We start from the raw sequence: 93,115 nt of genomic DNA, 5'->3' as shown, positions 1-93,115 counted from the left end.
AGACCCCCATCATTGAAGACGTTGACTAAATCATCTTTCCCATCTGCGTTAAAATTGCCGACTAGCCATTTTTGAGCATCCCAAAAACCGCCTTGGCCAGTTGCCCATCGCTGGATATTAGGAAAGTTTAGAGTACCACTGATAAAGTACTGCCCCAAACTGCCGTAATCCGTGTAGCCAGTTGCAAGAGGATCTTCTTTTCCTATACCATCAATTTTGAGGTAATAATTTCCAGCAACGACATTTGTTGTAATACTTGCAGATAGTAAATCTGTTGGATTGGACGATGCAATTAAGGTACCAGCAGAATTGTATAGCTCTGCCAATATGTCTAAGTTTGGCCCTTGACTAAAAGGATTCACTGTCAAGCTAATCAAACCAGAACCTGTGACAAAACTATAAAAATCTAGGTCTGTATTGCGCTCAATGATGCCACTACCACTGACAGACGTACTAGAAATGCTTAGTGGCTTTGCTGTCGCAATTGTATCACCACAATCATCAGCTCGGTAGGTGAACCCATTTTGGGTCGTAATAATTTGCAAATCATCTTCAGTATTGTTAGCAGAAGCATACTCGCCTTTACTCCACTGGGTTAGCTCCTGGTAATACCCCGGCCATCCCATAATCGGTGCCCAGCCAGTCTCTCCACTACCATGTCCTTCGTAGTAGTCTTCAGCGGGGGTTATTCGTCCATCATGCTGGAGTCCCAGCGTATGACCTACTTCATGAGAGATAGTCTCAGCCGTATACTTCTCATCACCGAACGTATTTTCAGCAAAAACAAAGGTAGGAGTATCACTATTCCAGTTGAAAGAACCAAGTTTGGCGACTCCTTCGGCTCCTTTACCATACCAATCGTAACTGCTACCGCCGATCGCAACACGCACCCCCCAGCGAGTATCATTACTGCCGCTCTTAATCAGATCGTTAATATCTGCTGGAGCCTGCGTTGTGACATTAACATTAAACGGGCTGAAATCCTCAGCGACGCGCTGCCAGATATACTGAATTCTTGCAAGTTCAACCGAGCTAAAGGATGCTGTATTGCCGTCGAAGTCGAAGGCAGGGGTGATAATGTTAGCCGGACGTTCACTTGTGTTCCAGGAAGTACCAGAGGTGATATTGCCGTCGAAATCTAAATAAATTGTCTGATTAGCTTCTAATAAGCTGTTGAGGAAGAAAGTTTTAGACAGGTCTAAAGAAGCTGATACTGACATATAATTTCATCTTTAAAGGAAACCTCTATTAATTTCTCTGCATCAAGCAGATAACTTTACGTACTTTGCTATGCAATCTTTACAAAAAGTTATAATCTGCTCTCACCGATACTGGAAATATTTGCATTTCATCTCGCAGGATGGTATCAACTAACTGACAAACTGCTGTTGATATACCCTAGTATTTCCTTTGCGTTCAAAAATGTTATAGCCTCGTTTACGAGTTAACAATGTGCGTACTCTTGCTGCTGGGGAAAGGGACTCATGTTAAAGGGTAAGGGGATGGAATTTCCCCTTACCCTTTCCCCTACAATGCCAAGAAGTCTATCCACTCTTCTTGCTAAGGATAAGTACGATTGAATTCGGTGCAACTCGATCCAATTCTTTGAGCGTCAAACGTATAATCTGTGCATTGTCACTCAATGTATCTAATTGGTAAGTAGAGATGTAGATAGTAGTCTTTGTATACTACATAGAGGGATAAAGACAGCGATCGCCTGGTATGGATGTAAGCAATGCAACGCTTGATAGTAAAGTCATTGTAAAAGCAAGCTAGAACGATGTACCAGCCTTGGAGAAATTGCAGGGAAAGAAGTTTTGAGTGAGTTGTTTACTTTGTATTCAGAAGCAGTGAGTGATTCGGCTAAATTCGGTCAAAACATTAAGTTGGCAAGTACAACTTGATAGCGCATACTTTGTTTCGCTTAGAAAAGCATATCTTTAATTTAATTCTCCCGTAAGTTGTGAAACCGCTTCCATAAGTTTGGGAGCAGCTCCCATAAGTTCGGGAGTTGCTCCCATAAGTTCAGGAGCTGCTTCCATAAGTTCGGGAGTTGCTCCCATAAGTTTGGGAGTTGCTCCCATAAGTTCAGGAGCTGCTTCCATAAGTTTGGGAGCTGCTTCCATAAGTTTGGGAGCTGCTCCGGTAAGTTCGGGAACCGCTCCGGTAAGTTCGGGAACCGCTCCCGTAAGTTGTGGAACTGCTACAGTTGCAATATTGATAATTACAGCTTAAGTATGGTGACAACAACTTCAATATTGCTGATGATACCCTAAGCATTCAAAGGTAAGGGTGCCCAGTCATGCACCTATACCGCATATTGCATTCAAAATTTTTATATTTTCTTTATTTTGCCAAAATCCGAAATATTGCACAGCAAACTTGTATAAAATCTCAGTGATACCAATTCTCTAATATCCGTCACCAGATTCAAACCCCCAAACCTAGATTTCATCTGACTTTCTTAATTACGAATTACGAATTAGTGATTATGCCACCAGACTACTCCGGTCAAAATCTCCAAGGTTGCTCTTTTAAAGGTCAAAACCTGACTGGTGCTAACTTTCGCGATAGGGATATTAGAGGGGCAAATTTTAGCAACGCTATTCTTAAAGGTGCTGATTTTAGAGGTGCTAAGGCTGGACTACAGCAACATTGGGTAATTGGATTGTTGATAATATTACTCGTATTATCAGCATTATCAGGATTTGCCTCAGAGTACGTTATATACGCACTCTATTGCTTGATTGACCCTAGCCAATCTTATGAAATAATGTCTAGTGTCGCTACCTTGGTAGTGCTTATATTTTTCTTTTCTCTTACTATTTTTAAAGGTTTAGACATATCTCTAAACATATCAATCTTCGTTAGTGCGATCGCTAGTTCCGTTGTCACCGCTACTATTAGCACCATTGTACTACATCTTCATGGGAACATTAATAATAGTAACGGTGTTTCATTTGCTGGTGCTGTTGCTGCTGCTATTGTTGATGCTGGCGTTATTGATAGCGCTATCATTATTGTTGGTATAAATCAAGTTAATATTTATAATTTCTTTAGAGTTGCTTTTATTGTCGGTTTTGCTGCTTTCTGTAGTTCCAATGTCGTAAGTTAAACAAGAGATAAAGTTGATATTTTGTCTTTTCGTACCGTAACTGGCATGGTGATCACCTTTATTATGTCATTAAGTATTTATATTGCATGGAATGCAATGAAAGGAGATGAAAGATATGACTTGATTCGTAAAATAGCGATCGCCTTTGCAGCTACAAGTGGAACCAGTTTTCGTAATGCCGATTTAACAAACGCTGACTTGACTGGCGCAACTCTCAAAAACACAGATTTCAGAGAAGCAAACCTGACAGGTACTTGTTTCTATAAAGCCAAAAAACTTGACTTAGCTAGACTTGACAAGACTATATTAACTAATCCAGATGTTCTCAACTTACTTGTCACTGGTGATGGTAGAGGAAAATCTTATTCTGGTGCTAACCTTAAAGGCGCTAATCTTAAAAGTGCTAATTTAAAAAAAGCAAATCTAAAAGGCGCTGATATCGGTCAAGCCACGTTACAAGGAGCTTGTTTAGAGTGGGCAAACTTAACTCTTGCTCAAGCTGTTAGCACTAATTTTACCAACGCTAAAATGACTGGTGCTTGTATTGAAGCGTGGAATATTGAAAGTACAACTAAGTTAAATAATGTAGATTGTCGTTTTATATATCTTCTTGAAAACCCAAAGCCTGAAACCGATGACTGCGAACGCCGTCCTAGCAGTGGCAACTTTCAATCAGGAGAATTTACAAAATTATTTGAAGAGGTTTTAAATACCATTGATTTAATTTTCCGTGACGGTATCGACTGGAAAGCTTTTGTAACCACCTTCAAAAAAGTTCAAGAACAAAATGAAGATACGGAATTAGCTATTCAAAGTATTGAAAATAAAGGTGATGGCGTAGTAGTCGTTAAAGTTGGTGTAACTGATGGTGCTGATAAAGAAAAGATTCATAGTGATTTTACACAAAATTATCAACTGGCATTGCAAACTGTAGAAAAAAAATATAAAGCACAATTACAAGCTAAAGATGAGCAAATAGTCATTTATCGCCAACAAAGTGGAGAGATGGCAGAGATTGTAAGATTATTAGCTAATAAGCCGATTAATGTTCAAGTTGACAATAAAGTTGAGAATAAAAATATGACTAACAGTAATGATGCCAGCCGCAAAATTGAAATTGGCAGTGTTGGCAGAGACTTTAATGCTAGTGGGCAAGCTTTAAATTTAGGTGATATTAGCGGTACGGTAACAAATACCATCAATGAATTAGCAGCGTCTCCCGAACCTGATAAACCGGAAATTAAGGAATTGTTGACGCAATTGCAAGCAGCAATAGAGGCTGATACAAACTTAGCTCAAGAAGATAAAGTTGAGGCATTAGAACAAGTGAAAGCTTTAGCAGAAGCTGGGAAAAATCCTCAAGAGGGGGCGATGCAAAAGGCGGCGAAAACGGCTATAAAGATTTTAAAAGGAACAATTTCTAGTTTACCCAGTGCTACAAAGTTGGTTGAACAATGCAGCAATCTATTGCCGTTGATTTCAAATTTTTTGGGTTTAGGGTAGCGTGTCAAATTAAGAGGTTGTTTGAAAAGTGTTTTGCTGTGAATATAGGCACTTTTAGATCCCCCTTAACCCCCGTGTACATACAAATTTTTGATGAGGCCATTTAAGATTTATCGTACAACCCCTGAGATACCTTAAGAAAGGTTATGCTACGCAAAATCTGTTCCTCTCCTTAGTAAGGCTATGGTGTATACACAAGTTTGAAACAGTCTACTCACTTGCATTTAGGGGTAAATTTACCCCACCCTAACCCTCCCCTTATAAAGGGGAGGGAACCAGATTTTCCGGTTTCCCCCCAATATATCGGGGGGATTAAGGGGGTAATTCGATGACTTGTGTACACTAGCACCCTTCGACCCCATTCAAATTTGAGATTAAGGTAAAATTATAAGTAAAAGTATTAAGAATTTTAAAGAAGCTAATCAATGTCCAGCATTTCTCTTGACAAAAGTAACTCTCATGTCGTCGTTATTGGTGCGGGAATAGGTGGACTGACTGCTGGGGCATTATTAGCTCATAGAGGTTACAGTGTCTTAATTTTGGATCAAGCCCTCGTACCAGGAGGCTGTGCTTCGACGTTTAAACGCCAAGGATTTACCTTTGATGTGGGAGCAACTCAGGTGGCGGGATTGGAACCTGGGGGAATTCACCACCGGATTTTCTCAGAATTGTCAATAGATTTGCCACAAGCAACGCCTTGCGACCCTGCTTGTGCGGTGTATTTACCTGGGGAAACCACACCGATTAATGTCTGGCGCGACCAAGAGAAATGGCAAGAGGAACGACAAAAACAGTTTCCTGGTAGCGAACCGTTTTGGCAGTTGATGGCAACTTTATTTGCTGCTAGTTGGGAATTTCAAGGACGCGACCCGGTATTACCGCCGCGTAATTTATGGGATTTGTGGCAGCTAACTCAGGCGGTGCGTCCGAGTACATTAATTACCGTACCCTTCACCTTGTTTACGGTAGGAGATGCTTTACGGTTGTGCGGACTGGGAAATGACCAGCGATTGAGGACTTTTTTAGATTTGCAACTGAAGCTATACTCCCAGGTAGATGCAGAAAACACAGCATTACTTTATGCCGCCACAGCCTTGAGTGTATCCCAACTGCCCCAAGGATTGTTTCACCTCCAGGGAAGTATGCAAGTATTAAGCGATCGCTTGGTACAATCCTTAGAGAGAGATGGCGGCAAACTGTTGATGCGCCACACTGTAGAAGAAATCAAAGTAGACAACGGCAAAGCTACTGCTATTGTGATTAGAAATCAGAAAACTGGCGAAGTTTGGACAGAAGCCGCCGACCATATAGTTAGCAACGTCACCGTGCAAAATTTGGTGCAGTTGTTGGGAGAACAAGCGCCATCTGGATATAAAAATCGGGTGAAAAAATTGCCCCAAGCATCGGGTGCTTTTGTGGTGTATTTGGGTGTAGATGCCAGCGCCATTCCACTTGGGTGTCCTCCACATCTCCAATTTCTGTATGATGTCAATGGCCCCATTGGCGAGAATAATTCCCTATTTGTTTCCGTCAGTCATCCTGGAGATGGTCGCGCACCGGAGGGGAAAGCGACAATTATTGCTTCTTCATTTGTCGATCCCGCACAGTGGTGGCAGACTGGTGATTATGAAGGACTAAAAGAAAAGTTTACCCAAGAAGCGATCGCTCGTCTTGCGCAATACTTCTATCTCAAACCAGAAACGATTATTTATCAAGAAGCCGCAACACCGCGCACCTTTGCCCATTTTACAGCCCGCGATCGCGGTATAGTTGGCGGTATTGGTCAAAGGATTCCCACCTTTGGCCCCTTTGGGTTCGCCAATCGGACACCAATCCAGAATTTGTGGTTAGTTGGTGACTCCACCCATCCAGGGGAAGGTACTGCTGGGGTGAGTTACTCGGCGCTAACAGTAGTTAGGCAAATTGAGGCGTGAAGAAGGCAGATTTAACTATAATTGAAAACTCTGCCTTGATTGAAAGGTAAGTCATACTTATAACCGATGGCAAACAGGACACAAAACTGGTCAAATTAAGTTAGTGTTGCGAATGCTGGAGTAATGACAGACAGCGTTTTAATTCTTGGTGGACGGGGGCGGATTGGTAGCAGTGTTGCTCAGGATCTCGCTACCCATACGCAGGCTCAAATTACGATTACTGGACGTTCTGCGGAGTTTGGGAAGGCTGTAAGCTTGTCTTCAGGAGGACAAGTGCAGTTTTTGGTATTGGACTTGGCAGAAGTTGACAAATTGCGAGATGCGATCGCAAACTCTAATTTAGTCATCCATTGTGCCGGGCCATTTCACTATCGAGATACTAATGTTCTCGAAACCTGTATTGCTGAAGGCGTTAATTATCTAGATGTTAGCGACCATCGGTCTTATACCAGCAAAGCTCTGAATTATCATGAAAAAGCTGCTGCTGCTGGCGTGACAGCAATTATTAATACTGGCATTTTTCCTGGTATTTCTAACAGCATGGTACGTCAGGGAATTGAACAATTTCAGCTACCAGAAAAGATCCATTTAAGTTATTTAGTTTCTGGTTCTGGTGGTGCTGGCATTACAGTGATGCGGACAACTTTTCTTGGGTTGCAGTATCCTTTTGAGACTTGGATAGATGGAAAATGGGAAATAATCAAGCCTTATAGTGAAAGAGAAGTAGTTGAGTTTCCACCTCCATATGGACGCACCGGAGTTTACTGGTTTGATATGCCAGAAACCTTTACGCTGCCCCATGCATTCCCATCAGTGAAAACTGTAATTACTAAGTTTGGTTCCGTTCCAGATTTTTATAATCATCTAACTTGGATTGCGGCACACGTTTTTCCCAAGTGGTTAATGCAGCGTCGTTACATGATTGAATTTCTGTCTCATGTCAGCCATTCAATGACAGATGTCACTAATAATTTTAGTGGAATTGGAGTAGCAGTTCGTTCTGAGGTTACAGGGCAGAAAAATGGTGAAACAGCCGTTTATTGCTCAACTGTCGTGCATGAAAATACTGCTGTGGCTTCTGGTTGTGGCACAGGTAGTATTGCCCAATTATTGCTAGAAGGTAAACTCAAAAAACCTGGAGTTTTTCCTGTAGAAGAAGCATTACCAACAAATTTATTTGAAGAGGTAATGCAAAGCCGAGGAATAAAAATTAATCATAGTTGGTCATAAGTGTCTATCCGATCGGAAAGTAAAAATATCAGTCTACTTGAGTCGATTTGAACTATTAGTCCAAAAGTTGAGTTCTAGATGGTATTGTTAGTAAGCACGACAACCTTTGACTATAGGGATTATCATTTGAAAAAAGTACACGGGTAAGGTGGCACAATTTTGTCCTCCTACTAAATCATTTGAGAACAACGAGATCCCCGACATCTTAGAGAAGTCGGGGATTTTAGTCTTGTGAATAAGATTACCCTAGCTAAAAATTAATATACCTTGAGGTAGAAGAAAGAACTGTACCTAAACACTTAGGATGCCTGTGAGCCTAAGATATTCAATCTATCTTCTACCTCAAAAGGCTCATAACAAAAAGATTAGGAGATTTTTTTCATGCAAAAAATTCTATTAAGTTTAAAACAAGCATTACGTTCAAGCTTTTTGGTTGTTGGCTTGATGGTTTTCATCAGCTTGTCAGGTTCTTTCATTTTTGTTCAGCAAACTAGTCACGCAACTACTCTTGAAGAATTAAAACTAATACCTCCAGAGTATAAACCAAATTCTGAAGAAAAAATTAATCGTGCTAACGAATTTGACCCAGGTGTTGGTATTCAAGAAGAAGAACGACAAGAAGCTTATGAGCAAGCAATAAAAGATTCAAAAAATCTTAATACTATAGAGAAGACTTACGAAAGAAATTTGAAGGCTGAACAAGAACAAAATCCCCCAGAAAGTTTTGGTGAAAAAGCGAAAGAAGTTATTGAAAAAGTGACAGGAAAATAGGGAATATAGACTGAACCTGAACCGCTTTATTACAAAGAAATTAGAATTTAAGAATCAAAGCGCCTCTCCGGTTTGAAGCAAATTCAGAAAATTAAATTGTAGCGACTTTCAAGGCAGTCGCTACATACAAGAAATATTTTCACTCAAATTCATCTATTGTGGTGGGAGGAGTAGTATTTTTATTGTTAGCAAAATTGCGCTCATACCACTTCATTAATGGAGTTGCACTAATGCCATGCACAATTACCGAGGCTACAATAGTAGTGTAAGTTATCCAAGCAATTTGTTCGGCTGCCTCACCTTTCAAACCATGACCAAAGGCATAAGCTAGATAATATAAAGAACCAACACCGCGAATCCCAAACCATCCAAATAACAACCGAGTTCCTGGGTGGAAGGTTCGGCGGCGTGAATCTAGAGGACGTTTACCTATTGTGCTAATCCAAACTCCTAAAGGTCTGACGATCAAGAATAACAAAACTATTACTAACACAGATTGCATAGCATAATTGAGTATTGGTTTCAATAATAATATTGAACCCAATAGTAAAATTGTCCCAACTTCCAGTAGTTTTTCGATTTGCTCAACAAATTCTAATTGTTCTATCGGTTTTTCAGAATTTCTGTAACTGCGTTGGACAACTAAGCCAGCAACAAATACCGCCAAAAATCCATAGCCATTAACCATTTCTGTTAAGGAATAAGTTATGAGAATTGTACTGATAGCAGTAAAGTCTTCCATTAACTTATCGGCAGGACGGCGTTTTTGAATTTTTTGTTCAATCCAAACTATAGATTTGGCAACAATAATTCCCATAATAATGCCAGATGCGATCGCCCAGATTAAATCAACTGTAATCCACTGTTTAAACCAGTTACCCCAGTTGTCATCTTTTAAAGCATGAAGACCAAAATAAACAAAGGGAAAAGCTAAAGCATCATTTAATCCACCTTCAGAGGTTAAACCAAATCTCAACTCATCTTGGTCATTTGCACTGGTCAATTGTACTTCTGATGCTAATACTGGATCTGTAGGTGCAAGAATTGCTCCTAATAAAATTGCTTCTCCCCAATTCATTCCTAAAAAGAATTTACCCACAACAGCCAGAGCAAAAATTGAAATTGGCATCAGAAATACAATCAATCGCACTGTAATATCCCAAACCCCTAATTTTAGAGGCCGAACAATTCTTAAGCCGCAGCTAAACACAGAAATAATCACGACAAGTTCTGTTATTTTCTCCAGCAGTTCGGTATTAAAAACGTCATCTCGACGTAATTCAATCAGCCCTAAGCCATAAGGGCCTAAAAAAATACCAACCACTAGGTAGATGATGGCAAAAGAAAGGGGTAAGCGAGTAATCCAACCCGACCCTAAAGTTACCATCAGTAAAAGTAGACCAATTACAAATAGGTCAATAATATAGATATCTACCATATAGCGATTTACATAAATATAAGGTGTTGCTTTGTAAGCTTAGTTGCAATACCTTTGTATTAGAATTTACCTATAGGCAGATTTTCTGGGATTAAGAATTTAAAGACATCACTAAATTAGAGAAGAAAGGAATAGATAAATTTGGCGTTGGCTTTGCCCATCCTAGACATTGCGCTTTGATTATTTGTTAGAAGTCCTTTAACTAATTGGATGTAGCACGGGAATATAGCTAAGACACACCTATACGCTTTTACGAATGATTTATAAGCTAAACGACATCTAATTTATTTATATAACTCTTGTGGCATAGACCGAAAAGCCTACGCTAATTATGCAAGTTAAATGTGGAATGGCTTAATCGTGTCCTGCGCTAAGGGCACAAAGCCTTCATTGGTGTAAACTTAAGCCGAAAACTATATCAGACAGGCGTTTTGCAAATCCCTTACACCCTCATCCCCTAATCCCTTCTCCCAAAGGAGAAGGGGAATTGAATGTCTAGTTTTCCTCTCACGGATGGGAGAGGGGCTGGGGGTGAGAGCAAAACGTTGTCACCAAGCGGGTTTCGGGTTAAGTTGACACCAATGGGCCTTGCGCCCCTACGACAAGTGTGGTTCAAATACATGAAAACTGTTGTAAGACCAAAGAGGGGGGGGGTTTTTGAACTTTCCGCATAGATTAGGGAATATAGCAATTAGCTAGACATGATATATTTCCTACTTTCTGACTCAGATATCGCCCAATTTAGTACAAATATACTATAATAAATATAGCGTCCACAAAGCCTAGCCAAATGCATAATGGCTCTGTGAAAACCTTCTGGAAGATGGATTCAAGGGTTAGTTCGATGATGAAGCATTATATTCTCAACCTCAATCCGACTGCCAAGCATGAATGGGATCGGTGTATTTTACGTGACCCGCTGACTGCCAAACGCCCAGACATTGCTAAACTCATTGCCGAAGCAGTTGGTGCTGATACAGGTAGTTATTTGGTCAGCGTGAATATTGAAGTTCAAGTTTTGCAGCAAGCGGCAGTACCTCAAGCCGAACAACTCTCGCTTTCATTTCCAGAGGTGAGTGTGCCGTCACAACCACAACTGCGGGAAGCAGCTTGAGCTAAAGTGTAGAATTTAGCAGAAAATAATTAGCCTGCTTATGCAGGCTTACTTTATTAGCCGCAGACTTCAGTCTGACGGCTAAATAAGTCATGGGTATATGGGCGGACTTAATCTTAAAAGGCAAAATTAATAGTGTTATTCAAAAGACATCTCTAGAAATTAATGACGAGCGATATTCATTTTTACTCCTTTGTCTAAAGCTAATTTCAAAAACTTAAAAAGTTAGCTTATACAGAGTAAAGATAAAAATTTTTGAGAGTTTATTTTAACTTTATTTTAACGAAAAATTAGGAAAATAATTGGCATACCTGCACTTCAGACATCGCTTTTTCTCCCCTAATTCAATACATTTGGACTATAATATATATATAGCTTCCACCAAGCTGAGTTAAGTGTAAAACTGCTCTGTGACAGCCTTTTGGTAAATAAATTCAAGGGTTGGTCTTATACTTAAACACTACATTATTGACCTGAGAGGAAAATTATTAAATGATGCAACTGAGTCATTATCCAGCTGCGATCGCACAAGCTGCCCAACGGGCTAATGAAATAGATTCTCAGTTGATGGCAGTGCAGCACCAAGTTAACCGATTTGAAGGCAATGCAGACCGCACCGCCGCCTTTGAGATGGATTTGAAGAATGATGCTCAACGCAAGGCTCGTCGCTTTGAGGTGTTGCTTGTGAATCAGGAATATCAGAAAGCAATAGACACCCAAATTCGGTTAACTGTCGAGAAAGCAAATGCCATCGCCCATTTGGAATATCTGCGTAACCAGTTTAGTGTAGCTAAGTTGGAAGCAAGATTAGCGATCGCTCAACAACTTTCTGATTTTGAATCTCGTGAATTAGTTGGTTTATAGTCACACCTGAACCGTAGTATGATTAGACAACTGCTAAGGAGGCTAAGTTACCTTTGTAGCCACTAATTTCAATCACAGCATCCGTGAGGGCAGAGAATCCATTAGTGTTATCATTGAGTGCCAAAAAAGTCTGCCCCTTATTGCCTGTACCAAGGGTAAAAGTTGCTGCACCTTTAGCCACAAAAGCAGTTGCACTCAATATCTGCTGTACATCGGAAAGATTTAGACTAGCAACAGTGCCAAGTTGAACCAAATTAGCAGCGTCAACTGCATACAGCCCATCTATTTTATCTTCACCGATTTTCAAATCAGTAATTTTATCAAAGCCAGACAGCAGCGAATCACTCAGACTGTTGAACACAAATTTATCAGCGCCACAATCTCCTGTGAGGGTATCACGGCCAGCGCCACCGTTAAGGATGTCATTACTATGACCACCAACTAGTTTGTCATTTCCGGCTAATCCAAGGAGTCGATCGTTACCGTTTTTGCCTTTAATTTGATCGTTACCAGCCGCACCAGTGAGCGTGTCTGCACCATTGCCACCATTTAAGCTTTGGTTTGGCACAGTTCCTTCTGTGGTGGTCTTGCTGAGAAGTTGACCATTGGCATCATACAGATAAGTGGCAACTGCATCAGTAGTGCCATCACTGTTGCTGTCAATATCTGCGCTAGTTACTTTGCCATTGGCATCGTAGTTGTAAGTGGTAATCTCCTCAGCGATGCCATCATTGTTGAGGTCAGCTAGCTGTGCAGCTAGTCTGTTGTTAGCGTCGTAACTTAGGGCAGTCACTCGATCAAAGATACCATCATTATTGTTGTCAATTTTCTGTGAAATCAGCTTGCCGCTCAAATCGTAGCTGTAGATGCCAACTGCATCAGTTACACTATCGTTGTTGAAGTCATAACTGGCGGATGTGCGTCCATAAGTATAGGTTGAGACATAATCAACTATGCCGTCGCCGCTGTTGTCACGCCTAGAAGATGTCAACTTGCCGTTGGCATCATAAGTATTATCAATTGTGACAAAATCAACTATGCCGTCGCCATTGTTGTCTTCGCTAGAGAATGTCAAGTTGCCGTTGGCATCATAAGTAGAGGTTGAGACATAATCAAATATGCCGTCGCCATTATCGTCACGGCTATAGGATGTCTGGTTGCCGTTGGCATCATAGGTTTCGACATAATCAACTATGCCGTCGCCGCTGTTGTCATAGCTTTTGGATGTCAACTTGCCGTTGGCATCATAAGTAGAGGTGTAGCCATTATCAACTATGCCGTCGCCGTCGTAGTCTTCGCTAAAGGATGTCCGGTTGCCGTTGGCATCATAAGTATAGGTTTCGACTCTATCAACTATGCCGTCGCCGTTGAAGTCACGGCTAAAGGATGTCTGGTTGCCGTTGGCATCATAAGTATAGCTTAAGACTCTACCAACTATGCCGTCGCCGTTGAAGCTTTCCGTAGATGTCAACTTGCCGTTGGCATCATAAGTAGAGGTTTCGACATAATCAACTATGCCGTCACCGTTGTAGTCACCGCTTTTGGATGTTAACTTGCCGTTGGCATCATAAGTAAAGGTTTCGACTATATTAACTATGCCGTCGCCGTTGGAGTCTTCGCTAAAGAATGTCCGGTTGCCGTTGGCATCATAAGTAGAGGTTGAGACAAAATCAACTATGCCGTCGCCGTTGGAGTCATTGCTAAAGGATGTCAACTTGCCGTTGGCATCATAAGTAGAGGTTTCGACTGTATCAACTATGCCATCGTTGTTGATGTCAGAGCTAGAGGATGTCCGCTTGCCCTTGGCATTATAAGTATAGGTTGAGACAAAATCAACTATGCCATCGTTGTTGATGTCACCGCTATACGATGTCAACTTGCCGTTGGCATCATAAGTAGAGGTATAGACATAATCAACTATGCCATCGCCGCTGTAGTCCTGGCTTTCGGATGTTTTGTTGCCGTTGGCATCATAAGTAGAGGTTTCGGCATAATCAACTATGCCGTCGCCATTGTTGTCTTCGCTAAAGGATGTCTGGTTATAGCGGTAGGTAATAACTGAGTCTATTATCCCATCACTGTTGTTGTCTATCTTCTCAGATATCACATTGCCAGCAGCATCGTAAGCGTAAGTTGTAGTTGAAGGCATAATATTTGTGTTCCTTATCTGTTTGATTCGGTCTTGTGTCAGGGCAAACGCATCATGTCAACAAAAGGATTTTATTCTCAATCGGCTCGAAAATAGTCGCATTAATCCCCGCTTATTGACATAAATTTAGCGTCACTGATAGCGTAGCGTTAGCGTTAGGAAGCGGTAGCGAGTACTCGAGCGTCCGCAGGAGCGTCACAGCCTGTCGTAGATATTGCTTTGAGTCTTGGAAACTAAACCAAATGAGAAATGCTGATTTTGTCGTTGGTTCTTAACCTTGGTTGCGATCGAGAGTAATTTAGATGCGTTTGCCTTGGGTGTTGTGTATTGCGATGTATTTTGATAATACAGCGTTATGGTCAGCAAAATCTTTTTATCTACCAAATGTGGGTAGTTGAAAGTCGCAGAAGATTGTTAAATGTATTTCTGTTGTATCATTTATAGAAATAACAATATAAGATAGAGTTTTTTCTAGTCAGTGTTCTGAATTACACTATTTATATGACATAGAGCATTGCTAAATACAGCAACTTGGTGTAAATATTCGCACACTAAGGCAAAGTTTTTAAATTCGATTCGCTGCAAACTTGTGCAAGGCTGTACTAATTTTTAATATTATTATGCCCGTCTAATTGTCAATCATAAAAGCACGCCTTTGCAAGTGAGGAAGAAAGTAAAAGCTACGCTTTAGCTGGGTGGGGTTAGCACGGGTATTATATCTATTTAAGCGGACATGATATCAGATAGCAGTTGGGCAATTTGCTGATTAATAACTGCAACATTAAAACGCTCACTAGCAGTAATCCTGGCATTCTTAGCTATATTTGCAGTTATTTTCGTCTCGTGTAAACAAGTGCTAATTACTTGTGCAAGTTCCTGGGGTTTTCCTGGTGTGACTAAAAAACCATTAAGTCCATGTTCTACTAATTCCATTGCACCTCCAGCTTTGGCTGCAACTACAGGTTTTTCACATAGCATTGCCTCTACAATCACTCTACCAAAAGGTTCTGGTGAAGTAGAGGTATGTGTCACCAAGTTACAAACTGCCATTAACTGGGGAATATCAGAACGAAATCCTAAAAACTTGACTCTATTTTCTAATTCCAGTTCACGAACTTGTTGGTGCAACTTTTGGACATAATCTTGTTCGCCAAACAGTGCATCACCCACTAAAATTGCTATTACATTATGCGGACATTTCGCAAGGGCATCAATTAAAATATGTTGCCCTTTCCAAGGTGCAAGACGGCTAAAGTGTCCAACGACAAATTTTCCTTCTAATCCTAACTTTTGCTGTAGTTTCTGAATGTCAGACTCATCAGTTTGATAATTTTTGGGATTAAAGCCGTTATAAACAACTTCGATGATGTCTGGGCGTCCTCCTGCTTGTACAAAGGCAGATTGACTAGCTTGAGAATTAGCAATTACTAATGATGCAAAACGATTAGCTAGGTTAACAGCAATACGAAGATTAGTTGGGCTAAAATGTTCTTTGGAAAGAATATCATGTAAATGATAAACCAGAGGGCGACGACTGAAAAAACTTGCCAACGCACCGACAACTAATGCTTTTTGGGTGTTGGCATAGATTAAATCGTATTCACGCGCTTTTTTAACTACCTTAGTAATTAAAGGTGCAAGTTGTCCCAAACTCTTGAATCCTTGTAGCAAACTGCTTTCTTTGCGAACTTGGATTGCTTGAGTTGCGAGAACTTCTACTGGAATATAATTTTGTTGTAGTAAATGTTTAAATGGGCCATCTGCAAATAAACCTACTAAAGCGCGATCGCCATAAGGTTTAGCAATATCTATTAAACATAATTCGGCACCACCTGGTTTACCGCTTTGATCCAAAAAAAGAATTCTCATTCAACCTCTTTTTATCTAATTTGACCCGTGTAGTGCCCCTAGTATTTATTAAACTTACTTGTTTAAGTTAATAAAACATTCCGTACTTGCTGGGCAATTTGATTCCAGTCGTAGTGTGTGGTAGCATAGTGGCGACAGGCCGATTGTGAAGGTATGGGGAGATTACCCAAAAGCACTTGCTCTAATTTTTCAGCAATGGCTGATGCTTCTGTTGAAGTAGTAATTAAATCGGGTGAAAATTCTGATAAAATTTCTGGCATTCCCCCAACTGGAGTACATAAAACAGGAGTACCACAGGCTAAAGACTCAACTATTACTAATCCAAATCCCTCGAAAGATTGACTAGGCATAATAGTCAATTCAGCAGCTTGATAAGCTATAGGTAATTGTTCATCAGGAAGAAAACCTAAAAATTTAACGTTGTCTTCTAGTCCTAATTCTGTAGCCTGTTGTTGTAGTGCAGCTTGAATGTGACCGCGACCTGCGATCGCTAGCCAAACATCTGGTATTCTGGGCTTAATTATAGCTAGAGCTTGCAATAATTTGTCAACTCCCGTTCGATGCACTAAGCGGCGTGATGTAAATATAATCCGGCGATTAGTAGACCAGCCTAGCTTTGCACAAGCCTCTTGGGGTGATAAATTTGGTTGAAACCAGTTAATATCAACTCCACCGGGAATAATATTAATTTTGCTCCACGGTACTTGATATCGATCGTGTAAAATTTTCCCAAATGCTTTGCTCAAAACAATGAAGCGATCGCAACGATTATAAGTGTTTTTTTCTATTAACCAGTGCTTGATTAAAAGACTGAGATTTTTATTAACTACCTCTTGCTGACTTTCAGAAGCCCAAGGGCCATGAAAGTTAAAAGTAACTGGTACTCCCTTTGGCAAAATATCTAAAATCGGAAAGCTGTATAATGCAAAGTGCAAATTAATAGCATCTGGTTTGCTAGTTCTTGTTTTCTGGAAATTCGTGCGAATTGACCATAATCTTTGCCAAATAGCACTATCGGGACTCGCCAAGTTAGTCAGCTTAATGGGCGAATTTATCTCAGCCTCTGGTAGACCAATTCCACATAATTCAATCTGGTCTTGATTTGCTGCTAATTTATGAGTTAGTTCGTAAATATACCTTTCTAGTCCTCCGGGACTTTTGGGAAACCAGCCTAATCCCAGAGTGAGAATAGATGCAGATGATGAAGTAAAGTTTTCTAGTTTATTTTCCACTATGTATCGCCTATAAATATACTAAAGCAAGCGCATATCTCTGCGCTTTTACATCTGTATCTAAACCTAAATCAATAGAATTTATGAGTACACATTACCAATAATAATTTTTGTATATAAAACCAATTTATAAACTATTTATATATCAACGTCAACAAGGATTTAAACCTGTATTTTTATTAACCAGATAACACTGATATAGCTATATATGATACCTATCAATTCAGAAATGTGAATGCTATATAGGGAGAAAGCAAGAAACATAGAACATTTTTGTATTAATGCTTACCATTATGATGTAAAAATAAGTAAATATTAATACCTTTACTCGACTATATCCATTTTTGTTGTAACCCAAACATAGACCGGATATTAACCACTTAAAAATAGTTGTATTTTTTTACGGATTTCATAAACAATGATTGTATATAAATAATTAAAACCTGAAAGTTATATGACAAATAAATTACTGATGCAGTTCAAAAAACTCCGTCATTATCTCAATCAGCACATCAAAAAATTATCTAATACTAAATATTTACAAAGAAATAAAACTTTCAACTTTTTACTCAGTCTGACTATTGGAGTTATTGTTACTACCCTTGGAATTACAACAGACTGGGCGACAACTGGAACACGCACGCTTACACATAATACTATTGGCAGGGAAAATATTCAGGTACAAAATAATACTGAAATACACCCGCTTAAACATAAAATCTCGTCAACAAATAATACTATTGTCAGCGAACATCTGTGGATACAAAACAATACTAAAATACTCACGCTTACACACAAAATGTCGCCAATAAGTAATACTATTGGCAGTGAAAATCTGCGGGTACAAAACAATACTGAAACAGCCGCGCTGAACTACAAAACATCGTGGATAGGTAACACTATTGGTAGTGGAAATCTGCGGGTACAAAACAATATTGAGGGCATGTATGTTGCTCCTGATGGCACAGTTTATACCAACAGTCATTGGGATGAGGCGGCAATGGAGGCAGGAATATATAAAGATGGTAAGGTTATTGCTGCCCTTGGGGATACTCACGGCTGGAGTCGTGGCGGTGGCAAAGCTGTAACCGCAAATAGTAAATATGTTTACATTGCCATGACTCAAGGTTCGAGGGGCGATACAAAAGAAGATTATCCACCAGAAGGAACAACTTGGTATAGCGTTAGACGCTATGATTTATCAGGAAAACCCGCGCCGTTTCCGAATGGGCGTGGTTGGGATAAAAGTATGTTGATTACCAGTACTAAAAGTGAAGTTACTGGATTAGCAACTGTGGGAAGCGAGTTGTATGTAAGTGATTCTGCTGCTAACCAGATTCGTGTTTATGATACTGATACGATGAAGAAACTTCGCAGCTTTGCCGTTGCTAATCCGGGAGCAATAACTATCGATCCACAAAAAAATCTGTGGATTATTCAAAGCAAAAATGGTAGTAAACCTGCAAAAATTTTACATTATTCCCAAAGTGGAAAGCAATTGCCCCAACAGATTGCAGATATCGTCGAACCAACTGCGATCGCTATTAATCATCAAGGTAAGCTGTTAGTAGCAGAAAATGGCCCGCGTCAGCAAATGTTGACTTATGAGATCAAAGATCGGCCAGTGCAGGTGAGTAGTTTTGGCACGAAAGGCGGTATCTATGCAGGAGTTCCTGGTGAAGTTCGAGATTTGAAACTTTACGGACTTACCGGAGTCGGTACAGATGCTTCCGGCAATATCTATATAAATAGTAATGGTTTCAACAAATCAGGAACAGATTTGCGGAAATTTTCGCCATCGGGAAAACTAATGTGGCGATCGCTGGGATTGATATTCGTCGATAATGCAGATGCCGATCCTAAAACTGATGGTGTCGATTTATTCACCAAACAAGAACACTATCTGATGGATTACAGTAAGACTGCTGGTAAGCAATGGAATTACAAAGCCTACACCTTAAATCCTTTCAAATATCCTCAAGATCCACGTCTGCATACATCGCCAGATGGAACCTTTGTTCGCCGCATCCAAGGGAAGCCGTTTTTGTTTCTCACAGATATGTATAACAGCTTTCTGCAAATATATCGTTTTAATCCCGCTACAGATGGTAAAGTCGCCATACCCGCCGGTATGTTTGTTGGTACTAATAGCAAAGATTTACCATTTATCACCGGAAATTGGCCACCGCATCAACCAGAAAAAGGAGAATGGATCTGGCGCGATCGCAACGGTAATGGCAAATTTGAAAAGAACGAATACGATCGCAGCAAAGATTATCCTTATCTCGGCGGTTGGTGGGTAGACAGCAAAGGAGATGTTTGGAAAGCTTTGCGAACAGAAGATGGCATTCGACATTATTCTTTACAGGGAATAGATCCTAAAGGCAACCCCATCTACAGCTATAGTTCGATGGAAAAGCAAACTACTCCCAAAATATTTAACGACTTGCGCCGGATCGAATATTTCCCTGAAACAGATAGTATGTATTTGTCAGGTTTTACGGTAGATCGCCCTGCATTTAGTGACGATGCTGGAGTTGCTGGATCTGAGATTGCCCGTTTTGACAATTGGAGTAAAGGAAATCGTACTCCGAAATGGCGGATTGTAATTCCCTACGACAGCACCGGGAAGCGTGAAGTGTCTACAGCAGCAATCAGTGTGACGGAAGACTATGTATTTGCTGTGACAGTCAAAACCGCAGAGGTATATGTTTACAATGCCAAGACGGGAGCGCAAGTACAACACTTAAAACCAGGCCCAGAAGTTGGTAGCGAAAGTGGCTGGATTGATATACCCTACGGTATTCGCGCTTTTCGGCGTTCCAATGGTGAGCATCTAGTATTTGTAGAAGAAAATTGGAAAGGAAAAGTGATTATGTATCGACTGGCGGGGTGAGTATTTACACTAATTACGATATAACACAGCTTTGACTCTAAAAGGATGTTTTAAAAGTAGTTAGCTGTGACTTTAATCGAATTCTTACCCCCCTTAATCCCCCCTTATAAAGGTGGGAAACAAGAAAATCCGGTTTCCTCCCCAATATATCGGGGAGGGTTAGGGTGGGGTAAAGAAATATTTGATACATCAATCATGACTTTTAAAACATCCTCTAAGCTTAACCAAGCCACAGATTCCCGACAACTTTTACAGAGTCGGGGATTTTGTTTTTCACAAATGATTCAGTATTGCTATAGAACTAGTATTTTATTTCTGAAAAAACTCAGTACAACTAGGAAGCTTTCTTTCCCCTTGCCTATTGCCTACCTACGCAAATCAGTTCAGAAATCAAATCGGATTCGTATATATGTACAAAAATATGCGATTAAATGTATCGCAGATTTAGTGTCAATTATTTTGTCATTTCTTATTTAGTCTGAACCCGCGCCTGCTTCACCATTGCAATCAAAGTTTGATGAGCATCTTCGGCATCTACTAAAACACGATCGAATTGAATGCGAACTGGTACAGTTTCCCCATTTACTTGCGCTGTTAAATCCATACCCTGTGCATCAATTGACAGCATTTCGGCTGCATTGGCATCTGTTACACCACCAAAAGCTTTAGCATAAATAACTACAGCATCAGCATGATCGTCATTCATGTGCTTGCAGATGCGCGAACTAATTTCAGCAGAAAAACCATTAGACATGGTGAATTTAAAAATGATGAATATGGCAAGAGCCTAAATTCTCGGCTAAGTAGTTTAAATTAGCAGAAAAAGCTAGTCTTACGCCATCGTTATTATAAGTTATATCTGAAAAACAATTGCTGTTGTATATATTTGATAAGTTAAGTTTATTACTGGTACAAAAATTAAATTAAAATAAGCATTATCCAGTATTTTTACCTTTCATTGCGGAAACCAGACAGCGTAAACTGTAGCAGAAGTATTAGCCAAAACTATTGCAGCTAAGAGACAATGAGCGAAATTAGCCCCAGACGAATTGTAATTGGGGATGTGCATGGACACTATGAAGGTTTAATGACACTGTTGGAGGCGATCGCCCCCACGTCAGAAGATCGAGTCTATTTTCTGGGAGACTTAATCGATCGCGGCCCTCATAGCGCACAAGTAGTTAATTTTGTCAAACAAAATAACTACCCATGTTTGTTGGGAAATCATGAGCAGATGTTATTAAGCATTCTGACGAATGAAAGGACTTCCTCCTCGACCATGCAAGCATGGCTGTTTGGGGGAGGGCAAGCTACCGTGGCCAGTTACCAAGAGGCTCCCATTCCTGATGACCATCTGGATTGGTTAAAAGCTTTGCCTACATACATTGACTTGGGAGATATTTGGTTAACTCATGCTGGTGTTGACCCTTCCAAATCTGTGACAGAACAAACTGCCGATGAACTGTGCTGGATACGAGAGGAATTTCACAGCATTGAAAAACCCTACTTTCCAGATAAACAAATTATCATCGGTCACACCATTACTTTTACCCTGCCGGGTGTTTCTCCTGGTAAACTGGCCCAAGGAAAGGGATGGCTAGACATAGATACCGGCGCTTATCATCCCCGGAGTGGCTGGTTGACTGGACTAGATGTCACAAATCAGTTGGTTTATCAAGTTAATATCTTTAAAAACTATATCCGTACCCTGCCTTTAGAAGAGGTTGTAAGTACAGTCGATCCAGCCAAAATTAAAGTCGATCGCCGCAATAGGAATTGAGCAATGTTTGAAATGAGGGAGATGAGGGGACAAGGGGACAAGGAGATAAACAAAACTCCTAACTCCTAACTCAGCACGGGCTAAACGCCCCGCTACCGCTAACAGCACTCAGCACTCCTAACGCCCAATGCCCCATACTTCGGCTACGCTCAGTACAAGTGCCCCATGCCCAATGCCCCATGCCCAATTTCCTCAAGACCTTACTAATGGTCGAATATTTGCTTTATAACTAGCATTATCCAAGCCAGATTTTCCATTACTAGGTTGAGAGTTAATTGCACGTCTGAGGGCATCAATGCGATCGCTGGTTCCGGGGTGTGTACTCAAAAATGTCGGACTAGAACCACCCTTTTTCAGCAGTTTTTGCATAAAAGAGACCATTGCTGACTGGGCATAACCAGTACGTGTCAAAGTTCGTAGTCCTCTTTGATCGGCCTCAAATTCGTTTTTACGACTGCGTGGTAAGTCTCGCGCTAACTGTACACCAATTTGCACTGCGGAATTTCGATCTAAGCCAGCCGCCGTTAATAGACCGCTTTCGAGGGCTTTTTGCTGCATTTGCTTGACTACGTGTTTCCCGCCAATATGACCGATTTCATGGGCGAGTACACTTGCGAGTTCCGCTTCATTGTCTGCGGTTTTCAGCAAACCCGTGTGGACATATACATAGCCGCCTAATGTCGCAAAGGCGTTAATAGCGTCATCCTCAACTATCTGAAAAGTATAGGGGAGATCGGGGCGCTCGCTATTCGCTGCTAAACGCCGACCAACTTGTTCTACATAACGATTCACTTCGGGATTGCGGTAAAGTCGGACTTGACTGCCGACCAATTCCTGATTAATCTGCTTACCAAGATCAACTTCTTGATTAGGGGATATATTAGAAAGCTGAAATGCCTGAACTCCTTGGAGTAAAAGAGGTAAGAAATCTAAAGTTCTTCCAGGCAGGGGTGTACTCAGGCACAGACTCAGGGCGACTACCACTGAAATTAGGGGATAAAACCAGCGACGCCGCCATACACGGTAATTTGCAGCAAAACCTTTCCAATTGAACATAATACGCTTTGAAGATTATTTTGGAAGAACATAAAATGAGGGGACAAATTATGAGACGGATTTAGAGTATTCTAAGTTGCATTCTTAACTCAATATCAAAGGAGTTGTTATACAGATAATCTTGACTCAAATCGACCGAACTGCGGGAGGCTAGAGATTCTCTCTAGAGATAGCCCTAAACACTAGATTTTACTTTCTAGGCGCGTAAGTATTACAGCAGAATTCAGAATTCAAGAGTCAAACACGCTTTATATATGGGTAACAGACGCGAGCTTGTGTACCTTACTTTCCTTGAAATCTGCTATAACAGGTAAAATTTTCAGGGTTAGCTGCCGACTCTTCGGAAATTACGAACTCGTGATAAACTGTCGCATAACTGCAACCCTTGAATACTTTGAGTTATTACCAAATAGGGAAAATTACTGTTTCCATCGTAAACTTTCTAGCTACAATCCATTACTTCGTTATTAACTCGGAAAACTTTTTATGGCTATTTTAGATTCAAAAGGTCGCTTGTTTGGCAAAATCAATCTCCTAGATTTAGGTGCTTTACTGGTAATTTTGCTAGTTATCTTTGGCATCTTTATTTTTCCTGGCACTTCTGGTTCTGTTGCCCAAGTTGGCGCGAAAACAGTACCCATAGAAGTAGACTTAGTAGTTCGTGGTTTGAATGTACGCGACCCGGAAAAATTAATCGACAATGGTTTAAAAAAGGGTGGGAAAACCAATGTGATTATCCGCAATCAGCCATACGGACAGATTGAAATTAAATCTATTCAACAGCTACCTAGAACAATCAATGTCTTCCAACCGGATGGTACTGTTAAAGAACTGCCAGATCCAAAAAGAAACAATTATAGTGCAGATTTTCTTTTGACTTTAGATGGTAAAGCCCAAGTTACTGAAAGCGGGCCAGTTTTGGGTAACAGTAAAGTGAAAATTGGGATGCCATTTGAGTTAGAAGGCTTTAACTACAACTTCAATGCAACTGTCATTGATATCAGATTGAAAGACAAATAGTATATCACTTTTGTTGATAATATTTTCTCTAGAAATCTTATTAAACATCTGCTGAAAAAGAATGTAGAGACGCGTTAGGAAAGCAAGGCGAAAGCCCAGTCCAATTTTGCGTCTCTACTACTCATGTTAATTAAGCAAAGGCAAAAATTTGCGAATTAACCCAATTGTCACTGCTGGCAATTCTAACTGTGGTGTCAATCCGACATCTTCCAACTGTTGAAAAAATCGGATCGCTAAGGGATTGATTTCAGCAAGGCGGCGACCAATTGAGGGGCCTGTAAATTGCGACTTTTGTCCCCAAATAATCGCAGTGGGAGTGACTAATTGTTGAATGTAAAGGGATAAATCAAAGCACAAATCGCCACGTACAAAGGATAGTGCTGCATACTCAGCATTAGGTTGTTGGGCAGATTGTAGATAAGCATCTACAATTTCTTCGTAAACTCGATTCGATTGAGCAAATTGCCGTTGTTCTAAAAAGCTGCGAATACCACCACTAGTAGCAATTCCAGTGCTGTAAAGTAAACGATCGACAATGGGAACGCTAACTAACTGGGCAAAAAAACTCCTAGAGTAGTCTTCGCCAAAGTCAGAAAGTCCGGCGGGGGTAGTAAGAATTAAAGACTTAAATAAATCAGGATGATTTGCTGCTACCCGAATTGTAAATGCTGCGGTCAAAGAAGAAGCGATCGCTGTTACTGGCCCAGTACAAGTCTGCTCGAAAAACTCCCGAATCGTAATCAAATAATCTTCAATTTTGTAACTCCGTGCTGGATGTTCAGACCTACCCCAACCGAGTAAATCTGGCGCAATAACCCGATATTCAGCCGCAAAAGCCGGATAAACTTTCGACCACTCATAAGCAGAAGACCCACCACCAAAACCGTGCAAGAATACCAAAGTTTCGCGATCGTCTTTGGCAGTCACATTATCCTCCCAAGGCGCTCCAGCAGCAGTATAATATACCATTCTACCTAGTGAGGTATTTATAGAGCGTTGTTCAAATCCTAGTGGTTGAAGCATAAGTTTTTTTGTTGACTGTAGTGATTCGTTGGCACAAGTAAGACACGATACCTGGGGCGCAGGCGCACGAAGAGAAGATTCGATAATTTCTCCGCCTCCCCTTTAGTCACCCTGATGTTTACCGCATTCAGTGCTGAGTAAATTAAAAAGCACTTAATATTTGTGTACTTAGTAAGAGCAACGTCCTTTGTAGGCAGTCTTTTCACTCAGCACTCTTGGTGTGTCTAGTTCAAACTCCCCACTCATTGTTATTATCAGCGAACCAATCACTCTCGGACTTCTCGCTAGCGTCAGATTAAGTAGATATAAAATTACTGGATTACTTGTAAAGATTTGGTGCTTTTTTTCATAAAAATAAAGTAACGGAACGTTGAAATTACTGTTTTATAAGGGTTTTTCATGGTAGCGAGGATCGCTCCAGCGTGAATCCAGCATAAGTTTTTATGGTAGTCTATCAAAAAACCGATAAATAATTTTGAGCGTCAACACGTCAAAAATAGTTAAAACGCTTATTTTAATAAGCTGTTAATTCTACTTATATACGTAGAAGACATAATTTTAATGTATAATTAATCTAATTTTTATCTAAGTAATAGTAAGGCGGGATGTCATGGTAAAGCAGGCTACTCTTCAATCAAATAAACTACCAACGATTGAAGACGCTAAATTTGCGCTTGACAACTTGAATATACAAAACGAAATTAAAGCTTCAGCTAGGCGGGGAGAGGTCGAACCAGCTCTTGATGCTACCAGACTTACTGTACCTACTTGTATTTGTTTAGATTTAGAAGACTTGAAGTGTTTTGAAGCGGTAGAGCGCCAATATGAACGTTGGGGAGTCATTTTTCACAATACTCTAGCAATACAGCCATCAAATCCAGCATTTCCAACCTATTCAGGGCTAATAGTCTTAATGGGAGCGCCCAAAAGCGGATTTTTAGAAGCTACTTTCTTGCGTCCCGTGAACTCGGTTAGCGCCTTTGTGACTAGTTCGCAACGGCTAGTGCTTTCCGCTTACGATCGCGATCGGCAACTACTCGCTCAAACTGCACTACCAGGCTCTAATCTTGCCAATTCCGATTCGGCAATTTCCCCCAATACCTTATTATCTATAAATGTGAATAACATTCACAGCGTTACCTTTTGTACTTTTGATGGGCAATTCACCCTTGATAACTTTCGTTTTTGTCTTTAATTAAGACTTACGTACAAAATGCCCTTGCTCTGAGCGATTGAAAATGGTATGTTAATTGGCGCTGTGCTGTATTAGTCTACTATCTGTCTATAAAATCGGGCATTTTGTGATTTGAGCCTTCATTCTTTCTTCATCCATAGTAAAACTTATACAATAGGTAATTTCATAATCAAGTAGGTAAACACTGTGGCACAGGCTTCGTCTTCTTGGCAGCAATTGATCAACCAAATCCCCAACTGGAACTGGTCGCTTCCAAAATTCAAGACAAAGGGAGCCATAAAGCAGCAAACATTTAAACGTTTCTCTGGCCCTGGGGGCTTTCTTGGGTTCCTGACAATTATCATTGCCATGTTGTTGTGGAACTGGAAACTGCTACTGGCTCTTTTTATCGGCATTGGAGTAATGGTATTGGTTTACTCAATGCAAGAGTGGGACTGGCAATTGCGCTGGTCTAAAATACGTAAGTTCTTAAATAGTTCAAATCGTCGGTTAGTTTTAGCAGTCATCAGTGGCGGTATTGCTACTGTCAGCACTTACATGGCAGCGGCAATATGGGTCGACTCTCACAGTCACTGGATTGCTGCTGGTGCGATCGCGCAAGCTGTAGGAACCCTGTTAACCTTAATTTTATTGGTATGGCAAATTGTCAACTTCTCTGAAAATCGAGAAGAAGACCACCTCGATCGCTTGTTGATGAATTTAACAGAAAAAGATCCATTGAAGCGGTTGATTGCTCTAGGTCAACTAAGTAAATTCATCAGCCGTAAGCGAGTTGACTCTTCAGTGCAGCAAGATATTGTCCAATGCTTGCAACTCCTACTCAGCCGAGAGGAAGAAGTTGTAGTGCGAGAGGCAGCTTTTAAGAGTTTACAAGCCTGCGATCGCCTACAAGTACTACCCCTCAAAACACCAGTACCTTTCGTACCCGTATCATCAAAAGTAAAACATCATGTTTATTAGTTATTTGTCATTTGTCATTTGTCATTTGTCATTTGTCCTTGGTTAAACGACTAGTCCTAATTAATGCCCAATGCCCAATGCCCAATGCCCAATGCCCAATGCTCAATGCCCAACACTTATTTTCGAGACAACGTTCCATTACGAACTTGCACTACCGGATGATTGCACCGCCGTACCAATTGTTCATCGTGGGTGGTGACAATTACCGTAGCCCCAAAGGAATTTAACTTCTGGAGAATCTGGATTACTTGCCAGGAATTATCGGGATCGAGATTTCCAGTAGGTTCATCGGCCAACAGTAGGGGTGGTGTACCAACGATCGCACGGGCAATACTCACCCGTTGCTGTTCTCCCCCAGAAAGTTGATCTGGAAAGCAGTCAGCTTTACTCAGCAAACCTACTAGCTTTAAGGTTGGTTCTAAACGTCGTTGAATTTCTTTACGGGTATACCCTTGAGCTTGCAATACAAAAGTGACATTTTCTGCTACTGTTCGTTGACTAATGAGTTTGTAGTCTTGAAACACAATACCAATTCGTCGCCGCAATAATGACAAGCGATCGCCCCGCAAATCGGCTACATTACATCCATCAACAATTACTTCTCCCTGTGTAGGAAACTCCTGGCCATACAGCAGTTTCAAGAGCGTTGATTTACCAGAACCACTTGGCCCCGTGATAAACAGAAATTCTCCCTTTTTGACCTCAAGGTCAGCATTTAATAAGGCGTGAGTGCCGTTAGCATAAGTCTTGCTTACAGATTGCAATTGTATTTTAGTTGTAGTATTGCTACCGTGCTGTTGAGTTTCACTGTCTTCTCCACGAACGGAAAAGTCTTTCTTAACTTGAGTTGTTAATACTGGCATTGTTAAATTTTCCTCATACCCACAACTAAACAGTTTGACTGCTTAGAGGTGACATTCTCCCCAAAATAAGGATTCCCAGGTTTCGCCTGGGAATTTAAATTTCAACAAAGAAAATTTAAAAATTTTTCAAGACTTTAATACTAACTAAGTAATAACGCCCAGAATTGGGCATAGGGCATAGGGCATAGGGCATAGGGCATAGGGCATAGGGCATTGGGCATTGGGCATTGGGCATGGGGACAGTCTTACACAGAGATAGTATTTGATCTTTTTTTGCGTCGCCACGTCTCCTTATCCCCATGCCCCATGCCCCACTCTTAACTAATTGCACCCTTTGCTGTCAAACGATAAACAAACGCTTTCACAGCAAACGCTGGCAAAGCCAACATCCGCCGCCAGCGCCAAGGTTCTTGATAAAGGCGATACAACCATTCCAAATTATTATTTCCTAACCAGGCGGGAGCGCGAGTTTTAGTTCCCGACCAAATATCAAAACTACCACCAACGCCAATCCAAATTGCTTGGGGACACAAATGGCGGTTTTCGGCAATCCATAACTCTTGACGCGGCACTCCCAAACCAACAAAAATCACTTGTGGCTGCAATTGAGCCAGAGTTTGTCGCAATTGTGCTTCTTCTTCTGGAGAATGGTAGCCTGAGTGAGTGCCGACTATATTCAAATCTGGAATTTGCTGCTGCCAAAAATCTGCCGCATTTGCGGCCACTCCAGGCGCTCCTCCATAGAAAAATATCTTTGTCCCTGTCTTTTGTTGCCCAAGTGCTTGCAAAAGTTTTTCTGCTAATTCAATCCCTGGAAACCGCTGCACTTTTTGCCATAACAGCCATCGTAAATACAGAACAACTCCAGCTCCATCTGGAATCACCAGTTCAGCATTTTTAATCACCTGAGCTAATAATTGATTTCGCTCTGCCTGCATAGTCATTTCTGCATTGAGCGTTACGACATGAGTTCCTCTGCCTGTGTGCAGGCATTCTAACAACCAGCCTGGATAGTCAGCCATCACATGAACTGGTATTCCCAACACTGAAAATGCTTGATTGCCGTTAGACATAGCCTATTCTTAAGTAATACTCACACCAGATTTTGCATGAATGTTAAGTTTATCAAATTTTTTTATATTAGAACTTAGGCAAAAGAGATTCCCCTTTGCCCTGCAACGAGAGTAAGCATAATTAAACTAAATAGACATAATAGTGAACAAGAATGTATATACGCAGCCCTGCTACGTAATATATAAGGGTTTTAGATAACACATAATTAATTTCACTCCTTTGTCTATTAATCTTGGGCGCTTGTACTTGGGCTGAACCAGTCCAACTTTTATTGTTAAAGTGTAATATTCACTCAGTATAAAACGCTCAACTCGCAACTCTGGTTCCGGGAATAGAAGCTCCCACTATACTGCTTGCAGCTAGTGTGGGAGTATGTCACGAAACTCGACTTTATGGTTATAGTGTAACGGGCTGAAGTTGGCTATGAGTAAAATTCGTATCGCTCTGATTGAAGACCATGACCTAACTCGTGTGGGTATTCGTACAGCACTACAGCAAAAGGATGAAATTGAAGTTGTAGGTGAAGCTGCTAATGCTGCTGAGGGTCTAAAAATGTTAAAAATGCTACAACCAGATATTGCCATTGTCGATATTGGTTTACCAGATAAAGATGGCATTGAGTTAACACGGGAGGTAAAATCTACTACTAATGGCCAGCAGCTACTTACAAAAGTGTTAATTTTGACGTTGCGGGATAACAAAGAAGCGGTGTTGGCAGCTTTTGCTGCTGGTGCAGACTCTTACTGTATGAAAGATATCAAATTTGATAATTTGCTGGAAGCAGTACGAGTAACTTACAATGGCAACGCTTGGATCGATCCAGCGATCGCTCGGATTGTATTACAACAAGCGCAACAAAATCCTCAAAAGTTGGAATCGGCTTTGGTCGATTCCAAGACTATTGCTCCTAACCCTGATTCTTTTGAGAATCTGGAAGAAATTCAACCTTACACCCTGACAGAAAGGGAATTGGAAGTGTTACAGTTGATTGTCGAAGGTTGTAGTAATGCAGTAATTGCGGAAAGACTTTACATCACAGTTGGCACTGTAAAAACTCACGTTCGCAATATTTTGAATAAGCTATGTGCCGATGACCGTACCCAAGCAGCAGTCCGCGCCTTGCGTTCTGGGTTAGTTGGATAAATTTAATTTTGGTGTGGATCGATTGAGAATAATCAAGGGAAACTTACAACGCCTGAAAAGTTATATTTTCAAAGTGAATGGCTTCTCTAATTTTCTCTTATTTATTAGGTGGGATAAACATCATGTTATCTCGCCATTCAAATATATAAAAACAAAAGTCAAATATGGCTGAGATTGGTACGGACAAACTTAAGCTCATGGTGGTAGATGATGAGCCAGATAACCTAGATTTACTCTACCGCACTTTTAGGCGAGATTTTCAAGTATATAAAGCCAATCATGCCTTTGGTGCTTTGGAAACCTTGGATCAATTTGGCGAAATGGCGGTAATTATTTCTGACCAAAGAATGCCAGAAATGAATGGGACTGAATTTTTTAGTCGCACCGTAGAGCGCTTTCCAGACACGATTCGGATTTTGTTAACTGGTTTTACTGATGTCGAAGATTTGGTAGATGCGATTAACTCCGGTCAGGTATTCAAGTACATTACCAAACCCTGGAATCCAGAACGGCTGAGAAGTTTAGTTGAGCAAGCTACTGATACATATCGCCTAGTTAAGAAGCGCACCCAAGAATTACGTCGGTCCTTACGGCGAGAATCTTTGTTTAATGCGGTAACAACAGCGATTCGGGAATCTTTAGACTACGATAGTATGCTGCAAAAAATTGTCGCAACTATTGGAGAAACATTTGAAGCTACCAGTTGCTTACTCAAACCAGTAGAGGGCGATCGCCTCACACAAGACGAGTTTTTCTACCGCGATCCGAAATCTGATGTATTAGATTCCTTTTTCGACTCCAGTGTTTTAATCGAAAAAGTGCTGGAAACCCGTCATTATCAACTCGCTCAAGATATATATAACGGTAATCCTGGTCATCACCTAGTTGTGCCACTTAGCTACCATCAGCATTTGTTGGCTGTGCTAACCCTCCATCAATGGGGACGCGATCGCCCTTGGGAAGACGAAGACATCCAACTAATTGCAGGTGTTGCCGAACAAGCAGCCTTAGCTCTTTCCCAAGCAAAACTCTACCAACGCCTCCAAGAAAAGCAACAGCAGATTCACACTGAGTTAGAGGTGGCTCGGCAAATTCAATACAACCTGCTACGCCAAAGTTTACCTGACATTAAAGGTGTGAAGGTACAAGCTTGCTGCTATCCCGCGCGTGAAGTAGGAGGCGATTTTTTTGAAGTTTTTGTCCATCCCAAAGGCGACTTGTGGTTGGCAGTGGGTGACGTTTCTGGCAAGGGCGTCCCAGCAGCTTTATTTATGGCTAGTATTATTTCAGTTTTGCGCCGAGAATTATCTCAAGAGACACCAGCAGAGCCGAATGTGGTTATGCAGAACCTCAACCACGCTCTCAGTGAAGATTTAATTAGCAACAATTATTTTGTCACTCTTGTGTTAGCTTGTTATACCCCTAGCACAAAAGAACTGGTCTACACCAATGCCGGTCATATTTACCCAATATTATGGTCACGCCAAGGTGCTTTAGCCGAAAATCCCAATTACCTGAAAGTTCGCAGCGTTCCTTTGGGGATTTTGCCTAAGTGGCAGGCACAGTCTGGTCGCTTGGTTCTCGCTGCTGGAGACACATTGTTACTAGCCAGCGATGGAATTACAGAAGCAATGGTATCAAATAATCCTGATTCAACAGTAAAAACTGAGGTTGGGGTTGAGTCATTAAACCGTTCGATGCTGAATCAAGATGGTCTTTGGCAACTCTTACAACAAGAGGAACAACCACTTTCTCTTAACCATTTACTAGCTCGCATCCAGGCAGATAATCACGTTCAAGAAGACGATCAAACTATACTTTCACTGGAGATTTTATAAGTCATGAAAAGTGAGCTTCATGTACCAAGCGATTTGAATTTTCTCAATATTGTTGAAAACTGGTTGTTGGGATGTTTGAAAATTCAGCTAGGGGAATCTGTGGATTGGTCGCGGCAATCAAGTCGTTTGAGACTGGCTTTAGTAGAAGCCTATTCTAATGCAGTCCGTCATGCCCACAAGGATCAACCAAATTTACCCATATTACTGCGTTTAGAAGTGAAAGACCGGGATTTTGCCTTAGAAATTTGGGACTACGGCGAAGGCTTTGACATGTCTAACTACTACGCTCCAAACCCGCTGGAAAAGCAAGAAGGTGGTTATGGTTGGCTGATTATGAATCGTCTCATGGATAAAGTAGATTACAAGTTGCAGGTTAATGGTGCCAACTGTCTGAAGTTAGAAGCTACTTTACCTGAATTAGTCCGATAGACAAAAGTTATACCAATTCAAAATTCAAGATGACGCTCGCGAACTCGCTTGCCGCCGACGCTAACAAAATTCATGTATTAAGAAAGCCAGACATAACAAAGGTATGTCCGTATGTATCTATTGCATTCTTTTTTCAAATTGGTATTACTATTTTTCAAGTCATGCATTTATGAAGAAGAATTCAAAATTCAAAACTCAGGAGTTAGGAGAAAGCCATAAATACTGTGTGAGTAGGTGATAAATATTGGTTTCAAATTTTGCTCTTTTTAGTTATTCGCTATTTACTTTTCACGACGTAAAGTAAGTAACTCTTTCGGGGAAGCTAAAAGTTTGATTCTAGTATAAGAAATTTGCCGTTGTTGGTTGAGGATAAATAGCCACAAGACATTGACACTACACCAGGAAGTTTGGGCTTTGCCTGTTACCTGGACTTGGATATCTCCATTTTCTAAAGTCTCGGCTATTCCTGTGTTCGGATAAGCTTTGATGTTTTGACCTTCTTGTTTTAAGTAGGCTGCGATCGCATCTGTCCCGACAATATCAGATTCAAATGGCGGACGCATCACACCATCTATCGCAAATAAGGCAGCAGTTGCCTCAAATTCTCCTGCATTTAAGGTTTCAAAATAACGCAGTACACTTGGTTCTGTAATTCCTTCAATCTGAAATTCTTCTTTAAACTGCGCTGGCGATATAAATTCAGCAGAGGTCATAAAATTACCTGTATTATGGTATCTGAATATTAATTTCAATACAAAAATAAGTAAAAAAAAAGCCGCTATTGAAATAGATTGCTACATATTAATAAATCTTCCTAACGATGGAAGTTTTGAACTACTATGCAGTTTAAGACAGGCTACATATGAGCATTTAATAAATCTTAATTAAAGGTAATAGCTAGATCATATATAATTAAAACGCCTTTATTTGGGCAAAATCCAGATAAAAAAAATGAATCAGTATTCTGTAACGAGCAGCAGTCTGGTGAAAGAAAAAGCCAGCGAGTTGGGCTTTCACAAAGTTGGAATTACTGCTGTAGATCGGGTAAATGCCACAGAAGCGCAGAGGTTGCAAGCATGGATTGAACTAGGTTATCACGCTGATATGAAATGGATGGCTAATCCAAAGCGTCAGGATATCCGCTTAGTGATGCCAGAGGTGCGATCGCTAGTGTGTGTAGCGCTGAATTACTACACACCACATCAACGTCCTGAAAGTGAGGAGTACGCCAAAATTTCCCGTTATGGTTGGGGAAGGGATTATCACAAGGTGATGCATAGAAAACTCAAGCAGCTATCTATATGGCTAAAATCACTCGATCCAGGCGTATTGGCTCTTTATTATGCAGATACTGGCCCGGTGCAAGATAAAGTGTTGGCTCAACTTGCCGGAATTGGTTGGATTGCCAAGAATGGTAATGTGATTACACCAGAATATGGCTCTTGGGTATTTTTGGGAGAAGTGTTGACCAATTTAGAATTAGAGAGCGATCGCCCACACACAGAACACTGCGGTACCTGTACTCGTTGTCTTCAGGCTTGTCCCACAGGTGCAATTACTCAGCCTTTTGTTGTCGATGCTAATCGCTGCATTGCTTATCATACCATTGAAAATCGGGACAAAGAATTGCCACAAGCGATCGCACCTCATTTGCAAGGCTGGGTTGCTGGTTGCGATATTTGCCAAGATGTTTGTCCTTGGAATCAACGTTTTGCCCAAACAACTGATATTGAAGAGTTTCAGCCAAATCCAGTGAATATTGCTCCCCACCTGCTAGAATTAGCCCAAATCTCAGATCGGGAGTGGGATAAACGATTTCCAGCATCTGCCTTGCGGCGGATTAAGCCAGAAATGTTACGACGCAACGCCCTAGCTAATCTTGACGCATCCAAGCAGAAGAATGACCCAGAAAGTAATTATTTTTGATTTTGATGGCACAATTGCTGATACAGTAGATGCCCTTGTAAGTATTGCTAATCGTTTAGCTATAGACTTTGGTTATAAACAAATAAGCCCAGAACAATTAGCCTTTCTCAAAGGCTTAACATCTAGGGAAATCATTAAGTACTCAGGAGTTTCTCTATTTAAGATCCCTTTTCTAGTTAAACAAGTTAAAGGGGAATTAAAAAATAAAATACCAGAATTAAAGCCAATTCTGGGTATTAAGGAAGCATTAACAGAACTCCAAAATCAAGGATATAAACTGGGTATTATCACTTCTAATTCTAAAGAAAATGTTACGCAATTCCTCACAATCAATGATTTAAATCACCTATTTGATTTTATCTACTCAGGAATTACAATTTTTGGCAAGACAACTATTATAAATAATGTCTTGAGGCAAAAGCAACTCAAACCTCAAGAGGTTATTTATGTTGGAGATGAAACCAGAGATATAGAAGCATCAAAAAAAGCAAATATCCAAGTTATTGCAGTCACTTGGGGCTTTAATTCACCGGAAGTACTAGCCAAGCAAAATCCAGATTATCTAATTCAGCAACCTAGCGAACTACTAGAAGTGATGAACAGTCGTTAAATAGTCAAAAATCGATAGTGATAATTTTAAAAATTGACAATTGAGCAAAAAAGTAGAGTGGGCAATGTCTCCCAATGGCGATAGTTTCAATTCTTTTATTTTGTGACATTGCCCATCTTACAAAATAGCAAGATATCACGAAAAACTAATTTTTCCGTTCACCCTTTTCCAAAGCTTGTTCTACTAAATCATCACTAACATTAGTTACACCCTCAGCCGGAGAATTGCCAACTTCCTTTGCTGATTCTAGAAAATCATCAGGATTACCAGTTGACTGCGTTTGAGTTTTTGTTTGTTGTGGCTGAGAGGTTTTCTGGTTAGGTGCAGTGGCTGCTTCGGCTGCTGCTGCACCTTTACCTGTGCGGTCAACTTCACTCACGCTGAATTTTTGTGCAGCTGCATAATCAGCATCAAAATCCACCGTTGGCGCTTCTTCTTCACCACTAGCTATGCTATCAGCAGCTAATTGGGCATCCTGGGTGGAAGCTTCATTTAAATTTGGCTTCACTTCTTCATCAGGCATAATTAAAACCTTAGGTAAATTTTTTATTGCTGGGAAAATTATAGCAAAGTAATGTGCTGCTTCATCGCTTCTTGGGGGAGACTTTTACCTCTATTAAAAGGTAGATTAAATCGACAATTTTTAATTAATTTAACTCTTTCTATTGGTAGTAGAATCTGATGCTTAAATTTTGGTAACCCTTAGTTTGGCCTGTAAAATTTCTTTGGAAACAAATTTATGACTGCAAGTTACGATAAAAATATTTCTCAAGCCCAGAGCAATGAAACTCAAAACTTGGTAGATGCGTTTAACGCCTTAGACACCGATGCTAAACTAGCCTGGTTCTATTTAGTTTATAAAAAAATGGGTGACTCTGTGACTCCAGCCGCTCCTGCTGCTGCTGAACCAGAACTATCACCAATTTTATCAGAAGACTATTTTAAGTTGTCAGATGAGGAGCAACTGGCAATTATGCGGGATATAGTCAACCGTAAGGACACAGAGTATTCCCGTGCTTATGGGGCAATAAAAGAGAACAATCAACTGTTAGTTTGGTATGCTTGGGCGGTAGCTATGGGAGATAAGGTGGTTGATTTGCCAAGCACCTACCAGCCAACTAAAGAAATTAATGATTTGCTTTCGCAAATTGAAAAATTAGAATTTGAAGAGCAAATTTCAGTGTTTCGGACAATATCTGGTGAATTGGGTTACACCGATGTTAAGCCGATCGCAACGCAAGCAGAAACTGGAAAAACGTCAAGTTTGTAATCAGCTTTGGCGATTAGAAATCGCGGTTACACAAACTAAAGTCCGCACAGGCGGACTTTAAGAACCTACGAGACAGCTAACTGACTCAAGTCGGCTGGGGTAAGGTTGGAGTGTACTACTTGACCATCACGGAACCAAACGATGCGCTGGGTTTGACGGGCAACTTCTGGTTCATGAGTTACCATGACAACTGTAATTCCACTGGCATTGAGTTCGCCAAAAATATCTAAAACTTCTTGGGTTGTGCGCGAATCAAGTGCGCCTGTGGGTTCATCGGCAAGGAGTACTACGGGACGATTGACGATCGCCCGCGCGATCGCTACTCTTTGTTGTTGTCCACCAGATAGTTGAGTTGGTTTGTTGTTGAGGCGATTTGCTAAACCAACTCGCGTCAAGGCTTCTGTTGCGCGATCGCTTCTTTCTTTCGGATTCACACTAGCATAGACCATTGGCAACATCACATTTTCTAATGCTGTGAGTTGGGGTAATAAATGGAATTGTTGGAAGACAAACCCCAGCTTTTTATTACGGATGTGTGCCAGAGATTTATCATCCATTTGTGCCACATCAATATTATCTAAGTAATAATGTCCACCTGTGGGTCTGTCTAGACAGCCGATAATATTCATAGCTGTGGATTTACCTGAACCAGATGGCCCCATAATTGAACAATATTCGCCTTCGTTGATAGTTAAATTAACATCGTTAAGTGCTTTTACTTCAGTTTCGCCACTGCCATATACTTTAAAGATATTCTCCAAACGAATAATTGTTGATTTTGGGACGGGATTAGGAACTAGAGAATCGGTAATTGAAATAGTGTTTGCCATAAGGATTTAGTTATTAGGTGGTAGAGACGCAATTATAGCGATCGCTCAATTAGACTATAAGAAGCAGAAAAATTCTTCCTAGCTCTTGCTGTGATAACTCTGTAAGGTGATGTATTAGAGCAAATAAAAGCTAACTATTATCTAGCATACTGAAGGGGGTGGTTGTAGTGTTGTCATGTTTTAACGTAGCAGATTACTTTATCTGGTTAGCAAATGAAACAGGCTCTTTTATCAGTAATCTAAAGCTGCAAAAGCTTGTGTACTACGCTCAGGCTTGGCATCTTGCACTCAATGACACTCCTCTATTCCCAGAGGATTTTCAAGCCTGGATACATGGCCCTGTGATACCTGCGTTGTACCAGAAGTATAGGCTTTTTGGATGGCAACCAATTTTAGAAGATGTTAACCCAGAATTACCCCAAGAGGTTCAAGAGTTTCTAGATGAGGTTGCACACGAATACTTTGCTTGTGATGGTTATGAACTAGAGCAGATGACTCATGCCGAGACACCCTGGAATTTGGCTAGAGGAAATCTACCACTTGATGAAGCTTCCAACGAAGTTATTCAGAAACAGTGGATGAAGGAGTATTACGGATCTCGTGTCGAAGAAAAGGATTAAGAAGACTGAGATTGCCAAAGACGGCACATCAGGTATTAGAGCAACAAAGCTGAAGCCAACTCAAGGCATCAGCTTTTCGTTTAAATATTATCAGGACAGTAACAGCAAATTTTCTTGTAGCCAAAAAGAAATAATCTACTGGCTGACCTTGCTTGATCGGTTAAAAGCTCTATCTAGCCTAACGGCTCAAGAGTTGTTAGTAAATCGTAGCAGTACGCTCAGGTGTCATCCCATCAAGTGGGAAGATACCAGCGAGAGGGCATTTGGTTTGCCAAATGAAGAACAATTAGTTGACATACCATATCAGTTTTCCATCTCCTCAAATGAACATGGTAGGGTTCATGGGTTCTTTATTGACGAGATTTTCTACATTGTTTGGCTAGATCCAGATCATCTGCTGTACCCTGCAAAAAATTAAGGAATCATTGCTACCTTAATTACTTTACGCGCCTTCATATCAGAAAATACCTGTTCTAAATCTTTTAATGGTCGTTGTTCGCTAATAAGTAACTCAAAGGGAATTTTGCGACTAGCTATGAGTGCAAGGGCCGATCGCACATACTCTGGTGTATTATGAAACACGCCTTTGAGGGTAAGTTCGCTATAGTGTAGCTGTTCAGTACTGACGGTAATGCTGGTATCCCGTGGACATCCACCGAATAAGTTGACTGTTGCACCAGGACGGGCGCAAGCGATCGCAGTTTCCCAAACACTTGGGACACCAGTAGCTTCAATTACTACATCTGCGCCCCATCCTTGGGTCAGTTCTTTCACTACACTGGGAATATCCGGGATTTGATGATAATTAAAGGTCTGGGTTGCACCCAATTTCTGACCAATTTCTAGTCTGTGGTTATTACCTCCCCACAGCAAAACCTCAGTTGTCTCACTCAACGCCGCCACAAACATCAGCCCGATTGCCCCATCTCCCAACACGACGACTTTATCTTTGGGCTTAATATTAGAACGCGCTACACCATGCAATACACAAGCCAAAGGTTCCGTCATGGCTGCCAATTCCCACGGCAACTCATCGGAAATCTGCAACAAATTATGTTCTACTATCGGTGCGGGAATTTTCAAGTATTGGGCAAAAGTCCCATTATTCCAGGTCAAATTTGGACATAAAGAATATTCTTTGCGTTGACAAAAAAAGCAATTCATGCATGGAGCAGAATTATTAGCGACGATGCGATCGCCTACTTGCCAATTTGTCACTCCTGCACCCATAGCAACAATTCGCCCAGCCGCTTCGTGACCAAACAGGGTTGGCGGTATCAGCATCCTGGCATGACCACCACGCCGCCAGACTTTCAAATCTGTACCGCAAGTTGTTGCAGCCCCCACTTGGATTACAACCTCTCCAGCCGCCGGAGTAGGGTCAGAAACTTCCTCTAGGCGTAAATCTTCTTGACCATAAAGTAACGCTGCTAACAAAACTTTAAACCTATTAATTAGCTCCATCCGATTTTACCAGTTGGCGCTTATTGATAGGTTTAAACGAAATCAGTATTGATTTTTAGTAGGTTTTATATATTGATTGAAAAACTAGGTATTCACCGCTGGCTGGGGAACCACACCGGTGTTCCGGGTTTCCACATTAGGCAGGCGAGTAGCAGTTAACAGCGGTACTTCTTGTCGGCACGATAGGCAAAACCAATATAGTTCACCATGACGGGCATGACGCAGGAGGGAACCACCACAGCATGGGCAAGTGTTAGCTCTCGTACTCATACCAATGTCCTCCTTAAAAAAATTGTTGTTTTAAACTAAGTCAAAAAAGCAGTTGATTAAAACTGAATGTTAGCTGCATGAATGCGGCCATTCGATTCTATGCGGTCTTTTATAATTTGTCTGTAAACAGCTTCATATCCGTTAACCATTTGGCTAACGCTAAAGTTGTTTTCTACGTGTTTTCGACAGGTTTGACGATTGAGTTCCAATGCTAGTGGAATCACTGCTGCCATTTCTGCGTAGCTATTGCAGATAAAACCTGTTTTACCGTGGGCAATAACTTCAGGTACGGAGCCGAAATTCATGGCAATTACTGGCGTACCAACTGCCATTGATTCAATCATTACTAAGCCAAAAGGTTCTTGCCAGCTGATGGGGAAAAGAGTTATCGCAGCATTACCCAGAAGTTCAGTTTTTTGGGCGTGGTTAATTTCACCGAGATATTCGATTTGCTCACCATCTATATGAGGGACAATCTCTTGTTCAAAAAACTCCGAGTTTTCTGCATCCACCTTTCCTGCCATCTTCAAGCGCCAACCACTTTGTTTAGCAATGGCGATCGCATGGTGCGGGCCTTTATCTGGCGAAAAACGGCCTAAAAATGCTAAATATGGAGGTTCTAAGGGTTGAGCTACAAATGGGTAATCTGCTAGCTCAATTCCGTTATAAACCGTGCCAACATAATTAAGGTCAATTTGACGCTGCGAATTACTAATGCTGATGTATGGTTGCTTTTGGTAGTAGCTAAATGCGTGACGGTTGTCAGTTGTAAAATTATTGTGCAGGGTGTGGACTGTAGCAGTTGCTGTTATCAAACTCGCTAAAGGTAACGCCGAAATCCCTACATGAGAATGGATGATATCGAATTGCTCGGCACGCTGGTAAACTTGGCTTAGTTCTAGCATTTCGTACACTGCATACTCTTTCACATTTTGGTCTAAGCGTAATGCACGTGGATAAACTGCTTCTAAGTTAGCCAAAGTTTGAGAATCACCAGAGGCAAATAAAGTTACCTCATGACCGCGACGAACAAGTTCATCAGTCAAGCGACTCACTACCAATTCTATTCCTCCATAATTAGGAGGTGGAACCCTTTCCCATAAGGGGGCAACTTGAGCGATTTTCATAAGTTTTTCTGGTTCAGTCGATGAAATTGTCCTCAATAATGAGCTAGATCATTATTTTATGAGTAAAGAGCATTTGTACTTACTCTTTTGACATTTAAATTAACCTTACAGGCTATCAATAGCGCAATAAAGGTTAACCGTACCGCAAATTTTCTGCCAACAAATCTAACTGACTATCGGCAAAAGTCAACTCTGAGCTACACTTCTAACCGTATAGCTAACCTATTATTTGTTGCATCTGTCTTGGGGATCATAAAGAGGTAGAATGTTTTGTAGCAGAACTTACAAAATTGAATATTTAGTAGTTGACAATACTAAAATATTCAATGGGATCAAGCCATTAAAGCTTCATTTAAAGGTAATTGGGAAAAATAACAGAAAATATAAATATTAAGTAATTGTACAATAATTACATAATTTGTAATTAGTAATTTACAAAAATTCTGATATTAACTAATGAAAATCGCTACTTGGAACGTCAACTCAATTCGCACTCGCCTGGAACAGGTTATCGATTGGTTAACCCTAAATCCTGTTGATGTTCTCTGCTTGCAAGAAACCAAAGTTGTGGATGCTGAATTTCCGCGATCGCCTTTTGAGCAGTTAGGGTATAACCTTTATATGTCAGGGCAAAAATCTTATAACGGCGTAGCCCTGATTAGCCGCCAGCCACTTCTAAATGTCAGTAGCGGGTTTAGGGCGATTTTGCCAGATTTACATCACGAATGGGACGAGCAAAAGCGCGTGATTACAGGTGTAATTGATGGCGTGCGGATTGTAAACTTATATGTTCCTAATGGCGCAGCAGTAGGAACGGAGAAATACGAATACAAACTGCGTTGGTTAACAGCGTTACACGAGTATTTGCGATTGCTGGTGTTGTCAGAATCCGCAATTTGTGTGTGCGGCGACTTCAATATCGCCTTGGAAGATAAGGATATTCACGAGCAAGTGAGTACAGAAAATCACATTATGGCAACAGAAACAGAGCGCCAAGCTTTACGGGATATTCTGAAATTGGGATTTGCCGATGCTTTTCGCAAATTCACCACAGAGGGTGGAAATTATAGTTGGTGGGATTATCGCTCCGCCGCTTTTCGTCGTAACTTAGGTTGGCGAATTGACCACCACTATCTGACACCCGTGCTATATGAGCGTGCTACAAGTTGCATTATTGATGTCGCACCCAGAAAGTTAACCCAACCTAGCGACCATGTGCCGGTAATTGTGGAATTTTAAATTGGGGATTGGGGATTGGGGATTGGGGAAAAACTTGCTGCAACTTCTTCTATACTCCCTTATCCCTCATCTTCATGCCCGATGCCCCATGCCCTATACCCAATTAATCAATCAATTTAACGGCTGATATATATCCTCAGAACTGGGATTGAGATAAGGACGCTGCAAATCTATTAGATGCCGCGCAAAGTGTTGGTCAATCGTCCTCATCCGCTCCTCCATTGCATTTTTACCTTTTTGCCAAGCTTCCAACAAAGCATTAGCGACGATTTGGCAACGGTTCATCCCAAAACTTTCTTGTGCTGCAAATTTTTGGGTTGGTTCCTCAGCTAAACCTAACCCTGGAGCTAAAAATTTGGTAAACAAAGGAATTTCGGGCTGGAAATGAAATTGATTTTCGATATAAACAGTCTGAAGGATTTTGCGGATTGCTGGATAGTCGGGGAGTTCAAAGTAAAGTAGCCCCGAATCATAGCGTCCGTATGCAGAGGGGTTGTGGAGAACTTGAAAGCTAAAGGGAATCGAGGCTGCATTTAGTTGCAGCGTCAAGCTTTCCATGAGAGCGATCGCACCAGATGCCGTAAAGTTAAAGTAGATTCGTCCTGCTCCTAAATCGGCGTCTGGGTTGCTTTGCCGTTCCTGTCCAACATTGCTAACTGCTAAGTAACAGCCATTTTGCAGTCGATTTTTGGGCATCCAGATTGCTACCATATCACCCACTTTGGTAGATTTCTTACTGGATTCTAGATGACAATCTGGCTCAACATAAAGTGTTAAACCGCCTTTAGTCACAGCCATAGTCCCATCAGGTTCTTTCCGCAACACCTGCCATCGAGGGTCAAAGTAACCTATGCCGTGATTACTGGCGTGCAGTTGCTCGTAAAAGTCCCAATCAATCTCCAAAATAGAATTATCTGCTAAATTATGCTTTTGCGGTTGATTAGTATTATCAGTATTGACTGCCAAAGTACTTTGCAGGGAGCCATTGTAATAGATTCCGTAGAGAAAATTTCGCAGCAGGAGAGTAAGATACTTCTGTTGTAAATCTACGGAATTTTGCTGAAATCTATCGGCTATTTTAGTCGGCAGAGCGAAGGGTTGATAATTGGGATGGTAAATACAAAAATTAGACTCAATCTGGATATTCTGAGCAATATCAAATAGAGAACTTAGCGATTGATTGATAGAGGAATTTAGCATTAATCCATTCAGAAATCAAACTGTAATAAAATAGAATTCAGGAGTCAGGAGTCAGAATTCAGAATTGTGTGTTCTGATTCAAATTGTTCTACTCCCTACTACTAACAACCACGCAGCCGAGTTTTCTCGTAATAAATCCGAAGTAACTGCTGCTCTTTCACAGGCTGAGGAAATTTATGAATCTTTGCCACAGGATTTAGGATTTCTGACTCTGACATCCCGAAAATAGTCAGTACAGCTTGCTCTGGCATTACAAGTAAACTTTTAGCTACTTGCAGCATACAGAGTTCAACATTATTAAAGTGTTTCCGGCACGTAATCATCTCCTGAATTTGATGAATTAGTGCCAGCCCCGCAAACTGGATAACGCGCGAAATAAAGTCACTTCGGTATTCCAAAATCATCGGGAAAGCATTTATATAAGCCCTAATTAAGGCAATAATTGAAGGTTGTAAAATCTCTAACGGTGTTAACGCCAAATGTAGAGATTCTTCTAACTCAATGGTGGGGTCTACTACCAGACTCTTAAGCCAAATTCCTAAATAGCTTGCCAGTAAAGTTCCTAAATCAAAAGCTGGGTCTCCCCAAGAACAAGCTTCCCAGTCAATTAATCGTATAAGACAATTGTCTAATTGCTCCCATCTGGAATGAACCAAAATGTTATTCAATTTCAGGTCGTTATGAGTTAAGCAGCAAGGATTCCAGCTATATGCCAAATCTGCGATCGCAGATGACAAACTCTCGTAGTGTTGATAAAGAACATAGAATTTTAGTGCATCCGTGGGAACGGTCGCAAAAATCTCCGGCCCAATCGACCCTACCCCTTGCGCTGGATTGTAAAACCCGTAGCGAAACTCTCCTTGGGGAGCAGTTGCCATAAAATCCTGATATTCTCGGCGATTGTAGGTGGCGCGATGCAGTCCCGCCAAAGTTATGCCGATGGCAGAAGCAATTTCTTGTGGAAAAATCTCATTATTGTGGTATAACTCTGCAAGCTCTAGATATTCATTCAAGTAGCTACGGACAAGAATCGAATTTTCTTCGTCAAAATGCACTACCAATGGCGCAATTGCTGAAGTATTACCTAGAACTGGAAACTGTTGTAACAACTGGTGAAACAGCCACTCCTGAAACAATTCATGAGGCGCGCCGTCATTGTTGTTAACGTTACGTTCTTGTTTAATGAGCAGCTGGCGATTATCTGCTAAAGTCACTAGTAAATTGAAATTGTTCTGACTACTTCCTGGCAACTCAGATTTGTCTGATGGGCCATCTTCTGAGCTACACAGACCCGCGTCTTGCAGATACTGGATAACGTTATGAGAAGACAGTGATAATACCATGTATTATTTCCTACTTCATTAAATTACTTAAACTTATCGTGTCAAATTTGCTTGGTCTTAAGAGTTTTAGTAGATAGGAACTAATGCAAGAAGAGAGATGTGAATAACAATAAAGATTTCTACAATCTACTAATATCTCATATTTTGGAGAAAAACTTGCCAAATTGGCACCAAGTCCTTTGCGATTCCTTTAAAATTGGCTGCCAGATACCGTGACATCTTTACACTTTATCAGCATAGTTACTTAGATACATCTAGAGTAAGTTTTGTGGTAGAGCCTTTTTTTGTGGCAAAGAAGCATCCCCAGCAAAAAACTGATTGGTAGCAGATGTTGTTTGATGTTTAGTAGTCATCTTGAAAGCAGCGAAGAATTTCAGTAATCCTTCGCGGTACGAAGCACGTGATTCAACAGTATTACTTTTATTTATCATCACAAAGCCAAAAAAACCGGAGTTTTTTAGCAATTAGTAATTATTTTTTGATTTAATTTTCAGAATTGATGTCTGGAAAGCTTGTTCTCACGTTATTTTTGTCACCTACAAATTGTAGATGACTATGGGCGATCGCAAACAAAGCCTACATGAGCGTATTTTATGTAAGTGTACTTTTGTCAAGCTTGAAACATGGCATTTTTCAAGTATGATTTGTGATTACCAGTTGGCGGATAACTTTTAAAACTTTAACCTGAGAATGCACAAGCTTACTTTGAATGGAACGCGTTGTTAAAACCGGATTGGGTTGGCGTATTGGCTGGAACCCCGATACACCTGAGTTTAAAGGTTTAGTTGGTACAGATGATTGGGCAATTGAGTTAACCGAAGCCGAGTTAAATGATTTTTGTCGTCTACTAGCACAGCTAGCAGACACCATGAAGCAACTCGCAACTGAATTGATGGAAGAGGAAAAAATTACTTGTGAAGCCGAAAGCGATTTATTATGGATGGAAGTGGAAGGCTATCCTGATGATTACAGTCTGCGCTTCATCTTGAATACAGGGCGATGTGTAGAAGGTAAATGGAATGCTTCTGCTGTTCCAGATTTACTGCAAGCTAGTGGGATGCTTAAGGTTTTTTAAAATTGCCTCTTGATAATCCTACCCTTTTGCTATATGATAGGAATTCTGACCGGGGCGTAGCGCAGCTTGGTAGCGCGCCACTTTGGGGTAGTGGAGGTCGTGGGTTCGAATCCCGCCGCTCCGATTGATGATAAGCCATACCTGCTAGTCTTTTTCAAAGATTAGCAGGTTTTTTCATAGCTTTTTCCTGAAAAAACCTAACCGAACAGTAAATAGGGATGTTATACCAATTTGAAAAATGATTGCGACAGATGGAAAACTGAAACACTTATCCAATGGATGTTTCACTATCCAAAATCTAAAATCCAAAATGGTATTACCCGCACAATCAAATTTTGTCAATGATAAGTAATTAGGCGGACTTAATATAAAATCTCTAGCAGATTAGTAGGTAGATTGGCATGAGTGAAACTACAGAAACGATTTTCAGCAAAATCATTCGTCGGGAAATTCCCGCTGATATTGTTTATGAGGATGATTTAGCCCTAGCATTCAAAGACATCCATCCCCAAGCGCCCGTTCACATCCTCATCATTCCCAAAAAACCCATTGCAACACTAGCTGAGGCTGAATCTGAGGATCATGCTGTGTTGGGGCATCTTTTGTTAACTGCTAAACGTGTTGCAGAAGAAGCTGGATTAAAAAATGGTTATCGAGTTGTCATCAATGCTGGTGATGACGGCGGTCAAACAGTCGATCACTTACATTTGCATATCTTGGGAGGACGGCAGTTAAATTGGCCTCCTGGTTGATTAGAGGCAGGGGTAGGGTAAAAGGTACAAACTGAGTCAAATTGTGGGCAAAAGCACCCCTTTGCCCCTGCTTTCTAGTATCAAGGATCGTAGTGCCAAATTCTGGCAGCGCGTTTTCACTTGACTGTGCGGTAGTGTAAAAACAGATCGCTTCCAACCTGACGAGTTTCTATAAGTTCTAGATGAGGAGCAGCATAGGGAAGAAAACCCTCTCCTTCCACTGGGCTAGGGGCGTGCTTTCCCCCAAAAATGAGCGGCCAAATGGTCAACCACCAATCGTCAATTCGCCCTGCCTGAACTAGAGCAGCTGTTAAAGAGCCACCTCCCAAAGCAACAACTTTGCGAATACCCCGCTCTGCCATCAAGGTGTAGGCCCGATCCCAGTCCAGGTCTGTATCTCCCAAATCAATTAATTCAGCCAGTTTTTGCAAAGTTGTTGTATCAGAACTGCGCTCTAAAGCAGTCCGTGTGGTAAATATCCATCGCTCAATGTCCTGACTCAAAAAAGGCAAGTCCGGCGATAAGTTAAGGGAACCTGAAACAACACAAGTAATCGGCTGAGGAGACTGGCCGCGAACCTCACGTGCTGCCAACAGTTCGCGATCGCTAATTGTAAAGGCTCCCCCCTCAGCCCGAATTGTCCCTGCTCCTACCAGCAATAGATCGGCAAGAGAGACTTGATACTCCAAGTGTGCATGATCGACTACATTGGGTTCACGAGGCGCTTTCGGATCTACGGCACTAATTTTTCCATCGGCCGTCATCGCAAGAACCACAGTTGTTTGGATGGTTGACATGATTATGTTGTAACGATTCTTTATAATTTTACCTTTTTGAATCCTCTCCATACTTGAGAGTGAATAGTTGTTGCATTGTGCTTTAAATCACTTTGTTAAGTATGGCTCAAGGTGGTAAAAAACTGTTGTTGAATGATTCTCTCTACACAAGAGTTTTTTTACGCCTCAGAAACTATCATGCCTAACCACATATCTGCAATCGTCGTATTTGTCTTAATTTTAATTTTGGGGTTTGCATCTCCAGTTCAAGCTGCAACTCCCCGTTCGACTTGGGTGGTGAATGAAATTTACCAATATAATCATCCCTTTGCTTCTCAATTGCCTCAAGAACTGGCAACGAAAATGCAAAAGATGACAGCTAAAGATAGCTTTTTCACTTTTTATCGGGGGACGGCTCACATTTTTTATCGTGATATGCAGACCTTACCAAGTTCACGATTTGTAAACTCTTCAACCTCAGCCGTCTGGTTAGAAGGAGATATGCATCTGCAAAATCTTGGAGCGATAAGAGATAGCAAAGACAACAACGTTTTTGATACCACCGACTTTGATGAAGGCTATCTTGGCCCTTACGTTTGGGACTTGCGACGGATGGCAGTCTCCATTCTGTTGGTAGCTAAAAACAATGGTCTTAACTCAACTGATGCTGAGGATGTTGTGCGAAATTTCTTGGATGCTTACCTCAACAAGATGAACGACTTTAAGGGAAGCAATGATGAACTGTCATATCGTTTAGAATCCAGCAATACGAACGGTGTGGTCAAAGATTTAATTCAAAAGGCATCAGATAAGAGCCGTTCTAAGCTTTTAAAAAAGTATACAGTGCTAAATAACAGTAACAATCGCCTCTTCAAGACAGCCTCAGAACTCCAGCCTGTATCCAGCAGCACCTATTCTGATATTGCTGGGGCTATGAGCAGCTATATCGCCTCAATTCCTATCAGTAAGCGCTACAACGACAGTTACTATACTCTCAAAGACATTCGGCTTAAATTAGGTTCAGGTGTTGGTAGTCTTGGGAAGTACCGATATTACTTGCTGATTGAGGGGCCAAGTTCAGCAACCGACGACGATCGCATTTTAGAGATGAAACAGGAAGGCAGTAGCGCAGTGGCGATGGCGTTCCGCCCGCCGGAGGCGATCGCAGTTCCAGGTCTGCTGCCGAGTTCAGTCTACGGAAATCAAGAAGGGGCAAGGGTGACAATCACTACGAAAGCGATGTTATCCAATCTCGATCCCTTGGTTGGTTATACTACTGTCAGTAGCATCCCCTTTATGGTGCGTGAAAAATCACCCTACCAAGTGGACTTTGACTATAAGTTGTTAACCAGTAAGTCAAAATTCATGGATGCGATGGGATACGCAGGGAAGGTGGTTGCCAAAAACCATGCAATCTCCGATCGAGACTACGATCCTGCGATTATTCCTGTCAGCGTTGACAAAGAAGTAACTGATATTGTGAGTGGTAATAAAGCTGTATTCAAAGACGAAATTTTTAACTTTGCTGTGGACTATGCAACTCAAGTTGAATATGACTATAAGAGTTTTGTAGATGCTTATAAACAAGGGGTAAAACTCTACTAGAACATCAAACAATTGCTCCAATCAATTCACCTGATGTGTACATCAGACTTGCCTTAAAAATAGGGACTGGGGACTGGGGACTGGGGACTGGGGACTGGGGACTGGGGACTGGGGACTGGGGAAGAGATATTTTTATTGTTCCTTGTGAGTTCCGCTCATGGAGTCTCTTGCAAAAATGACTTTTGCAAGAGGCGGGAAAAGGGACTCATGTTTTTTATTGTTCCTTTCCCCTTTTCCCCTTACCCTTTTCCCGACAAATGCCAACAAGTCTATTACTTTAAGTTGTCACCAATCTACAGAGCATGGGAACGAGGAAAGCTTACAGCCAAGCGCGATCGTATTGAACAGGCCAGAGTTTATCGTGTCCCAGTTGTTTGGCTGCCAGATGTGGCCAGTAAGGATTGCGGAGTAGTTCGCGTCCTAACAGGACTATATCAGCGACTTCTGTACGAATAATCTCGTCAGCTTGTTCAGGGGATGTAATTAAACCCACGGCTCCTGTATGAATATTAGCTTCGCGGCGGATGCGTTCGGCAAACTGAGTCTGATAACCAGGTTTAATTGGGATATGAACGCCCGGTATAGTACCGCCTGATGAAGTATCGATGAGATCGACTCCTAAAGACTTGAGTTTGTCACTTAAAGCAATACTTTGCTCAATGTCCCAGCCATTGTCTACCCAATCAGTGGCGGAGATGCGTACCCAGAGTGGATGTGTTTGAGGCCAAACCTCTCGGACTGCTTGAACTACCTCTCTGAGCAGACGAGTCCGGTTTTCAAAGCTGCCACCATAATCATCTTGACGGTGGTTAGAAAGAGGTGAAAGAAATTGGTGCAGTAGATAACCGTGGGCAGCATGGATTTCCACTACCTTGAAACCAGCTTGGAGAGAACGTTTGGTTGCTTGAACAAAGGCGTCAATAATTTCTTGAATTCCTTCAAGAGTGAGAGCTTCTGGAACTGGGCTATCTTTGCTAAAAGCGATCGCACTACTCGAAACTAAGGGACGCCAACCTTCCTGAGATTCATCTAGTGCTTTCCCTCCCTTACTCGGTTTGGCAGTGCTGGCCTTTCTACCCGCATGAGCAAGTTGAATACCTGAAACAGCACCAAAGTTATGAATTAGTGCCACAGTCTTGGCTAAAGTTTCGATATGTGAATCCGACCAAATTCCCAAATCTTGCGGGCTAATGCGTCCACGCGGCTCTACAGCTGCCGCCTCTGTGAACACTATACCTGCACCGCCAACTGCGCGAGAAGCTAAATGGATAACGTGCCAATCATTAGCATATCCATTTGTACTGGAATATTGACACATCGGTGAAACAGCGATGCGGTTGCGAAAAACAACTTCACGAATCTTGAATGGTTCAAATAGATGTGCCATTAATCTTGATTCCTTCTCTTGCTACGTAAAATAAATTGGGGAGGATTTGCAGCATGAATTCGATTTTGCATTAATTAAATAGAGAAGTCAAAATTCAGAATGCAATCAGTGGGGAATTTAGACCGACCACTTGATAGTTTCCCAGCAAATTTTGAATTTGCTGGGAGACTTAAACCCTTACTCTCAGAGCCGAATTTACCGCCGTAGGTATCGCAGTAGTTCTTGTGTAGGGCAGTATTCTTCCAGCCAACGCTCTTGCTAGCTTGCAACTCTTACAGAGTGGGCGGACTCGCTACCGCTATGCTATCCTGCCTTACGCAAGAACTACCTCTTTTGTTAAATATTTGTTGAATGACTAGAGTCATCATAGAGATTTGGAGAAATCGACCGATCGTCAGGCTTTTGAGACTGCAATTCCCAGATATCGCGTTTTCCTAGTTCTCGATCCACTAATAGCTGTAGATGGTCTGGTAATTTAGTTGTTTGCCAAATTGACCAAATTTCTTCACTAAATAATTCTTTTTCAATTTTTCCAGAAAACATGATTTGACCTCCACGAATGTTCAAGTTTAAGTTTAGTAACTCCTAATTTAGGAAAGACGAAGTAACAAAATTGTCATTCTTCATTCTTTCGCTATCTTTAAAATACAGGTAGTATTCGCTCTTAATACTGCTTGTTAAGAAAATCTCTAACTTGTGCATATTTAAGTAACTTTTCATTACGGATATTGTCGATGGTATCGCGTCCTGTGAGGGCAGTAATCCGTTGAAAAAAGGCAAGTGTATGAGCGCGATCGCTACCAATTTGTCTACTCAAAATTAAATGCAAATCCAGGGTTATAAATCAGCAAAGTTGCCTGACTAGCTGCTTACAGAATAGACTTCTTGCATAAATCAAATGTCCTCACCCTCAATCTCTCTTTGAAGCTGGGGAGATTACGCATCAAGCGCATATAATCATGAGCTTCTTATAGCGCGACGATTAGGACGCCCTTCGTCATCTACGAGGCAACCAGTACCAGAAGGTGCTGTTGCTCTACTGGTACCGCAGTAGCCTTTATCTACGAGTATCACTCTTACCCCTTGAGCAGCATTCCAAGTTGCCCAAGTTGCCCAAGTTGCTGATGGATCGCGGCTTATGACTAGAACATCAGTTTCTAAATTCAGTTGCGAAGTCGAACTATTGCCTGACTCCGATTGATATGTATTCACGATTACATCTCCTAAAAAGTTTACTTGGCACTAAATTTTGAGTTTATTGGCTAACCCACCTAATTTTTTGCTAAAATACGATAAGTACATCGTATTACCGTATTATATAGTTATGAGATTTACATAAATTGTGCTAAAAAACAAGAGGCTATTAAAATTTATTGATATTACCTTGAATAAAATGCAGTCTGTGGCGAAAACTTTCTCAAAAAAATAAAGGACAAGAACTATACTTGTCCTCAATGGTTAAAATAATATATCCTACATCGAATAAGAGTTAGATGAGACAGGGTAAAACTTTTAGCTTAATAGCCTGCTATGCAATTATAGTTAAGATATAAAGTACGTATTAGACTTTGGATAAAAAACTAACTTGTTGGCGTAAACTCTACGCCAACAAAAAACTAATAATTAATCTTGCGTATAGTTCAATACGCTTAGTTTAAGGGGTCTTGGTGTAGATAATTGGTCTTTCCAGACGCGATAAATCGCGTCTCTACATCCGGGTTTTGGGTTTATCTGAACTGTATTGGCTGATAGTTTTCTGCAAAAAAGAATTGAGCAATGAGATTGTAGACAATCTAGTTGCTCAATTAAAACCTAACGAAATAAGTATTTGTTGGTAAAGTTTGGGCAGTTCCTACATTTGTAGCCAAGTCATTTTTTTTATTATCTGTTTTGATGACTGCAAACTTATCAGTAAATAGCAATACTTCACCATTTCCCGGTGTTACCCAAGCGTGGCGAGTCATTAGGTTTTTGGAGACAACTAAAAGAGATGCATCTCCACGGTAAGGCGAGATGGGTTTACCCATGAAGGTTTGATTATCTCTATTGGCGATCGCATAAGCAGCAGAAGAACCCACAAAAATTTTACTGCCATCTGAGTAAATAGTTTTAGGGAAATTGCTACTGCCGTCTCCCATCCCGGCAGTTGTAGGCTTTCTTGGAATACTTAGCTGTCCACGCTCGACAGTAAAATTAGTCAGATTAACAGTTCCTATATAAACCTTTGTCTCATCACGGGTTTGTGCAGCATTGGTATAGCTGTCTGTGGTAATCAAAGTCTTTGTTAATAAGTCTTTGCCATTCCACCTGTAGATTGAGTTACCCCCATAAACTGAACCAAGGACATAAAGCTTGTCTTCAACAATATGTAATCGGTTAAGTCTTGTGTCTGCCATGTCGTGAGCAAGATCGGCAGAATTGTAGCCCCAAAGTTTGCCTTGGTTATTTCCTGCTAAATTTGCCAAAGCAAATATTTTTGCTCCATCGAAAACCATTCGGTAAAGAAAAGCTATCTGAACGGGAATGCCTAACCTCTTTTGTTGCTGATAGCCACTAGTGTAGAGATAGCCGTTTTTATACTCAAAATCCATTACCTCAGTTACGCCATAACTCTGTTTGGCTTTAAAGTTGAGGTTTTTGTCATAAATTGATAGAGTATTTGCAGACTGGTAAATAATCCAATCTTGCAAAAATTTTACCCGTGTCTTTGAATTAGCTTTGTTGCTAACTATTTTTTGCTTAGTTCCGTCAGTTTTGATTTTTACTAGTCCTGTTGGAACAGCTAAGACATAAGTTTTGCCGTCAATTGCTACTATGTCACGAGCATCATAATTAGAGTTTGGGATTAGTTTTTTCGTCCCATTACTTTCTACTTCCCATACACCTTCAGTATTGATGACCGCAACTTTGCTGCCGTTAGTGCAAGCTGCTCTTGGCGAAGAAATATTAAGATATGTAGCTAAAGCGGGGGTAGAGTAATCAAACATTGTACAGTCCTAGATAAGGTTGACTGAAAAGTATTGGCTGTTCAATTAAGAAAAAAATTTTGGGAGTTTTTGCGCGTTTTTAAGCTAAACTCGTCTGAAAATTGAAGAAAATATTGGCTACGGTAAACTCAAACTCAAAGGTTGAGTAATCCGCAAAATATGCATATCTGCAAACATCGCTAAAATTAGAATTGAATTGTTTGTGGTTATGTCGTAGCGATAACCTGTTAATTGGGGGAAAGTAACTTCAATTAAGCCTCTCTGGCTGCTTTCTAATTCGACAAATACTTCACCGACACTTTCTGCCCCAGCTCGCCCATCTCCTTTAACATCCCCTCAATCTTTTGCATAGCTAGAGATGAAGGCTTGGTATATTCTTTCTCCCAACGGTTTACCGTCGAATAAGTTATACCTAAAGATGCTGCAAACTGTTCTTGGGTAAGACCAATTATGCCACGAAGTTCATGGATGAGCTTTCCAACTTCCGGTTGCTTGATTAGCAAAGGTTTCTTAATAGTCATTTAGCTAAGAACGCACCTGTTAATCTGGCGAGTGATATGTATTCCGCTACATCCTATTGGGGCTAATGCTGAATTGATAGGCGAAAATATACTAGAATTTTTATACTTTCTTGGTTTGCTAACCAAGTAATTACACGTCCGTAGATACGTATTTCCTAATGAGATTTTTAAGGCAATACGCTTGGGTTAAGGGTTGTTGGTGTAGATAATTGGTCTTTTAAGACGCGATAAATCGCGTCTCTACATCTGGATTTTGTTGCTCATTTTGAACTGTATTGTTTTAAGGAATCAATTACGCACCGAAATAAGCAAGTAGGAGTTCTATAGAACGTTTCATTTTCCCAAACCCAGGTGATTTTGTAATGCTTGACGCATCACTTCTACAGGCAAAGTTTCCTGCTGCAACCAGATTTTTAATGCTGCTACCCCTTGTTGAACTAGCATTTCTAATCCATCGATCGCAATTGCACCTTGTTTTTGTGTCTGCTGGAGAAATTGCGTTGGTTTAGGAATATATATTAAATCGTAAGCGATCGCACCCGTTGGTAAATTCGCGATTTCTTCTACATTCAAAGGCGATTCATCGACTTTGGGATACATCCCAATCGGAGTTGTATTTACCAGCAGATTTGCTTGGGGAATTAGTTCTGGTAATTTCTCCCATTGATGAACCTGGAATTTCTCAGCAAGGGGTGAATTGCTCCAACTATTGCGGAATTCTTCTAATTTCTGCATATTGCGCCCAACAACATGAATTTGGGCAAAACCTAACTGAGTACAACCTGCGACAACAGCTCTTGCTGCACCACCATTGCCTAAAATTACCGCTACTTTCTGACTCCAATCTTGTTTATATGTTGTCTGCAAAGGGGCGATAAATCCTTCTATATCTGTATTTGTGCCTACCCATTTGTTATTTTGGCGGCTAACAGTATTCACGGCTCCAATAGTTTGAGCCAAAGGTGTAATTTCTGAGAGTAAGGGAATGATTGCTTGTTTGTGAGGTATTGTCACACTAAAGCCGACAACCCCAACAGCAGCTAAACCTGCGATCGCCACCTCTAAGTTCTGTGGTTCAATCGGAAAAGGCAGATAAATGTAATCTAATCCTAATTGTGCGATCGCTGCATTATGCATCACTGGCGACAGCGAATGCTCCACCGGATGCCCAATTACCCCTAGTAGCTTAGTTTTGCCTGTAATTTTTTTTGTCATTTGTCATTAGTCATTAGTCATTAATCATTAGTCATTTGTCATTGGGAAAGAGGAGGCAGAAGGCAGGAGTTCTTTAATTTTGAATTTTGAATTTTGAATTTTGAATTGATTGCTCCCCTGCCCCAATCCCCTCAGGTAGCCTACAATTATTAAAAGCTCCTTAACATTTCTTTAAATCATGCAGGCAACTACAGCCTCCTCTACAACTCCAATTCCTGGCAAATATTGGCAGTGGCGCGGGCACAACGTTTACTACGTGCGTGCGGGAGAGAAACAAACGCAACGTCCGCCTTTGCTTTTGGTACATGGATTTGGTGCTTCCACAGACCACTGGCGCAAGAATATCACAGGATTGTGTCAAGATTTTGAAGTATTTGCGATCGACCTTTTGGGATTCGGGCGATCGGCAAAACCAAAATTGCAGTATAGTGGCGACTTGTGGCGCGACCAACTCCATGATTTTATCAGCGAAGTGATTGGTCAAAAAGCAGTATTAGCAGGTAATTCTCTTGGTGGTTATGCTTGCTTATGTGTTGCAGCCCAACGTCCTGACAGTGCGGCTGGATTAGTGTTGCTCAATAGTGCCGGGCCTTTTAGCGAAAGCCAGGTGACATCTGAACCGGAAGCTTTGCAAAGCGAAATTCAGCCACCCAAAAAACCCTCTTCTTTAGAGAAACTTCTGGGTGACTCAGTTAAATGGATTTTTCAACAACCTTTAGCTCAGTTTGTGTTATTTCAATACGTGCGACAACGTTGGGTAATACGCCAAACCTTAGAAAAGGTATATCTTGATAAAAGTGCAGTTACAGATCAATTGGTAGAAGAAATTTCTCGTCCTGCTTTTGATCCGGGTGCGTTGGATGTATTTGTTTCAGTTTTTAGCAGTCCTCAAGGGGAAAAAGTTGATGTACTACTAAAGCAATTAACTTGTTCTCTGTTGATGTTATGGGGAGAAGCCGATCCGTGGATGAATGCTAGAGAACGTTCTCGAAAGTTTCGTCAATATTACCCGGAATTGACAGAGCATTTTTTAACAGCAGGTCATTGTCCCCACGACGAAGTACCCGATAAAGTAAACCAACTTTTACGCGATTGGGTTTTGTAAAGGTTAATACAGTTCAGAATGAGCAACAAAACCCTCATTCATGTAGAGACGCGATAAATCGCGTCTTGAAAAACCAATTATTTACACCAATAACCCTTAACCCAAGCGTATTGAATTAAAGGTTTGTAGTAAGCGGCTTCAGCTGCTTACTACGAATAAACTTATTTAAAAACGTAAGATTTAATTTCTTGCTCTATTTGATCACTAATAATCTCAGTTCCCATACCAATTTTATCGAGGTTAACCCTCACAAAATTTGTTTTGTCTTCTTTTGTAAACTTTTTATCATTATCCGAGTCTTTAAGAATTTTGAGAAAAATTGCATTTTGACCTGGAACAACAACCCAACTGATGATTCGAGTATTATTTGGGGTAATTTGCTGGAGGTTCTTACCTGATAAATCTGAAAGATAGGCAATAGTAGCATCTTCGCTATTAAGTTTTTTATCTATATTTGTATCTTGGTCAATGATTTTATATAACCAAACTCTTGTAGTAGGCTTGTTTACCATTTTTACTTCCAATAAATCGAAGGAAGCGACAATGGCTTTTTTATTTAATAAAAGATGAGCTTCACCACCTTGCTTTTGATAAAAGATGATGTTATACAATTGATTATTTCTTGCCTTTTCATAAGAACGTGAAAGGTTTAAATCAACTCCTTTATCTTCATTCTGTTCTGCAAGACTAACAGGAATCATTAGATAATCTGATTGTTCTTTAATAATTAAATCGCCATAGATAAGATTTTGTTGTGGCTTCGGTTTCTCAGTTGCTTTTGCCTGTTCTGCATTTTTACTAACAGAAGATTTACAAGAAAAAGAAAGTGCAGCTACAATCATAATTGTAGTAATCTTAGTTAAAAAGCGATAATTTTTCATCAAATTTTCCTCGCAGGATATGTTGCTGTCTTATTTTATTCCCTGCTGGAAAATCAGCTAGAGTCCAATACGCTTTAATACAGTTCAGCTAAGACTAAAAATTATACTGATGTAGGTTGGGTTTATCTGTCGCTCAACCCAACAAAGCCCCACCCATAATCTCTACCGTACTGAGAAAATCATATTACAATAAAATGCCAAAAACCTGGTCGAGGTTGACCAGGTTTTATCGAGTTTACAGGTTTCAAATTTTAAACTGATTAACTAACTGAAGGTTAATAACTAGGGTGGACTAAAAAACTAACAAACTCAGCATTCTTGCGTTTTTCCGCTTTAGGATTTGGCTTTGCCCTCTACATTAGGCTTTTTGCCACTTTTATCACATTTGATATGCTGAAATTTGCTTGGGCTGATGACGAGGGGACACTAAGTCATTGACCCTTTTGTTTGGTTTATTTTGTTTGGTGTCCTACTATCTAAATTATCACTTACATTTGTGAGTTGCAACCCTTGGTTTACGAAAGTTGACGTTTTGTTAGGTTTTGCAATCTAGACCATAAATTTGATCCCCGACTCTCTTTTGAAGAAAGTTAAAGGGATCTTAGATAGATTAAGCATCGCAACAAAACTACATTGTCATCAATTCCACATAATCTGATTGTCATCCAGACGATCGGTGACAATACTGCTAATGGCATCAATTTCTGCCAATTCGGCTGTAGAAAGCTTGATTTGGGCGGCTAATGCATTTGGCGACAAGCCGCTATGACGCGTCTGTGCGTTTGTTTGAGGTTGATCAATTAATCAGGCTAAAGCTAACTGAACAAGGGTACAATTATTAAGAAGAGTTATAGGACGCAGTTTTTCTAGCGCTTGTTAGGCAAGTTCAAAGTTTCGCCTTGAAACAGTTTATTTTTAGCACGGTTATCTATTGGGTCAAATTTATGACTGAGAGCAAATCTCCTGTTAACAACCCCTGTACTAAAGGCGAATAAGCAAGGATAGAAATATTGTTTTCGATACAATAGGGCAATGCATCTTGTTCTACCTGTCTCCAGAATAAAGAATAGGGTGGTTGTAAACTATCAATACGTCTATAACTTGACGTCTATAACTTGCTGCTTCTGCTAACTGGATGCTAGAAAAATTGGAAACACCGATCGCTTTCCTAATTTATTGCCTTGGACAGGTTCACACTTTATCAGTCTTAGCTTCAAATTAAATCAGAGTTACAGTAGATACCGATGGAATTGACTACAACTTTTCATGCTCTCAAAGAATGGGCAGTTGCCATAAATGCCTTGGAAAGTGGCAAAACAATTATGTTGCTCCGCAAAGGCGGTATCCACGAACGAAATGGACATTTCCAAGTCGCTCACAAGCAAATTCTGCTTTATCCTACTTATGAACATCAACAAGCTTTCATGCTGAAAGCTGAATATGCCAATAATGTCTATCCAGTAACATCAGGCTGGCATCCTGAAACAGTTCGCATTGGTAGTTGGGCTGAAATTACAGATATTTTGCCCTGTAGTGACGAATCTATTGTCAACAACTTACTTCCCTTCCATATTTGGAACGAGCATTTTATTAGCGATCGCCTCAAATGGAAGGCACGTCAGCCCCTTTATATCCTCCTCCTACGGACATATAAACTACCGCTTGAGCAAGAAATTCCCTATTACGCCAAATACGCTGGCTGCAAGTCATGGATTGATTTAGATCGAGAAATTCAGTTACAAACAGCACAACCAGTTTTATCTAACTTTGCATACAGCCAACTAGTAGAGACAATTCGCGAGATTGTCGGCGATAAGTTGTATGTTCCATCCTTCTAATAACCCAACTTGTTTGCTCAAATCCCCGACTTTTTTAAAAAGTCGGGGATTTAAATTTAGCTTATAGATAAATACGAAATTGTTTCTCGTCATCAAACGGAAGATTGTATACAACCAACATCAAAATAGATTTTATATTGTTTGCTCAAAGTGTTTAATCAACGATTTATAACTAATACTAATTCAATTAATGATTGCAACACATCCTTGGGTAAAGACGCGACGCCAGTCGCTACAACGGGGAGGCAGCGCGGTCTTGGGGGTTCCCCCCATGAGCGACTGCCGTGGGAACCCCCGCAACGCGCTGGCTCATGAATCGCGTCTCTACAAATGGTCTATTTGTCGCATTCTTTTTTCAAATTGGTATAACTTCTAGAATCTGCGCTTATATATCTCAGCAGAAAAACAAATAGTCTAATTCCGAGCCTCAGCCAAAATAGTAGTGATTGTTACACACGATCGCAAAAAACGCGGATAACATGAGAAAAATCTCACCCAATAAACAAGGTGAGCCAAGGCTGTTTATCTTTATGTCCCGTTAGCAGCTGTCTTCCAGGCTATAAGTTATTAAGCAATTATCTTGCAGTGGATAGAACTTAATTACATTTTGTCTAAAGTACTAGGCAAAAATTATCCCCAAGGGTGATAATTAGCTTGACAAAGATAAGCTATTATGCATCATTAGCTAAAAGCAAAGGAGTTTGCAATGCATCGACAAATGTGCTGGTTATCTAAGTCTGGTGGCGATGGAGAGAAAATTTTGTATTTGCAGACAGAACCCAATCAACCTTGGCGTCCTTACACAGCTTTTGGACATTTTGCAGTCCCAGATTATCAAATACCAGGTGGCTCTAAAGGTTGGGCAACTTATCAAAAACTTTTGAAAGCAGGTTGGACACTAGTACCTAGCGCACGGGCAAACGAGTTTGGCAGCAGTAGCTACGCAGAGTCAACAATCCAAAATCAATAGTCATTTGTCATTTGTCATTTGTCATTTGTCATTAGTTATTTTTTGCGTCCTGGCGTCTTCCTCACAAACCTCTGGGGGAACCTTCGCCGCGAGGATCGGCGGCTCCTTCTAAAATTCCATCAGATGTAATAGCGATCGCGTTACCATTACCCCAAGGAGTAGTTTCCTTAATTTTGTGCCCCCGACGGCGTAAGTCTTGCAAAGTCAAAGCATCCAAGCCCCAAGATTCAACGCGCAACTCATCTGGCAGCCATTGATGATGTATGCGTGGAACAGAAATAGCCGCACCAACATCCATGTTGTATTCCAGCACATTCAGGATTACTTGCAAAACCTGGGTGATGATGGTGCTACCACCAGGCGCACCCGCCGCCATCCGAAAATGACCATTTTCTGTGACAATTGTGGGAGTCATACTGGATAGAGGAGTTTTGCGGGGTGCAATGCTGTTGGCATCATTACCAACTAAACCAAAGGCATTAGGCACTCCTGGTGCAGCAGCAAAATCATCCATCTCATTGTTGAGGATAATTCCAGTTCCCGGTGTCACCACACCAGCACCAAAACTGAGATTAATGGTGAAAGTCAGACTGACGGCGTTGTGTTGTTCATCCACAACATTCAGATGAGTGGTTTGGAGAGATTCATGCGGAAGACAAGGGGATGAAGGAAGACGCAGACATTTTGAATTTAAATCTCCTGGCTTGACTTCGGTGGAGGGTCGAGCCATTTGCATATTAATTTCTTGACGGCGTTTTTTGGCGTAAGCTGGACTGAGCAGTTCTTGTACAGGGACTTTGACAAAATCAGGATCGCCTAAATATTTTGAGCGATCGCTATAAGCAATCTTCATTGCTTCTACCATTAAATGTATCGCGTCTGGATGATGCCATCCCAAAGATTTTAGATCGGTGTCACCGATAATATTTAAAATCTGCAATAGGTGAACGCCTCCTGATGATGGTGGTGGCATTGAGCAGATTTTAGCTTTGCGGAAGTTGCCACAAACAGGAGTGCGCCAGATTGGTTTGTAGGCTTTCAGGTCTTCGAGAGAAATTAAACCACCATTTTTTACCATATCAGAAGCAATCGCCCGAGCAATACTTCCGGTGTAAAAACTTTGGGGATTTTCGGCAATTGCTGTTAAAGTGCGTGCCAAATCGCGCTGCACAAGTTTTTCCCTTGGTTGATAAAATTCACCATTGCGAGTGAAAATTTCTCGCGCTGCGGGATTCTTGAGAATTGCTTCCTGGCGCTGGTTCAGCCTTTCGGTTAGCACATTGCCAAGAATAAAGCCATCTTTAGCGAGTGCGATCGCAGGTTTCATTACCTCTTGCCAAGAAAGCTTACCATAGCGGCGATGCACCTCATAAAGTCCCGCCACCGTTCCTGGTGTCGCTACTGCCAAATAACCATTAATACTTGCATTCGGACGCACCTTTCCTGCTGCATCTAGATACATATTTTTTGTGGCTTTTAGGGGTGCGCGTTCGCGGAAATCTAACGCTTTCATCTCGCCAGTTTTCTCAGAGTGCATCAATAAAAATCCGCCGCCACCGATTCCGGCTGAAAAAGGCTCAACTACAGAAAGAGCAAAGGTTGTGGCTACAGCTGCATCCACTGCATTACCCCCTTTGCGTAACATCAAAATTCCCGCTTCACTTGCTAGGGGATGGGCTGAAACCACCATCCCCTTCTTGCTGCGTAGGGGTAAAGTTAAGGCAGCTGATGCTACTTGGCTGTAAACGAGGACGGTGAAAGAAAAGATTGCGCTTGCAACTCGCTTGGGTTTAGCAACAGCAAGCTTTTTTATACCATTACTCATAAAATATTATATATATTTAGCATCTTGGTGTACTTAATTTATCAGATTTTGATTACCATTGTTTGCGTAGCTTGCGGCCGTAGATATCACTCTCCTACCCCCATTATTTGAACGATTATGAATATGAAGAGTATGCAAAGATTTTTTTAAAAGATAGACATCTAAGTAAATATTCGGTATTTAGTTATTGTTGGGTTATTTTGATGTTTCCTATTTCCAGATAGAATTTTCAAAGGCGAGGCCTACGGCGGCAAGCTACGCTGATAACGAATTCATAAAGATTTCCTGTTTTGTACTGTCTCAAGTGTTCCCTACCTATTTTGAAACTAGTAAGACTTATGCGTTGACAAACCAACTAAATTTTGTATAGTGCTTAAGGCTTAGATAGTCTTCAATACTGGGATAAGTAATGTTTGTAAGGGAATTAAAGAGGAAATCTTTAATAAACAATTTGCGACTCTATCTAAAGACTGAATAAGGTATGCCGAAAGCTTGAACTTTTGGCACATTATTTGTGCTATCAAACAGCACTAACTCGATTATTGACAACTAAAGTTACTCCAAAAATCGATTCAATCAGGAAAAACTTATGGCAATTATCACTGGAACTAGCGGTAACGACACCCTAAAGGGCGCTTTTGATGTCTTCGATAACTACGACACCCTAACTGGTGGCGGTGGCAACGATATATTTTTTGACGGCGGCTCAAACTACATTAGTACGATCGCTGATTTCAGTGGAGTAGGTAAAGGAACAAACCCCACAGCAGCAGTCATTGCTGAAGTAGATACCTTAAATTTCCAGAACAATAGTGGCTTCACTGCCCAAAACTTGCTCCTCACCCAGAATGGCACAAGTTTGTCAATCAGCTTTCAAGGGTTTGATTATTACAAATTTATCCTGGAAAACTTTGCCCTAGAAAACCTTGATAACCTAAGCTTATCCACTGGGGCCACTGTAGACTTAGGCAATATTCTGTTTTATGGGCAAACTACCATCACCGACAGCTTTGATGTCTTCGATGCCAACTTCACCCAAAACACTGTCTTTAAAAAAAATACAGTCACTTTCCTAAACGACCTAGACAACAATGTTAGTGGATTTGACAATTCAAATGATGTCATCAATGGTCAAGCAGGTGATGACATTATTGAAGGCTTAAGTGGCAATGATATTTTGAGGGGTGGTGCAGGCAATAATACCCTCAACGGTGGTGTTGGTGACGATACTCTGTATGCTGACTCTCCCTCAAGCAATAATCTGTTTAATGGTGGCGATGGCAATGATTTTCTTTCCACCTCTGGCAGCGACGAATACAACTACTACTTACTAGACTACGACGATCGCTCTTTAGGCAATAATACCCTCAACGGTGGTGCTGGTGATGATACTTTAAATGCTAGCGGTTCATTTGGCGATAACCTCTTAGATGGAGGCGATGGTAATGATTCTCTCTCCATCTCTGGAAGTGTAAGCAGTGAGGAGTTCACAGCGTCTAACTCTCGCTCAGAAGGCGATAATACCCTCAACGGTGGTATTGGTGATGATACCTTGAGTGCTAGTGGTTCAAATGGCAATAACCTGCTTTTTGGAGCCGATGGCAATGATTTTCTAGATATCTCTGGCTATGTTTACCAATATTTTGACTCCTACCTCGACTCTCGCTCATCTGGCAAGAACCTGCTTTCTGGAGGCGATGGCAATGATACTCTAACAGCCTCTGGTGCCACTGGTAATAACACCCTCAACGGTGGTAATGGCGATGATAGCCTTACAGGCGGTGGTGGTAAGGATAGCCTCACAGGCGGCGGTGGGAAGGACAAATTTGTTTACAATGGCTTAAGCAACGCAACTGATACTTACAGATACCTCGACATAATTAATACTGGCACTACTACAATCGCTGATTTTACTGGAGTAGGTAAAGGAACAAACCCCACAGCAGCAGTCATAGCCGAAGTGGATACTCTAATATTCCAGAACAATAGTGGTTTCACTGCCAAAAATTTGCTTCTCACCCAGAATGGCACAAGTTTGTCAATCAGCTTTCAAGGATATGGTGATACCAGATTCATCTTGGAAAACTTTGCCCTGGAAAACTTGGATAACCTCACCAAATCTACTGGAGCCACTGTAGATTTAGGTAATATTCTGTTTTATGGGCAAACTACCATCACCGACAGCTTTGATGTCTTCGATGCCAACTTCACCCAAAACACTGTCTTTAAAAAAAATACAGTCACTTTCCTAAACGACCTAGACAACAATGTTAGTGGATTTGACAATTCAAATGATGTCATCAATGGTCAAGCAGGTGATGACATTATTGAAGGCTTAAGTGGCAATGATATTTTGAGGGGTGGCGATGGCAATGATACTCTCAATGGGGGCGATGGCAATGATACTCTCGATGGTGGCGATCGCAATAATATCCTCAATGGTGGCAATGGCGATGATTCCTTTAATTTCGGCTCCCTATCGACGTTAGTAACTCAAACAGTAGACGGGGGAACAGGTAACGACTTTTTGTCTTTGAGTTATAGCAGTGCTACCACCGGAATTACTTCGACTTTCAACCCTACTAATAACACTGTAGTAATTTCAACAACGCCGGACACAACAGTGTTTAGTTACAAGAATATCGAACAATTAAATATCACAGGTACAAACTACGATGATTATCTAGTCGGAAGCACTGGTAATGATACGCTCCGCTCAGGCAATGGCAACGATACAATAGATGGCGGCACTGGTGAAGATTTCTTAGATATTAGTCTTTCAAAAGGAAATCACCTCCTCAATGGAGGCGATGGCAATGATTCTTTACGGGCTTGGAGTTACATTTACGACGAATTCGGAAATGTTGTTGAGGGTAGCATATCGGGCGATAACACCCTCAACGGTGGTATTGGTAATGATACATTGAATGTTTACGGTTCAACAGACGATAATCTATTAGATGGGGGTGATGGTAACGATTTTCTCTCTGCCTTCTCTGGCTATTCTTCCTTAGGTAATAACACCCTTAACGGTGGTGTTGGTGACGATACATTGAATGTTTTCGGTTCAAGTGCCCACATATTAGATGGGGGCGATGGTAATGATTCCCTGATAGCCTCTTATGAGACTGGTAATAATCTATTAGATGGGGGCAATGGTAATGATTTTCTCTTTGCCGATGCCTCAGGTCATAACACCCTCAACGGTGGTGTTGGTGACGATACATTGAATGTTAACGGTTCAAGGGCCAACATATTAGATGGGGGTGATGGTAATGATTCCCTGATAGCCTCTGATGCCACTGCTAATAACACCCTCAAAGGTGGCAATGGTAATGATACCCTCATCGGTGGCAAGGGTAATGATTGGCTCTTTGGGGAAGGTGGTACTGATACCTTTGTTTTCAATAGTTTCAATGAAGGTCTCGATCTGATACGTGATTTCGGTGCCGTTAATGAACCGAATGAAATAATTCAAGTGTCGGCTGCTGGTTTTAGTGGCGGTTTATCAGCAGGTGTACTTAAAGCAAGTCAGTTTACACTGGGAGAATCTGCAACTACTAGTAGCCAGCTATTTATTTATAACTCCACTACAGGTGCATTGTTCTTTGACTCTGATGGTAGTGCAGGCGCATTTACTCAGGTACAATTTGCCGGATTATCTCCTGGGTTGTCACTAACCAACAACAATTTTGTGGTTGTTTAATCGTTATCCTCAAAGATGTAATTGAATAAAGTATGCTGAAAGCTTTAACTTTTGGCACATTATTTGTGCCATCAAACAGCACTAACTCGATTATTGACAATTAAAGTTACTCCAAAAATCGATTCAATCAGGAAAAACTTATGGCAATTATCATTGGAACTAGCGGTAACGACACCCTACAGGGCACTTTAGATTACTACGATAACTACGACACTCTAACTGGTGGCGGTGGCAACGATATATTTCTTTACGGCGGCTCAAACTACATTAATACGATCCCCGATTTCGGTGGAGTAGGTAAAGGAATAAACCCCACAGCAGCAGTCGTTGCCGAAGTAGATATCCTAAGTTTCCAGAACTACAGTGGCTTCACTGCTCAAAACTTGCTCCTCACCCAGAATGGCACAAGTTTGTCAATTAACTTTCAAGGGTTTGGTAATACCGGATTTATCCTGGAAAATTTTGCCCTGTCCAACCTTGATAACCTCAGCAAATCTACTGGAGCCACTGTAGATTTGGGCAATATTCTGTTTTATGGGCAAACTACCATCACCGACAGCTTTGATGTCTTCGATGCCAACTTCACCCAAAACACTGTCTTTAAAAAAAATACAGTCACTTTCCTAAACGACCTAGACAACAATGTTAGTGGATTTGACAATTCAAATGATGTCATCAATGGTCAAGCAGGTGATGACATTATTGAAGGCTTAAGTGGCAATGATATTTTGAGGGGTGGTGCAGGCAATAATACCCTCAACGGTGGTGTTGGTGACGATACTCTGTATGCTGACTCTCCCTCAAGCAATAATCTGTTTAATGGTGGCGATGGCAATGATTTTCTTTCCACCTCTGGCAGCGACGAATACAACTACTACTTACTAGACTACGACGATCGCTCTTTAGGCAATAATACCCTCAACGGTGGTGCTGGTGATGATACTTTAAATGCTAGCGGTTCATTTGGCGATAACCTCTTAGATGGAGGCGACGGCAATGATTCTCTCTCCATCTCTGGGAGTGGAAGCAGTGAAGAGTATTCAGCGTCTATCTCTGGCTCAGAAGGCGATAACATCCTCAAAGGTGGTGCTGGTGATGATACCTTGAGCGCTAGTGGATCGTCAGGCGATAACCTGCTTTTTGGAGCCGATGGCAATGATTTTCTAGACATCTCTGGCTATGTTTACCAATATTTTGACTCCTACTTCGGCTCTCGTTCATCTGGCAAGAACCTGCTTTCTGGAGGCGATGGCAATGATACTCTAACAGCCTCTGGTGCCACTGGTAATAACACCCTCAACGGTGGTAATGGCGATGATAGCCTTACAGGCGGTGGTGGTAAGGATAGCCTCACAGGCGGCGGTGGGAAGGACAAATTTGTTTACAATGGCTTAAGCAACGCAACTGATACTTACAGATACCTCGACATAATTAATACTGGCACTACTACAATCGCTGATTTTACTGGAGTAGGTAAAGGAACAAACCCCACAGCAGCAGTCATAGCCGAAGTGGATACTCTAATATTCCAGAACAATAGTGGTTTCACTGCCAAAAATTTGCTTCTCACCCAGAATGGCACAAGTTTGTCAATCAGCTTTCAAGGATATGGTGATACCAGATTCATCTTGGAAAACTTTGCCCTGGAAAACTTGGATAACCTCACCAAATCTACTGGAGCCACTGTAGATTTAGGTAATATTCTGTTTTATGGGCAAACTACCATCACCGACAGCTTTGATGTCTTCGATGCCAACTTCACCCAAAACACTGTCTTTAAAAAAAATACAGTCACTTTCCTAAACGACCTAGACAACAATGTTAGTGGATTTGACAATTCAAATGATGTCATCAATGGTCAAGCAGGTGATGACATTATTGAAGGCTTAAGTGGCAATGATATTTTGAGGGGTGGCGATGGCAATGATACTCTCAATGGGGGCGATGGCAATGATACTCTCGATGGTGGCGATCGCAATAATATCCTCAATGGTGGCAATGGCGATGATTCCTTTAATTTCGGCTCCCTATCGACGTTAGTAACTCAAACAGTAGACGGGGGAACAGGTAACGACTTTTTGTCTTTGAGTTATAGCAGTGCTACCACCGGAATTACTTCGACTTTCAACCCTACTAATAACACTGTAGTAATTTCAACAACGCCGGACACAACAGTGTTTAGTTACAAGAATATCGAACAATTAAATATCACAGGTACAAACTACGATGATTATCTAGTCGGAAGCACTGGTAATGATACGCTCCGCTCAGGCAATGGTAACGATACAATAGATGGCGGCGCTGGTGAAGATTTCTTAGATATTAGTCTTTCAACAGGGGATCACCTCCTCAATGGAGGCGATGGTAACGATTCTTTAAAGGTCTTGAGTTACATTCAAGATGAATTCGGAAATTACGTTCAGGGTAGCGTATCTGGCAATAACACTCTCAACGGTGGTGTTGGTGACGATACATTAAATGTTAGCAGTTCAACAGGCAATAATCTATTAGATGGGGGCGACGGTAATGATTCCCTGATCGCCTCTTATACCTCAGGTAATAACACCCTCAACGGTGGTGTTGGTAACGATACATTAGATGTCAGCAGTTCAAATGCCAACATATTAGATGGGGGCGATGGTAATGATTCCCTGATCGCCTCTGGTGCGACTGGTAATAACACCGTCATAGGTGGTAATGGTGATGATACTCTCACAGGTGGCAGTGGCGATGGTATCCTCATCGGTGGCAAGGGTAACGATCGCCTCTTTGGAGAAGGTGGTACTGATACCTTTGTTTTCAATAGTTTCGATGAAGGTCTCGATTTGATACGTGATTTCGGTGCCGTTAATGAACCGAATGAAATAATTCAGGTGTCGGCTGCTGGTTTTGGTGGCAGTTTATCAGCAGGTGTACTTAAAGCAAGTCAGTTTACACTTGGAGAATCCGCAACTACTAGTAGCCAGCGATTTATTTATAACTCCACTACAGGTGCATTGTTCTTTGACTCTGATGGTAGTGCAGGCGCATTTACTCAGGTACAATTTGCCGGATTATCTCCTGGGTTGTCACTAACGAACAATAATTTTGTGGTTGTTTAATCGTTATCCTCGATGTAATTGAACGTGAGTTCGATGAACCTCTCCCACGGGGAAAGGGAGGAGCAACGAGATAATTAGGGTTTTGGCTTTCCTCTGGGTGTCCAAGAGGGGTTGGGGGAGAGGTCAAAAAAGGGCTTGTCGAACTCATTCTCTAGCAAACTTTGCGGTTCTAGATTTTTTCCCCTTGAGGCTTTGATAGTGCTTGTAGTTCTTCCCAACTATAGTGACTAGGTAATTCAATTGGTTTGCGATCTGCTCCTAATCCTAAGCTTACTGTCGGCTGGAGTTCTTCAATGAATTGCTCGGTGTATCCTGCCAGTTCATTGGCTGCAACTCCAAGTGCGATCGCACCTGCAACGCCACCAATTGCAGCACCAACCTTACCACCAATTGAGCGGCCTAGTGCGGCTCCGGCAATTCCGCCTCCAGCTGCTCCCAATCCTGTTGCAATAGGATGAGTATTTGGGGGCGTTTGATTTTCATGTTCTTGGTTAGAAGTAGAGTGTTCTTCGTTCATAATCTGTTTCTCCTTGAAACTATAATCAGCATGAAACTACTTCTGGCTCAGGTGTACTAGCTTTCTACTTCAATCCAGGACTTACGCACTCAGATCCCCCAACCCCCTTAAAAAGGGGGCTTTAGAAGTTCCCCCCTTTTTAAGGGGGGCTAGGGGGGATCTAGGTTTCAGGCTTCAGTGCGTAAGTCCTACAATCGTTCAGCTATGCGTTAGGGAAGCGTTGCTGTAAGCAGATCGCCAACGCGCAAAGCATTTGCCATAATCGTGAGCGTGGGGTTAACTCCCGAATTTGACGGAAAGAAACTACTATCTACAACATAAAGATTCTCGACATCATGAGTACGGCAATTGAGATCCAGTACTGAGGTTTTAGGATCTGTGCCAAATCGACAACTACCGCATTGATGAGCAACTGCTTGTTCTGGTATATGAGTGCGGGGATAAATGCTAAATGGCAAGACGTGTTTAGCAGAACCTGGGATTGACTTGAGTACAGATGTCCATCGGTGAATTAAGCGATCGCTTGCTTCAATATTATTCAATGTATAGTCAACATGAATCTTGTCGCCTACCACCCGAATCCGATTATTCGGGTCTGGTAAATCCTCTGTTTGCAACCACCAGCCAACCGATCGCTCGGCCAGCAAATGGCGCTCAAAATGAGGAATCAGCTTGACAAATGGAGCCATCAGTGGCGGTGCTTCTCCGGGAATCATATCAGCTAGGACATTACCTGTATTCTGCACCATGCCCATCGGATAAGGGAAATCCGGCTCTCCCCAGTAAAAATCATTGACCGCGATCGTTTTTTGAAAGTTGGCGTGATTCACCTCTAGATGTATGGAAACGATCGCGGTTTCCAACTGTTTCATGAAATTCCGCCCCACTTGATCGGAACTATTTGCTAATCCGTTGGGATGTTTGTCATTAGCAGAGCGTAACAGCAAAGCCGCTGAGTTGACAGAACCACAGGCAACAACCACAATATCGCTTGTGAACCAATGTTGCTCTCCTGCAATTTCAGTTTCTACCTTCGTCACTTCTCGCCCCGAATCACTGGTATGCAGCCGCAAAACTTTGGCGTTAGTTAAGAGAGTAACATTGGCATATTTTTCACGAGTCGGACGAATGGCGTTGACATCGGCATCGGCTTTTGCGTGTACGAGACAAGGGTATCCATCAAAAGTATCGCAGCGAATGCAGGGACTCTTGGTGCGATCGCTTTCATTGAGCTTTAATCCTAGTGGTAAATGAAATGGGTAATAACCTAGTTCCCGAATGCCATCAGCAAGGGACTGCATATCTGGCTCATGACTCACTGGCGGATAGGGATATGGTTCGCTGCGAGGTGGTTCGGTGGGGTCTTCTCCTTCCTGTCCATGCACGTCATACAGCTTTTCTGCTTGGGTGTAGTATGGCTCAAAGTCTTGATACTTCAAAGGCCATTCTGGAGAAATTCCTCCTTTATGAATTACCCTTTCAAAATCTCGCTCCCGGAATCGAATTAGGGCTGCACCGTAGAGTTTGGTATTGCCACCAACCCAGTAGCCTGTCTGAGGTTGAAAGGCTTTACCTTCTTTGTCATACCATTCTTCATGTGTATGGTAACGATGTTTTTGATAGACTTCCTCTGGATTCCAGTTAGCCTTCTCTCTCGGTAAAAAGTCGCCTCTTTCCAGTACTAGAATTTTTTTACCTGTGGGTGCAAGGCGGTGGGCTAATGTACCTCCACCGGCTCCTGTACCGATAATAATGATGTCGTAATGTTCCGTGATGCTAGTCATAATTGATAATTAGTAATTTCATATTAATTACGGTTTAATTTATTTGATGCCACAAAGTAATTTGGCAATATTTTAAGTTAATTTATAAGTTTTATCAAAATTTAAATAGCTCTAAAGACAGATTCTTATGCTTAGAATAAAGCTTTAACTACAATCTTGCTTCTTTCTAATGGGTTAATATTTATTTATGTCTAAAGACAGGTTAATATTTCATTTTAATTTCATTTTTTCTTTATATTATGTGAATTAACCATATAATCTCTTGAGAAAATTAACAAATAAATTTAACTTGACATTTTTTGCTAAACCAGCAATTTGATTGTCTGAAAAAATATTTAGTTTTTAATACAAATACTTTTGCTGTTAACAAAAATAGTCTGTTTTGGTGCAATCTATATCTATGGTGCAATGTTATTTGAGAGTAAGAAAATAGAATTAATTTTGTAATAACTAACTTCAATTTTGTATTTAGTAACTGATGAAAATAGCTAGAAATTTTACATTCATTTTGTTACACGATATTAAATATACATTTACAGTATTTTAGTATTAATTTAGACCTGCTATTTATCGTCAGTAGCCAAGTTAAATAACAGAAGATTTCTATGCCTGAAGCCATTGAGATTTATGACGATCGCCTGCGTGCTATTGTACGCCCAGAAGCCTCACTTCAAAAGCTTGCCAACGGTGCAGTCCATAGCGAGGGGCCTGTTTACTTCCATGAAGATGACAGTGTTGTATGGAGTGATGCTCACGGCAATCGCCTGTTGCGGTGGAGTCCCACTGACAATGTGACTGTCTTACGAGATCCATCTGATTACCAAAGCGGTAATTATCGAGACTTGGAAGGTCGTCTGGTTGCGTGTTCCTCTGGTTTGCGTGCTATTATCCGATGCGAACAAGACGGTGAATGGAAGGTTTTAGTCGATCGCTACCAAAACAAACGCCTGAACAGTCCAAATGATTTGGTAGTCAAAAGCGACGGCACAATTTGGTTCACCGATCCGCCTTATGGGATTACCGAGCCAAATCAAGGTTACGGCGGCGAACAGGAACAACCTGGAAGTTACGTATATCGCTTTGACCCGGTAACTGCTGAGATTTATCCTGTAGTAACAGACATGGTGCGCCCTAATGGGTTGGCTTTCAGTCCAGACGAAAGCCTTTTATATGTTTCAGATACAGCCGCGTTTAATATTCCTGGGGGGCCTCATCATATTCGCGTCTATGAGGTTGTAGGCAAGCGCTATGTAAAGAATGGGCGTGTATTTGCAGTCATTGAGCCAGGACAACCAGATGGACTGCGGGTTGACGAATATGGCAATGTTTTTACTACCTCTCAAGATAGCGTGCAGATATACGCCCCCGATGGAACTCGCTTAGGAAAAATTTTTGTACCGGAGACATCAGCTAACCTGACTTTCGGTGGTAAAGAAGGCGATCGCCTATTTATCACAGCCGGTCATTCGTTATATGTTATCGACTTTAATACCCGTGGTGTACAACTATGATTTATCAATTTGGGTTGGGTGTAGCGATCGCTGTTTTCCTAGCTGCATTTAATTTCCCACAGCTAAGTCCACACTTGTTAAGTTCACTTTCTCCTGTGTATCCTGACGGATTTCCAGGATTGGCACTTTTACTTCTCAGAGTTAGCCTTGGCTGGTTGTTTATACTACATGGCTATCCCAAGATAACGCATCTTCGACGGTGGGCTGAGTCTCTAAAAATGCCTGTCTTTCTTTGCTTTTTATCAGCTGCATCAATGTTAGGTGGCGGAATTTTTCTGATTATTGGATTCCTCACACTCTTAGCAACTTTGCCCATTCTTTGCTCAATGATTTTTGCGATATATTTGCACATCTCTGGAAGTAAGCCTTTTGTAGCTCAAGATCCATACTTAATTCCTCAAGAACAATATCAAGGTGCTTTAGGACAAGGTGAACCCCCAAGTTGGGAAAAGGCTTTTATGTATTGCGTTATGCTAATTGCGATCGCGGTTTTAGGCCCTGGTGCTTATTCGCTGGATACTTTGATTTTTGGAAGGTGAATTATCATATTTATGATTCAGTTATTAACAACGCCACATCATAAAATTTAAACTTTTGATCTACAGTAATTATCGTTAGACCTTCTACCAAAGCCTGAGCAATTAACATCCGATCAAAAGGATCTTTATGATACATTGGCAAATCAGCAACCTTTATTCCATGTGCCAACGTAATCGCTAAAACTTCTAATCGACTAAAGTGCAAAGCCTCCTCTAAATTACTAGGAGCTATTAACTTTCCTAAAGACTGTTTAATCGAAATTTCCCAAGCACTAATAGCACTGACAAAAATTAAATTTTCAGGATTAGTAATTATCTCTCGTACCTGATTTGACAACTTAGAATCATTTTCTAAAAACCATAGCAGGATATGAGTATCTAGCAGAAAACTCATTAATCTTCCCCATAAAAAGCAGCAATCACCTCTTCGGAAGTTTCATCAAAATCATCAGAAATCTTAACCTGTCCTTGCCAAAAACCTGCAACTCTGGGTTCTAAGATATCTTCACTAATCATCACCATCGAGCCATGATTTAAACTTGCTTTTTCAACTATAGACTCTGCTTGAGACAGAGGTAAAACCTTTGCCCAAGGAACCCCTTGACGAGTTAGCGTAATTTCAATATTATTTTGGATATCTGATAATAACTCAAGTAAATTATCAGATAAGTAAGCAATATCGAAAGTTTTTTCTGACATTTTTATTTATGTCCTACTCACTACAAGCATTATAGCCAATCAACGACCTACCGCTTCCCACATCAAGATTCCGCAATTAGCAAGATTGCGTGTCCGTCAGGATCTTTAACTAAACAACCTTGCCGATAAGGACTTGTACTATCTGCAAACTGTACAATCCGCGACGATACAAATTCAACCCCGTTACGCCGTAGTTTATCCACTAACTGCTCAAGATTATTTACGACAAGCTCAATTTGCATATGTGCAATATCGCAGCTTTTCCAGTCACTCGGTATTGGGCGGCCTTTTTCAGGCACAATATAGTCTAACAGTTCAATTCCCATACCATCTTGAACAGGTCGTAGTGCTGTAATTTTGACTTCGGCTCCTGGTAAATTATCCAAGCGAGATTGGGTTGCACCCCAGTTGAGACTGCGACTATCAATTTGCATTCCCAAAAGGTCGCGATAAAAGTGTAGACTCTGCTCGGTATTGGAAATAGCGATTGCGCTATGATCGATTCCCAAAAACAAGCGATGACTATTTTGATGCCACTTATCTTGTCCTTTATCAGGCGGAAACCAAATTAACTCTAAATCATGACCATCAGGGTCTTTAAACTTAAAAGCGCGGACACCACCAGATGCTTTATTCTCAGGTGGTATTGTCTGGGGAGCAACTGAAATTGGTTCAATGGGAAATGAACGCAAGTGAGCATAAGCACGATCCATATCACTCACTACAATCGCCAGATGTTGAAACCACAAATCATTACTTTGTGAATCGCTGGGGATGGATTTACCCTGAATATTAAGATACTCCATCAACTCGATAAGTTCATCACCTAATCGCAAAGTGACAATGCGAATTTTTGCCCCAGTCACACCTTCTAAGTCGCTGTAATCCTGTCCTTCAACAGTAATGTCAGAAACTAATTCAAAAGCAAGTGCTTGTGTATAGAAATCCAAAGAGCGATGTCTACGACGGGCTACGCCTACGCAGTTTGTCACTGTTAAGCCAATAGCTCTAATTCTTTGTACTTGTACATTGGTTTGACTAGACATATTCAACAGACTTTGTACTTATTATGTACTAGCTTTGCAAAAATTCAATATGAGTCTTGCATAAATCAATCAGTATCAAAAATATTATAAAATTTATCTCTAGCTGAAGAAAGACATGCAACTGAATTTATCCTTTAAAGATTTCATCCAATAATGAAATCGTGATGAAATTTTTATAGTTCTTTCGGTAGAGATATTTATTATCCTAATGGCTAGAAGCGTTAATTCTTGCAAATCTCTAAAGTCATGCCAGAATCACCAAAATAGCTAGTTAAAGAAAACTTGCCGCTTGTTGGAAACGGGGAAATTAAAACCACAGATTAGTTAATTGAAAATGCCTACAAAAGTTACTGTCAATTTTGGATGCCTGCTGCTGGTATTCCCTGGTTTATTGCCGTTTTTGGACGTGACTCAATAATTGCTAGCTTGCAGGCGATCGCACGACGGTTGCGGTTGATTAGTGGCAATTATGGCGCAACTCGCACAGACTCCGACTATAAAGCAATTCTGTTGCTTGAGGTAGTGATGGGGGCAGCTAACTAACAGTTCAAAACCGTTATCTTTATCTAATTAAATAGTAACGAAAGATTAAGCATAGCAAATGACTGTGTGCCATTACTCAAAGTAATCTTTCTTAAGGCAAATGGATAAAAGTGAAGCTAGGGAGTAAAATATTTGAACAAATTAAAACTGATTTAATTCAGAACAAATAATATGTTGAGTATACTTTGGGGTATTGTTGTTATACTGGTTGCTTTTTGGGCATTAGGACTGGCACTTCATATTGCCGGAAATCTCATTCATGCAGTGTTGCTTTTAGCTATTGGTCTTGCTATCTATAATTTTTTCAAAACGCGTGATGTGTGAATAAATATAGTATTTCCTCATCGTAGTGAAGGTACATTATAGTCCTTTCCTCGCTTGCAAAGAGAGGTTAAGGATGCAGTTCTTGTACCTCACTCATTATCTTGGCAATTGCAAACAATTGAAGAAGAATTCAGCTATTCTGAATCCAGGAGCAAAGCCGGAGATAATAGACTTATTGGCATTTGTCGGGAAAAGGAGAAGGGGGAAGGGGGAAAAGGTTCTGTATTGTCCCCTTCCCCTTTAACCAAAACCTTTTCCCCAAGAGTGCAAAAAGCACAAATGCCAAGAGGTCTAACGATCTATTGCAGTCTGCATAATACAGCAAAAATACTTTTATAAGGCGGGCAAGACTTTGGCTTTGTTCAGTCGAATGCTGCCCACCTCATAAGTAATTGGATGTTTTTATTTGAAAGTCCCTCTGAGAACTTTTAAACTAGTGCTGCCGTTGCTTTTAATCTAAAAATCTTCTCAATTACATCTTCTACTACCTTATCAGGTGTAGAAGCACCCGAAGTAATGCCTACAACAATTTCCCCATCAGGCAACCAGTTATCTGTAGTTATTAACTGCCCATTTAATTGCCGATGTTCAATAGAAGATACTGATTTAAGGCGTTCAACAGTATCAATATGGTAAGAAGGAATTCCTCGCTCAAAGGCAATTTGTTGCAACTGAGTAGTATTCGAGGAATTAAACCCACCAATTACTACCATCAAATCTAAATTATGTTCCACTAATTCCAACATGGCATCTTGCCGTTCTTGAGTGGCATCACAAATGGTGTTGAAGCTTTGGAAATGCTGATTTAACTCAGTGGGGCCATACTTCTGTAACATAGTCCGCTCAAAAAGCTTGCCGATTTGCTCAGTTTCGCCTTTAAGCATGGTAGTTTGGTTAGCAATGCCAACTCTTTCTAAATCGCGATCGGGGTCAAATCCTGCTGAACAAGCTTTCGCAAATTTTGTCAGAAATTCTTCACGGTTGCCACCATTGATAATATAGTCAGCAACATATTCTGCTTCTTGCAAATTTAACACAATTAAATACTTGCCAGCGAAGGAACTAGTCGCAACTGTTTCTTCGTGCTTATATTTACCGTGAATTATTGATGTATAATCGATTTTTTTGTGTTTTTCTACTGTATTCCAAACTTTAGATACCCAAGGACAAGTTGTATCAACAATTTTGCAGCCTTTATCGTGAAGTATCTGCATTTCTTGAACGCTAGCCCCAAAAGCGGGTAATATGACCACATCACCAATTCCAACAACAGAAAAGTCTTTATTCTTTTCTTGAATGGGGATGAATTCTACTTCCATCTCCTGCATCCGCTTATTTACAGAAGGGTTGTGGATAATCTCGTTAGTAATCCAGATGTGTTCTGTGGGGAAATGCTGACGAGTTTCATAGGCCATGGCCACAGCACGTTCTACACCCCAGCAAAAGCCAAAGGCTTGTGCTAGTCGGATTGTTACATCACCCCGTTGCAGAGTGTAATTGCGATCGCGAATTTCCTGAATCAAGTTACTCTGATACTCAGATTGCAACTGCGTGGCAACTTCTGCTTGATGACCAAAGCCCTTGCGATTGTAATTTTCTGAATGTTGGAGGTTGCGCTTAAAAGCTTTTGTATCCATTAGATTTGTCTACTTAAACTCACTATTTCTTATTTTCTCGCGCCTAGACGCGATTGATACAGAGTTGTCTTCAAAGATATTACTTCTTTTTGGGCTTTAGCCTTTTTCTCTCGCAGGACGTTGACGCTGGGGTTTTAATTCAATCTCGCTATAAATCTGCAATGCAGAACGCCAAACCATATAGCCTTCAGGACTTAAGTGTAAGCCATCAGTAGTAAATTCGCGGCGGAGATTTCCTTGCTTGTTGGTAAACAGGGGATGTAAATCGAGGTATTTGACACCTTTTTTGGTAGATATGCTTTGTATTTGCTGATTCAACTCCCGAATGCGACTGTTGGCAACAGCCAATAGTTTATCTCGTCCTTTCCAAGTTGCTTCTTCTGCCCCATGTGGCAAAATCGATTGGACAACGATTTGCGCTGTGGGATGAGTCTTTCGTAAATAATTGATAATTTGCTGCTGATTATCTAAAATTTCTGCATTGCTCATGCCCCGAATTAGGTCATTAATGCCAATCATTACAAAAATCACCTCTGGCTGGGTGCGGTCAAATATTTTTAATCTTTTTAAGAGTCCGTTGCTGGTTTCGCCAGAAATTCCTTGATTGAGCCAATTTTTACCTTCGGGTAATAACTCAGGGGGAAACCACAAACTCAAAGAATCTCCCGCCAGGATGGTTAAATGCGGAGGATGTTGGTCAGCAGCGACCTTGGCTTCTTGGTTGAGGATATCTATCCATTCTTGATAAGTGAGTTGGTGACGGCGACCTAAATCAGGTGTAGCAATTTGCGGTGAATTATTCAGGTTGATTGGCTGTGGGGATGCGATTATCCCAAAAAAAGCGGCCAATCTCTGCTGTTGCCAAATGAGCAGAATGACCGCCAACATTAGGATACCGTTGGTTAACAGCGAGAAAAATGCCCAGATAGGAAAGGTTTTAAGAGATGTAGACACGACTAGCGAAATTTACCAATTATTTGAATCAAATTTTAACGCTAGCGATCGCAAATTACACAATCTTAAATTGGGGATTGGGGATTAGGGATTGGGGATTGGAGAAGCAAACAGAAAGTTCTTTCCTCCAAACTCTAAACTCCTAACCCCTAACTCCCAACTTCTAACTCAGCACTCTCTATTGAGTAGGACGATCGCCAAACTCGGAGTTGTAACCTTCTTCGCCGTGTTCGTTGATATCCATACCTTGCAATTCAGCTTCCTCTTTGACTCGCAGCCCGACTGTAGCATCGATAACTTTGAGAATAATCCATGTACCAACACCTGCGATTACATAGGCAACGACAATTGCTACTAGTTCAACTCCCAATTCACCCAAATTACCACGCAGTACTCCATCTTTACCTCCTCCGTTGACTTGAGTCGTGGCAAAGATAGCCGTCAAAATCGCCCCTACTGTACCACCAACCCCATGCACGGGATAAGTATCTAAAGCATCGTCAATTTCTAGTTTGTGCTTGAAACTGATCGCGTAGAAGCAAACTAAGGCGGTGATAAAACCAATTAAAATCGCTGATAACGGAGGGACAAATCCAGCGGCGGGGGTGATACCCACCAAACCAGCGACGGCTCCTGTAGCTGCTCCCACGGCGGTTGGTTTACCTCGTAAAACGCTTTCCAAAATTAGCCACATTAAAGCCGCCGCCGCCGCCGCTGTATTAGTAGCAACAAAGGCTGTTGTTGCTAAATTTGTTATTACATTACCAGAAGTTCCACTGGCAGCAGATAGGGCACTTCCAGCGTTGAAACCGAACCAACCAAACCACAGCAAGCCAGCACCCAGCAAAATAAAAGGAACGTTGTGGGGCGGGCTAAGACGATCGGGATGGGTTTTCCGAGGGCCAAGGACGATCGCAGCTACCAAGGCTGAAACGCCAGAACTAATATGAACTACTGTGCCACCTGCAAAGTCGAGGGCACCCAATCCACCGTACAAACCCAAGAATCCACCTTTCGCCCATACCATGTGGGCTAGAGGAGCGTAAACAAAGGTTGACCACAGGAGGACAAACAGCGAATAGGCGCGAAAACTCATCCGCTCTGCGATCGCCCCAGAAATTAAGGCTGGGGTGATAATGGCAAACATGGCTTGGTAGATCATGAATGCCTGATGGGGTATTGTGCCGGCATAAGAGACGACTTCTGGCGGGTTTGACCCTTTGAGATAATCGGTTATCTCTAATCCGACACCATTCAAACCCAGCCATTGCAATCCACCGATAAATGGTAAACCTGGCGCAAAGGAAAGACTATAGCCCCACAGAATCCAGGTAACTCCGACGATTGCCATTAACACAAAGCTCATCATCAATGTGTTTAGGATGTTGCGCGATCGCACAAATCCACCATAGAAAAACGCCAATCCTGGTGTCATTAGCAGCACAAGTGCTGCTGAAATCAGCATAAATGCTGTGTCTCCAGTATCAGCAGTAGGTGGGGCAGCAGTTGGGGTTTGGGCAAAAGCATTGCCCATCAACGGCCCTCCTAAAAATAGTAGGGTGATAGCTCCAATCATCACAACTTTCTTCAACACTTTTTTTTCTTCCTAAACACCAAGAATTTGTATCCTTAACTACATTTGATTACTTTTATTGACACATTTTTGTCTTGAAAGTTACTTAACTTGAATTTTCTTGAAATGTTAACAAAAATATATACCTGATTGTAGTTGCCAAGATTTAAATTAGCGTATAAACACGCAATCATTACATTGCATCTTTTTTTTTAAAGAATAGAAGAATAGTATTTTATTCAAGCCGGACAAAATTACGAATTTTTAGTTACTTACTGTTACAAACCAAAATAATTGTGATATGTGACGAGTATTGTAAATTATTGTCAGTATTTTCCGATAATTTGCCCAAATATGCAGCAAATTCCAACTTCTCAGGCGATCGCGAACAGGGTGCAAAGACAGAGGCTACGCCAATATGAGGTACAGAAATACCCTACTCGTGCGATCGCGATCGTCATCTTAGAGAAGAGAGAAGCAAGTAGCGTGAGGGTTAGGGAGAACTATACCTCATCTAGTTGCAGAATGCTGCATCGTCAGTTCTCTTTATATTTCCCTCATAAACACGTAGATATCTAGATGCCTGCTTCTAACAGGTTAGTTGCGAAAAAACTTTTGCAATTTTGCGTGAGATTATTATTTGTTTAACAGGGAACACTATAGCAATCTGATTTGATTTCTGAATTAATCGTAGGGACTAGGGACTGGGGATGGTGGGGCCCCCTCTGGGGATAAGGGGTAATGGGGACTGGGGACTGGGAAGAAGGAATAAAGCTGTACTGAGTTTTTTTCACGCAATCAAATATGAGTCCTATATAAAAGTTCAAAATAATCTAGAAATTTTACTTAACTTCTGGGAGCAAACATGATAATTAAAACACTTACTAAAGCTAAACATACTCCGATTAAGTCGTAGCGGTCTGGAGTTACCCCGTCTACCTTCCAACCCCAAAGCATTGCCATTGCGATAAACACGCCGCCATAAGCCGCATAGACTCTGCCAAAATTTGTTGGTTGGAGAGTTGCAATAACCCCATAGAAAGCTAAAGCAATTCCGCCCAATATGCCCAACCAGGACGGCTTACCTTCGCGCAACCACAACCAGATTAAGTAGCCGCCCCCAATTTCCAATAAACCAGCCCACAAAAAATACAGCAGAGACTTAAGCATTTGATCGATTATTTAACAACATATAAGTCAGTAAAATTACGCTAACGGTTTTAAGTAAACTATTGTCATTAATTAAAGGTAAGTTTATTGACCAAATTGGGTATGGGGCATTGGGCATGGAGCATGGAGAAGAGACAAGGTAGACAAGGAAGAGCAGAGAGACTTGGGAGAGACTTGTTCAATAATTCCCCCTTGTCTCCTTGTCCCCTTGTCTCCCTTGTCTAACTTGTCTTCCCGATCCCACTTGTCCCCTCATTTCCCCACTCCCCAGAATGTAGATAAGGCTCAAGGATGAAAGCACCATTACCTGATAACGAAGCCCAGAGAATCGATGCAGTTTTGCAATATAAAATTCTCGATACGCCATCGGAAGCCACCTTTGACGATCTGACTCGTTTAGCCTCGTATATTTGTCGGACTCCTATTGCCTTAATTAGCTTAATTGATAGAAATCGCCAATGGTTCAAGTCAAAAGTCGGTTTGGATGCCCCAGAAACACACCGAGATTTCGCATTCTGTGCCCATGCCATTCTCCAGCCTGATGTTTTGGTAGTGCCTGATGCCAAAGATGACGAACGGTTTGCAACAAATCCACTGGTGACATCTGACCCAAATATTCGGTTCTATGCTGGTGTACCTTTAACTAATCCTGAAGGATATGCCCTCGGAACCCTGTGTGTAATTGACTACGTACCGCGAGAACTTAATCCAGAACAAATAGAGGCATTACGAACTTTAGGTCGTCAAGTCATAAAGCAACTGGAATTGCGCCGAAATTTAGCAAGTTTGGTACTTGTTACCAAGAAAAGCAACCAGGCACAGAGAGTACGCAAGCAATTTTTCAAAAAGATTGCAGCAAGTTTTGGTTTGTCGTCACTAATTTTAGTTTTGATTGGGGTGGTTTCCGATCAAAATACAAGAGTATTTAGTAATTTTAATCGCAGTATCGTAACAAATACTTATAAAAAACTTAACAGCCAAGAGGAAATACTGTCGCAGGTAAAGGATGCTGAAATTGGGCAACGTAGTTACATCTTCACTGGAAACAAACTTTATCTAAAATCGTATCAAACAGCACTGAGTAAGGTCGATCGAGAAATTGCCAAGCTGAAGAATTTAACAGCAGATCGAGCGAACCAACAAAAGCAGATGGCAACGCTTGAATTTCTGATAACGGCTAAACTTACTGAACTAAAACAGACTATCGATTTGCGCCAGAATAAGGGATTAGAGGCAGCGTTGCAAGTACTGCTGAGAAACGATCGACAAAATCTCATGGATGATATCCGCAAAGCGATCGATGAGATGGAAAACGAGGACAGGGGACGAATCCGACAGCAGTCACAAGCAGCAAAAGCTTGGACTCGGAACACAATTCTCACATTGGCGATCGCTATTTGCCTAAGTTTTATCGTTCTTGCTGTAGTCTACTACTCGATCTATCGTGAGGTTATTGAGCGGAAGAGGACAGAAGAAACCTTAAATCAAGAACGCAACTTTATCTTAGCAGTCCTTGATACAGTCGGTGCGTTGGTAATAGTTCTCGATTCTCAAGGGCAAATCGTTCGTTTCAATCAAGCTTGTGAGCAAATGACTGGTTACTCCTTTGATGAAGTCAGAGGTAGGTGTTGCTGGAACTTGTTCCTCATTCCTGAAGAAGTGGAGCCGGTCAAAGCAGTTTTCGAGCAGATGCGATGTGGTCAATTATTCAATGAGTACGAAAATTATTGGGTAATGAAGAATGGTAGTCGGCGGCTGATTTCCTGGTCGAATACCAATTTAAAAGACCATGAAGGCCGTATTGAGTACATTGTTGGTACTGGCATTGACATTACCGATGGCAAACGAACACAGCAGCATCTGACAGCACAATATGTTGCAACTCGCGTCCTAGCAGAGTCCGCCACAATCAACGAAGCTACCCGCAAAATTTTGCAAGGAATCTGTGAGAGTTTGGTATGGGATTTGGGTGAAATTTGGATGGTAGATGAGCAAGCAAATGTGCTGCATTTTCTCGATATCTGGCAGAAAGCATCCATTGAAATGCAAGAGTTTGAAATACTGAAGCGGCAAACCACCTTTGCACCCGGAATTGGACTACCTGGAAGGGTTTGGGCTAGTTCTGAATCTGTTTGGATTGCTGATATCGCTAAAGATATTAATTTCCCTAACTTCAAAATAGCTGCTCAAGTAGGACTACACGCAGCTTTTGGTTTTCCGATCCGCAGTGGTAATAAAATCCTCGGTGTGATTACCTGCTTCAACCGGGAAATCCAGCCCCTTGACGAAGATTTAGTAAAAACGATGAATTCTATCGGCGAGCAAGTAGGGCAATTTATCCAGCGTAAACAGGCTGAAGAAGAAATACAACGCCAAAATTTGCGATCGCAACTATTTACCGAAATCACCCTGAAGATTCGTCAATCTTTGGACATCGAAGAAATTCTCCAAACCACTGTCGAAGAGGTACAAAAGATTCTCCAGACTGACCGAGTTTTAATTTATCAGCTTTTGCCAGATCAGTCTGCAAACACCGTTGTTGAAGCAGTAGTTTCTGGCTTACCAGCAATCAAAGAGCAAAACAACGCCGCTCCCTACTTTGAAGCAGAATATCTGCACCAGTACCATCTACAGCAGTACCGTCAAGGCAAGATTTTCGGACTGGATAACTTGGATCTCCTGGAAGTTGAACAAAGCCATCTGGAATTAATGCAACAGTTTGGGGTCAAAGTTAATTTAGTTGTACCCATTCTCGTTAAAGAAGAACTTCGCGGTTTGTTCATAGTTCATCAGTGTGACGATTCCCACCACTGGTCTAGTTTTGAAACCGATCTTTTGCGGCAAATAGCCGACCAAGTAGGTATTGCTTTAACCCAAGCCCAACTATTAGCAGCAGAAACTCGTCAGCGACAAGAACTTGAAATTGCCCGTCGCCAAGCCGAATTAGCTTCTCAGACGAAAAGTGCCTTTTTGGCAAATATCAGTCATGAAATTCGCACTCCGATGAACGCTGTATTGGGGATGACTAGTTTGGTGTTAGATACTCCCTTAGACGAAGAACAGCGAGATTTTATTGAAATAATTCGGAGTAGTGGAGACGCTCTTTTAAGTTTGATCAACGAGATTTTAGATCTTTCCAAGCTTGAGGCTGGAGAGATGGCTCTCGAAACTCTCGATTTTAACCTATCCACTTGTGTAGAAGAAGTGGTGGAATTATTGGCTCCCTCAGCCCATAACAAGGGATTAGAAATTGCCGCACTAATCGATCGCAACGTCCCCACTCAACTCAAAGGAGATACTGGTAGGCTGCGACAAATTTTGATGAACTTAATCAGCAACGCGATCAAATTTACCAGCGCTGGCGAAATATTAGTACAAGCCGAATTGCGATCGCTTTCTTTGACTACAGCCACTATCCATTTTGCCATTACAGATACAGGTCTTGGCATTAGCCCTGAAGACCAACGGAAACTCTTTACACCATTTACCCAAGTGGATGCTTCGACCACTCGCAAGTATGGTGGTACCGGTTTGGGATTAGCCATCTGTAAACAACTTGTAACCTTAATGGGAGGAGTGATTGGGGTAGAAAGCCAGATGGACAAAGGATCTAAGTTTTGGTTTGAGTTGCTTTTTACCAAACAAGTTGAGCCTGTTGAGCCAAAATGCGAACGGGGACTTTTGCAAAATCGCCGCTTATTGGTAGTGGATAACAACACTACTAATTATAAAATCATTTCCCATCAAGCTACTCATTGGGGAATGGAGGTAGATAGAGCTGACAGTATTGCTGCGGCCGTTAAAGTTATTCAGCAAGCTAGCGAGCAGGGGAAATCATATCATGTTGCCTTGGTTGATATGCAAATACCCCAAACAAATAGCATAACAATAAAAGAACAAATTCCAGCCAATTCTGCAATTGCTAAGATCCCTTTGATTCTACTCGCCTCTACTAATCAACGGGATGAAGTACAACAGGCGCTCAAAATCGGATTTGCTACTTATTTATTCAAACCCATTAAGCCATCACGACTCCTTGATGCCATTTTAGAAACTCAGCAGGAATCAGAACAAGGGTGTAGAGGCAGAAAGCTAGAGGCTACAGAAGAAATTCCGAGTACAGAAACTTCAAGTATTCTTACTTCCTGTCCCTCTAATCCTTCTACTAAATCCAAGTTAAGAATTCTCTTAGCCGAAGATAATTTGGTGAATCAGAAAGTAGCACTAAAGCAACTCCAGAGTTTGGGCTATAAAGCTGATGTCGTTGCTAATGGAAAGGAAGTTTTGCAGCTTTTAGAAAAAATTCCTTACGATTTGATTTTAATGGATTGCCAAATGCCAATTCTCGACGGTTTGGAAACCACAAAAGAAATTCATCGTTGGCAAGAGGATGCTTTTGCATTGGGTCATCGTCCTGTAGTGATTGCGATGACAGCTAATGTGATGAAAGAAGACGAAGAAACTTGTCTAAATGCCGGAATGGACGACTATTTGAGTAAGCCAGTATTTAAAGAAAAATTGGCACAGACTTTAGAATATTGGACAGGTGCGATCGTTTCCCAGCAAGAGGCAGGTGTGTATGAACAGACAGTTTCCACTGACTTAGCAATTGATTGGGAACACTTGCATCAGATATCAGGAAACGATCGAGAATTTGAATTAAATTTATTGCAAATATGCGTTGAAGATATTAAACCCCGTTTAGAGATAATTAAAGCAGCGATCGCAGCTGATGACTTTGGGCAAATAGCACGAGAAACTCATCACCTTAAAGGTGCTAGTGCCAACATTGGAGCTACAGCTATGTACTTAGCAACTGACAAACTAGAACAATTAGCTAGCGATCGAGACTTTAGAGGTACTACTAATTTAATTTTAGAATTAGAAGAATTTGTCAACTGTATTCAATACTTTTTAATTAAAAACAAAGTCGTGAAGGAGGCAGGGGGCAGGGGGCAGGGAGCAGGGAGCAGGGAGCAGGGGGAAAGGGGCTTTTGGGATTTTTGCACAGATGCGGTAATCATAAGTGATTAACCGGACTTGATATAAAAACCAAGATTGTGGTGTTGAGTTAAAAGACTGTTATGAAAGAAGGTATTGGTTCCGCCGCGCTCGTGCCAAATGGTGAAAAATGGTTGATGCTGTCGGGCAATGGTTTCGATGACACTACATCAAGGACACTACATCAAAGACAATTGCCCGATTCATCCCGACACTTGACATTATGCAAATTATGTATTACGTTTGTAGTATGTAAAAAAAAGCCTCCTCAAAAGCATTGCAATAATGCTTTCCTTGGGTCTGTAGCTCTAACGGTAGAGTTCCCAGATGTCACTTGTGCCCTGACAGAAAAAGCTTACATACTAGCTCAATAGTAGAGCGCTCGTCTCTAAAACGATAAGTTGCAGGTGCGATTCCTGCGGTGTAACCACAGCTTTTTCAACTCGCACGAGGTGTGAGTGTAACTCTCACAGGGAGGGTATCGGTTCAATCCCGATCAGATCCACTAATATCAATTCGTAATTAAAACAAGAGGTGATTGTAATGGTTCATATTCGATTTGAAGGACGTTCTGTTGATGTGCCAAAAACACAATTGGGAATTGCAGCAGGGATGAACGATCTGGCAGTGAAGGAGCGCGTTGCTCGACATCTAGATGTGAATAGCGATCGCCTCTCTGCTTACGTAATCGATCGCCGTCCGGCGATCTGATCGTCCGTCCTGAAGCTGTCTATGGTTAAATTTCAGAGTCATCCGTGCCCTAACAGAAGAAGCATACATACACATTCATAACGGCCCTAAGGTAGTAAAGTTCGAGCGATCGGACTAAGCGAAGCATGATTTCTAAGTCTCTCGCAGATTTAGCGTGCGTGCCCACTGCCAATATTTGGTAAGAGCGGCCGTAGCTGTAAAAAGCTTTTTGAACTTGCACGGAATGATTTAAGACTCAATTCTGCGCCCTAACTTGTGAAGTCTACACACACTCCGGCAACGGAATGCAGGTTCGATTCCTGCCGCTCCCGCTAATGGGAGCGTAGCCAAACTAGTAAAGGCAATCGTGAAAACTGCTTTGCTAACTTGCGCGGAATTTCAATTATTTAAATCGTATTTATCTATAACCTTTACTCAATACGGAGGTGAGTTCAATGATGTTAGCTAACTCATGTTTAATAACAACTCAATTAGTACAACTGCATTTAAAGAATGTGAGATATGAGCGAACATCGTTTGAGCGAGATTGTAATTGAGCGTCCTCGCGGTGGGAGGAGAATTAGCCTCAAAAAGGTGACTGGCTTTAAGAAGCAATTATACAAAATCACCCAGGATGCAATTCAGGATGGATTGTTGAATTCTTACCTGATTAAACCAATAAATAAATCTAAGTATCTTTCAGATCATCTCGGCCCTCTGCGTAGATTTTTGCGCTCAAAAGTCGGACAGCCTTGGAATGAGGTTTACAGCCAACTGTGTCAACGATTAGATCCCAGCACAATGGCAGGACAGCATGTTATCGATCATGTGTGGGACTACGTTGAACGGCATGTAGAAATAATTGATGGTGGTTTTTATAGCAAGCCTTACCAAGGGTATCGAAATCAGCTAGATGTAAGCCACCGCGATCGCTTCTATATTCATCCTGAAACTGGAATTCTTTGTGCAGCCGAGAAAATACCTCGAAAGCAGAAGCAAAAGCAGGAACAAACTGATATTGTCATCATTGATAATTATCATCAATACCAGAAGCTAAACGAAATTTGGTATTTAATTACCTTTGAAGATTTGCCATCGCCACCCACCCATTATGTGACGGATGCTGTCAAAGGTATAATTCATCGTTCTGTGGCATATACAGGTCGAATGATTTACGCTGTTAAGAAACAGCAGTGTAACAAGAAAGAAATTCGATTTATTTTAAATCAACTTTCTAAAATCTAAAATTTTCACTTCGTGCCCTAACTGAAAAAGCTTACATACTAGCCGAATGGTAAGGCACTTGACTGAAGCTCAAGCAACTACGGGTTCAAATCCCGTGTGTGAATCAACAGCTTTTTCGACTTGCACGAAGCGATTTTATTTCATTTAAATATGGAGGTGAGAACGATGAAAAAGATTAATTCTTTCAACATCGAGCCTGAAGATTTCGACGAATTTGACGATTTCTGCTTTTGAACCATCGAGCAAACGTCGTCGTGGCTACCCATCTGAAAAAGCTGTTAAACGTGGCGATCGCCTTGTTCATGGCGACAAGGAACTACAGGAAAAACTTGGTAACAATGACCTTTGTCTTTGTGGTTCTGGTCGCTGCTTTCAAAAAGTGCTGTCGCAATAGCGGCAGATATGATGGCAGCTTACGCAGCTACTACTTTTAGGGAGTAAGAGCAAATTCGATAATTTTCCGCTCATTACCCAGTCCCTTTTACTTGGCAGTTGTTGCCGCGCCCCGATCGCGGAAGCTTACATAACTCTGCATAAGTTATATCCAATGCTTCCACAACTTGCGCGGTGACTTTATCGCCCCGCGTGCAACATCTGCCTCCTTCAATTTTAGATTTTAGATTTTGGATTTTTGATTGCAATCCAAAATCGTAAATCCAAAATCCAAAATTCTTAGAGGAGGTTCATAATGAACACCGCAGAACGCGATCTGCGTTTGGAAATGCTCAACAGTTTGCTGACAACTCCTCACCGCAAACTTGAGCAAGTCGCAGAAATTCATCAGTTAATTGTTGAACTCGATCCCATCTTCTACGGACACTTGGCAGTTTGGTATCAGCGTTATGGTGATGTCCGCGACCACAAGGAGGTGTTTGTTGCTCACTTGCTAACTAGCAATTTGACTGAACACCGAGATGCTGGATTTATGATGCTGCAAGAGTTTCCACCCTATCAGGTGGCTCGTGTGGTGGACTTCATGAAGCAGCAGCAGAATAAACTGCCTCGTTCAGCTCGGACTGCGGTACGGCGTTACCTAAAAGCACGGGAGAGCAATCCGGCTCTGTTCGATCGCGCTGCGCTCAGAGGTCGTAAAGCAATGAAGCACTTATACGCTTCACTGCACATCAAGCCAAATGAGCGGGCAAATGCGATTCTATTTGGCGATACTCCTCCAGAGGGTTCCTTGGCAAATGTGCTGAAGCAGCTTGCTAAGGCAGAAAATGCCGCAGAACAGGCACAGCTGATTGTGGAGTTCAAAATTCCATACACGATCGCAGTTGGTGCAATCAAGCAACTTACACCAGTTGTCTTGGTGGCGTTAATCAACAGCATGTCTCCACAAGAAGCGATCAACAACCTCAAGTCTCTCCAGACTAGAGGTGCAATGGATCATCCACAAGTTAAAAAGCTGATTGATTCCAAACTAGAAGCAGCGTCTAAGAGTGGGCATGTCTCAGCATTCAAAGCACAGGTTGCCGCAGACGTAGGAGATTTTGACGCAGACACGGTTGCTCAACTGGAAAAGGTGACAAACGAACAGGTAAAGCGGCGTGGTGCGATCGCTCGTCCAACTGCTTTACTAGTGGACAAGTCTGGTTCAATGGAAAATGCGATCGCGACGGGTTTGCAACTCGCTGCCCTAATCTCTGGTATCACTAAGGCAGAACTGTTTGTCTACGCCTTCGACACCATTCCTTACGCTGTTACGGCAAAGGGCAAGGAGTTAAGCGATTGGGAGCGTGCCTTCCAGCACATCAAGGCAGGCGGTGGTACTAGCATCGGCTGTGCATTGGAAGCAATGCGGAAGAAAAAGCAGGTAGTTGACCAGATAATTTTGGTGACGGATGAGGGCGAAAATGCGGCTCCTTACTTCGGTGAAGTCTACAAGAACTACTGCCGGGAGTTGGCGATAATGCCCAATGTGGTGATTGTCCGTGTGGGTACTCATTACAACTGGGTGGAGAGTCAATTGAAGCAGCAGCAAGCACCTGTAGATACGTTCACCTTTGCGGGTGACTACTACAGTTTGCCGAACATCGTCCCACTCCTGACGCGCCCCTCTCGCCTGGATTTGCTGATGGAGATTTTGGATGTGCCGTTGCCTGTGCGAGATGATAAGTAAGGTTAGAATGTGGCATTGCTTGTCAGTATAAATGATAAGCAATGCTTTCCGTTCAATTACGAGTTTTCAAGATAGCGATGACGACACCACTCAAAGAATGGTCTGAAGAAACTATTCTCTCTATGATTAAGGATAGAGTTCAGGAAAGCCTTGAACTTGATTATAAGGAATGCCCTGCAATCTTTCCACTTACTGAGGGAAAGAAAAAAGAACTTAGCAAAGATGTCTCAGCTTTTGCTAATTCTGCTGGAGGCATAATTATCTACGGTATAAAAGAAAATGGGCATATCCCCACTGAAATTGATACAGGATTTGATCCTAATGCATTGTCAAAAGAGAGGTTAGAACAGATTATAAATTCAATCATTCATCCTCGTATCAATGAACTTCTTATTAAGCAAATAGAACTAGTTACTACTAGCCCAGGTCATGTATTGTATGTAGTTTCAATTCCTCAAGCTACAACAATAGCGCCTCATCAAGCTGCCGACAATAGATATTACAAACGTTTTAATTTTGAGTCTGTCGCAATGGAGGATTATGAAATCAGAGATATTCTCCGTAGAGCAACAACACCTGATTTACACTTTCATTTTTATTTGAGTGGTCAAGATACTGCCCCAATACAGTTTTCTCAAGACCAGCCATTCTCTGAAGAAGTAGATATGATTATTGTTGTAGAGAATAGAGCAGAAGAACCTGCATCCTATGCTGTAATGGATGTATTTATAGATTCTGCTCTAAAGTTATCTAACTCTGCTGGTTTAGCAATGACAGATAATGTCTTTCTTAGTTTGAAAGATGAGAAAATATCTTTTACACATCTTAGTAAAAACTGGTCTATTCCCAGCAAGTTGCCTATATTCAAAGAAACTAATTTTAGAATTACAGATATACCCATTAAGCTTGCCATCCCAAAGGATCATGCTGATTCAGAGGTAATCTATTATATGTGCGTATGGCAAATTAGATCGCCTGGAATGATTAATAATGGTTCTTTTGCATTTGTTCTCAAAGACAGTTATTTGACAGTAGCTAAACCTTAAATACTGCTGACAAGATGCAGCGATCGCACTACTGTAAAATCTCTCTTTTCATCTCTTCCACTCTTGTGTAGCATCTTGTATTATATTAATATCCTGCGTGACCCAACTCTTGGAGCCTACATACTAGTACGAGAGGAAAGGTAACACTGTCAAATACAGTGGGCGTGTGTGAACGGGGAGTACGAAGAACCTGGGAGGTAGGCTTAAAAGTAGCCATCCTTTAAAGAGTGTGTAACAACTCACCAGCAGAGTCCCTCTAGTAACTGAGAACACGCAATGCTCCACCAACTTGCACGCAGGAATTTTACTACTTTATAAGTAGGAGGCTGTTGATTAACAAAATTAAAATTAACTTCAAGTTTTTGACTTTAATACTTCTATAGCTTTAAATCCTCCTATAGTCTGACCTAAAAATATCATAGGAACAATCAAGCCAAACGGTTTACCAGTTTGAATCATATTGAAAATGCCTGTTAACACATTTAGCGACATCAATCCTACTGCAATACCTAGTGCAATTTTTGATTTACGTTGTACAAAAAAACCTAGAACTAAATAGAGTAAACCAATAAATAAAGAACAAAAAACCAATATTAGATGATCGGGCAATCGACTACCAGCAACAAAGAATATTATGCTTAGAAAAATACTCAAAACTCCAATTGCGTAAACTGCACGGTAAGCAGATGCTAACTTTTTTCGGGATTCTGATATTTGTTGTATTTGGGTAGTCATTATTTTTCTATTTTTTGGGTTTACTGTCCGACAATCATGTTTTTTATATACTCTAATACTGAGAATATCTTGAGTAATTATGCGTAAATAGAGATAATGATGACTGACATCCGTAAGCTAATCAACCAAATAGCTAGTGCAGAAGCACAATTACATACCACCCAATTTCTCGCGCCCTGCGTCAAAGGTGGACGAGTTTGCACACGGGTAGCCGGAATGGTTTACACCTTCAGCCCAAAGCCTAGTAACATTTGAAGGTTGGGGCATCTTTCAGGCTGTGGATGAAAAAACAGCAACGGTTGTAGCGGTACCTTAAATCAATTCCACGATCGCAGCGATTACTGGACAGTCGATTGGACAACTGCTGATGGTGTTCGCCATAGTAGTGCGATCGCTAAAACTGATTTAACTGTTGTCAGTTCTGGCATTTGCCTAAGTGGACGCGATCGCAGATAAGGATATTAAATCAGAGCAAGATAAATATCCTGCCAGTGAAACCCCAGAACAAGTCCGAAAGCTGGTAGGAATAGTGTGACTGAAATAGAGATATCAACCAGCAATTGGGAAAGGAAACTACTACAGTGAATTGGGTATAACCCGTATGTTCTATGGCTTTAAGTCACTTCCCTAGATTTTACAATATAAGTAAGACATAAAAATAACGCTTCAATTATATGAAAATACTCTCATCAGAACTAGTTCATTTGGGATTTGGAAAATATGTGCGTTCTGATCAAGTAACAGCAGTTATACCAATAGAAGAAGAACGAGGGCCTGGGCGACGAACCTTTGTTCACGTTCAAGGGCAAAACGATCCAATTATCGCCTCTCGCGCTGAAGATACCATCGTGCGTGATTTAGTACAAGAACCACGCGAAGTTACTCAAGCCCGTCAACAGCAGGAAATTCTTCAAGATTTATTGGTTAATTTAGCTAATGTTAATTCGACTGTGCGCCGAATTAACCGTGATGAAGGCAGTTTGGATCTTGATTTGTTAGAGCGACGAATTAAGCAAGTCCTGGAAAATTAATTGCAGAAATCAGCAAACTAAATAACGGAGAAAGATATTGCTGAATACCATTACAGACCAAGTTTCAGTATCAGATACACAAACAAGATCGCCAAGGTTGTGGATACCTGAACGGGTACTGTTTACACCTACTGCCCTAGATGAGGATTGGGGGCAGCAGATTCTTAAACGTGTGCAGTCACTCAACTTACCAATAGAAGAACTATCACAGAACCGCCTGAAGGGTCTGCGTGGTGAATCTGAGCGGGATACTTATAACATCGCCAAGCGTACCTTAGCGGTGGTTACTGCACCACCCAGTTCTTTTAAACTGAGTCCGATCCCACCTTCTGCGGATTGGCAGTTTCACCTTGCCGAGGGTTGTCCGGCTCATTGTCAATACTGCTACCTAGCGGGTAGCTTGTCGGGGCCACCTGTCATCCGCGTTTTTGCTAACTTACCGCAGATATTAAAGAATTTAGCTAACTACGAACAACAGGGGAAAACCACAAGTTTTGAAGTTAGCTGTTATACAGACCCATTGGGTATTGAGCATTTAACTGGAAGTCTTGCTGAATGTATCCGTTACTTTGGCACTCGTCCTAATGCACATCTACGTTGGGTATCGAAGTTTGATGCTGTGGATGGATTACTCGATTTACCACACAATGGGCATACTCGCTGTCGGATGAGCGTTAATGCCGCACCGATTTCTGGTAAGTTTGAAGGTGGCACGGCATCCGTAGCATCCAGACTGAATGCATTGCGACGGTTGGCGCTACCACAAGAGCGTGGCGGTGGCGGTTATCCAGTAGGCTTGGTTATTGCGC

79 protein-coding genes, 2 tRNA genes, 4 pseudogenes and 1 other annotated feature (1 of these 86 only partly in view) are annotated in these 93,115 nt (G+C 41.3%); of the genes and pseudogenes, 45 read left to right on the top strand and 40 right to left on the bottom strand.

The window, feature by feature from the left end:
* Both RM049_RS06515 and RM049_RS06510 read right to left on the bottom strand, forming a co-directional pair.
* The coding region (locus RM049_RS06515; protein WP_322703581.1) for a zinc-dependent metalloprotease family protein at positions 1-1,220 on the bottom strand (1,220 nt) is incomplete at its 3' end.
* Between the two features lie 720 nt (positions 1,221-1,940).
* On the bottom strand, positions 1,941-2,126 hold the full coding sequence (locus RM049_RS06510) for a hypothetical protein (RefSeq protein WP_322703580.1): 186 nt from the start codon (positions 2,124-2,126) through the stop codon (positions 1,941-1,943).
* A 365-nt stretch (positions 2,127-2,491) separates the two neighbouring features.
* Here RM049_RS06510 and RM049_RS06500 point away from each other — a divergent pair.
* The 4 genes and pseudogenes from RM049_RS06500 (at position 2,492) to RM049_RS06485 (ending at position 8,553) form a co-directional block, all read left to right on the top strand.
* Positions 2,492-4,618: pseudogene (locus tag RM049_RS06500) on the top strand (pentapeptide repeat-containing protein).
* Positions 4,619-5,043: 425 nt separating this feature from the next.
* A complete protein-coding gene (gene crtD / locus RM049_RS06495; protein WP_322703577.1) occupies positions 5,044-6,552 on the top strand; it encodes a C-3',4' desaturase CrtD in 1,509 nt (502 codons plus the stop codon).
* Positions 6,553-6,675: 123 nt separating this feature from the next.
* A complete protein-coding gene (locus tag RM049_RS06490) occupies positions 6,676-7,782 on the top strand; it encodes a saccharopine dehydrogenase family protein (RefSeq protein ID WP_322683701.1) in 1,107 nt (368 codons plus the stop codon).
* A gap of 381 nt (positions 7,783-8,163) precedes the next feature.
* Positions 8,164-8,553: a hypothetical protein gene (locus RM049_RS06485; protein ID WP_322683700.1), complete on the top strand. Its 390-nt coding sequence runs from the start codon at positions 8,164-8,166 to the stop codon at positions 8,551-8,553.
* Positions 8,554-8,692: 139 nt separating this feature from the next.
* On the opposite strand, the gene RM049_RS06480 is transcribed toward RM049_RS06485, so the two are convergent.
* The gene (locus RM049_RS06480) at positions 8,693-9,991 is read right to left on the bottom strand and encodes a sodium:proton antiporter (RefSeq protein ID WP_322703576.1); all 1,299 of its coding nucleotides are present in this window, start codon (positions 9,989-9,991) and stop codon (positions 8,693-8,695) included.
* An 844-nt stretch (positions 9,992-10,835) separates the two neighbouring features.
* On the opposite strand from RM049_RS06480, the gene RM049_RS06475 reads away from it, so the two are divergent.
* Together RM049_RS06475 and RM049_RS06470 are read left to right on the top strand one after the other, a co-directional pair.
* Entirely contained in the window at positions 10,836-11,105 is a 270-nt protein-coding gene (locus RM049_RS06475) for a hypothetical protein (protein ID WP_069069307.1), read from the top strand.
* A gap of 492 nt (positions 11,106-11,597) precedes the next feature.
* The gene (locus RM049_RS06470) at positions 11,598-11,969 is read left to right on the top strand and encodes a hypothetical protein (protein ID WP_322674831.1); all 372 of its coding nucleotides are present in this window, start codon (positions 11,598-11,600) and stop codon (positions 11,967-11,969) included.
* Between the two features lie 22 nt (positions 11,970-11,991).
* Here RM049_RS06470 and RM049_RS06465 read toward each other — a convergent pair whose 3' ends face one another.
* The 3 genes from RM049_RS06465 to RM049_RS06455 all read right to left on the bottom strand — a co-directional run bounded on the left by RM049_RS06465 (position 11,992) and on the right by RM049_RS06455 (position 17,219).
* Positions 11,992-14,118 carry a bluetail domain-containing putative surface protein gene (locus tag RM049_RS06465; RefSeq protein WP_322703575.1) on the bottom strand — a complete coding sequence of 709 codons (2,127 nt, stop codon included), beginning with the start codon at positions 14,116-14,118 and terminating at the stop codon, positions 11,992-11,994.
* A gap of 723 nt (positions 14,119-14,841) precedes the next feature.
* Positions 14,842-15,987 carry a glycosyltransferase gene (locus tag RM049_RS06460; RefSeq protein WP_322703574.1) on the bottom strand — a complete coding sequence of 382 codons (1,146 nt, stop codon included), beginning with the start codon at positions 15,985-15,987 and terminating at the stop codon, positions 14,842-14,844.
* Between the two features lie 62 nt (positions 15,988-16,049).
* On the bottom strand, positions 16,050-17,219 hold the full coding sequence (locus RM049_RS06455) for a glycosyltransferase family 4 protein (protein WP_322703573.1): 1,170 nt from the start codon (positions 17,217-17,219) through the stop codon (positions 16,050-16,052).
* A 454-nt stretch (positions 17,220-17,673) separates the two neighbouring features.
* Between RM049_RS06455 and RM049_RS06450 the strand changes: the two genes are divergently transcribed.
* Entirely contained in the window at positions 17,674-20,115 is a 2,442-nt protein-coding gene (locus RM049_RS06450) for a hypothetical protein (RefSeq protein WP_322703572.1), read from the top strand.
* A gap of 469 nt (positions 20,116-20,584) precedes the next feature.
* Here RM049_RS06450 and RM049_RS06445 read toward each other — a convergent pair whose 3' ends face one another.
* A complete protein-coding gene (locus RM049_RS06445; RefSeq protein ID WP_322674836.1) occupies positions 20,585-20,869 on the bottom strand; it encodes a DUF2470 domain-containing protein in 285 nt (94 codons plus the stop codon).
* A 270-nt stretch (positions 20,870-21,139) separates the two neighbouring features.
* Here RM049_RS06445 and RM049_RS06440 point away from each other — a divergent pair, with 270 nt between their 5' ends.
* Positions 21,140-21,895 (top strand): metallophosphoesterase family protein, encoded by a 756-nt coding sequence (locus RM049_RS06440; RefSeq protein WP_322683693.1) that lies wholly within the window; start codon positions 21,140-21,142, stop codon positions 21,893-21,895.
* Positions 21,896-22,087: 192 nt separating this feature from the next.
* On the opposite strand, the gene RM049_RS06435 is transcribed toward RM049_RS06440, so the two are convergent.
* Entirely contained in the window at positions 22,088-22,951 is an 864-nt protein-coding gene (locus RM049_RS06435) for a M48 family metallopeptidase (protein ID WP_322703571.1), read from the bottom strand.
* Between the two features lie 486 nt (positions 22,952-23,437).
* Here RM049_RS06435 and RM049_RS06430 point away from each other — a divergent pair, with 486 nt between their 5' ends.
* On the top strand, positions 23,438-23,971 hold the full coding sequence (locus RM049_RS06430) for a DUF4330 domain-containing protein (RefSeq protein WP_322674839.1): 534 nt from the start codon (positions 23,438-23,440) through the stop codon (positions 23,969-23,971).
* Between the two features lie 126 nt (positions 23,972-24,097).
* Here the strand turns inward: RM049_RS06430 and RM049_RS06425 are convergent, their stop codons facing one another.
* Complete coding sequence (locus tag RM049_RS06425) at positions 24,098-24,994, bottom strand: alpha/beta hydrolase (RefSeq protein WP_322703570.1); 897 nt, start codon at positions 24,992-24,994, stop codon at positions 24,098-24,100.
* A 610-nt stretch (positions 24,995-25,604) separates the two neighbouring features.
* On the opposite strand from RM049_RS06425, the gene RM049_RS06420 reads away from it, so the two are divergent.
* Both RM049_RS06420 and RM049_RS06415 read left to right on the top strand, forming a co-directional pair.
* Positions 25,605-26,189, top strand: coding sequence for a hypothetical protein (locus RM049_RS06420; protein WP_322703569.1), 585 nt, complete (start codon positions 25,605-25,607; stop codon positions 26,187-26,189).
* A 186-nt stretch (positions 26,190-26,375) separates the two neighbouring features.
* The gene (locus tag RM049_RS06415) at positions 26,376-27,149 is read left to right on the top strand and encodes an armadillo-type fold-containing protein (RefSeq protein WP_322700745.1); all 774 of its coding nucleotides are present in this window, start codon (positions 26,376-26,378) and stop codon (positions 27,147-27,149) included.
* A gap of 116 nt (positions 27,150-27,265) precedes the next feature.
* On the opposite strand, the gene ftsE is transcribed toward RM049_RS06415, so the two are convergent.
* Together ftsE and RM049_RS06405 are read right to left on the bottom strand one after the other, a co-directional pair.
* A complete protein-coding gene (gene ftsE, locus RM049_RS06410; protein WP_322703568.1) occupies positions 27,266-28,012 on the bottom strand; it encodes a cell division ATP-binding protein FtsE in 747 nt (248 codons plus the stop codon).
* A gap of 317 nt (positions 28,013-28,329) precedes the next feature.
* A complete protein-coding gene (locus RM049_RS06405; protein ID WP_322674844.1) occupies positions 28,330-29,085 on the bottom strand; it encodes a WecB/TagA/CpsF family glycosyltransferase in 756 nt (251 codons plus the stop codon).
* Between the two features lie 424 nt (positions 29,086-29,509).
* On the opposite strand from RM049_RS06405, the gene RM049_RS06400 reads away from it, so the two are divergent.
* From RM049_RS06400 to RM049_RS06390, 3 genes are all read left to right on the top strand, one after another.
* Positions 29,510-30,229, top strand: a complete 720-nt coding sequence (locus RM049_RS06400; protein WP_322674845.1) for a response regulator transcription factor — start codon at positions 29,510-29,512, stop codon at positions 30,227-30,229.
* A gap of 164 nt (positions 30,230-30,393) precedes the next feature.
* Positions 30,394-32,067: a SpoIIE family protein phosphatase gene (locus RM049_RS06395; RefSeq protein WP_322683687.1), complete on the top strand. Its 1,674-nt coding sequence runs from the start codon at positions 30,394-30,396 to the stop codon at positions 32,065-32,067.
* Positions 32,068-32,070: 3 nt separating this feature from the next.
* Positions 32,071-32,496, top strand: coding sequence for an anti-sigma regulatory factor (locus RM049_RS06390; RefSeq protein WP_322674847.1), 426 nt, complete (start codon positions 32,071-32,073; stop codon positions 32,494-32,496).
* A gap of 281 nt (positions 32,497-32,777) precedes the next feature.
* Here the strand turns inward: RM049_RS06390 and RM049_RS06385 are convergent, their stop codons facing one another.
* Positions 32,778-33,209, bottom strand: a complete 432-nt coding sequence (locus RM049_RS06385; RefSeq protein ID WP_322674848.1) for a ketosteroid isomerase family protein — start codon at positions 33,207-33,209, stop codon at positions 32,778-32,780.
* A gap of 238 nt (positions 33,210-33,447) precedes the next feature.
* On the opposite strand from RM049_RS06385, the gene queG reads away from it, so the two are divergent.
* Together queG and RM049_RS06375 are read left to right on the top strand one after the other, a co-directional pair.
* Complete coding sequence (gene queG / locus RM049_RS06380; RefSeq protein WP_322700748.1) at positions 33,448-34,422, top strand: tRNA epoxyqueuosine(34) reductase QueG; 975 nt, start codon at positions 33,448-33,450, stop codon at positions 34,420-34,422.
* Positions 34,397-35,032, top strand: a complete 636-nt coding sequence (locus RM049_RS06375; protein WP_322674850.1) for an HAD-IA family hydrolase — start codon at positions 34,397-34,399, stop codon at positions 35,030-35,032. The genes queG and RM049_RS06375 overlap by 26 nt, the downstream gene beginning before the upstream one ends.
* Positions 35,033-35,177: 145 nt before the next feature.
* Here RM049_RS06375 and RM049_RS06370 read toward each other — a convergent pair whose 3' ends face one another.
* Positions 35,178-35,555, bottom strand: coding sequence for a hypothetical protein (locus RM049_RS06370; protein WP_322674851.1), 378 nt, complete (start codon positions 35,553-35,555; stop codon positions 35,178-35,180).
* A gap of 216 nt (positions 35,556-35,771) precedes the next feature.
* Between RM049_RS06370 and RM049_RS06365 the strand changes: the two genes are divergently transcribed.
* Positions 35,772-36,302, top strand: a complete 531-nt coding sequence (locus RM049_RS06365) for an orange carotenoid protein N-terminal domain-containing protein (protein ID WP_322674852.1) — start codon at positions 35,772-35,774, stop codon at positions 36,300-36,302.
* 65 nt (positions 36,303-36,367) lie between these two features.
* Here the strand turns inward: RM049_RS06365 and RM049_RS06360 are convergent, their stop codons facing one another.
* Positions 36,368-37,132 (bottom strand): ABC transporter ATP-binding protein, encoded by a 765-nt coding sequence (locus RM049_RS06360; RefSeq protein ID WP_322703567.1) that lies wholly within the window; start codon positions 37,130-37,132, stop codon positions 36,368-36,370.
* A gap of 167 nt (positions 37,133-37,299) precedes the next feature.
* Between RM049_RS06360 and RM049_RS06355 the strand changes: the two genes are divergently transcribed.
* Together RM049_RS06355 and RM049_RS06350 are read left to right on the top strand one after the other, a co-directional pair.
* A complete protein-coding gene (locus RM049_RS06355; RefSeq protein ID WP_322674854.1) occupies positions 37,300-37,752 on the top strand; it encodes a Panacea domain-containing protein in 453 nt (150 codons plus the stop codon).
* Positions 37,733-38,170, top strand: coding sequence for a hypothetical protein (locus tag RM049_RS06350; RefSeq protein ID WP_322674855.1), 438 nt, complete (start codon positions 37,733-37,735; stop codon positions 38,168-38,170). Before RM049_RS06355 ends, RM049_RS06350 begins: the two co-directional genes overlap by 20 nt.
* On the opposite strand, the gene RM049_RS06345 is transcribed toward RM049_RS06350, so the two are convergent.
* From RM049_RS06345 to RM049_RS06335, 3 genes are all read right to left on the bottom strand, one after another.
* Complete coding sequence (locus RM049_RS06345; RefSeq protein WP_322703566.1) at positions 38,167-39,189, bottom strand: zinc-dependent alcohol dehydrogenase; 1,023 nt, start codon at positions 39,187-39,189, stop codon at positions 38,167-38,169. The two genes, RM049_RS06350 and RM049_RS06345, sit on opposite strands and share 4 nt — an antisense overlap.
* A 111-nt stretch (positions 39,190-39,300) precedes the next feature.
* Entirely contained in the window at positions 39,301-39,486 is a 186-nt protein-coding gene (locus RM049_RS06340; RefSeq protein ID WP_104909358.1) for a hypothetical protein, read from the bottom strand.
* A gap of 56 nt (positions 39,487-39,542) precedes the next feature.
* On the bottom strand, positions 39,543-40,613 hold the full coding sequence (locus tag RM049_RS06335) for a glycosyltransferase family 4 protein (RefSeq protein ID WP_322674856.1): 1,071 nt from the start codon (positions 40,611-40,613) through the stop codon (positions 39,543-39,545).
* Positions 40,614-41,069: 456 nt separating this feature from the next.
* On the opposite strand from RM049_RS06335, the gene xth reads away from it, so the two are divergent.
* Positions 41,070-41,852: an exodeoxyribonuclease III gene (gene xth / locus RM049_RS06330; protein ID WP_322674857.1), complete on the top strand. Its 783-nt coding sequence runs from the start codon at positions 41,070-41,072 to the stop codon at positions 41,850-41,852.
* 111 nt (positions 41,853-41,963) lie between these two features.
* Here xth and RM049_RS06325 read toward each other — a convergent pair whose 3' ends face one another.
* A complete protein-coding gene (locus RM049_RS06325) occupies positions 41,964-43,052 on the bottom strand; it encodes a T3SS effector HopA1 family protein (protein WP_322703565.1) in 1,089 nt (362 codons plus the stop codon).
* A 101-nt stretch (positions 43,053-43,153) separates the two neighbouring features.
* Entirely contained in the window at positions 43,154-44,395 is a 1,242-nt protein-coding gene (locus RM049_RS06320; protein WP_322703564.1) for an aminoglycoside phosphotransferase family protein, read from the bottom strand.
* Between the two features lie 709 nt (positions 44,396-45,104).
* On the opposite strand from RM049_RS06320, the gene RM049_RS06315 reads away from it, so the two are divergent.
* The 3 genes from RM049_RS06315 (at position 45,105) to RM049_RS06305 (ending at position 46,222) form a co-directional block, all read left to right on the top strand.
* Positions 45,105-45,470, top strand: a complete 366-nt coding sequence (locus tag RM049_RS06315) for a DUF1818 family protein (protein ID WP_322674860.1) — start codon at positions 45,105-45,107, stop codon at positions 45,468-45,470.
* Positions 45,471-45,520: 50 nt separating this feature from the next.
* Positions 45,521-45,594: transfer RNA gene (locus RM049_RS06310), tRNA-Pro, on the top strand.
* Between the two features lie 277 nt (positions 45,595-45,871).
* Complete coding sequence (locus tag RM049_RS06305) at positions 45,872-46,222, top strand: histidine triad nucleotide-binding protein (protein WP_322674861.1); 351 nt, start codon at positions 45,872-45,874, stop codon at positions 46,220-46,222.
* A 116-nt stretch (positions 46,223-46,338) separates the two neighbouring features.
* Here RM049_RS06305 and RM049_RS06300 read toward each other — a convergent pair whose 3' ends face one another.
* Positions 46,339-47,019: a RibD family protein gene (locus RM049_RS06300; RefSeq protein WP_322683679.1), complete on the bottom strand. Its 681-nt coding sequence runs from the start codon at positions 47,017-47,019 to the stop codon at positions 46,339-46,341.
* A gap of 132 nt (positions 47,020-47,151) precedes the next feature.
* Between RM049_RS06300 and RM049_RS06295 the strand changes: the two genes are divergently transcribed.
* Positions 47,152-48,603, top strand: a complete 1,452-nt coding sequence (locus RM049_RS06295) for a DUF2252 domain-containing protein (RefSeq protein ID WP_322703563.1) — start codon at positions 47,152-47,154, stop codon at positions 48,601-48,603.
* Between the two features lie 319 nt (positions 48,604-48,922).
* Here RM049_RS06295 and namA read toward each other — a convergent pair whose 3' ends face one another.
* The 7 genes from namA to RM049_RS06260 all read right to left on the bottom strand — a co-directional run bounded on the left by namA (position 48,923) and on the right by RM049_RS06260 (position 54,713).
* Positions 48,923-49,990, bottom strand: a complete 1,068-nt coding sequence (namA, locus tag RM049_RS06290) for an NADPH dehydrogenase NamA (protein WP_322703562.1) — start codon at positions 49,988-49,990, stop codon at positions 48,923-48,925.
* 336 nt (positions 49,991-50,326) lie between these two features.
* Entirely contained in the window at positions 50,327-50,533 is a 207-nt protein-coding gene (locus RM049_RS06285; RefSeq protein WP_322703561.1) for a hypothetical protein, read from the bottom strand.
* 121 nt (positions 50,534-50,654) lie between these two features.
* The gene (locus RM049_RS06280) at positions 50,655-50,807 is read right to left on the bottom strand and encodes a hypothetical protein (RefSeq protein WP_322700753.1); all 153 of its coding nucleotides are present in this window, start codon (positions 50,805-50,807) and stop codon (positions 50,655-50,657) included.
* A 140-nt stretch (positions 50,808-50,947) separates the two neighbouring features.
* A complete protein-coding gene (locus RM049_RS06275; protein WP_322703560.1) occupies positions 50,948-51,202 on the bottom strand; it encodes a hypothetical protein in 255 nt (84 codons plus the stop codon).
* Between the two features lie 593 nt (positions 51,203-51,795).
* Complete coding sequence (locus RM049_RS06270; RefSeq protein WP_322675642.1) at positions 51,796-52,977, bottom strand: hypothetical protein; 1,182 nt, start codon at positions 52,975-52,977, stop codon at positions 51,796-51,798.
* A gap of 272 nt (positions 52,978-53,249) precedes the next feature.
* Positions 53,250-53,498: a helix-turn-helix transcriptional regulator gene (locus RM049_RS06265; RefSeq protein WP_322703559.1), complete on the bottom strand. Its 249-nt coding sequence runs from the start codon at positions 53,496-53,498 to the stop codon at positions 53,250-53,252.
* Between the two features lie 333 nt (positions 53,499-53,831).
* The gene (locus tag RM049_RS06260) at positions 53,832-54,713 is read right to left on the bottom strand and encodes a shikimate dehydrogenase (RefSeq protein WP_322703558.1); all 882 of its coding nucleotides are present in this window, start codon (positions 54,711-54,713) and stop codon (positions 53,832-53,834) included.
* A 178-nt stretch (positions 54,714-54,891) separates the two neighbouring features.
* Between RM049_RS06260 and RM049_RS06255 the strand changes: the two genes are divergently transcribed.
* Complete coding sequence (locus RM049_RS06255) at positions 54,892-55,818, top strand: alpha/beta fold hydrolase (protein WP_322703557.1); 927 nt, start codon at positions 54,892-54,894, stop codon at positions 55,816-55,818.
* 161 nt (positions 55,819-55,979) lie between these two features.
* Here the strand turns inward: RM049_RS06255 and RM049_RS06250 are convergent, their stop codons facing one another.
* Both RM049_RS06250 and RM049_RS06245 read right to left on the bottom strand, forming a co-directional pair.
* Positions 55,980-56,699, bottom strand: coding sequence for a hypothetical protein (locus RM049_RS06250; RefSeq protein WP_322703556.1), 720 nt, complete (start codon positions 56,697-56,699; stop codon positions 55,980-55,982).
* Positions 56,700-57,338: 639 nt separating this feature from the next.
* Positions 57,339-57,866: pseudogene (locus tag RM049_RS06245) on the bottom strand (aldo/keto reductase); the annotation flags it as partial.
* Between the two features lie 77 nt (positions 57,867-57,943).
* Between RM049_RS06245 and RM049_RS06240 the strand changes: the two are divergent.
* Together RM049_RS06240 and RM049_RS06235 are read left to right on the top strand one after the other, a co-directional pair.
* Positions 57,944-58,537: a DUF1802 family protein gene (locus RM049_RS06240; protein ID WP_416212617.1), complete on the top strand. Its 594-nt coding sequence runs from the start codon at positions 57,944-57,946 to the stop codon at positions 58,535-58,537.
* Between the two features lie 706 nt (positions 58,538-59,243).
* Entirely contained in the window at positions 59,244-59,507 is a 264-nt protein-coding gene (locus RM049_RS06235) for a hypothetical protein (RefSeq protein WP_292785151.1), read from the top strand.
* A 61-nt stretch (positions 59,508-59,568) separates the two neighbouring features.
* Here RM049_RS06235 and ggt read toward each other — a convergent pair whose 3' ends face one another.
* Positions 59,569-61,332, bottom strand: a complete 1,764-nt coding sequence (gene ggt / locus RM049_RS06230) for a gamma-glutamyltransferase (protein WP_322703555.1) — start codon at positions 61,330-61,332, stop codon at positions 59,569-59,571.
* A 589-nt stretch (positions 61,333-61,921) separates the two neighbouring features.
* On the opposite strand from ggt, the gene RM049_RS06225 reads away from it, so the two are divergent.
* Both RM049_RS06225 and RM049_RS06220 read left to right on the top strand, forming a co-directional pair.
* Complete coding sequence (locus RM049_RS06225; protein WP_322703554.1) at positions 61,922-65,038, top strand: calcium-binding protein; 3,117 nt, start codon at positions 61,922-61,924, stop codon at positions 65,036-65,038.
* A gap of 140 nt (positions 65,039-65,178) precedes the next feature.
* Positions 65,179-68,139, top strand: a complete 2,961-nt coding sequence (locus RM049_RS06220) for a calcium-binding protein (protein ID WP_322703553.1) — start codon at positions 65,179-65,181, stop codon at positions 68,137-68,139.
* A 169-nt stretch (positions 68,140-68,308) separates the two neighbouring features.
* Here the strand turns inward: RM049_RS06220 and RM049_RS06215 are convergent, their stop codons facing one another.
* Complete coding sequence (locus RM049_RS06215) at positions 68,309-68,656, bottom strand: hypothetical protein (RefSeq protein ID WP_322670176.1); 348 nt, start codon at positions 68,654-68,656, stop codon at positions 68,309-68,311.
* Positions 68,657-68,865: 209 nt separating this feature from the next.
* Positions 68,866-70,440: a GMC family oxidoreductase gene (locus tag RM049_RS06210; protein ID WP_322703552.1), complete on the bottom strand. Its 1,575-nt coding sequence runs from the start codon at positions 70,438-70,440 to the stop codon at positions 68,866-68,868.
* A gap of 605 nt (positions 70,441-71,045) precedes the next feature.
* On the opposite strand from RM049_RS06210, the gene RM049_RS06205 reads away from it, so the two are divergent.
* Both RM049_RS06205 and RM049_RS06200 read left to right on the top strand, forming a co-directional pair.
* Entirely contained in the window at positions 71,046-71,951 is a 906-nt protein-coding gene (locus RM049_RS06205; protein WP_322703551.1) for an SMP-30/gluconolactonase/LRE family protein, read from the top strand.
* Positions 71,948-72,490, top strand: a complete 543-nt coding sequence (locus RM049_RS06200; RefSeq protein ID WP_322703550.1) for a DoxX family protein — start codon at positions 71,948-71,950, stop codon at positions 72,488-72,490. The genes RM049_RS06205 and RM049_RS06200 overlap by 4 nt, the downstream gene beginning before the upstream one ends.
* Positions 72,491-72,500: 10 nt before the next feature.
* On the opposite strand, the gene RM049_RS06195 is transcribed toward RM049_RS06200, so the two are convergent.
* The 3 genes from RM049_RS06195 to RM049_RS06185 form a co-directional block, all read right to left on the bottom strand.
* The gene (locus RM049_RS06195) at positions 72,501-72,884 is read right to left on the bottom strand and encodes a type II toxin-antitoxin system VapC family toxin (RefSeq protein ID WP_322689312.1); all 384 of its coding nucleotides are present in this window, start codon (positions 72,882-72,884) and stop codon (positions 72,501-72,503) included.
* On the bottom strand, positions 72,884-73,189 hold the full coding sequence (locus tag RM049_RS06190) for a hypothetical protein (protein ID WP_322703549.1): 306 nt from the start codon (positions 73,187-73,189) through the stop codon (positions 72,884-72,886). Before RM049_RS06190 ends, RM049_RS06195 begins: the two co-directional genes overlap by 1 nt.
* Before the next feature lie 62 nt (positions 73,190-73,251).
* Positions 73,252-74,235: a VOC family protein gene (locus tag RM049_RS06185; protein ID WP_322703548.1), complete on the bottom strand. Its 984-nt coding sequence runs from the start codon at positions 74,233-74,235 to the stop codon at positions 73,252-73,254.
* 363 nt (positions 74,236-74,598) lie between these two features.
* On the opposite strand from RM049_RS06185, the gene RM049_RS06180 reads away from it, so the two are divergent.
* A complete protein-coding gene (locus tag RM049_RS06180; protein WP_322703547.1) occupies positions 74,599-74,778 on the top strand; it encodes a hypothetical protein in 180 nt (59 codons plus the stop codon).
* Between the two features lie 171 nt (positions 74,779-74,949).
* Complete coding sequence (locus RM049_RS06175; protein WP_322670168.1) at positions 74,950-75,102, top strand: lmo0937 family membrane protein; 153 nt, start codon at positions 74,950-74,952, stop codon at positions 75,100-75,102.
* 428 nt (positions 75,103-75,530) lie between these two features.
* On the opposite strand, the gene RM049_RS06170 is transcribed toward RM049_RS06175, so the two are convergent.
* The 3 genes from RM049_RS06170 to RM049_RS06160 form a co-directional block, all read right to left on the bottom strand.
* Positions 75,531-76,739 carry a 4-hydroxy-3-methylbut-2-enyl diphosphate reductase gene (locus tag RM049_RS06170; RefSeq protein WP_322670167.1) on the bottom strand — a complete coding sequence of 403 codons (1,209 nt, stop codon included), beginning with the start codon at positions 76,737-76,739 and terminating at the stop codon, positions 75,531-75,533.
* Between the two features lie 96 nt (positions 76,740-76,835).
* Positions 76,836-77,693, bottom strand: coding sequence for an SGNH/GDSL hydrolase family protein (locus RM049_RS06165; protein WP_322689308.1), 858 nt, complete (start codon positions 77,691-77,693; stop codon positions 76,836-76,838).
* Positions 77,694-77,871: 178 nt separating this feature from the next.
* Complete coding sequence (locus RM049_RS06160; protein WP_416212618.1) at positions 77,872-79,269, bottom strand: ammonium transporter; 1,398 nt, start codon at positions 79,267-79,269, stop codon at positions 77,872-77,874.
* A gap of 351 nt (positions 79,270-79,620) precedes the next feature.
* Between RM049_RS06160 and RM049_RS06155 the strand changes: the two genes are divergently transcribed.
* Positions 79,621-79,845: a hypothetical protein gene (locus RM049_RS06155; protein ID WP_322703545.1), complete on the top strand. Its 225-nt coding sequence runs from the start codon at positions 79,621-79,623 to the stop codon at positions 79,843-79,845.
* A gap of 267 nt (positions 79,846-80,112) precedes the next feature.
* Here the strand turns inward: RM049_RS06155 and RM049_RS06150 are convergent, their stop codons facing one another.
* The gene (locus RM049_RS06150; RefSeq protein WP_322670163.1) at positions 80,113-80,436 is read right to left on the bottom strand and encodes a YnfA family protein; all 324 of its coding nucleotides are present in this window, start codon (positions 80,434-80,436) and stop codon (positions 80,113-80,115) included.
* 291 nt (positions 80,437-80,727) lie between these two features.
* Here RM049_RS06150 and RM049_RS06145 point away from each other — a divergent pair, with 291 nt between their 5' ends.
* The 8 genes and pseudogenes from RM049_RS06145 to RM049_RS06110 all read left to right on the top strand — a co-directional run bounded on the left by RM049_RS06145 (position 80,728) and on the right by RM049_RS06110 (position 90,540).
* Positions 80,728-85,470, top strand: coding sequence for a GAF domain-containing protein (locus tag RM049_RS06145; RefSeq protein ID WP_322703544.1), 4,743 nt, complete (start codon positions 80,728-80,730; stop codon positions 85,468-85,470).
* A gap of 50 nt (positions 85,471-85,520) precedes the next feature.
* Entirely contained in the window at positions 85,521-85,811 is a 291-nt protein-coding gene (locus RM049_RS06140) for a hypothetical protein (RefSeq protein WP_322703543.1), read from the top strand.
* Positions 85,812-85,980: 169 nt separating this feature from the next.
* Positions 85,981-86,177: pseudogene (locus RM049_RS06135) on the top strand (hypothetical protein).
* A gap of 472 nt (positions 86,178-86,649) precedes the next feature.
* Entirely contained in the window at positions 86,650-87,372 is a 723-nt protein-coding gene (locus RM049_RS06130; protein WP_322703542.1) for a hypothetical protein, read from the top strand.
* Positions 87,373-87,404: 32 nt separating this feature from the next.
* Positions 87,405-87,473 (top strand) — tRNA-Phe (locus RM049_RS06125).
* A 113-nt stretch (positions 87,474-87,586) separates the two neighbouring features.
* On the top strand, positions 87,587-87,766 hold the full coding sequence (locus tag RM049_RS06120; protein ID WP_322670160.1) for a hypothetical protein: 180 nt from the start codon (positions 87,587-87,589) through the stop codon (positions 87,764-87,766).
* A gap of 294 nt (positions 87,767-88,060) precedes the next feature.
* On the top strand, positions 88,061-89,494 hold the full coding sequence (locus RM049_RS06115) for a vWA domain-containing protein (RefSeq protein WP_322703541.1): 1,434 nt from the start codon (positions 88,061-88,063) through the stop codon (positions 89,492-89,494).
* A 77-nt stretch (positions 89,495-89,571) separates the two neighbouring features.
* Positions 89,572-90,540 (top strand): ATP-binding protein, encoded by a 969-nt coding sequence (locus tag RM049_RS06110; RefSeq protein WP_322703540.1) that lies wholly within the window; start codon positions 89,572-89,574, stop codon positions 90,538-90,540.
* A 190-nt stretch (positions 90,541-90,730) separates the two neighbouring features.
* Positions 90,731-90,786: a sequence feature (23S ribosomal RNA rRNA prediction is too short), on the top strand.
* Positions 90,787-90,894: 108 nt separating this feature from the next.
* Here the strand turns inward: RM049_RS06110 and RM049_RS06105 are convergent.
* Positions 90,895-91,275, bottom strand: coding sequence for a hypothetical protein (locus RM049_RS06105; protein WP_322670155.1), 381 nt, complete (start codon positions 91,273-91,275; stop codon positions 90,895-90,897).
* A 99-nt stretch (positions 91,276-91,374) separates the two neighbouring features.
* Between RM049_RS06105 and RM049_RS39225 the strand changes: the two are divergent.
* The 3 genes and pseudogenes from RM049_RS39225 to RM049_RS06090 form a co-directional block, all read left to right on the top strand.
* Positions 91,375-91,731 (top strand): annotated as a pseudogene (locus tag RM049_RS39225) (hypothetical protein).
* Positions 91,732-91,949: 218 nt separating this feature from the next.
* Positions 91,950-92,306, top strand: a complete 357-nt coding sequence (locus tag RM049_RS06095; protein WP_104900334.1) for a hypothetical protein — start codon at positions 91,950-91,952, stop codon at positions 92,304-92,306.
* Between the two features lie 103 nt (positions 92,307-92,409).
* Positions 92,410-93,115 carry the 5' portion of a spore photoproduct lyase family protein gene (locus RM049_RS06090; protein ID WP_322703583.1) on the top strand. It continues 317 nt past the right edge of the window, so the window shows 706 of its 1,023 coding nt (coding positions 1-706); its start codon is at positions 92,410-92,412; its stop codon lies beyond the right edge, outside the window.

The sequence above is a fragment of the Nostoc sp. DedQUE04 genome, from assembly GCF_034530995.1.
GTDB lineage: Bacteria > Cyanobacteriota > Cyanobacteriia > Cyanobacteriales > Nostocaceae > Nostoc.
Note: the sequence above shows the minus strand (reverse complement) of the source record. Positions and strands in the feature narration are given on the sequence as shown.

Coding starts and splice junctions, on each gene's coding strand:
- RM049_RS06510 (WP_322703580.1), bottom strand. CDS start 2,126: ATGGAAGCAGCTCCCAAACTTATGGAAGCAGCTCCTGAACTTATGGGA.
- crtD (WP_322703577.1), top strand. CDS start 5,044: ATGTCCAGCATTTCTCTTGACAAAAGTAACTCTCATGTCGTCGTTATT.
- RM049_RS06490 (WP_322683701.1), top strand. CDS start 6,676: ATGACAGACAGCGTTTTAATTCTTGGTGGACGGGGGCGGATTGGTAGC.
- RM049_RS06485 (WP_322683700.1), top strand. CDS start 8,164: ATGCAAAAAATTCTATTAAGTTTAAAACAAGCATTACGTTCAAGCTTT.
- RM049_RS06480 (WP_322703576.1), bottom strand. CDS start 9,991: ATGGTAGATATCTATATTATTGACCTATTTGTAATTGGTCTACTTTTA.
- RM049_RS06475 (WP_069069307.1), top strand. CDS start 10,836: ATGATGAAGCATTATATTCTCAACCTCAATCCGACTGCCAAGCATGAA.
- RM049_RS06470 (WP_322674831.1), top strand. CDS start 11,598: ATGATGCAACTGAGTCATTATCCAGCTGCGATCGCACAAGCTGCCCAA.
- RM049_RS06465 (WP_322703575.1), bottom strand. CDS start 14,118: ATGCCTTCAACTACAACTTACGCTTACGATGCTGCTGGCAATGTGATA.
- RM049_RS06460 (WP_322703574.1), bottom strand. CDS start 15,987: ATGAGAATTCTTTTTTTGGATCAAAGCGGTAAACCAGGTGGTGCCGAA.
- RM049_RS06450 (WP_322703572.1), top strand. CDS start 17,674: ATGACAAATAAATTACTGATGCAGTTCAAAAAACTCCGTCATTATCTC.
- RM049_RS06445 (WP_322674836.1), bottom strand. CDS start 20,869: ATGTCTAATGGTTTTTCTGCTGAAATTAGTTCGCGCATCTGCAAGCAC.
- RM049_RS06440 (WP_322683693.1), top strand. CDS start 21,140: ATGAGCGAAATTAGCCCCAGACGAATTGTAATTGGGGATGTGCATGGA.
- RM049_RS06435 (WP_322703571.1), bottom strand. CDS start 22,951: ATGTTCAATTGGAAAGGTTTTGCTGCAAATTACCGTGTATGGCGGCGT.
- RM049_RS06430 (WP_322674839.1), top strand. CDS start 23,438: ATGGCTATTTTAGATTCAAAAGGTCGCTTGTTTGGCAAAATCAATCTC.
- RM049_RS06425 (WP_322703570.1), bottom strand. CDS start 24,994: ATGCTTCAACCACTAGGATTTGAACAACGCTCTATAAATACCTCACTA.
- RM049_RS06420 (WP_322703569.1), top strand. CDS start 25,605: ATGGTAAAGCAGGCTACTCTTCAATCAAATAAACTACCAACGATTGAA.
- ftsE (WP_322703568.1), bottom strand. CDS start 28,012: ATGCCAGTATTAACAACTCAAGTTAAGAAAGACTTTTCCGTTCGTGGA.
- RM049_RS06405 (WP_322674844.1), bottom strand. CDS start 29,085: ATGTCTAACGGCAATCAAGCATTTTCAGTGTTGGGAATACCAGTTCAT.
- RM049_RS06400 (WP_322674845.1), top strand. CDS start 29,510: ATGAGTAAAATTCGTATCGCTCTGATTGAAGACCATGACCTAACTCGT.
- RM049_RS06395 (WP_322683687.1), top strand. CDS start 30,394: ATGGCTGAGATTGGTACGGACAAACTTAAGCTCATGGTGGTAGATGAT.
- RM049_RS06390 (WP_322674847.1), top strand. CDS start 32,071: ATGAAAAGTGAGCTTCATGTACCAAGCGATTTGAATTTTCTCAATATT.
- RM049_RS06385 (WP_322674848.1), bottom strand. CDS start 33,209: ATGACCTCTGCTGAATTTATATCGCCAGCGCAGTTTAAAGAAGAATTT.
- queG (WP_322700748.1), top strand. CDS start 33,448: ATGAATCAGTATTCTGTAACGAGCAGCAGTCTGGTGAAAGAAAAAGCC.
- RM049_RS06375 (WP_322674850.1), top strand. CDS start 34,397: ATGACCCAGAAAGTAATTATTTTTGATTTTGATGGCACAATTGCTGAT.
- RM049_RS06370 (WP_322674851.1), bottom strand. CDS start 35,555: ATGCCTGATGAAGAAGTGAAGCCAAATTTAAATGAAGCTTCCACCCAG.
- RM049_RS06365 (WP_322674852.1), top strand. CDS start 35,772: ATGACTGCAAGTTACGATAAAAATATTTCTCAAGCCCAGAGCAATGAA.
- RM049_RS06360 (WP_322703567.1), bottom strand. CDS start 37,132: ATGGCAAACACTATTTCAATTACCGATTCTCTAGTTCCTAATCCCGTC.
- RM049_RS06340 (WP_104909358.1), bottom strand. CDS start 39,486: ATGAGTACGAGAGCTAACACTTGCCCATGCTGTGGTGGTTCCCTCCTG.
- RM049_RS06335 (WP_322674856.1), bottom strand. CDS start 40,613: ATGAAAATCGCTCAAGTTGCCCCCTTATGGGAAAGGGTTCCACCTCCT.
- xth (WP_322674857.1), top strand. CDS start 41,070: ATGAAAATCGCTACTTGGAACGTCAACTCAATTCGCACTCGCCTGGAA.
- RM049_RS06325 (WP_322703565.1), bottom strand. CDS start 43,052: ATGCTAAATTCCTCTATCAATCAATCGCTAAGTTCTCTATTTGATATT.
- RM049_RS06320 (WP_322703564.1), bottom strand. CDS start 44,395: ATGGTATTATCACTGTCTTCTCATAACGTTATCCAGTATCTGCAAGAC.
- RM049_RS06315 (WP_322674860.1), top strand. CDS start 45,105: ATGGAACGCGTTGTTAAAACCGGATTGGGTTGGCGTATTGGCTGGAAC.
- RM049_RS06305 (WP_322674861.1), top strand. CDS start 45,872: ATGAGTGAAACTACAGAAACGATTTTCAGCAAAATCATTCGTCGGGAA.
- RM049_RS06300 (WP_322683679.1), bottom strand. CDS start 47,019: ATGTCAACCATCCAAACAACTGTGGTTCTTGCGATGACGGCCGATGGA.
- RM049_RS06295 (WP_322703563.1), top strand. CDS start 47,152: ATGATTCTCTCTACACAAGAGTTTTTTTACGCCTCAGAAACTATCATG.
- namA (WP_322703562.1), bottom strand. CDS start 49,990: ATGGCACATCTATTTGAACCATTCAAGATTCGTGAAGTTGTTTTTCGC.
- RM049_RS06285 (WP_322703561.1), bottom strand. CDS start 50,533: ATGTTTTCTGGAAAAATTGAAAAAGAATTATTTAGTGAAGAAATTTGG.
- RM049_RS06270 (WP_322675642.1), bottom strand. CDS start 52,977: ATGTTTGATTACTCTACCCCCGCTTTAGCTACATATCTTAATATTTCT.
- RM049_RS06265 (WP_322703559.1), bottom strand. CDS start 53,498: ATGACTATTAAGAAACCTTTGCTAATCAAGCAACCGGAAGTTGGAAAG.
- RM049_RS06260 (WP_322703558.1), bottom strand. CDS start 54,713: ATGACAAAAAAAATTACAGGCAAAACTAAGCTACTAGGGGTAATTGGG.
- RM049_RS06255 (WP_322703557.1), top strand. CDS start 54,892: ATGCAGGCAACTACAGCCTCCTCTACAACTCCAATTCCTGGCAAATAT.
- RM049_RS06250 (WP_322703556.1), bottom strand. CDS start 56,699: ATGAAAAATTATCGCTTTTTAACTAAGATTACTACAATTATGATTGTA.
- RM049_RS06240 (WP_416212617.1), top strand. CDS start 57,944: ATGGAATTGACTACAACTTTTCATGCTCTCAAAGAATGGGCAGTTGCC.
- RM049_RS06235 (WP_292785151.1), top strand. CDS start 59,244: ATGCATCGACAAATGTGCTGGTTATCTAAGTCTGGTGGCGATGGAGAG.
- ggt (WP_322703555.1), bottom strand. CDS start 61,332: ATGAGTAATGGTATAAAAAAGCTTGCTGTTGCTAAACCCAAGCGAGTT.
- RM049_RS06225 (WP_322703554.1), top strand. CDS start 61,922: ATGGCAATTATCACTGGAACTAGCGGTAACGACACCCTAAAGGGCGCT.
- RM049_RS06220 (WP_322703553.1), top strand. CDS start 65,179: ATGGCAATTATCATTGGAACTAGCGGTAACGACACCCTACAGGGCACT.
- RM049_RS06215 (WP_322670176.1), bottom strand. CDS start 68,656: ATGAACGAAGAACACTCTACTTCTAACCAAGAACATGAAAATCAAACG.
- RM049_RS06210 (WP_322703552.1), bottom strand. CDS start 70,440: ATGACTAGCATCACGGAACATTACGACATCATTATTATCGGTACAGGA.
- RM049_RS06205 (WP_322703551.1), top strand. CDS start 71,046: ATGCCTGAAGCCATTGAGATTTATGACGATCGCCTGCGTGCTATTGTA.
- RM049_RS06200 (WP_322703550.1), top strand. CDS start 71,948: ATGATTTATCAATTTGGGTTGGGTGTAGCGATCGCTGTTTTCCTAGCT.
- RM049_RS06195 (WP_322689312.1), bottom strand. CDS start 72,884: ATGAGTTTTCTGCTAGATACTCATATCCTGCTATGGTTTTTAGAAAAT.
- RM049_RS06190 (WP_322703549.1), bottom strand. CDS start 73,189: ATGTCAGAAAAAACTTTCGATATTGCTTACTTATCTGATAATTTACTT.
- RM049_RS06185 (WP_322703548.1), bottom strand. CDS start 74,235: ATGTCTAGTCAAACCAATGTACAAGTACAAAGAATTAGAGCTATTGGC.
- RM049_RS06180 (WP_322703547.1), top strand. CDS start 74,599: ATGCCTGCTGCTGGTATTCCCTGGTTTATTGCCGTTTTTGGACGTGAC.
- RM049_RS06175 (WP_322670168.1), top strand. CDS start 74,950: ATGTTGAGTATACTTTGGGGTATTGTTGTTATACTGGTTGCTTTTTGG.
- RM049_RS06170 (WP_322670167.1), bottom strand. CDS start 76,739: ATGGATACAAAAGCTTTTAAGCGCAACCTCCAACATTCAGAAAATTAC.
- RM049_RS06160 (WP_416212618.1), bottom strand. CDS start 79,269: ATGATTGGAGCTATCACCCTACTATTTTTAGGAGGGCCGTTGATGGGC.
- RM049_RS06155 (WP_322703545.1), top strand. CDS start 79,621: ATGCAGCAAATTCCAACTTCTCAGGCGATCGCGAACAGGGTGCAAAGA.
- RM049_RS06150 (WP_322670163.1), bottom strand. CDS start 80,436: ATGCTTAAGTCTCTGCTGTATTTTTTGTGGGCTGGTTTATTGGAAATT.
- RM049_RS06145 (WP_322703544.1), top strand. CDS start 80,728: ATGAAAGCACCATTACCTGATAACGAAGCCCAGAGAATCGATGCAGTT.
- RM049_RS06140 (WP_322703543.1), top strand. CDS start 85,521: ATGAAAGAAGGTATTGGTTCCGCCGCGCTCGTGCCAAATGGTGAAAAA.
- RM049_RS06130 (WP_322703542.1), top strand. CDS start 86,650: ATGAGCGAACATCGTTTGAGCGAGATTGTAATTGAGCGTCCTCGCGGT.
- RM049_RS06115 (WP_322703541.1), top strand. CDS start 88,061: ATGAACACCGCAGAACGCGATCTGCGTTTGGAAATGCTCAACAGTTTG.
- RM049_RS06110 (WP_322703540.1), top strand. CDS start 89,572: ATGACGACACCACTCAAAGAATGGTCTGAAGAAACTATTCTCTCTATG.
- RM049_RS06105 (WP_322670155.1), bottom strand. CDS start 91,275: ATGACTACCCAAATACAACAAATATCAGAATCCCGAAAAAAGTTAGCA.
- RM049_RS06095 (WP_104900334.1), top strand. CDS start 91,950: ATGAAAATACTCTCATCAGAACTAGTTCATTTGGGATTTGGAAAATAT.